Source organism: Bacillus sp. (in: firmicutes), from assembly GCF_031983925.1.
Classification (GTDB): domain Bacteria; phylum Bacillota; class Bacilli; order Bacillales; family Bacillaceae_G; genus Bacillus_A; species Bacillus_A pacificus.
The window spans coordinates 230687-346029 of sequence record NZ_DALYZR010000003.1 but is presented as its reverse complement, the minus strand read 5'-3'; the positions used below and the strand labels follow the sequence as shown (position 1 = coordinate 346029).

Here is a 115343-nt window from a genome sequence, read left to right as displayed (position 1 = left end):
CACGAACCCATTCACCACCATTTATATCATTCTTTCTTTTTATATTATCATAACTGGACAAACGTTTGTTTAACACAAAAAAATACAGGCAGCAAACTGCCTGTATTTCTTTTTACTTCGCCATTAATTTTAATGCTGACTGTAATTGTAGATCATTTTCTCCAGAACGGATTTTTTCAATAATTTTCGTTTGAATCGCCTCAGCTGTCTTTTTATCGAGCTGTCCTGTCGCTTCCATCTTATTCGCATTTTGGAATGCTTTCAGTGCTGATTCTGTCTCTTTACTAAAGTATCCATCTTCACGTCCTGGTACATATCCTAAACTCTTAAGCATTTCTTGGGCATGTTTTACTTGTACATCATTTGCATTGTATGAAAGTGTCTTTTCAATTTGAATTGGTGTCGCATGATAATAATCTGGTTGTTTCACTTCTACAGTTGGCTTGATTCCTTTTTTATGAATCCAGTTTCCATCCGGTGTTAACCATTTGAACATCGTTAATTTGATGTTGCTGCCATCTTTAAATGGAACAGCTTGCTGAACAGTACCTTTGCCAAACGTTTTTTCACCAATTAAATCGTATCCTTCTCCCTCTTTTAGCGCACCCGCTAAAATCTCTGAAGCAGAAGCACTTCCGTTATCAATTAATACTGAAATCGGATATGGTTTTCTCTCTTTCAGTTCCGTAGAGAATTTCTTCTTCTCACCATTTCGTTGCTCTACTTGTAGCATCGGCTTTTTATCCGTCATAATTTCTCCTAGTATCTCTTCTACACTATTTAAGTAGCCACCAGGATTACCACGTACGTCAATAACTAAGCCTTTTATGTTTTTCTTCTCTAACTCTTTTAACTGATCCTTAAATTCTTTCGCTGTATTTTCAGCAAAAGAAGTGATTTGCATATAACCGATATCTTTTCCGCTCTCTTGTTTCACAGAGCTAAACACTGTGAAGATTGGAATTTTTTCACGCTTAATTTTAAATACAATCGGATCAGCCACTCCTGCACGCTTAATTTCAATCGCAACAGTCGTTCCTTTTTTACCACGAATCTTTAATACCGCTTCTTCACGTGATAAATCTTTCACACTATTTCCATCTACAGATAAAATTTGGTCATTCGGTTTAATTCCAATCTTTTCTGCTGGTGAGCCTTTAATTGGAGATACGATAATAAGCTTACCATCCGTTTTGTTCACCTCAGCCCCAATCCCTTCTAACTCGGGATCAAGCGATTCACTAAACTGTTTAGCCGTTTCTTTATCCATATACGTGGAATAAGGGTCCTTCAGCGTAGACAACATGCCTTGTATTGCACCTTCGACTAATTTTTCATCTTTCACGTCTTCCACATAACGTGAATCAATTAGTGCATACGCCTCATTAATTTTTGCCAAATTCCCTTGCGCAGTGCTAGCGTTTCCATTCGAAATTGTTTGCGTTACTTCTGCTGGGTTAACCCCAAATAAAGACATACCTGCAAACATTCCGCCAGCACCAATTAAAAATGCAACAACCATTCCAATAATTGCAACTCTACGTTTCAATGCGGAATTCCCCTTTCCAAAACACACAGGTGGTGTAGCAAAAGGCATCACACAGTGTGTGATGCCTTTACCTATTTCTACTATATGATAAGCTTGTACGAATTATGTTTGCAACTTTTTATACTTTTAAGAAGCGACGAATTGACATTACACTTCCCCACATACCGATTAAAGCCCCGATTAACACTAGTAAACCAGCTAATTGGAATACGAATGGGCTGTATGGTAGAAGTTCGAAAATTGTTCCGCCAAGTTTTTCGTTAAACACACCTTGCAACGAATTATACGTAACTAGAATTAAGCCAATTGGAATAATTGATCCTAATACTCCTAGGAATAATCCCTCTAATAAGAACGGCCAACGAATAAACCAGTTTGTTGCACCTACAAGTTTCATAATTTCGATTTCTGTACTACGAGCATAAATTGTAATTTTAATTGTATTAGAGATTAAGAACATCGCTGTGAATAAAAGACCAGCAATTAACACAATCCCGATGTTACGACCAGTTTTTACAGTATCAAATAATCGTTCAACTTGCCCTTTTCCGTACTGAACATTACTTACAAACTGCATTTTTTCAATCTTTTTCGCAATTGTTGCTGTATCTGTTGGTTCTTTTGCTTTTACAACGAATACGTTTTTAAGTGGGTTATCTTGTTCAAATAACTCAAATGTCTTTCCGCTATCGCCTAAGCTTTTAATTAAACGTTTTAACTCTTCTTCTTTAGAAGAATATTTAATAGAGTCTACTTTTGCAATCTTACTCATATCATCTTCTAATTTCTTTTGATCAGCTTCTTTTGCTGCTGGATCAATGTGTACACGAATTTCTACATCTTGCTCTACTTTCGTCGCAAAATGGTTCATATTCATAATCGCTGTTAAAAAGACACCTACAAGTAATAATGTAACTGTTACTGCACTAACAGAAGCAAACGTCATCCATCCGTTACGTGATAGATTCTTTACACCTTCTCGCAAATGTCGACTAAGGGTCTTAGCCTTCATATCCGTATCCTCCCTCCATCTCATCTCGAACAATTTTTCCGCCTTCAATCGCGATTACACGATGACGGATTGTATTTACGATATCTGCGTTATGTGTCGCCATAACGATCGTTGTACCACGCTCATTAATGCGTGTGAAAATCTTCATAATATCAAGAGCTGTTTCAATATCTAAGTTACCTGTCGGCTCATCGGCAATTACAACCTTTGGTCTATTAACAATTGCTCTCGCAATCGCAACACGTTGCTGCTCCCCGCCTGAAAGTTCGCTTGGAAGTGCGTCTGCACGATCTTCAAGACCTACAAGACCTAACACTTCTGTTACACGCTCACGAATTGCATCTGGCTCTTCCTCAATTACTTCTAAGGCAAACGCAACATTCTCATATACCGTTAATTTAGGTAGTAATTTAAAATCTTGGAAAATCACGCCTAATTGACGACGGAAATATGGAACGTCTCTTTCTGCTAATGACTCGATAGTAAGTCCATTTACATTAATAGATCCTGTAGATGGTTTCTCTTCACGATACATCATTTTAATAAATGTAGATTTCCCGGCTCCACTCGGTCCAACTACGTATACAAACTCGCCTTGTTTAATGTTAACTGTGAGACCAGCAATGGCTTTCATACCATTCGGGTACTCCTTATAAACATTCGTCATTTTTATCATTATTTATCACCCAATACTTAATGATTTTTTTCGAAATACTTTTCTGTACATTTGAAAATAAAAGCTAAACCTTTATTATCTTTTAAACCACTCTTGTTGAAGGTAGTCTACTTATACTCTTTTTCTAAGCAATACTACTCTATGTAATATATTTCAGCAAAATTCTACAAACCTCATTGTAACATCAAACGGTTTCCAGTTTGGATACATTTTTGTTACAGTTATGTTACATTCCAAAAAAAGGGAAACGAGTTGATTATATGAATCAACTCGTCCATTTTACCCCTTTTTATTTATGTTCAGCTAACCATTCAGCTACTTTTTTCGCATCTTCACCTTGAATAAGTCCTGGTGACATTGAACCGCGACCTTTTTTAATAATTTCTTCGATATCTGCCGCGTCGTACTTACCGCCTACTTTTCTTAAATCAGGTCCAGTTGCCCCTGATAAATCTGTTGCGTGACACCCAGCACAACTTCTTTGGAAAATTTGTTCTGCACTGTCTGTACTTGCAGACTGGTTCGAAGGTTTACTCTCTTCTTTATTTCCACACGCTCCTAAAGCAAAAACGACTGATGTTCCTAGCGCAATAGCCAACAATTTCTTTTTCACTTCTATCGCTCCCCATTGTTGATATTCTTTTCATTCCTAACACACTCATTTTCATTATAAGCATTATCTTTATATAGAAAAACTAAGGTATATTTCATATTCTTCAAAAATACAGCGGGAACCCTAATGATATAAAGCTTTTATAAGTTGTTTCAATTCTGTGAACAACTTATAAACTTCTATAAAGGATCCTTTTTGAACGGGAATTTAGAAAAAACCTGTAGAAAGCCTTACTCAATTGCCAATCTGTTTTACTATTTTCTACTTTTTACAAAACAATATACAACATTGTATGCTACATATAATTCCATCAAAAAGAGAAGTTGTCGTTTCCAACTTCTCTTCCTCTGTACTTCATCCATATAAATAAAATAGCACTCTTTATATCCTCTATATCCTCAGCGTGTGCCAACAATTTTGTTGGCTTTTTTTCACTTAGCTTATTAGATGCGAGAACGTAAGTAAGCATCAATAAACGGATCAATTTCTCCATCCATAACTGCTTGCACATTACCGACCTCTGTATTTGTACGGTGGTCTTTCACAAGAGAATATGGGTGGAATACGTAAGAACGGATTTGGCTACCCCATCCGATTTCTTTTTGTTCTCCGCGAATTTCATCTAACTCCGCTTGTTGCTCTTCTAATTTCTTTTGATATAATTTCGCTTTTAACATCTTCATCGCATGCTCACGGTTTTTAATTTGAGAACGCTCTGACTGACACGTTACAACCGTATTTGTCGGTGTATGCGTAATACGAACTGCTGAATCTGTCGTATTAACGTGCTGTCCACCCGCTCCACTTGCACGATACGTATCAATTTTCAAGTCTTCTGTACGCACTTCAATTTCAACTTCATCATTGAACTCAGGTACAACTTCACAAGATACGAACGATGTATGACGACGGCCTGAAGAATCGAATGGAGAAATACGTACAAGACGATGTACACCTTTCTCTGCCTTTAAGTAACCGTAAGCGTTATGACCTTTAATTAATAAAGTAACACTCTTAATACCAGCTTCATCACCTGGTAAGTAGTCAACCGTTTCTACTTTAAATCCACGTTTTTCAGCCCAACGTGTGTACATACGTAGTAACATAGAGCCCCAGTCTTGTGACTCTGTTCCACCAGCACCTGGGTGTAATTCTAAAATGGCGTTATTTTTATCATAAGGATCGCTAAGTAGTAACTGCAGCTCATACTCATTCATTTCTTGGATTAAGCCTTTTACTTCTGATTCAAGTTCCTCATGTAAATCTTCATCATACTCTTCTTTTAAAAGCTCATGCGTAATTTCTAGGTTTTCGAACGTCTCATCTAGTTGACGGAACTTTCCAACCATATCTTTCAGTGCATTTGCTTCGTTAATTACAGCTTGTGCGCCTTGTTGGTCATCCCAAAATCCTGCGCCCATCATTTTCTCTTCTAATTCTGCAATTTGTTTCTCCTTAGTAGGGAGGTCAAAGAGACCCCCTAAAAGCCGCTAATCTCTTAGCCATTTTCTCTAATTCCTGTCTAATTTCTACTAATTCCATTTCCTTCACCTCTATGTAATTGCTGTTACTTTCGCATGAAAACAAGGGAAACTCTCTCCACTTATGACGGAGAGAGTTTAATCCTTCTTAATTATACATTTTTGATGTAAAAGTTTGCAAAGCAGCCTGGGCTACCGCCCTATATTACTTCCCAATGCCACAGCAGTTTTTATATTTTTTACCGCTACCACATTTACATAAATCGTTGCGGCCCACTTGTTCACCTTTTACAACTGGTTTTTTCTTCGCCTCTTCGCCATCGCTAGATGGGTGAACAGCTTCACCTTGAACAACTTCTTGACGCTCTAAGTTTTGTTCAATTTCAGCTTTCATAATGTAACGAGAAATTTCCTCTTCAATAGAAGCAATCATTGATTCGAACATTGCGAATCCTTCCATTTGATACTCACGAAGTGGATCAATTTGGCCGTAAGCACGTAAATGAATACCTTCACGAAGGTGATCCATCGCATCGATATGCTCTGTCCATTTCGTATCTACAACACGGAATACAACAACTTTTTCGAACTCACGCATTTGCTCTTCTGGCATAAGCTTTTCTTTGTCATTGTAACGCTCTATTAACTTCGCGATAATTGGCTCGCTCATTTCCTCTGGAGCAAGGCGACGTAATTCTTCTTCTTTCACATCTCCTTCTTGCAGAAGGTTTGTATTTAAGTAGTCAACAAGACCTTTAATGTTCCAATCTTCTTCAATTTCCTCTTGTGTATGAAGTGCAACCGCACGTTCTACTGTAGATTTCATCATACCTTCAATAATACCGCGTAAGTTCTCAGACTCCATTACCTCTTGACGCTGTTTGTAAATAACTTCACGTTGCTGACGAAGTACATCATCGTATTGTAGTAACTGCTTACGTGCATCATAGTTATTTCCTTCTACACGTTTTTGCGCAGATTCTACTGCACGAGAAACCATTTTACTTTCGATTGGCTGAGAATCATCCATACCAAGGCGATCCATCATCGCTTTCATATTATCAGAACCGAAGCGACGCATTAGTTCATCTTCCATTGATAAGTAGAATTGCGTAACACCTGGGTCCCCTTGACGACCAGCACGACCACGTAACTGATTATCAATACGACGACTTTCGTGACGCTCTGTACCGATAACGGCTAAACCAACGTTTTTCACATCGTCTCCAAGCTTAATATCTGTACCACGACCTGCCATGTTCGTCGCAATCGTTACAGCGCCTTTTATACCTGCTTCTGCAATGATATCCGCTTCACGCGCATGGTTTTTCGCATTTAAGATGTTATGACGTACACCTTTACGCGTTAACATTTTTGAAATAAGTTCTGACGTTTCAATCGCAACTGTACCGACAAGAACTGGTTGCCCTTGTTTATGGCGATTTACAATATCCTCAACAACAGCATTAAATTTACCTTCCATTGATTTGAAGATTAAATCTGCACGGTCATCACGAATAATCGGTTTGTTCGTTGGAATTACGATAACGTTCATATTGTAAATGTTACGGAATTCCTCTTCCTCTGTTTTCGCTGTACCAGTCATACCAGATAACTTTTCGTACATACGGAAGTAGTTCTGGAATGTAATTGTCGCAAGCGTCATACTTTCATTTTGAATTTCTACGCCTTCTTTTGCCTCGATCGCTTGGTGTAACCCTTCGCTATAACGACGACCTTTCATAAGACGACCAGTAAATTGGTCTACAATTACGATTTCGCCTTCTTGTACAACATAATCTGTATCACGATGCATAACAACGTGCGCACGAAGTGCCTGATTAATATGGTGAAGAAGCGCTACATGTTTTAAATCAAATAAGTTTTCAATATGGAAAGCTTTCTCCGCTTTCGTAATACCATCTTCTGTTAACATTACATTTTTCGTCTTCACATCAAATGAATAATCTTTTTCATTTTCTAACGTACGAACGAATGCATTTGCAAACATGTACAGCTCTGTTGATTTTTGAGCTTGTCCAGAAATAATAAGTGGCGTACGCGCTTCATCGACTAAGATAGAATCGACTTCATCGATAATAGCAAAGTGCAGTGGGCGTTGAACGCACTGCTCTTTATATAAAACCATGTTGTCACGTAAGTAATCGAATCCAAGCTCATTATTTGTGCTATACGTAATATCAGCAGCATAAGCCTCTTGTTTCTCTTCGCGTGACATACTGTTTAAATTAATTCCTACTGTTAATCCTAGGAACTCATGAAGTTGTCCCATTTCGCTCGCATCACGTTGTGCTAAGTATTCATTGACTGTAACAACGTGAACACCTTTTCCTGTTAAAGCATTTAAATATACAGGTAATGTAGATGTTAACGTTTTACCTTCACCCGTTTTCATCTCAGAGATATTCCCTTCATGTAAGGCAATACCACCCATTAACTGTACACCATACGGACGCATTCCAAGAACACGAGTCGCAGCTTCACGAACAACCGCAAAAGCTTCAGGTAGTAGATCATCTACTGTTTCACCTTTTGTTAGACGTTCTTTAAATTCAAGCGTCTTCCCTTTTAATTGTTCATCAGTTAATGGCTTAATAGATGGCTCTAGTGCATCAATTTGCTCAACTGTCTTCTGCATACGTTTAATTTGGCGTTGATTTACATCAAACACCTTTTTTAAAATACCGATCATAGGAAATACGCTCCTCTTTTTATTAAAATAAAACTTCCGATTGTTTTTTCTTTTTCTCTATTACAATCAGTCGTTATAAAAATCAAATGTATGTTATGCCAATTTTTCTCCTAATTAAAAAAACTAAAATGTATATACCTAATGATAATTGTAACACTTGTCTTATAACTATGACAACAATCGGCCGAATGTCTCGTTCTAAATTAAGAAAACTTTTTTAAAAAATCTATTTTCAGCAAAAAAAGCGCAGCCATTTCGGCTACGCTTTTGAATTATTATTTAGTTTCGATTAAACCATATTTCCCATCTTTACGGCCATATACAACATTAGTTTCATTTGTATCAGCATTTGTGAAGACGAAGAAATTATGCCCTAGCATATCCATTTGTAGGATTGCTTCTTCAACGTCCATCGGTTTTAAATCGAATCGCTTTGTACGTACAAGTTCTAGTTCATCCTCTTCTACCTCATCCAGAACAGCTACTGCTTCTGGAAGGATAAAGTTCGTTTTCATAGAACCTTTCTCACGTAACTTACGATTTACTTTTGTTTTATGTTTACGAATTTGTCGCTCAAGTTTATCAACTACTAAATCGATAGCAGCGTACATATCGCTATTAGTTTCTTCTGCACGAAGTAATAAATCAGTAAATGGAATTGTTACCTCGACACGTTGCTTGTCAGAGTATACTTTTAAATTAACTTTAATCTCTGGGAATGTATCAAAATAACGCTCTAACTTACTTAGTTTTTTCTCTACATATTCCTTTAATGCTGGAGTTACTTCAATATTTTCACCACGAATGTTGAATTTCATAGATGAATTCCTCCTTTCAAGCCTATGTACTATAATTTCGACACCGGCTTAAAAACTCCTTCTAACTTTTTTAAAAAAATTAGTGGAATTGCGATTTTTTTATCGTTTTTTGTTGAAATGAAAAGATGCATCGTTTCTATCTTTATTTTATCCTATTAACATCGTGAATAACGAATATAACTGTGGACAATTCGTTACAGAAAAGAAACAACTTTTTGACAACTCCATTCATAACAAAAACCCCTTGCAAAAAAACAAGAGGTTCTACCATATATATAACGTTGCCACAAGCGCAGCTTTCTCTTCCCAAAAACAATATACCTACAGTTTTACAACATTAGCTGCTTGTGGTCCACGTGCTCCCTCTACAATATCAAACTCAACTTGTTGCCCTTCTTCTAATGACTTATATCCATCTTGTTGAATAGCAGAAAAATGAACAAACACATCATCACCGTCTTCACGCTCAATAAACCCAAATCCCTTTTCTGCATTGAACCATTTTACTCTTCCTTGCATGTTCATTCCATTCCCTTCACTCTAAAAATCAGGGCATTTGCCCCATAATTTCACTATAACGAATGACAACTTACGAAGTCAAAGAAGACTTATCGTCTTTTTATTATCTCTTTCGACAGTTACAGATCAACTTCTACAGAGCGTCAAACTAGAAACTTCGCTTGCTCCTTTATCATAGAAAAGACTTCCAATTTGTCTCACTGTAATTCCTGTCGTATATACATCATCAACAAGTAAAATATGTTGACCATGAAACACCTCTTCTCTCTGAAAATAAAAAGGATTACTTCCCGAAAGCCTTTCTTTACGCGACTTCTTACTTTGCTTTTCTGTTTCCTTCCTTCTTAATGATGAATAAAAATTTTTGACAGGCAAACAAGCTGCTAATAACTCTGCTTGATTAAAACCTCGTTCATATTCTCGTTCCCTACTAAGCGGAACAGCAATAACAGTTGAAACGTCCGTAAAATACTTTTGAAATAACTCCCGAAAAGATTGATAAAAAATACGAACTAACTCCGCATCACCTCGAAACTTAAACTGCGCTAGTATACCTTTCATGTCATCATTGTACACGTACAACGAACGATTTTTAAAAGGACGATATCCTTCCTCATTCCTCCATCTTACACAGTCCATGCAAATGTCATTTTCTTTATATCGAGTAGGTAAGTCATCTAAAGGACGGCCACAATCCATGCAAATTCCTCCTATAATATAGGAAAGTTTTTGCTCACATCTATCACATACATATTTTTTATGGGACTTTACAAAGAAGGCGTACCAACTAACTGTTTCCACCATATACTCATCACAAAGTAAACAATGCATTAATCGATCAATCCTTGTTCTTTCGCATTTTTGTTCATACTTTGAATATGTTTTTTCGCACGTACCATTGCCTCTGTCTTACCGTAATGAAAATACATAACCTCACCATATGGCTCTTCAAAACTACGCCCCGCTCGGCCTGCAATTTGTACGAGCGCACTCTCTGAAAAAATTTCTTCTTCAGCTCCTAACACAGCCACTTGTAAGTTCTTCACAGTTACTCCTCTTTCTAAAATTGTCGTTGTAACTAATAACGGAATGTCTCCCTTTCTGAAAGATGCTACTTTTTCTTTTCTCATCGAATCTTCTGCATGCACGCCATCGATTCTATTATCCAACCCTTTCAACAACTGACTTATTTCTTCTATATATTGCACATGAGGAACAAATAAAAAAATAGGATACTTTTTGTTTAAGTTCATTTTTAACCATTGTAGTAACACGCGAGGAATTTTTTTATGATGGAGGCTTTTCTTCCAATTTCCGCACCAACTAAATAGAGGAACTGGTAACGGGTGACGATGGTATCGTCCTGACACAATAACACCTTTTTGTTTCCCCTTTCTGAAATTACGCTTCCACTTTTCATCAGGGGTTGCAGTTAAATAAATACGCGCTGCTTTCTCTTTCATTGCTTGTTGCACTGCATACTGTAACATTTGATCCGCATGATACGGGAAGGCATCAATCTCATCTACAATCATCACATGAAACGCTCTATAGTAACGTAACAGTTGGTGAGTCGTTGCAACGACTAACGCTGCATCTTTTTTATGATCTACACTCCCTCCGTATAAAGCAGCTACAGTTATACTTGGAAACACTTCTTGTAATCTCGGCGCTAATTCCAGTACAACGTCCGTCCTTGGCGTTGCGATACAAACTCTTTCTCTTTTTTGGAGCGCCTCTTCTATACCGTAAAATAACATTTCTGTTTTTCCAGCCCCGCACACAGCCCAAATAAAAAAAGATTTTTTCTGCTTAATCGCTTCTATAACTCCTTGCGCCGCCAACTCCTGACCAGTAGATAAAGTCCCTTTCCAATGTAACGGTTTTTTATGACACTCTCCTGTTCTTTCAGCAATCCCGCGAACAAGTACAGTACATTCACTAACTCTCCCCATCGTGATACACTTCCGGCAATACGCGCATGCTTTACCGCACCTTTTACATAAAAATGATGCAAATAGCCGCTGCTCTATATTTCCGCAGCGCTGACATATATATTTAGAAGCCTTCTTCGTTATACCTTGTACACATACAACCTCTCCCTTCTTTTTCAAATCACTTAATTCTCTCCGTAAATCTGAAGAGAGTTCTTCTAATAGCAACTGTTTTCCAGCAAGCATTAGCACTCACCTCCAGCATTACTATAAACCTTTCTTATAATCTCGTAAAAACGCAAAAAAGCCGATAACCTACTTATAAAATAGTAAGCTATCGACTTTATACACGTTTTTTATTCAATTATAATCCTATAATCTACCGTAACCTAAGAAATGTTTTTGGTTATAAGAACTATTTACACTACCGTAAGTAACACCCGTTGATTCATCAGCAGCATGGATCATTTGACCGCCACCAATATAAATACCAACGTGAGATACGCCTTCTCTGTAAGTACCTTGTAAGAAGATAAGATCTCCTGGTTTTGCTTCAGATGGGCTAATCTTTTGTACAGAGTTCCATAAACCTCTAGTATCTTGACGACCTAAACCGTAAACATAAGAGATTAAACCACTGCAGTCAAATCCACCATTTGAAATTGACGCACTACCCCATACGTATTTTAAACCTACTAAGCCTTTAGCTTTTGAGACAACATCTTGTCGTCCCCCATCATCATTACCTGGTACTGGAGTTGGAGCTGGTGTTGCTTTTTTCTCTTCTTTTTTCTTAGGCTCTTCTTTTTTAGATTCTTCTTTTGGAGCTTGTACAGCATTGTTTGCTGGAGCTACTGGCTCTGCTTGTGTTTGTGCTGGTTGAGCTGGAGCTTGTTGAGCCTGAGCTTGCTGAGCAGCTTGTTCTGCTTGTTTTTGAGCAGCAACTTCTTGTGCAGCTTTTTCTTGCGCTTCTTTTTCAGCAATTTGCTGTAATTTTAATGCCTGTTGTTCAAGCTCCTTCAATTGGTCTTCCGTACTTGTCATTGAAGTTACAACTGTATCCATTTTACCGCTTAAATCGTTTACTGCCGCTGCTTTTTTCTCTTTTTCAACATCAAGTTCTTTTTTAGCAGTTTCAATTTGAGCTTGTGCTTCTTTTAATTCTTTTTGCTTTGTTTTTACCGTTTCAACATCTTTTTTCACGTTCGCTTGATCTTCTTGTTGTGTTTTCATGATGTCTTCGTCAGACTCAAGAATTTTAGAAACTGAATTTAAACGATCAACTAAATCTGCAAGATTTTTAGAGTTTACAAGAACTTCTGTTACAACGTTCGTGTTTGGTTGCTCTTGAAGTGCAACTAAACGTTTTCTTAATAACTCTTCACGTTTTGCAATTTTCGTTTGTAATTCTGCAATATCTTTATTTTTCTTTTCGATTAATTGCTCAGTGTCCGCAACTTTTTTCGTTGTTTCATCAAGCTTTGCAGCATTCTCTTGAACAGACTTATCTAAACCTTGAATTGTTTTGTTTAAGTCATTCATTTGTTTTTGTAATTCATCACGTTCTTGTTGTTGTTTATGTAAAGTGTCATTTTGTGTATTAATTTGTGATTTCACGTCAGAAATTTTATCTTCTGCAAATACATTTGGTGTTAGTCCTGAAAACATTAACCCTGCCACTAATGCGCAAGATGCCATTTTTAGCTTTTTCATTTTATTTTTTACACCGCTTTCTTTTTTCTTTTTCCGTATATAACCTATAAAATTTATACCATAATTCGGGATTTTTTTTGCTAATGTTACGCTTTTGTAAAACAAATGTAATATTATATGTAGCACTATCGCAAAATATGCATATTTTTGTATATATGTGTAGAGTTTTAAAAGTTTTTTTAAGCAAAGAAAAAAACGCAAGGTTTCCCTTACGTTTTATTAAATATACTAATACGGATGAAATCAAAACGTTATTTCATCCATTTCTCAGCCCAATTTTGGACTTCATCCATAACACTTTCTAACGCTTTTCCCTTGTCCGTTAAGCCGTACTCGATTCGAACTGGTACTTCTGGATAAACATTACGAACTACAATGCCTTCGCTTTCCAATTCCTTTAAACGCTCTGATAACATACGATCGCTCATATTCGGTATAATATCTGCGATTTCTCTAAAACGTTTTGACTCTTCCAGCAAAGATTTAATAATTAAGCCAGTCCATTTCTTACTAAGCAAAGTAAAAGCTGACTCAAACTTTGGACATAAACAAGAATTATGCTCCATATGTTTCACCTCTCTTCTATTATAATATAGTTTCTTGTAAAAAGTAAGTTATAAAACTTTCCTCATTATTTTATTTTACGTACATTTTACCATTTCCAAATATTAACTTGTCAACTTCACGTAAAATATCCGTAAAAAAACCCTCTTCCGAAAGAGAGCTTTTTATATCTTTATTACTTCGTATACCATCCAAGACCTAGTGCACCTTCACCTAAATGCGTTCCAATTACAGCACCGAAATAACCTGTGCGGATTGTAACATGAGGATATTTTGCTTCTAATTCTGCCTTCCATTCATTCGCTTCCTCTTCACGTTGTGCATGAATGATAACTGCTTCCATAGGTACGCCTTTACTTGCTTGCTCATCAAAAATTTCAATGATACGTTTTAGCGCTTTTTTACGCGTACGAATCTTTTCAAACGGGATAATAATTTTGTCTCTAAAATATAAAACCGGCTTTACTTGTAACAGACTACCGATGAAAGCTTGCGCACTATTTAATCGGCCTCCACGTTGTAAATGGTGTAAATCATCTACTACAAAATAAGCGTCCATCGTTTTCTTCATTTCATCAAAACGGGCGATAATCTCTTTTGGATCCTTCCCTTCGCTTGCTAGCTTTGCACCTTCACGCACGTAGAATCCTTGTACTTCACAACTAATTTCAGAGTCGTACGTATATACATCAATACCCTCTACCATTTGACCAGCTGTCGTTGACGTTTGATATGTACCACTAATCCCACTTGAAAGATGAATGCTAATAACTGCATCATAATCCTTAGATAATTCTTCATATAGCTCAACAAACTTTCCGATTGCTGGTTGAGAAGTTTTCGGAAGCTCTTCTTGCTCACGTACTTTTACATAAAAATCATCTGCTGAAATTTCAGCTTCTTCTTGATAAGATTCCGTTCCAAACACAACGTTTAATGGAATCATATATATATTGAGTTCATCACGAATATGCTTCGGTATATATGCTGTACTATCAGTAACAATAGCTGTTTTCATTTTCGTACCTGCCTTATAAAAAAGTTTTTATTTCCTAATTTTACACGAAAACTAAAAATGGTGCATCCATACATGAAAATGCGGGTTTGAAATTATACTGATCATCTCGACAAATTACAACAAAAAGGTAAAATACTCATCAAAAATTTCAGCTTATTTATAAAAAATGTTTGAATATAAAAACGCCCGCTTTTAAAATGTAAAGTACTAGTCATTTTGATGGATAGGGGCGTATACAAGTGTTATTACAATATTTAACAATAAAAAACTACGGTGAACACGAAATTGTTATTCAAAAATCAAGATTCATCTGTTACGTTAGTCGTGCTACAACCGAAGAAGAAGCTCAAGAATTCATACAAAAAATCAAAAAACAAAACTGGAATGCAACACATAATTGTTCTGCGTATTTAATTGGCGAACAAGATCAAATCCAAAAAGCAAATGATGATGGTGAACCTAGTGGTACAGCTGGCGTACCCATGTTAGAGGTACTAAAAAAACGCGGTTTAAAAGATACCGTCGTTGTCGTTACCCGATATTTTGGTGGCATCAAACTGGGAGCTGGTGGATTAATTCGCGCATATGGAAAATGTACAAGCGAAGGCATTAATCATGTCGGTGTTGTCGAGCGAAAGCTAATGCGTATTATGCAGACCGAAATTGATTACACATTACTTGGCAAAATTGAAAATGAATTACGCAATTCAAAATATGCCATTAAAGATATACATTACCTCGAAAATGTCACATTTGATACGTATGTAGAAGAAGATGGAAAACAAGCATTCACGGATTGGATGATTGAATTAACAAATGGGAAATGTACAATTACAGAAGGAGATATGTTGTACTTAGAACAAGATATTATCTAAGAATAACTACTGTATCGCCTTTAAAGATTAATGTAGTGAATTACTTTCCTACAAATGAACTAAGGAGATTATATATGGAAGAACGTTATTATCATCTCCAAAATAGCAGAATAAAAAAGAAACGAAGAAGAAAGTTTTTCTACTTCCTTATTTTCTTATTTTTATTTGGTAGTGTAGGACTTTATATATTAAATTCCTACTCTTCTCTCATGGGGATGTATAGTGGTTTTACTCGTGAAAAATCGGATTTGAGAACCGAAGATGTAGAAATTACAAAGGAGCCTTTTACACTCCTTATTATGGGTATAGAAGATTATGCAACAGACGGCCAAAACGGTCGTACAGATTCATTAATGTTTGCGACAGTCAATCCGAAAACGCAAAAGATTTCGCTTATGAGTATCCCTCGTGATAGTCGCGTTCCAATTGTCGGAAAGAATAAAGAGGACAAAATTAACGCTGCGCATGCTTACGGCGGAGAAGAAATGGCAATCAAAACTGTCGAAGGTTTCCTAAAAGTACCTGTAGACCATTATGTTAAAATTGATTTCCAAGGATTTAAAGGTATTGTTGATGCTGTTGGCGGTGTTACTGTTGATGTTCCCTTCGATTTTTGGGAGCGTTCAGACGTAGATTACTACAAAAAAATCCAATTTAAGCAAGGACAGCAAGAATTAAATGGTGAAGAAGCACTCGCTTACGTTCGTATGCGAAAGCAAGATCCAAATGGTGACTATGGTCGGGCCGCTAGACAAAGACAATTACTAGCTGCTGTTGCTCAAAAACTAAATTCCACCTCTACCGTATTTAAAATTAAAGATTTAACATCGGTCGTTGGAAAATATATAAAAACTGACATTCCTATTTCTGATGGCCTTGCTCTTTACAAGAAACTTTCTGGGTTTGATCCTTCCACAATACAAACACTCAAACTTGAAGGAGAAGACAAAAAAATAGGTGGTATTTATTACTTCCTTCCAGATCCAAACGGTGTTGAGGCAGTACGTAACGAAATTAAAAAAGAACTAGGAGAAAAGGTAACCACGCAAGAAAATTCAACAACAAAAACCGAATCCACTCCTTCTTCAAATTCTAACTCTAACGAAAAAGCGAAGAAAGAAACGAATCGGAATCAGAATAAAACACCAACTGATCCCCCTCCTTCTACGAATGCTCATGCAGAGTGGATTATGAGAAATCAGCAATAAAAAAGAGCCAAATCGCATGCGATTTGGCTTTTTTTTATTTATTAAAGTGTTTTAAAATTGCTTCTACAATACGCTCTGATGCACGGCCATCACCGTACGGATTAGATGCTTTTGACATCTTATCATGAGCTTCTTTGTCTGATAACAACTCATCAGCAAGGCTAAAGATTGTCTCTTCGTCTGTTCCCGCTAATTTCAACGTACCTGCTTCAATACCTTCTGGACGCTCTGTTGTATCACGAAGAACAAGAACTGGCACACCGAGTGATGGTGCTTCCTCTTGTACCCCGCCAGAGTCAGTTAACATTAAGTATGAACGAGCTGCAACATTGTGGAAATCAATTACATCTAGCGGCTCAATTAAATGAATGCGGCCATGATCGCCTAAAATATCATTTGCAGTTTCACGAACAACAGGGTTCATATGAACAGGATACACAACTTGTACGTCTTCATGCTTATCAACAAGACGCTTAATTGCACGGAACATATTACGCATTGGCTCTCCTAGGTTTTCACGGCGGTGAGCTGTCATAAGTACAAGACGATCATTTCCAAGTTTCTCTAGTACAGGATGACTATATGTTTCTTTTACAGTCGTTTTTAGCGCGTCAATCGCTGTATTTCCTGTTATGAAAATGCGTGATTCATCTTTATTTTCTTTCTGTAAGTTCGTTGCTGATTTTGCTGTAGGTGAGAAATGAAGATCTGCCATTACGCCTGTTAATTGGCGATTCATCTCTTCTGGGTATGGAGAATACTTATCCCATGTACGAAGTCCTGCTTCGACATGACCTACTGGAATTTGATTGTAGAAAGCAGCTAAACTTGCAATAAACGTTGTCGTCGTATCACCATGTACAAGTACGATATCAGGCTTTGCTTCTTTCATTACTTTATCCAAACCTTCTAAACCACGCGTTGTAATATCGATTAAAGTTTGGCGATCCTTCATAATATTCAAATCGAAATCTGGTGTAATTCCAAAGATACTTAATACTTGGTCTAACATTTGACGATGTTGTGCTGTTACAGTCACAATCGATTCAATTTTCTCAGGATGCTTTTGCAACTCTAATACAAGAGGTGCCATTTTAATTGCTTCTGGACGTGTCCCGAAAATTGTCATTACTTTTAAACGTTCAGTCATTTCATTGCCTCTTTTCTTTCACTAGTTACAAATCCTATTATGACATATAAGAATATACATGAATACATACCTTTTTAACGAATAACAGAAAAATCCCTCTTATGAATACTTTCTCTTCCAACGGAATAATAATCTATTCCTTGTTTCTTGACATCCTCATTAGTATAACAATTTCTTCCATCAAATAAAATAGGCTCTCTCATAAGTTGTGCGTACTTTTCTAACGGATAAGCTCTGATTGCTTCCCATTCTGTCACGATAAAAGCCGCACTCGCTCCTCTAATCGATTCATCTATACATTCGCTATATTGTATAGTCTCCCCAAAGATATTTTTCATATTGTGAATTGCCTTTGGATCATATAGAACTACATCCGCACCCATATGAATTAATTCTTGTATCATAATAAGGGACGGTGCGTCTCTTATATCATCCGTATTCGGTTTAAATGCCGCTCCCAGCACTGCAATCCGCTTCTTGTTCATATTTACTACTTTCTTCGCTTTCTCAATCAATAACAACTGTTGTTTATTATTCACTTCAATGACGGCTTTTAACAAACGAAAATCATGCGCCACATTCCCTGCAATTTGCACAAGCGCTTTCGTATCTTTCGGAAAACACGATCCCCCGTAACCAATGCCCGCATTTAAAAAAGACGCCCCAATTCTCTTATCCATTCCCATTCCTTTTGCAACATCTAATACATTAGCTCCTACCTTCTCACATATATTTGAAATTTCATTGATAAAACTAATTTTTGTCGCTAAAAAGGCATTCGATGCGTATTTAATCATCTCTGCACTTTTTATATCTGTAACATACGTTTGCAAATGTAATTTACTATATAAATTCTCAACTTTTCGCGCCGCTTCCTCATTATCAGCTCCAATTACAATACGATCTCCCTGAAAAAAATCGTAAATCCCTGAACCCTCCCGTAAAAATTCGGGATTCGATACAATATGTAATTCATGCCTATTTTGTAATGCCTCCTCAATCCATCCCCTCATAGCACCATTCGTCCCTACAGGAACAGTACTTTTTGTAACAACAATAATGTCTTTAGTCGCATATGCTCCAATATCAAAACATGCATTTTGAATATACGTTAAATCTGCTGTCCCATCTAATAACGATGGCGTTCCAACTGCAATAAATATAAATTCTGCATCATGAAATGCTTCTTCTTTACTTGCTGTAAAAGTTAAACGATTATTCTCACACGCATCATGTATTAATTCATATAAGCCAGCTTCATAAATAGGCAGATCCCCTTGTTTTATCCGTTCAATTTTCTCATCATCTATATCAAAACATGTAACCGAATGTCCCAATACTGCCAATCCTACTCCTGTAATCAATCCAACGTATCCGGTACCTATTATCGTAATTTTCATTTCCTTTTCGCACAGGAATATACAATAGAAAATATACGAATACATAGAATTTCCCCTGTGCTTCCCCCTCTCACATTAAAAATGAGAAAACTCTTTTACTTCTTTATTATATGAATTGCTTTCTTCATTCTTTTTTAAGTTTTTGTAAAATTAAATATTGTCCATAAAACCAATAAAAATTTTACCGAGATTAAAGCTGCACGTTCAGGCTTGAAAAATTCCCACATTTTAACACGGAACTTACTCATTTCTACGTGTAACACTTATAATATTGAAATAAAATTATTCGCTATTAAAGAGAAAGAAAAAATGTCATATTCCAAAGCCCAATACGATTAACCTTCTCAAATGATTCAACATTCTGTATACCATTGTCATATATTCTATCTGCTTCCATTTACCATAAAACGAAAAAAAGATTGAATTCTAATCTTTTTGTGATACCATATGTTATGAGCCTGTAAATAAACATCATAATTTTCAGATAAATATATTAAAAAAAATTACGTTAGACTATAAAAGGGTGGGGTATTAATGGACTCACAAGTGATTTATGCCATTTTGGCATCTTTCATCACTGTACTCATCGTTACTCCTTTAGTTATTAAGTTAGCTTTTAAAATAGGAGCAACAGATAAGCCAAACGCGCGTAAAGTGCACCAAAAGATTATGCCTCGTCTTGGCGGGTTAGCAATATTTATTGGTGTGGCTGTTGGATTTGTTGTCGGTGGCTTATACGAACAAAGAATGTTATCGATAACGCTAGGTGCGATTATCATTGTAATCATCGGTATTTTAGATGATATGTACGAGTTATCTGCGAAGGTAAAATTCAGTGGACAACTATTAGTTGCCATTATGATTGTAAAAAGTGGATTATTAGTGCAAGTATTATATATTCCAATCCTCGGGGATACTGAACTTGGATGGCTTGCTTACCCAATTACAGTATTTTGGATTGTAGGTATTACAAATGCCATCAACTTAATTGACGGCTTAGATGGATTATCCGCTGGTATTTCATCTATCGTACTGGCAACGCTAGCATATATGGCCTTCACTAGCCCATGGGGTACTGGAGCTGCTATTATCTTACCACTAGCATTAATTACATTAGCAAGTACAATTGGATTTTTATTCTACAACTTCCATCCAGCAAAAATTTTCATGGGAGATACAGGAGCACTATTTTTAGGATACTGTATTTCTGTTATATCGTTACTTGGATTATACAAAAGTGTAACGCTATTCAGCTTTATCGTTCCAGTTATCATTTTAGGCGTGCCTGTATTTGATACGACATTTGCAATTATCCGTCGTATCGTAAATAAAAAACCTATTTCAGCACCAGATAAGTCGCATTTACATCACCGTTTACTTGCAATGGGCTTCTCTCATCGTAAAACGGTACTAATTATATACGCATTCGGTATTTTCTTTAGTGTAAATGCAATCATTTTCTCTAGTGCGACATTATGGTTATCCATTATTCTTCTTTTCGTTTTAATCTTCTTTACAGAGATTATTGCTGAAGTAATTGGACTTGTACATGAACGTTACAAACCACTTATTTCCTTTTATAAAAAAGTGAAAAAACGCGAAGACTAATTGTAGTATAGCCTTTACTATTATGAAATATTCAAATAGCATCCTCTTTCTTATAAGAGGATGCTATTTTTTATTCGTTATTTTATATTTCCAAAATATAGCTTGTTTGAGAGTTCCACTATTGGAGAAAGATATACATAATAAGAAAAGGATTATATTTTCTTTTTTACATCTTGATTGTCAAACTGAGGGTGAATGTTATGATCAAGCGAGTATTTCAATACATTATTTTATTTTTAACGATTACTATGTACGCGTCATCTCATGCAGGAGCAACTACAATTCCCCCTGCTGAACATCATCCAAATACCAAAACTTCCTCTTCTACAAAAAAAATCGCGTACTTAACATTTGATGACGGACCAAACAAATATACTACGCAAATTTTAAACATCTTAAAAGAAAAGAACGGAAAAGCAACTTTCTTTGTTATTGGTGGAAAAGTACCACATTATAAACAGACAATGCAACGATTAATTAAAGAGGGACATTATATCGGACTTCACAGTATGTCCCATGATGTAAAACGCCTTTACACTGGTGATCCATCCGCTTTAATTACAGAAATGGAACAAACACAAAACATTGTCCAACAAGTTACAAAATTAAATACACATCTCGTTCGTGTCCCATATGGTAGCATGCCTTACTTAAAAAAGAATTACCGTGATGCACTTGTATCAGCCCAGTATAAAATGTGGGATTGGACAATCGATACATACGACTGGAAAAGCTATGACAATCCTTCTGCCATACTAGAAAGGGTACGTAATCAGAGCGATGAACAAGTCGAAGTAATTTTAATGCATGATTCGAGTGTAACCGTACAAATACTGCCACAAGTAATTGATTACTTACAGTCACAAGGATACAAGCTTCTTCCCTATAATCCATCTTCTCATCTCGAAGTAAACTTTTGGAAAGACACAAGATTGTAACAGCTTTAGTGCCTATGTGCTAAAGCTGTTTTATTTTTCTCTTCCCACCCTTCCCATTTTTGTGTAAAATTTTAAATAGTGATGAAGTTTCGAGGTGAATAGAAATGAAACGAATAGATCTCATTTTTAACGCAATACAAAAAGGCAATTATACAGAAGGTGTAACTGCATCAGAACTCGCTACCCTGTTGCAGCTAGATCGAGCCAATGTAAGTAGCGACTTAAACAAACTCGTAAAAGATAAACGTTTATTAAAAACAAATACGCGTCCTGTTCGTTTTTATATAGAAACGAACACTTCGTTGGAAACGCATTCAAAAGAAGTAACTTCATTAGATACATTTGCAGTTGAAAATACGAGCCTTAAAATCGCAATCGAAAAAGCGAAAGCTTCTATTCTCTATCCTCCAAACGGTATGCATACTTTACTGCTCGGAGAAACAGGCGTCGGAAAATCCATGTTTGCTTCTTTAATGCACGAATATGCAATTGAAGTTGAACAGCTTCCTAAAAATGCACCATTTATCGTCTTTAACTGTGCTGATTATGCAAATAACCCACAGCTACTACTTGGGCAATTGTTTGGGATTAAAAAAGGAGCCTATACAGGGGCAAGTGATCAGAAAGGATTAATTGAAAAAGCACATGAAGGGATCCTTTTCTTAGATGAAGTACATCGCCTTCCTCCAGAGGGACAAGAAATGCTTTTCACCTTTATTGACCGCGGAGTATATCGTCGCCTTGGAGAAACAGAAAACGAACGTAAAGCACAAGTATTGATCATTACTGCTACAACAGAAGAGCCAAATTCATTTTTATTAAAAACATTTACAAGACGTATACCAATGACTGTCACGCTGCCACCACTTCGTGAGCGTACACATAAAGAACGTTTTGCTTTACTGCAACTATTTTTCACAAATGAAGCAATTCGCTTGCGAAAAGAAATTCACGTTAGTCCGAATGCAATGCGTGCTTTCGTCTTTTACAATTGTCCCAATAACATCGGCCAATTAAAAACAGATGTACAAATTGCCTGTGCGAAAGCCTATTCTGACTTCGTGACAAAGAAACGTGATTCTGTCTATGTTTCAAGTACAGACTTACCTTGGTATATGAAGGAAGGGCTCTTCATTGAAAGAAAAAGCCGTCATCTATACCAAATACCAAATGAAACATTTATATTTACAGGCGATGAAGGTTGGAGTAATCATAAAATAGAAAATGAAAAACAGTCTTCTATTTACGATTATATTGACTATAAATATGAAGAACTTCAAGCTCGTGGTATTGAAGAGGAAGAATTAGAATTACTAATAGAAAATGATATTCAAAGCTTTTTCGTACAATATTTTAACCAAATGTCAAAAAAGACAAGTCATGAAAATGTTTTTAAAATTGTAGATCGTAATATCGTTTCCGTTTGTGAAAAAATTGCTGAACTTGCTGAAAAACATTTATCCAAGACATTCGATGAAAAAGTATTTCTCGCTTTAAGTTTACATGTACAGACAACTCTACAACGTTTACAAGCTGGAAAACAAATTCATCACCCACAATTAAATCAAATTCGTACGAAATATAAAGAAGCTTTTTCCGTAGCTATGCAATGCATTCAACTACTGGAAGACGAATTACAAATAACAATGCCTATCGATGAAGCAGGCTTTTTAACAATGTTCTTCGTTGTTGATCCAATTCCTGCCTCACAAACAGAAGTAAAAGTATTAATATTAGCGCACGGCAACGGCATAGCAACAGAAATGGCAAACGTCGCAAACGAACTGCTCGGCATTGAGGAAGTAACCGGTATCGATATGCCGTTACATGAATCGCCGAAAGATTTCTTAGAGCGTGTGAAAGTGTATATGAAAACACTCCAAAATGTAAACGGGCTTCTCTTACTCGTTGATATGGGATCTCTCGCTTATATTGGTGATATATTAGAAACTGAGTTCAAAATTCCGGTACGTGTTCTTTCCATGACGAGCACTCCACATGCACTAGAAGCTGCTCGAAAAGCTCAGCTTGGCTACTCGTTAGATGCATTATATGAAACAGTAAAGAACTTAACACCGTTTTACTTAAACGTACAAGAAGAAAAGAAAAAGCCACTATCGCCAATGAAATCTGTTATTTTAACAGCTTGTTTAACTGGGGAAGGCAGTGCTTTAGCTATTCAAAAAATGTTGGAGAACTATTTGCGATTTGACAAAGACTTAATTGAAATCATTCCAATTAGTATCGTCCATGAAAAAGATTTAACGAAAATGATTGAGAACATAAAAAAAGAGCGGAATATCATTTGTATCGTCACAAATTTCGATGTGCAGGTGCCATGCTTAACTTATCATTTCCAAGACATTGTAAACTACACAGCGATTCAGCCAATTCAAGAATTAATTACGTATGAAGAAACATATGCAAAAATGGCTGATATTCTTGAACAACAAATGCAGCGTAACGACGGAGCACTACTTATTAAAACGATCCGTTACGCATTAAATACAATTCAAGAATTAATTTCCTTACAGCTAACTCCTGACAGTTTAATGGGTGTTATTCTTCATATGAGCTGTATGGTTGACCGTCTTCAAAAAGGAGAAAGCCTCCTCCCTCATCCAGATAAAGAGAAACGAAGACAAGATGAATACTGGATGTATATGAAAGTAAAAAAAGCATTGCAGCCAATTGAAAATACATTTGAAATACAAATACCTGATGACGAAGTGTTTTATGTTATGGACTTCTTCATTAAAAATCAGCCTGTAAAAAATTAATTGAGGTGGTTTTGTAGTATATCGACCGTAACTCGGATTTTATCGGCGATTTTCAAGTTATATCAGCGCAACTCAGATTTTATCAGCGATTTTCAAAATATATCGATTTGCCGGCTATATTCACTAAAATTTGTACCTTATAGCAAAAAAGGCTGTTCCAGATGAACAGCCTTTTTTCTACTTCTTTACTTTCCTAATTCTCCCCCTGATTTCGCCTTTCTTATTAGACTTCGTATAAACATTTACATATACATTCGCCTGAATGATTTCTTGCAGTAAGCTATCAAACGCTCGCCCTTGTAAAGGCCCTTCAAAATCCCCCACATTAACTACACCAGTGACGACTCCTTCATTAACACTAATACCTTGCTTTAATGGACCAAATAAACTTAAAACAATTGGACCAATTTGATCTGTTTTCCCTAAATGAATTTGGCATGATGTAACTTTTTCGATGTTTTTCAATATGACCCGATATTGCAACTTCTTTAAATCCTCACTAAATATAAACTCTGCTACGCCATAAGCTTCTGTATTTACAGGAGGTATTTCCCTCTTACCTGTTAACCTCGCAAAGAAATGTGTTGTCATACGGGCATTCTCCTTATATAAATTTCCCAGCACTACTTCTACTACTTTATGGTTTATACATAATCATTTATGACTTTTTCAAACTTTAATTACGAAGAAAAGATTCACACAATCTTTACATTAGAATCGTTCCTTTTGCTTTACTACCTCTTGTATAATGCACATAGAAAAACATTCTAGGAGGTTATTTTGGAAAATAATAAATATACTATTCACAAATTATTAGAGATTTTTCTCGTTGCATTTAAATTAGGACTTACTTCATTTGGTGGCCCCGTCGCCCATCTCGGCTATTTCCACCACGAATATGTACAAAAAAGAAAATGGATGGATGAACGAAGCTATGGAGATTTAGTAGCACTATGTCAATTCCTCCCTGGTCCTGCTAGCAGCCAAGTTGGTATGGGCGTTGGATTATTAAGAGGCGGGGTATTCGGAGCTATTATTTCATGGATCGGATTCACTTTGCCGTCTGTGATTGGTTTAGTTTTCTTCGCCTCATTCCTTAATCAGTTCAATCTTGGAAGTACTGGCTGGATTCATGGACTAAAAGTTGTAGCAGTCGCTATTGTCGCTCATGCCATATGGGGAATGGCGCAAAAATTAACGCCAGACCGAAATCGTGCGACGATTGCAATTGCAACTGCCTCAATCGCCCTATTATGGCCAAGTAGCTGGACACAAGTCACTCTCATTATCATATCTGGCTGTATCGGCTGGCTTTTATATCGCAACCAACCAATTAGCCAATCTCAACATATAAAAGTACCTATTTCAAAAAAGATAGCAGTTTCTTGTCTCGTCTTATTCTTCGGACTATTACTACTGCTACCAATATTAAGACCGTTCTCTTATTACATCGCTTTATTTGATAGTTTCTATCGCTCTGGTGCACTTGTATTTGGAGGCGGACACGTCGTCCTCCCCCTTCTTGAAGGTGAGTTCGTACAAAACGGAATGATGACGAAAGAACAATTTCTAGCTGGATACGGATTAACACAAGCAATGCCAGGACCACTATTTACATTCGCCTCTTATATAGGAGCATTGTTAAACGGGACGCTTGGGGCCATACTTGCAACAATTGCTATTTTTCTTCCTGCTTTCTTACTCGTTATTGGTGTATTACCATTTTGGAACAATGTGAGAAAAATATCTTTCATACAAGGCGCACTACTTGGAGTCAATGCCGCTGTTGTTGGTATTTTAATTGCTGCTTTTTATGATCCTATTTGGACAAGCACAATGATGAACGCTGTAGATTTTGTTTTTGCGTCTCTTCTCTTTTGCTTGCTTGCTTTTTGGAAAACACCACCTTGGGTTATCGTTATACTCGGAGCCTTTGGCGGATATATTCTATCCATTTTATAAATATAAAAAACGACGGCATGATATAGCCGTCGTTTTTCTATTAAAACTTCACAAGCTCTATTCCTTCAGGCAACTCGCTCTCTGTTAAAATACGCAATTCTTTCACGCGATCCATTACGTAAGAAGAACGCTTCACAAGCTCTGGATCAATATACGCTGGATGAACCATAATTTCCACCGTTTGTTCACCTTGTACTCTTTCTTTTAACTTCACAAAGTAATCTTCCGTCACACCATCCGCATAAAAGTCACTGTAAAATACGTCAGAAAACGGGCGTACTGCTCGCTCTTCCTCACAACGACGAATTGGAACATTATATGTAGCCGCTAATTTCTCAAGAACATCGTGTAAAATCGGTAATCCATGCACGTGATGATGACTATCTAAATGAGTTGGCGTTAATCCGTAAGATAAGAATTTCTCAATTTGAGCAGTCCATTCTCGCTCGACTTCCTCTGGATTTATCTTCCCTTCCCATACGACGCTTTGTTTATGAAACAATCCATCGCTACTTACAAGTGATGGTACGTCTCCAAGAAGCGGTTTCCCTGCTGTTAATACGAGATGTACGCCTACTCCTAATGTGTTATGTTCTTTCGCTAAACGTACCGCATGCTCTGTTCCTGGCATATTCATCATCATCGTCGTTGAATTTACAAGTCCATTTATATGCCCATCAATAATACCGTAATTTGTACCTTCTGTAAGACCAAAATCATCTGCGTTTACAATTAACTTAATCATCGTAATACCTCCTAATAAAGTGAAACTTTAATCAGTGGGGGGGTTTCTTCACCCCCCACTGATTATTAGTTGAACCAATCGGACTTTTATGGGCAGTTGATCCCCCACCTAATTTCTTTGCTTTCGCTGAATTTTGAGGTAGGGGTCTTACTGCCCATTAAAGTGGGATAGAATAAAAAAAAGCGGGCTAAATAGCGCCGCTTTATTTCTCTACCTTTTTGAAGAACTGCGGAAGATGTTCTTTATGTGCTTCCAACATTTCATCTAAAATTTGTTTTGCAACTTTATCTGATGGTACAAGTGGATTAATTGTCATAGCAAGCAGCGCTTTATGATAATCCCCTGTAACAGCAGCTTCAATTGTTGTGCGCTCGAATGATTTAATTTGTTGTACTAAACCGCGAACTGGTACTGGAAGATCTCCAACTGCAATTGGTTTTGGACCTTCTTTCGTAATAATACAGTTCACTTCAACAGCCGAATCATGTGGCAAGCTTGCAATTGTTCCGTTGTTTCGTGTATTAACAGGCTGGATATCACCTTTATTATTATAAATAGACGTAATTAAGCTACATGCTGCGTCACTATAATAAGCGCCTCCACGTTTTTCTAATTGTGGTGGTTTAATATCTAAATTCGGGTCTTTATATAACTCGAATAAATCATCTTCTAATTGTTTTACTACTTCTGCACGTGTACCTTTTTCAACCGAAGCTTCTTTCTCTTCTTCTAGCATTTCACGTGTTTTGTAGTAGTAACGATGGTATGGACATGGAATTGCACGAAGGCCACGAATAAAGTCAGGTTCCCAGTTAAGCGCAGCAATATTTTCCATCGTAATTTGCTTCTCTGGATCTGTTACAAGCTCTAACACACGATCCATTACACTTACGCCATCTAAATATACGTCTAGTCCGTATACCATATGGTTTAAACCTGCGAAGTCAACGTGTACACGACTGGCATCTACCTCAAGTAATCTCGCAAGACCCATACGGATTCCGATTGGAACGTTACATAAACCAACTACTCTTTGAATATTTGTATAACGAAGGACAGCTTCTGTTACCATACCAGCTGGGTTTGCAAAGTTAATTAACCATGCATTCGGACAAAGCTCCTCCATGTCCTTACAAATATCTAAAATAACAGGAATCGTTCTCAACGCTTTGAATAAACCACCAGGACCATTCGTTTCCTGACCGATTACATCATATTTTAACGGGATCGCTTCATCTTTTGCACGAGCTTCTAATAAACCTACGCGAAGCTGCGTCGTTACGAAATCAGCATCTTTTAATGCTTCGCGACGATCAAGCGTTAAATGTACCTCAATTGGTAAACCAGATTTTTTTACCATACGTTTCGCTAAGTTACCAACGATTTCTAACTTTTCTTTTCCTGCCTCAATATCTACTAACCAAATTTCACGAACAGGAAGCTCATCATAACGTTTAATAAATCCTTCAATTAACTCTGGTGTATAACTAGATCCACCGCCGATTGTAGCAATTTTAATTCCAGTCATGCTTTATTCCCCTTTCGCTTCTAACTTTTTATAAAGGTCAATAAACTCTGCTGCTAATTCTTTTACTGTAATCGCATTCATTAAATGATCTTGTGCATGAATTAAAAGAACACTAATCTCTGTTTTTTCTCCTCTTGCTTCTGATTGTATGAGCTCCGTTTGAAAATGATGCGCTTCATTAATCGCTTCTTTCGCCTTTGCCATCGCTTCATCAGCTTCTGCCATTTTCCCCTGTTTGGCAAATTGAAGTGCCTCCATCGCAAAGCTTCGTGCATTACCACTATTTAAAATTAATTGAAATGGAATTTGTTCTGCTGTAGTCATCATAATTACCGCCCTCTCTATTATCGTTCAACCGATTGAAATACCCCTTCAGTTTGAACATTTCTATTAAAATATTAATTTATGAATGATAGTTTGGTGTTCTTGTAGATGGGTTTCATCTTTTTGAACATGATATAAAGGTAATTATTCTGACGAGCTAGAGAAACTCGTCAGAATAATATTTTTTAAAGTGATACTGAATTGTCGCTTCCTTTTGTTTCAGCTTTTGCAGCTTGTACATACGTACGGTCACACATTAATACGAATGGATAGTAAATCAATACTGCAATTGCAAAGTTTACTACTTGTAATGCTGCACCAGCGATACTTCCGCCCGCTACAAGATAACCACTAAAGATTGGTGGCATTGTCCATGGAACTAAAGCAACTGTTTTTGGTACCCATCCTAAAGAGATCGCTGTATAAGAAGTAATAACTAATACAACTGGTGTCAGTACGAATGGAATAATTAATGCTGGATTTAATACAATTGGTGTACCGAAAATAACTGGTTCGTTAATATTGAAGAAACCAGGTCCGATAGATACGCGACCTACACCGCGAAGCTGCGCACTTTTTGCAACAAGCATTACTGCAACTAAGAATGCTAACGTTGCACCTGATCCACCGATGTACACGTATACATCAAAGAATGGTTTTGTGAAAATATGCGGTACATCATATGCAGACATACCACCATCAAATAGTTTCATGTTTTTTTCTAACGCTGGTAAATAAATTGGGTCAATAATACCCCCAATAATATTCGGACCATGTAATCCGAAGAACCATAATACATGAATAAGCAACGCAATAATAATTGCACTTGGCAATGTACCTGCTAAACCTTGTAATGGTACTTGAATTGTTTCAAATACGAATTTATGAATACTTGTTCCTGCTAATTTCACTGCTAATTGAATGCCTGCTGTTACGATTAAAATAACGAATGCTGGAACTAATGCTGCAAATGATTTCATTACTGCTGGTGGAACACCGTCAGGCATTTTAATTGTAATATCTCTTTGAACAAAGAATCTAAATACTTCAGTTACAAGAAGAGCCACTATGATAGAAACGAATAGACCTTGTGCCCCTGTCCAAGCTAAATCAATACCACCTTCTTTTGGCGTTGTCGGAGAAATAATAATTAATGCACCGAATGTAATAATTGCTGCTGACAACGCATCTATGCCGTAAGATTTTGCCAAATTATAACTGATTCCAACTGCGACTATAAGGGCAAGTATAGCAAAGGAACCAGTCCACATACCGCCACCGACATCTTTCCAAACTTCCCCGAATGCACCTTTCATAAATTTTTGGAATGCATCCACTGGTAAGTTATTAATAAGTATTGCAAATGATCCAACTAAAATAAGAGGCATAACTGCGATAAATCCATCACGGATCGCAACTAAGTGGCGCTGCGATCCAATTCTACCTGCGATAGGAACTAAATATTTCTCCATGAATGCAATAAACTTTTGCATTTCGCTTCCCCCCTAATTATTTTTTTAGTGTTAACGCGTGATCTAAAACTGCTTCTCCATTCATCATGCCGTAGTGCATTGGATTGATAACGTCGATTCCAACGTTTCTCTCATCAGCAAGCGTTTTCATTGAAGAAAGCATGTAACGAACTTGTGGTCCTAATAATAATACATCCGCTTGATCGATATTTGTTTTTACTGCATCCCCAGATACAGCCCAAATCTTTCCTTCTAAACCTCGAGCTTTTGCAGCCGCTTCCATTTTTGTAACTAGTAAACTTGTAGACATCCCTGCTGAGCAACATAATAAAATATTCATTTGAAAATCCCCCTTGTGTAGTATAAAAATTTTATGTTTTATTTATTTTTCTTTACGCTATTTATTAATGCAATTAGCGTGCCAATTTTTTAAAACCACTAAAATCAGCACTTTTTCGACCATTTCCTTTGTGTGTTAACGCTTTCAATTAGTGTGTCGACCAAAAAACACACAGTGTGTTATAAAACAACACGCTTTTAACACATAACTGTATGAAAATAGATTAGTGTTTAGTTGTCTAGTTGTATTTAAAACAAAAAAACACTAAAAAAATTTTTTAGTGTTTTTACCCCATGCCCTTCAAGCTAAGATTTTAAAATAAACCCAAAACGAAAAAATGAGATTTTTTTATCATAATGTCAGAAAACCATCATTATAATTCGTATATTAAGTGAATAGAGAATGGAGCAAAGAGTGGTGATAGGAATGCGAGAAGTAGAAATAGTAGAAGGGTTGCGAAAGAAAGATATGAAAGCATTACATGCAGCAATTGATCAGTATGGAGATTTAATTTATAAAGTTGTTCACGGTGTATTAGATACATCCCATAGTAAAGTGTTAGTGGATGAGTGTGTTGATGATATTTTGTTAATCATTTGGTACAACATTGATAGTTATGATGAGAAACGCGGAAAATTTAGAAATTGGCTTATATCTATCGCGAAGTTTAAAGCGATAGATTTTAAGAGAAAGAGTAATCAAGTATATAGATTACAAGAATTTCAGCAGGATATATATGAAGAGAGAACAGGCACAAATCAAACAAAAGAAGAGGAGGAAGAAAACTTTTATCTTTTAATTAGGTCGCTAAACAATGAAGATAAAAAAATTTTTATAAAAAGGTATCTGGATGAATATAGTGTGCAAGAGATTGCTTCTGAATTAGGGCTGGCAACAGATACTGTGTATAGCAGGCTTTCAAGAGGACGAAAAAAAATAAAAAAGATAATAGGAGGGGAAACTGATGCGCAAAGAGGAACTGTTGCAGGGTTTAAATAATTTACAATATAGTGATGAAGATGTAGCAGAATATAATGTTGAAACAAAAGTAGATGAAAAGAAAATAGGACGTGCAAAAATGGTAGTAACAAAAAGTATTTTGATGCAGCGTTGTTATCATCAGGTGCAAGGTAATTTACAGCAGGGTGAAGAGATTTTATATAGCATGGCTGCGTCCAATCCGCGTGTAAAGGGTTGGCAAACAGGGACGGCTATAACATTAGGAATCGGTTTTCTTTCTATGAATTTTGGTATTAATAACGTCCTCGTTGTTACAAATAAAAAACTGTATGTGTTCTTTGTAAATCAATATTATAACGATGTTGATTTGAAAATATATCAGTTAGATGAAATTGTCTCTATGAAAACAGTATTAGATCGTAAAAGCGGCAGTGAATTTTTATATATAAAATATACAAACGGGAAAGAGTACGTACTTTTAGGGATTAATGAGGAGTATCGTGAATTGTTTGAAGTAGTATGTAACGTGCCAAAAGGAAGTAAAATAAAGCTGTCGCTACAGGATAGAAAATTAAAATGGATATTAAGGGGGAAAAGAAGTCTCTTTTATATCTTAAGCTATTCAATTGTATTCTATTTGTTCTATAAGGCGTACGTTAACTTTATGCCACTTTAAAGGGCAGTAATATCCCATGGCCATCAAGCTAAAAAATGAAATAAAAAACCTTGCATACGCAAGGTTCATTCAGTTACCGACATCTTCCTATATAATTCTACAAATTCACTTGCTAATTCCTTCACCGTAATTGCATTCATTAAATGATCTTGCGCGTGCACCATCAGAAGGGTGACTTCGGTCTTTTCACCACCAGCTTCTTTCTGTATGAGATCCGTTTGTACACGGTGCGCCTCTTTTAATTCTTCTAAGGCTTCTTGTAATTTCGCTTCTGCTTCTGTAAATTCTCCACGCTTTGCACAATCAATTGCTTCCATTGAACAACTTCTCGCATTTCCCCCATGCAAGATTAAGTGAAAAGCCTTCGTTTCTATCGTATCCATTTTAGTTCTCTACTCCCCCTTTTCTTCCGCTATTTTTTGTTTATCCCATATTTTTAAGAACGGTAAATATATGACGAACGCTAGTGCAAAGTTAACGAGTTGCAAAATCACACCTGAAATTTTGCCACCCGAGCCTAAATATCCACTAAATAGAATTGGTGTCGTCCATGTTACAGCAGCACCACTCGGGCGAGCTACCAATCCCCATTCCATTGCGAAATAAGAAACAATCGTTAATACAACAGGAACTACTATAAATGGAATAAGTAAAAGTGGATTCATGACAATTGGCATACCGAAAGTTACCATTTCATTAATGTTAAAGATACCAGGTGCAATTGACAATCGTCCTAAACTTTTTAATTGCTGACTTCGTGCAAACAATAACATTCCGACAACTAAGGCTAATGTTGCACCAGAACCGCCCATATAAATCCATAAATCAAAAAACTGTGCAGTAATCGTGTTCGGTACATCTTGGCCCGCTTGAAAAGCAATCCGGTTCTGATCCATTAACGATAACCAAATCGGGCTCATTACACCGCCCACAATTGTAGCTCCATGAATTCCACACGCCCAAAGGACATGAACGAGAATAACCGCTATAACTGCTCCCCAAAGACTAGCACCAAGTATACTCAGCGGTTCTTGCAGTAGCTTCCCTACAACATTATGAATGCTTCCGAAAGTTGTGTGTTCAAAAATCAATCTAATGATCCAAACAACTGTCACAACAATAAACCCAGGAATAAGCGCTGCAAATGAACGCGTTACTGCCGGTGGAACTGTCTCAGGCATTTTTATAATCATCTTTTTTTGTACAAGAAATCGGTATATTTCAGTAGATATAATTGCAATAATCATCGCTACAAATAAACCTTGGCTTCCCATTAATGCCGCTGGAATTACTCCATCTACCAGTATACTTTCTTTCGTACCCGGCATGATATATGCAACTTGAAATGGAGTTGCAAGTAAAAATGTCACAAGCGACAATGCCCCGGATGCTAAAGCGTCCACTTTATAATATTCCCCAAGCCTGTAAGCGATTCCAAAAACAGCTATTAAAGCCATTATATTAAAAGTTGCACTAACTGGATACCCTAATGCTACGTTCCAGTTTTTCCCGAACAAACTCGCCATGAATTCACTATACCCGGGGATTGGTAATGTACTAATAATAAGAAAAATTGATCCTATAATTAAGAACGGCATCGTCAATACAAGTCCATCACGAATTGCTAGCAAATGCCTCTGCTCTGCAACCTTTCCTGCTACCGGCATTACATATTTCTCTAAAAACCGTATCATCTATCCCACTCTCCTCATGGTTTCATTGACAAAGCTGCTTGCAAGATAGCTTCTCCATTACAAAGTCCGTAATGGACGGATTGAATGACATCAACAGGTACTCCTTTCTCCTTACATAATTCTTTCATTTTCGGTAATAAATAACGTACTTGCGGTCCAAGTAAAAGTACATCGGCTTTATCAATATGGCTATTTACTTCAGAACCTGATACAGCCCAAATCTTTACCTCTATCCCTTTTGCCTCTGCTGCTTTCTCCATTTTTGTAACAATCAAACTGGAAGACATTCCCGCTGCACAGCAAAGTAAAATATTCATCCCTTTTCCCTCCCCCTTTTTCCAAACCTAAGTTACGGCGCATCCCTTACCACAACTAGGTTACAAATATATATGTCTAGATTTCCTGCTGTATGCCGAGCTTAAAAACAAAAATTTCTCGGTTTTCACGCTATTCCATCTATCCGTATTCTCCTAGTAAAGAGGGCTCTAACTCGCTATAATAATTCAGTATGATTTTTTATAATTGATAGGAGGATATATTTATGAAGGCATATCGCTTTCCACTTATTTTATTATCTTCTATCCTAATTGGTGGTTTCATTGGTTATTTCATGGGTGCCGATGCAGTTGCTTTAAAGCCGCTTGGTGACATTTTCTTAAACTTAATGTTTACGATTGTTGTACCTCTAGTGTTCTTTAGCATCGCGTCATCTATTGCTAATATGGATGGATTAAAACGTTTCGGTAAAATTATGTCTAGTATGGCTGGGACTTTCTTATTTACAAGTATTTTAGCTGCTATTTTTATGATTATTGTCGTGAAAGTATTCCCGCCAGCACAAGGTGTTGTATTAGAACTAACACAACCTGACAAAGCTGAAAAAGCAGTTAGTGTTGCAGATCAAATCGTCGGTATTCTAACAGTATCTGACTTCTCGAAGTTACTATCTCGTGAAAATATGTTAGCTCTTATTTTCTTCTCTATCTTAATGGGAGTTGCAACTTCAGCAGTTGGTGAAAAAGGAAAACCATTCGCTACATTCTTACAAGCTGGTGCAGAAATTTCAATGAAAGTCGTATCTTTCATTATGTACTACGCTCCAATCGGACTTGCAGCTTACTTCGCAGCATTAGTTGGTGAATTCGGACCACAGCTTCTTGGAACTTACTTCCGAGCAGCAATGGTATACTATCCAGCGTCTCTTATTTACTTCTTTGTATTCTTTACGTTCTATGCATACCTTGCAGGTCGCAAGCAAGGTGTACAAGTATTTTGGAAGAACATGGTCTCTCCTACTGTTACATCTCTTGCAACTTGTAGTAGTGCCGCAAGTATTCCAGCGAACTTAGAAGCAACGAAGAAAATGGGTATCTCTTCTGACGTTCGTGAAACAGTTGTCCTTCTTGGATCTACACTTCATAAAGACGGCTCTGTTTTAGGCGGCGTATTAAAAATTGCTTTCTTATTCGGTATTTTCAACATGGAATTCGAAGGACCAAAAACATTAGCAATCGCACTTGTTGTTTCTTTATTAGTAGGAACAGTAATGGGCGCTATTCCAGGCGGCGGTATGATTGGTGAAATGTTAATCGTTTCTCTATACGGCTTCCCGCCAGAAGCATTGCCAATTATCGCAGCGATTAGTACAATCATCGATCCTCCTGCAACGATGTTAAACGTAACAGCAGATAATGCTTGTGCCGTAATGACAGCTCGCCTTGTAGAAGGTAAGAATTGGATCAAAAACAAATTTGCTTAATAAATAGAAAGAGGATGCTCGTTTTGAGCATCCTCTTTTTGTCGTTATTTGTTGATAAGTCGATATTCCTTGTCGAAACGTCGATATATTGAAAAAATCGTCGATATAATCTATTCCGCCACAAATTTGTTAAAACCTTCACAAATATTCCACACTCATTATCCTTTCTCCGTACTATAATCATGTATGGAAAAGGAGATGGACATAATGACTCAAAGCGCACCTGAGTTTAAAGTTTTGCAAAGCATTGCATTCCTTGCGGTCGTTTTGCAAAGTTCCTTATTATATACAATGAATCAAGGAAATGTCTTACTTGAGCAATCTCTCATTATGGGCATGCTATTTAACCTTGCAAAATTTTCAGCACCTGCATTCATATTTATCGTCGGCTTCCACTTAATTCGTCACTATACAAAGCAATTAGTATACAAAGAATATATTTCTGAAAAAGCCGCACATTTACTCATTCCTTATTTCTTCTGGTCTGTTCTTTACTTATTAACAACAAACGATATGATTACACTACAAAGCGGAATAAAAAGTTTATTACTCGGAACAGCCGCACCTCATCTTTGGTACGTGATTATGATGTTTCAAATTCACCTACTGTTCCCTTTGCTGTGCACACTATTTTATTGGTTTCAAAAACGAACAGAAAATAAAAAAGACATATATAAATATATGACCATCTTTGCTTCTCTATATTTCCTCTTAATGTGGTATTCTTCGCACTACATTTTTAATGGAGAGAAATTGACTAGCTCAACCATTTTACATTATACAGATCGTTCCTTCTTCTTCTATTCGTTCTATTTCGTCATGGGAGGAATCGCTGCTGTCGCACTAAAAGCGTGGCGTACATTTGTCATAAAACATATTCCGCTTATTACAATCTTATTCTTTATCTTATTTTTATTCATCAATTATGAGTTATTTAGTTTTTACGGAGCAAACTCTATTCATTTAACCGTTTCGACTTATTTAAAACCGTCTATGTTTTTATATATCGTATGCGAAATTATCATACTTTACGTCCTATCTATTACAATCGTACAGCGACGTGGTTTCTTATATAAAGCTTTACGATTTATCGGGAATTACACGTATGGTGCTTATTTAGCTCACTTTTTCTTCTTGCAACTATGTACAAAGTTTCTTTCTTTATTCACACTGCAAGAAAACACAATATTATATAGCTTATTATTATTTACAATAACAGCCACAATCTCGATTTCAACAATGGTCATATGCAGTACACTACCATTTCATACATGGATTACAGGACCTTCTCCTACAACAAATATGAAATGGGCTAAGATTGCACTTCGGAAAAATCACGAAAAGGTATTCAAACCATATCTTTGATATAATAGAATTCCATAAAAGAAAAGAAAGTAGGACACACCTATGATTAATCAAATTGGACAAATTATGCTATATGTAAATAATCAAGATGAAGCAGTACAATTTTGGACTGAGACAGTAGGATTCCAAATTATTGTGGAAGAAAATAACGGACAAGGTTTTCGCTGGATTGAAATTGCGCCGTCAAAAGAAGCAGGCACAAGCATCGTCCTTCACGATAAAGAGTTAATTGCAAAAATGCAACCTGAATTAAACTTACATACACCTTCACTTATGTTCTTCTCTAACAACTTAGATCAACTGTATAAAGATCTTTCTGAGAAAAATGTTACTGTTGGACAAGTTGTAGATTTACCTACTGGCAGAGCTTTTAACTTCGCTGATAACGAAAACAATTACTTTGCGGTAATGGAACGCAAATAATAGGCCAAAAAATGGTTCTCCTTTCATACATATACATTGAAAGGAGAACCATTTTATATTTTCTCTATAGTTTTACGCTTCTTTCTTCTATATAAAGTAATTAGAAATGCACCTACAATGATAGCACCTGCTCCTATCATTCGTTTATCTACTCCAACAACTTCCTTAATCTTTTCTTTTTCCTTTTCATCATACGGAACACGGTGTCCTCGAACGAGTAACCTATGCGTGTTTACACCATATGGCGTACATGTAATTAGTGTCACATAATCCTGACTTTCAGCTACCGTTAAATCATCCGTTTCTTCTGGTAGCACTACTTTAATTTGATCTACTTTATATGCTAATACTTTATCTAAAGAATGAATATAAAAAATATCCTCTTCTTTTAATTTATCCAAATCTGTAAATAATACAGCAGATGGCAACCCCCTATGTCCAGTCAAAATAGAATGTGTTCCTTCTCCGCCAACTGGCAAAGAGGAATTCTCTATATGACCTACCCCTCTACTTAAAACATCCTCAGACGTTCCATGATATATAGGAAGCTTCACATTAATTTTAGGAATTTCTACATAGCCCATTACTTCTCCTACATTCAACATATCTACGTAAGAACTGGAATTTCCACTCTTATCGGAACGAAATGGATCTGTAACGGTCTGTCTCTCCTGTTGTAGTTTCTCATTGTACTCTTTCGCTTCTTTTTCTTTACGTTTAATTTCTTCCCTTTGCAGCTCTTTCACCTTTTTGTCATATGTACTTACTTCAGAATAATGCGCTCTTGTCGCTAACCAATTACTCACCGTCGGGTATAAAAAAATACTAAGTCCTACTAAAAAGATGCATCCAAAAATAATATTACGTTTCATAATATACCCCTTTATTATGCATATGTAGTTCCATTTATCCCGCTATTTACCGGGCAGTAAATAACGAAAAGAGGAAGATGTTCTTTCTCCCTCTTTTCTCCCTATACTCGTACGCTTATTAAGCTTTTCTTCTTAAGAACATAAACGCTGCGCCCATTAATACAAGGCCAACTACTGTGAAGAGGATTGTCCCAATTCCACCTGTTGCAGGAAGGATCCAGCCACTCTTATTATTTTCTACAGTTAATTTCACCGTTTGGTTATCCTTATCAATCTTAACTTTAATTGGCTCTCTTAATTTTTGATAAGATTTCACTTCACCTTTATCAGTATACTTCGGTGCTTCAATTTCGACGATTTCGTATTCACCGTAAGGGATGTTGTCCCAATTAATAATCCCATCTTTATCAGATACACCGACAACGTCAACACCTTTTACTTTTACGACTTTACTATCTTTTCGTAATTCAAATTTCGCACCTTCTAAAGCATCTTTAGTTGCACCGTCAATTTTTTTCAATGAAATTTTACCATCAGTTACGATAACCTTTACAGGAGGTGTTGTTGTTTCATCGTCTGGTGGTGTTACTTTATCACCAGTTTCATAATCGATCTTTGCTATATTTTCTATTACTGTTCCACCGTTAATATCTCCATTTACTTTCGCCTTGATTTGCAAATGTAGTTCTTTTTTATCTTTTAACGCTGCAAAATTCTCTACAGTCACTGTCACTAATTGACCTGCAGCAGTCTTTTCACCTAACGTTACTTTTACAACATCAGAAGATACTTTTTCACCATCAATTGTAACAACTGGTGTACCGATAATTGTTAATCTTGAATCCACGTTATCTGTTATTACGTATTTCTTGTACAGATGAATATCACCTGGTAGTTTCGTTTTAATGTCGTATGTGAATTCTTCATCTACGTTAATTGGTAAACCATTTAAATTACCGTTAATCTTCTTATCAATTGTCGGTTTTTTATAGTTTATAATTTTATCTAGTTTTACAATTTCCCCATAGCCTGCTTGACCGTCTTTAGGGAATGCACCTGATTTTTCAACTTTAAATTCATATTTTTTAGGATCTAAAACATACCCTTCTAGTGCTTTTGACTCTTTGAAATAATATTCTCCATACAATAAACCGTCAACGCGGATTTTACCATCCTTATCTGTCTTTAGATCCTTTAATTCTTTTCCTGCTTTATCTACTACTACTTTATCAGTCCCTTTATGATATAGTGTGAACTCTACATCTTTTAATGGTTTACCTGCATCGTCTACTTTCGTTAATTCTACTGCTCCACGCTTGATTTCATTTTTTGGATAAATATGAACGTCGTAGTTTAATTTTTTACCTTCTTTATCAGTCATTGGGATATCAATTGTATATGGCTCTGTATTTATATTTACGTTATCTGGACCGCTAACTTCTTTCACTAAGTAACGACCGATTGGAAGGTCCTTAAAAGTTACTGTACCATCTTCACCTGTTACGTCGCTAATAGGTGTTGCATTGTCAACTTTCTCAACAGCTTCTTTTACAATTTCTCCATTTCTTTCAATCACTTTAAAAGTTGCAACTTTTACAACTTCATACTTTACTCCTTTTATCGGTGTTGCCCCTTCAGGAACTTTCTGACCAGGTTCACCAGTTCCTGCTTCACCTTGTTGTCCATCTTTTTCATGCGCATACTTATGAATTGTTAAAGACCCTTTTGTCGGAACCTCATTTGCAGCAAATGCACTTGGCAGCGTTGAAAGCATTAATATAAATGCTAAAACCATACTAAATACCTTTTTCATACTCGTATTGCCCCCTTTATATTTTATAAATTACTGTCCCCTTTTCGGAAATAGAGAAATAGCGTTAACACAATGAGTAATGTGCTAAATAAGTAAATGAGATTTGTTCCAAACCCTCCTGTATTCGGAATGACCCATTCACTCTTGTTGTTCTCTACTTTCAACTTTTGCAAAGGTGATGTAAGTTCTACATGAATTGATTCCTTCAAGATCATGTAACCTGTCGGTGCTTTTATTTCTTTAATTTCATATTTACCGAATACTAGCGGTTCAGAAATTGCTTTTCCACTTTCATCGGTTACTAATTTTCCGACTACATTTCCATCTTTATCGATAATTTGAAACTCTGCATTTTTCAGTTTCAACGTATGATCCTTTGCATCTACTTTTTCAATTTCAATTTTCCCTGACGGAGGAGGTTCCACTGCTATTTCTACTGATGGTTTTTGTGGAGAAATATTATCTCCTTTTACCGTACCTACGTTCAGTATTTTTTTATCTTCATAACCATCTTTTATCTTCACTTGAAATACGATTGTATGCCATTCGGTATCTTGAATGTCTCCGAGTTTCCCTATTACTTTTCCAGCCTTATAATGACCACTGTCAGTATCTTCGGCATCCGTTACTATATTGCCATCCACCCGAATTGATCCTGGTACATATTCCACACCTTCTGGCAATTGGTCTTCTACTAAAGAATTTCTTATGATGCTATCTTTGACTGTATTACGAACCTTAATCGTATATTCAATCGTATCTTTTACTTCATACTTCTTACCTTGTTGTAAGTTCTTTACTTCTTTCACTGATTCCACTTTCGGATTCTTATAATCTACTTTTACTAGTTTTTCAGGTTCCTGCGGTGTAATGTTCTCTCCCGTTACCTTCGCTTTATTTACTATTTCTTTCCCTGCTTGATTCGTTTTCACTTTCACATGGAACACTACTGTATGCCACTCTGTATCTCGAATATCTCCAAACTTCCCGGTTATTTTTCCAGTCTTATAATGGCCACTATCCCCATCTTCAGCATCTGTGACAACCTTCCCATCTATTCGAATCGTCCCTGGTACATATTCCACACCTTCTGGTAATGGATCCTCAATAATAGCATTGTTTATCACGCTACTCGCTACGTTATTACGCATTTTCACTGTATATTCAATCGTATCTCCGACTTCATATATGCTCTTACCTTGCTGTAAGTTCTTTGCTTCTTTTACCGTTTCTAGTTTTGGATCTTTCGGTTCTATTACAATAGATTTCTCTGGTTCTTGCGGTGTAATATTCTCACCTGTTATTTTTCCTATGTTACGAATCGTCTTATCTAACTGATCCGATTTTACTTTTGCTTGGAAGGTAACCGTATGCCATCCTGTATCTGTAATATCACCTAAATTCCCCATCACTTTACCTATCGTATAGTGGCCGCTATCTTGATCTACAGCGTCCGTCACCGCTTTTCCATCTACCTTAATGGTTCCTGGTACATAATCTATCCCGTTTGGTAATGAATCTTCTATTACAATCTTTTTCGCGATGCTATTCTCAATTTTGTTACGCATTTTAACTGTGTATTCAATTGTATCTCCGACCTCGTACCTACTCTTACCTTGTACATTTTTCACTTCTTTAACCGACTCTATTTCAGGGTTTCTTGCAATAACCTCGTTTACAACTTCATTGGAATTTGTATATTCCTTTGAGCCCTTCAACAAGTTGCCATAATCTATTCTTGCCTTATTTGTAACTTGCTTTCCAATATAACTTGGTAAAGCCCTTACTTTAAATTGAACTGTAATTCCATTTGGATCCTCTTCTGTATTTTGTACATCGCCTAATTTAACAGTGACTTTTTTGTCTTTATAAAAGCCTGCATCATTATCTTCTGCATCTGTTATAGCTTTTTCGGTTCCATCAGCTTTTAGTTTTATGGAGCCCGGTACATATTCTGTTCCATCTGGAATCATGTCAGTGAACATTGCTTCACCAGCAACATCTCCGCCGTGGTTTTTAACGTTCACTGTATACGTCAACTCATCTCCCGCATACACTTTTCCTTCTGGACTTACAGATTTTGTTGCCGTAACACAAGGTTCTGTTCCTAGGAAAATATCATCTAGGAAATTTCCTACTGATAGGGCATTTCCGTATGTTTTTACAGCCTCAAAACCAAATCGAGTTAACGTTTGACCTGCTGGAACTGTATAAGTCCCGCTATAGCGACCCCACGCTTTATTATCATCTTCCATCGTTTGAATAGTAGGTAAGGAAGTAATATTCGCACTTGCTGATCCGATACGAACTCGCATCGTATCTTTCCCATCTCTTCCCCTATGAGCTAATCTCCAATAAATCGTTTGCCCTGGAGTCGTTTTCACATCTTGATATAACATTCCAGGTTCCCTTGCATTTAGTTCGGCAAATTGCTCTCCTTCTGCTGGAAGTGGTGAAGGCAATGGTATTCTATCTCTCGTTCTCCAAATTTCGATTACTTTATAGCGATCTGTCGTTCTCCAGCCCTCTACATTATCTTGATCAATAAAGAAGTCTTTCGTTATCCTTGGCTTTTCAAATCCACCATTTTTAAGTACAACTCTATTTTGCTGAACGCACGTGTTATCTACTAAACTTGCTGGTGCAATATCTTTTATCCAGGAAGACGTCCCAATCCGTTCCTCTCCAACCTCTACAGGAATATCCTTTGCTACATTCTGCTCATAAGGTGGACCTGGATCAAAATCTTTCACAGCTTCTGGATTTGGCTGCTCTTTTACAGAACCTATCTCTATATCTTTCGGTTGTTCTGTTATAGAATCTGTCTCCGCATGCATCGTCATGTTGTCAATAAAACTGATAGGTATATCCGCGAACACTAATAAAAGCATCAACAGTACTAAAAAGGTTTTTTGTCTTCTTAGCTTCTTTTTTCGCCTCCATATGTTCATATACGATATCCCACTCCTCCCCAGACTTCTTGACTTATTACTACGGCATTTGCATTGTACTTTCCATGTCAAACAGGAAAATTAATTTACATCATTAAGAGTGAGGATCGGTAATTTCCAAAGGAACGGTTCATCATTATACGTAGAAGAAAATTTACTGAATGATTATCCAGTAAAAAGTCCAAACAAACCAACATATAAAGTGAAACTTTAATCAGCCCTCACCAATCGGGCTTTTATGAGCATCAGCCCGCCCCCCACCTAACTTCTTTGCTTTCGCTGAATTTTGAAATGGGGGTCTTACTGCCCATTAAAGTGGGATAAACTATGTATGCCTCCTCTTCCTTTCTTAAAAACATTTGAATACCTTTCCTATCATGTAAAACAATGCCAATATTTAATTTGTACGTTCATTATATTTATTTCAAAAAAACTTTTCCATAATATTCTAACAATTGGCATAGTCCAATTTTAGAATATTCAAAATACTTAAAGCGCATATATATAGAAAAACAAATTACACACTCTCACTATGCACCCCTTCTCTTATATAGGAACTGGTGTATAAAAAAATAATGCAATACTCTTTTTGCTACAAGCAAAATAAAAAGAAGTCATCCCCAAAAAATCGGATAACTTCTTTTTATTTTAAGAAACTTGTTCGGCATTCGTTTCCCTATGTTGTATATGGCTCGTAATCCAAGCAATTCCACCAGCAACAACGAGATAGCATAACAATATTAAAATTTGCATTTGTAATTGCGACCAATCTCCTAAAGAAATCACATCTTGCAATCCTCTAAGAGAATGGGACATTGGGAGAAATTGTCCAATCTTGCTAAGAACAGCTATATTTAATTCTCCTGGGAAAGTCCCACCGCTCGTCGCTAATTGCAAGACGAGAAGCGTTACCGCTAAGAACTTTCCAACAAGACCAAACACCGTTACTAACATAAGAATAAACGTCATGAACGTAAAGGAAATCACGATACTTGATAATACAAAGAGCGGCACACTTGCAACTTCTAATTTCATAACTCCTAGCACAACCACATCCACAAGTAATGCTTGAATAAGTCCAATTACATATACCAATCCTAGTTTATTAATAAAATGTACCGTTCCGCTTACCTTCATATTTTGTCTACGGCCAAGCGGTAAAATATTTGATGCCATAATTCCGCCAACATAAAATGCAAGCGATAAGAAATATGGTGCAATACCTGAACCGTAATTAGGCACGTCAGAAACTGTTGACTTCACTAATTGAACCGGCTCTGAGAACATCGTATTGCGTGCATCATCATTGCGAACATCCGCTATCTTCTCTGCGCCCTCTCCCAATTTCGTAGAAAGTTCTTTCGCACCATCGTCAAGTTTAACAAGTCCGTTCGTTAACTGATCAGCACCATGATTCAGTTCTGTTCCCCCGCTCGCAAGTTGATTGACACCTTCTTGTAATGATGTAAATCCAGTTCCCCATTTCGTAAATCCACTAGCTAAATTTGTAGCACCATCTGCTATCTTTTTCGTTCCAGCAGTAGCTTCATTTAACTTAACTCCGAATGTATTCATACCTTCTTCAACCTTATGCTGACCATCTGCAAGCTTCTGTGCACCTTGTGTCAATTGTTTCTGACTATTATTTAAAGTGTTTGTTGCTTGAGCTAATCCATTAGAAGTAGCGATAATCTTTTGAAAAGCAGGATCTTGCTGCACCTCTGGATGACTTTTCACGTACTCTTCTAATTGTTGTTTTACACTATTTGCTGCATTGTCCGCTTTCGCTTGTCCTTCAGCCAGTTTCTCACTTCCGTTCACCCATTCATTTGTACCAGCACTTAATTCACTAATCCCTGATTGTAAGTGTTTTTCACCTTGCGTCAATAACTCCATACCGCTATGAAGTGAGGTTGCTCCTTGACTTAGCTCATTCGCTCCATCAGTTAAGGCTGATTTGCTAGAAGCAAGTTTTTCACTTCCCTCTTTCACTTTTGATGTCCCGTCACTTAAACGATGAATACCATCTGCAAGCTGATTTGCCCCATTTCTTGCATCTGTCGTTCCTTCATGTAACTTCCCAGCACCATTACTTGCATCACTCAACCCTTGTGCTAAGTCTTGAAACTTTGAAAAGACACCTTCTGTATAAGATTTCGTAATACTATTTGAAATTTTTGTTTTCATATTTTCAACAGCTGTCGTTCCAATTTGCGCTGCTACAAAGTTTTTACCCGGATTTACTTTGTACTGCAATTGTGCTGGTTCTGGTTTCTCATCCATAAGTGTACTTACCTTTTTAGAGAAATCCTCTGGAATCGTAACAACCATATAGTACTTATCTTCTTTTAGCCCTTCCTCAGCATTTTTTTCTGATACGAAATGAAAAGCCAGTTCCTTATTCTCTTTTAAATTTTTTACAAAATCGTCTCCTGCACGAATTATTTTCTCATCCATTGCAGCACCTTTATCTAAATTTACAATCGCAACAGGTAATTTATCTAATTTTCCGTATGGATCCCAATATCCAGCTAAAAAGAACCCTGAATAAATTAAAGGAACGATTAACAAAAAAATTAAAGCGATACGCCCATGTTTATGGTGCCACATCGCTTTCCAATCTTTAAATACAAGTTGAATTCCTTTCATGAAACATACTCCTTCTCCGAATTTCACACCATTAGAATGGTTTAACAGATTTACTATACACGTCCATTTTCATACTGTATAATACATCTTTAATTATCAATCCATTCCTTTTGGTCTATAGAAAGGAGAGTCAAAATGGAACTTCTTCAACTAAAATACTTTCAAACAGTTGCACGATTAGAGCATATGACAAAAGCCGCTGAAGAATTGCATATCGCACAGCCTTCGCTCAGCAAAACAATCGCTAGACTAGAAAAAGACTTAGGCGTCCCGTTATTTGATCGCCAAGGTCGACAAATTACATTAAACTCTTTCGGGAAAGTATTTTTAAAACGAGTAGAGCGCATTTTTCATGAATTAAGTGAAGGCGAACGAGAAATTAAAGATTTAGCTAACTTACAACAAAGCTCTATTACGCTGGCTGTTTCTATTCCAAGAATATTACCAGAACTACTCGGTTCTTTTTTACTACAACATCCTAACGTTCGATTCCAACAGTTTCTCGCATCTACTCCTTCTATGAAACGACAACTAGATAATATAGAAATTGACTTTTGCATTTCTTCTGTGCCAATTGAAGGCGAAGAGATTATTTGGGAACCACTTATTACAGAAGAAATTTTCTTAGTCGTCCCTTCAGGGCACCGTTTATCAGAACGTGAAAGTGTATATCTGCATGAAGTAAAGGACGAACCGTTTATTAGTATGAACACTGGTTATGGATTTCGGCACTTAACAGATGAATTTTGTAAAGAAGCTGGCTTCACTCCACATATCGCTTTTGAAGTAGATGAACCAACCGTGATTAGCGACCTGATTAAGCAAGGCCTCGGCATCGCTTTCGTCCCAAGTTTAACTTTATTAAAGAACTCTACTTTAGCATTAAATAAGTTACGTATTATTGAACCAAATTGTGAGCGAACGATTGGCTTAAGCTGGTCAAAAAAACGTTACTTATCGAAAACTGCCCAGCAATTCCGTGAATTCGTGATTGATTACTTCTCCAATATTAGGACTTAAAATGATATCAAACAATAAAAGATGCCATCCCCATAGGGTGGCACCTTTTATTGTTCACTCTTCTCTAATTCTATTTCAGCTAAAAGCGGCAAAACATTATCAAAAATATGCGTATTTTTATTTTCTCCTGTTACATATCCACCGTAATATCTACTAAATACGTTGTCATTTCGGAATGTGGCCATATGATCATATAATTCCTTTGCAAACTTTGTATCACCTGTTTGTAGTACGTACAAAATCGTTAATCCGTAAGCCGCTGGCGATTCATAATTCACAGTTTGTTTTCCCGTTTCTAAATTGTAACGACCGTATAGCTTTCCATCCTCCTGGAATTTCTTCTTTATAAATTCCAAATAAGCATCTGATGAAAGGCCACCTAAACTACGATGATATGCAACGTATGATTGGTCAATAAGATTCACTTCTTTGTCATACGTAAATGTGCCATCTGCTTTATACTCTTTCGGGAATGCCCATCCATGCCTTGGATAATCTGCTAAAAATTGAACGACTTCCTCATATTGCTGAGCAGAAACTTTTCCATACTTTTTCATATAGGAGAATGCGCGCGGATTTATATATGACGTTGTTGCAAAATCATTTTGTTTCCTTGCATCTGCATCATAATAATCAACATAATAATTACCTTTCTTATTATAACGAATGACAGCATCACTCAATTGATCCGCTAAGTTTTTATAGCGCTCTTCCTTGTACATTTCATAAGCGCGATATAACTGTTCTATAATACGAAGATCATCAATAAGTGCATTTGTAGCTGACTGCATTTCTCCCTTTTCAGAGATTTTCCATAAAACAATTTGGTTCTTATGTACAAAGTTATTTTGAATAACCTTAACTTGTTCATCGAATAACGCTTGATCGTCTTTATCGAGTGTATATTGCAGCCATAGCCCTGCTGATTCCGATAAAGCTTCACGGCCTTTCGCTTCACCGGTACCTGCTTTTGTATCTTCTAAACGATATGTAGCAAGCGTCCCATTTTCATTCACCATATGTCTTAAAATAAAATGTTCCGTACGGTTTCCTTGCAAAGCTGACCAAAATACAATTCCACCTAAAGCGATTAAAAGAATAACGCCAATCACTATATATATACGTTTCCGCAAACTTTTCACCTCCCTAGTAAGGCTATCCTTAATTTTACCAGAACATACGTAAATGTAAAAAAGACAATCTATTAGATTGTCTCCCGTTCCTCTATCCCTCACAAGCCTCTTTAGAAGGTCTATATAGCGATTCTACGAGTCGATCATACTCACTACGCGTAATCTCTTTATTATACAGCTTCAATAATAAATCTCTATGCTCTTTTGAAAATGCCATCTTTTTAATGACTTCAGGATACATAAAACATCCTCTCCATTTCACATAAACTTCTTCACTCCGAAAAACAGAACTTATGTTCGCATAAAAGATTATAAAATATTCCTTACTAAAAAACAAACAAAACATTATTAAACATTAAATTCTTTCTATTTATAATATTCAAACATAATATTATCATATCCACTTTTTAAATACATATATATTTTTGGAAGTTTTTTTGAATAAATCTTCCAATTCAATCAGAAAATAATGGCAAAAAAGAAGAGGAGTTTACATATGGATACGGTAACATTAGCAAGAGCATTTTTCGGTTCTTCACTAGCATTCCACATTATCTTCGCAACACTTGGTGTCGGACTTTCATTAATGATTTTTATAAGTGAAATACTCTACCACTGGAAGAAAGATTCCGACTACGCCATTATGGCGAAAAGATGGACAAAGGCCTTTGCCATCCTTCTTGGTGTAGCAATTCCAACGGGAACAATCGTTGGTGTGCAAATCTCACTGCTTTGGCCTGGTTTTGCCAAAATTGTTGGGCAGGTTATTTCTGTGCCCTTTCAAATTGAGATTTTCGCCTTCTTTTTAGAGGCTTTGTTCATGTCCATTTATGTATATGCAGCTGACAAACTACCTCCATTCATGAGATTAATCTCGCTATTCTTCGTCATGATTGGTGCCACGGCATCTGCCGTGCTTATTACATCGGCAAATACATGGATGAATACACCCGCGGGCTTTTCAATGGGGCCAGATGGATCCGTTTTTAACGTTGATCCGTGGAAAGCTTTCTTTAATCCGAGTTTTGGCACGAGCGCATTCCACGTTGTGATTACAGCCTACGCAACTGGAGCTGCCGTCATTGCCTCTATCGCCGGATTTAAATTATTAAAGAAGAATGTAAGTGAACGTGAAGTGGCATATCATAAAAAAGGACTACTGTTAGGACTCGTCGTGACATTTATTACAGGCGCTACGATGTGGCTTTCGGGACACGAATCGGCAATTGCTTTACATAAGCATTCCCCTGAAAAACTGGCATCTGCTGAAGCTTTATTTGAAACGACATCACATGCACCGTTATCAATTGGCGGCGTTGTAGATCCTAACACACTTGAACTAAACTACGCACTAGAAATTCCGAACATGCTTAGCCTACTAGTAGGACTAGACCCTAGCACTGTCGTAAAAGGACTAAAGGAATTTCCACAAGAAACATGGCCACCATTTTACACGCATACACTGTTCAATTTAATGGTCGGCACTGCTGCCTTTACCTTTGCAGTTGCAGCAATTGCCCTCTTATATTGGTACTTTGTTTACCGAAAAAAAGGAACAGAGCTACCGAAGTGGCTTCTTTGGGGAGCTGCCGCATGTGGACCAGTTATGATGCTCGGCATTGAATTTGGGTGGATTTTCAGCTGTAGCGGTCGTCAGCCATGGACCATTTACGGTATGCAACGTACAGTCGACGCTTCTACACGCGCTGATTTTGTCGGTCCTTTATTTATTCTATTCATCATTTTATATATTGGACTCGGTATTTTAACAGTTTTCGTATTACGGACATTCTTTAAGAAACATCCGCTTACAAATGATTTACATCACGAAGGAGGCGATTCTCGTGCATGAGGAAAGTATTGCAATCATCATCTTATGGGCTCTTATTTTCGTATACAGTATATTAGGGTCCATCGATTTTGGAGCAGGTTTTTGGGGCATGGTATACGCAAAACATCCAACGCTCGCTGCCAAGCTTGCCAACCGATACTTATCACCGACTTGGGAAGTAACAAATACATTTCTCGTCTTTGTCGTTGTCGCTTTTCTCGGTTTCTTTCCGAAAGCCGCTTTCACCCTTGCGACAGTCATGTTCGTACCAGTTATGTTAATTTTAATACTCATTGCAATTCGCAGTACATTCATGGTATTTGCTTACTCTGTGCCAAAATATCAGTACCTCCTTCGGGTTATTTCAGGTATTACTGGGCTCTTAATTCCAGCCTTATTAATTACCGTTTTACCTGTTACAGAGGGGGCTTATATTACAATGTCTGAGGGAAAAGAAGTACTCCTGTATGGAAAACTTCTTTCTAGCCCGGTGATCTACTGTTATATGCTCTTTGGGCTAACTTCGGAATTATTTCTTTCCTCCCTCTTTCTTGCTGATTTTGCGAGAGAACAAGGTTCAGAAGATTCGTATAGAATTTATAGAAGAAACGCCATCATCCTTGGTCCTGCAACACTCGTTACGGCGATTATCGCCCTCGTTGTAATGGATCCGGAAACACACTGGCTTATGCAAGGGCTCATAAAGCAATTCCCGTGGTTTACAGTTTCTATCGTTTTATTCGTTATCGGGTACTCTTCTCTTTGGTGGACAAACAAGAAGTATGGCACACTAGGATACCCTCGCATTGCCGTTTTAGCAGTCGTCGCTCAATATGCATTTGCAAGTTATGCTTACGGCGTTGCGCATTTACCGTATATTATTTATCCTGATGTAACTGTATTTACAAGCTTTACAACGGTCGAAACATTCTATGCATTGCTTATTCTATATGCAATTGGGATTGCAATTTTATTACCAGGATTTATTTTCTTCTGGAATTTATTCTTGAAGGATCGAACTTTTTTGAAGGAGAAATAATATTGTAGGGCCTGTTCCAAAAGGTATTTTGGGATGGGCTCCTTTTGTCATGTTTTGTCGATAAGTCGATATAATTTAAAAATCGCTGATATATTTTGAGTTGCGCCGATATATTTCAATAATCGCCGATATATTTTGAGTTGCGCTGATATATTTCAATAATCGCTGATATATCTCCATAATCACCTATATAAATTTCATTTACTATCTTACTGCCCCATTAATTTCTAGACTCCTCTCACAATAGTTATTTCACTAAGAGAGATACTTGTCCCATAACTTGAAAAACACATATTCATTGCACTCCGTTATACGTCTAGTTCTTCTTATTTTTTGCTGAATATACTACCAATACAAACCTTAAGACAAGCTACATTGCTTTGAGGAAAAGTAGAAAGGTAGGTAAAATATGAGCATTGAAATATGGATTACTATTATTGTATTCTTCTTAACGATGATTGTTATCTTTTGGCGACCTCGTGGTTTAAATGAGGCGTGGCCGGCAGCAATTGGCGCTGGCATTATCCTGATTACTGGACTTGTATCAAAACCAGACGTCATGGACATTATTAGTAAAATTGGCGGTGCCTCCATAACAATATTAGCGACCATCGTTATGGCGGTTATATTAGAAAGCTTCGGCTTCTTCCACTGGTCCGCAGCGAAACTTGCAAACTTAGCAAAAGGCTCCGGACGCCGCTTATACTGGTATATTCAATTATTATGTTTTCTTATGACTCTTTTATTTAATAACGACGGTAGTATTTTAATTACAACGCCAATTTTAATTCTTCTCCTAAAAAATCTTCAATTAAAACCGCATCAACAAATCCCTTATTTATTAAGCGGTGCTTTAATCGCTACTGCATCTAGTGCACCAATTGGTGTAAGTAATATCGTAAACTTAATCGCATTAAATATCGTGAATATGACTCTTTATATGCATACTGCTATGATGTTTGTACCTGCAACATTAGGACTATTGTTTATGTCATGGCTTATGTATACAGTTTTGAAGAAAAAACTTCCGAAAAAATTGCCTGTTTCTTCATATGATATTGAAGAAATATTCTTCACGAAAAACTTTCATCCGTTAAAAGGAAAAAATTCAGTTGATACGAAGCAAAAACGGACAAGGTTCATGCTAAAAGTATTAGGCTTCGTCTTCCTTATGCGCTGTCTTCTATTCGTTGCATCCTTCTTATCCATCCCAATCGAGATTGTTGCCGTACTCGGTTCACTCGTTCTTCTCATCTGGAGATGGTACTACTTACGAACGAACCCTGTCGATATTTTGAAAAAGACACCTTGGCACATTTTAATTTTTGCTTTCTCTATGTATGTCATTATTTACGGACTTCACAACGCAGGATTAACAGCAGCACTTGTCCAATGGCTTGAACCAGTTGTAAATCAGCATCTACTTTATGCTAGCTTTACAATGGGCGGACTCGTTTCCCTCCTCTCCAACGTCTTCAATAATCACCCTGCACTTATGATTGGTACAATCACATTAACAGAAATGGGACTAGACCCAATCACTTTAAAAACGATTTACCTCGCAAACATTATTGGTAGTGACATCGGTTCACTACTATTACCAATCGGTACGCTAGCTTCCCTCATTTGGATGTATATCCTGAAACAAAACAAAATTAAAGTAAAATGGAAAGACTATTTAAGTGTATCCCTTATTGTTATCCCGCTCACAACAGTCGTCACATTATTCCTCTTATTCTATTGGGTACATCTCTTCTTCGCCTTATAAAGTGAAACTTTAATCAGTGAGGGGTCTCACTGCCCGCAAATAGCAGGATAAACAACAGAAGCCCGCTTTGCTACCGTCTTAGCAAAGCGGGCTTCTTCTATATTTAAGTTAGGTACTACAGTGTGATCAATCAAGTAAAGAGGTGTAACGTGTTATTGGTATAAATGACTACCCGTTTCTTTAAATTCTTTCGCTTTCTCTTTCATTCCTTTTTCAATTGCTTCTGTCGTTTCTAAATCATTTTCTTTTGCATATTCACGAATATCATGTGAAATTCTCATACTACAAAACTTCGGTCCACACATGGAACAGAAATGAGCCGTTTTCGCACCTTCTGCTGGCAATGTTTCATCGTGATACTCCATTGCACGTTCAGGATCTAAAGATAAATTAAATTGATCGCGCCAACGGAATTCAAAACGAGCTTTTGAAAGTGCATCATCACGCTGATGAGCCGTTTTGTGCCCTTTCGCCAGATCAGCTGCATGCGCAGCGATTTTGTACGTAATAACACCTTCGCGTACATCATCTTTATTCGGTAAACCTAAATGTTCTTTCGGCGTTACATAACAAAGCATCGCTGTTCCAAACCAGCCAATCATCGCAGCTCCAATTGCGGATGTAATATGGTCATAACCTGGTGCAATATCTGTCGTTAACGGCCCAAGTGTATAGAATGGCGCCCCCTGACAAATATCAAGCTCTTTCTCCATATTTTCTTTAATTAAATGCATCGGTACATGCCCAGGCCCTTCAATCATAACTTGCACATCATGTTTCCAAGCAATCTTCGTTAATTCACCAAGTGTTTCAAGCTCAGAGAACTGCGCTTCGTCATTTGCATCTGCAATCGAACCTGGACGTAATCCATCTCCAAGAGAGAACGAAACATCATACTGCTTCATAATTTCACAAATCTCTTCAAAATGAGTGTATAGGAAGTTTTCTTTATGATGGAATAAACACCACTGCGCCATAATTGAACCACCACGCGAAACGATACCTGTCGTACGCTTTGCAGTAATGGGAATGTAACGAAGTAATACACCAGCGTGAATCGTAAAGTAATCTACGCCTTGCTCCGCTTGCTCAATTAACGTATCACGATACACTTCCCACGTTAAATCTTCTGCAATTCCGTTTACCTTTTCAAGAGCTTGATAGATTGGTACAGTTCCAACTGGTACAGGCGCGTTACGAATAATCCACTCACGCGTCGTATGAATGTTTTTACCTGTAGATAAATCCATAATTGTATCTGCACCCCAGCGAGTAGCCCACGTCATCTTCTCTACTTCTTCTGCAATAGAAGAAGATACAGCAGAGTTTCCGATATTTGCATTAACCTTCACGTGGAAATTACGTCCGATAATCATCGGCTCTGCTTCAGGATGGTTAATATTCGCTGGTAAAATAGCGCGACCTTCCGCAATTTCCTTACGAACAAACTCCGGCTCTACTCCTTCACGAATCGCAACATATTCCATCTCAGACGTAATGATCCCATTACGTGCATAATGCATTTGCGTAACATTTGCACCTTGCTTCGCTCTAAGCGGTTTGCGATCCATCTGCGGGAAAACAGGTGTATGTTTTGAAGCCACCTTCACACCGTCATCCTCTGGTTTCACTTCGCGCCCTTCGTATGCTTCTACATCCCCGCGCTCTAGAATCCAAGAGTGGCGCGGCGCCTGCAACCCCTTTTCTAACTCCACTTTATACTCTGGATCCGTATAAGGACCGCTCGTATCATACACACGAATTGGCGGATTCGGAACGCCGTTTGTATCGCTTTGTTCAATCTCACGCATCGGCACCTTCATACCTTCGCGTGGCCCATCCACATACACTTTCTTACTTCCTGGTAAACTCGATTTCAATTCAATTTGCTCAGCTGAAACAGACTGTTTCATAACCTTTGTTGCCCCCCTGTACGTGACAAGGACGAGATATGGCCAGCGTATGCCAAAATAAAAAGAGCCAGGTCCATAAAAAAATAAGGACCTGGCTCATAAAAGACATCATTATGTAAAGCCGTTAACTTCCCTACGCTGGTACGAGCCAGATCAGGTCCAAAGGGTTAAGAAGTTCACGCGCTTCTCTCTCAGCCTACGCATACGTTAGGCACCCCTAGTTTATCACTGATTTAATTTTCAATACTTTCTCATCATACACGATAATCTGAAAAATGCAAAGTTTATTTCTGTCGCTCTTTACGGAATCATCCAAGTTAAATAATACGCCTGAACATAAGTCATAATTCCCACAATAATTACGAAGAACAAACTATGCTTCACTGTAAAGCGGAATAAATCTGATTCTTTCCCCGCAAGTCCAACTGCTGCACAAGCAATCGCAATCGATTGCGGAGAAATCATTTTTCCGGTTACACCGCCCGTTGTATTCGCTGCAACGAGGAGTACTTCAGATACACCGACTTGCTGCGCTGTAATTGCTTGTAAATTTGAGAATAATGCATTCGCTGACGTATCAGACCCTGTTAAGAATACGCCAATCCACCCTAAGAATGGTGAGAAGAACGGGAATAGTCCGCCAGTTCCTGCTAGTGCCAATGCTAGTGTAGAAGATAGCCCAGAATAGTTTGCGATAAATGCAAATCCTAATACGAATCCAATAGATAAAATTGGCATTTTAAGTTCACTTAAAGTTTCTTTAAATGTTACCACTGCATCTTTTACACTCATTTTCAAAATCAGCATGGAAATGAGACAAGCAATTAAAATTGCTGTTCCTGTTGCTGATAATACATCAAACTTCAAAATTGCCTCGTAAGGCGTCGCTTTATTTACAATAGGCTCTGCTTTCATTACTAAATTGTGCAAGCCTGGAATTTCAAACTTAAATACAAGACTTTCTAACGCGCCTCCTGGAGCAAATAATGCTTTAAAGAAACTTTGACTCCAAATGACTACCATAACCGTTAATACGATAAATGGAGACCATGCCTTTACTACTTTTCCCAACGTTAATTTCGGCATCGATACCGCTTTTGTTGCAGCTACTTCTCTATTCGCTTGCCCAGATTGATAAATTTCTTTCGGTTGCCATACTTTTAAGAACAGCGCTAAACTAACTAAACTTACAAGTGCCGACGTAATATCCGGAAGTTCTGGTCCTAAAAATGTCGCTGTTATGAACTGCGTAATTGCAAATGAGCTACCTGCTACAAGTAAAGCAGGCCACGTTTGTCTTATCCCTTTCACCCCGTCCATTAAAAATACGATAAAGAATGGAACAAATAATGATAAGAACGGTAATTGATGTCCAGCCATTTGTCCAATTTTATGTGGATCAATACCTGTTACTTGTCCGGCAACTGTAATCGGAATACCCATCGCTCCGAACGCTACTGGTGCTGTATTTGCAATTAAACAAAGACCTGCTGCATATAAAGGATTTAACCCAAGGCCTGCAAGAAGCGCTGCCGTAATCGCTACTGGTGCACCAAATCCCGCTGCCCCTTCTAAAAATGCACCGAATGAAAAACCGATTAAAATAACGAGTAAACGATGGTCATTCGTAATAGATAGTACAGATGCACGAATTACATCGAATTGACCTGTTTTCACAGATATTTTATATAAAAATACCGACATAATGATAATCCAAGCAATTGGCCATAACCCGTATAAGAAACCATATCCGGTCGCTGCCATCGCCATTGTGAACGGCATCTTATAAGCGAATAAAGCCACTAAAATTGTAAGTACAACTGTAATAAATCCTGCCACATACCCCTTCATGCGGAAAACTGCTAAAGCTAAGAAAAAAAAGATAATCGGAATAAGTGCTACCGCTGCCGAAATCCAAATGTTTCCGAACGGATCATAAACTTGTGTCCATGTGTTCATCGTTCTCCCCCCCTAAAGAATCCCCTTTTAAGTAGAATAACCTCATCAATAGACTATCAGGTCATCATACCTTTCAACCTAAAAATAAAAAACGTTTAAGAAAACGTTTTCAACAACTTTCATTTATACTGTACCATAACAATTTCTATTTAAAAAGATTTTTTTGAAAATTTTATCCGACTTTAATGGGCAGTAAGATCCCACCTCAAAATTCAGCAAAAGCAAAGAGTTTTGGTGAGGGATCAACTGCCCATAAAAGTCCGATTGGTTCAACTAATAATCAGTGGGGGATGAAAAGCCCCCACTGATTAAAGTTTCACTTTATTATTTAACGAAAAAATCTTACAAAATCGTCATGTTCTTGTCATGTTCATCGATAGAAAGCTCGCTACCTTTCCTGCATAATAAAGGTATAACAACGGATATTATTTATGAGGTGATATATATGAACGGAAACAAAATATTAGCAGCTTTATCATACTTTAGTGTATTATTTGCCCCTATCTTATTCCCGATTATTGTGTGGATTGTGGGAGATGCGGAAACGAAACCACATGCAAAACGTGCTCTATGGACACACATTATCCCAAGTATCGCTACATTCATTGGCATGATTATTTTAGGAGTTATGGGGCTTGGATCTGATCAGTCGGATGTAACACTTGGAATTGGTGCAATGATTGTCTTATGTATTTGCGGAATCATTAGCTTATACTACTTCATTTGGAACATCGTGAAAGGTATTAAAGTACTGAAAGCCTAATTTCCTTTTTAAACAAACGTTTGATTAAAAAGAAAAACCGTCCCAAAATACCTTTTTGGGACGGTTTTTTTATCTTCTGCGTTTCTTCTTTTTTCTCATCATTTTCTTACGGCGCGTATTCACTTTATCCGCTATAATGTGAAGCGTGCTTGCCACAACAATTCCCATTACGAACGTTACAATTTCAACCTCATGTTCCTTCGCCATTTCTATTAAATTCCCGTCGAGCGCGATTACATTTAATAGGAATAAAAACGGAGAAAACACAATTAACATGTATGCAATACGAATCACATCACCAAGTATAATTGTGTGTGTAAAAAAGGAACGATGCGGCATCACCTTCTTATACGGATACCAAAATATACGCAGGAATCCCCATTTATTATACGCATTACTATACGTATCTAAATCCGGTGTTAAAAATGTAGTACCTACTAAAAAGCCAATTGCAAAAGTTAATAAAAAATCAAAATTTGTTAGTCCATACGAAAAGAGCATAAACAAAACAACCGGAAGGGATATTAAGTTTATTTTCGTATGCGTTCTTCCTGATGGCATAATGCACTTCCTCGCTTACGTTCGCCCTGTCACCATGTGACAGTTCTCACCTATTGATCTAATTTCTGATCGATAAAGGATGTGTCTATATCCGAACCAAACCATTCTGCCAACTTCACTCGCGCCTTATCTTTTACATCATCATCGACGTATAGCGACGCTTGTAATAGCGCAGCCATTAACGCCCCTAAATCATCCGTATAACCAATTCCAGCAACGAAATCTGGAATCGCATCAATCGGTGCAATAAAATAAGCAAGTGCTCCAATTACAATAATTTTCACTCGTTTTGGAACATCTGGTTTCTGCAAAACGTAAAACAACAATAAACTTGCATAAATGACTGACTGTCCTGCCTGCTTTGCGACATGTTTTACCTTCTTCCAAAATGCTTCAACTGAAAATTTTTGCTCCATGTAAAAGCCTCCCTATTTTTTAAAAGAAATAAGCTACAATATGTTTTCAGTAAAAGTTCATCAAAATTACACATAATCTATCAATGAACTTTCATTGTAACAAACAAACCTAAAAAGAACAAGTGTTCGTTAATTTTTACATACTTCCCTTCATATAATAGGTTTCTAGATAACCACTTACTCATTGTCATTTCTTATTTCTCAACAAGAAATTTTTCACTTTCACTTAACATTCTGCTCTACCTTTGTTATATTTTCTAGTTGACGGACATATAAACGAATGTTAAAGTTTTCTCTGGTAGTGACAAATCCTATACAAAAAATGTAAAATGTTATAGTGTTTCTCAGAAATGAATTTTGTTGTATAATACAGAAATGACGTTATGCTTATGAGTAACACAAGAAACTAAAAGGGTATGCATAGTTATAGTCGTATATGGGTGAATATAGAACCTCTAATTATGGCCAAGAAAACTATGTATTTTTTATTTTAGCATTTTTCGCTCCAAAATCGACCAAGCCTGATAGAGAAAGGGTGGAAATGAATGAAAGAAACCTTGAAATCACAATTTCAAAATGTGCGTTTCACTGCATTCGTAGCTTTAGCCTTATGGTTGAAGACATATCTTATTACACGCACAAGCTTTGATTTAAAACTTGAATCTTTCATGCAAGAATTCATTTTATTCCTGAGCCCATTAGCAGCATCATTACTGCTTGTTGGTCTTGCATTATTTGCAAAAGGGAAAAAACGTAACTATATAGCACTTGGAATTAATTTTGTCTTAACAATCGTTCTTGTTGGTAACGTAATGTTCTACGGATTCTACAATGACTTCGTTACTTTACCAGTACTAGGACAAACATCTAACTTCGGAAGTTTAGGTTCTAGTGTAAAAGAATTGTTTAACTACAAAATTATCCTTGCATTTGCTGATATTATCGTATTCTTCATTTTATTGAAGAAGATGAAGAATTTTGCACCGACAGAACGTGTAGCACGCCCAATGCGTTCCCTATACTTCGTGTCAACAATTGCTATTTTCTTCGCAAACTTAGGATTGGCAGAAGCTGAGCGTCCAGAACTATTAACACGTTCATTCGACCGCGTTATGCTTGTTAAAAACTTAGGTTTATATGTACACCAAGTATATGATCTTGGCTTACAAGCAAAATCAAGTTCACAAAAAGCATTTGCTGACGGCAGTAAGTTACAGGAAACAGAGAACTACGTAAAAACAACGCAAAGCAAACCAGATCCAAATATGTTTGGTACTGCAAAAGGGAAGAACGTAATCGTTGTCTCTCTTGAGTCATTACAAACATTCTTAATCGGTGCAACAGTTAACGGACAAGAAGTTACACCATTCTTAAACCAATTTACGAAAGAAAGTTATTACTTTGATAACTTCTTCCATCAAACTGGGCAAGGAAAAACATCTGATGCTGAATTCTTAGTAGATACTTCAATGTATCCACTAGACCGTGGTGCTGTATTCTTCACACACGGTAACAACGAATATACAGCAACTCCAGAAATTTTACGTCAGCAAGGATACTACACTGCAGTATTCCACGCAAACAACGCAACATTCTGGAACCGTAACATTATGTATCCGGCACTTGGTTATGATCGTTACTACAACGAGCTTGACTATAAGATTACGCCAGAAACGAAATTAAACTGGGGATTAAAAGATATCGAGTACTTTGATCAATCTATCGATATGTTAAAACAAGTGAAGCAACCGTTCTATACTCGCTTCCTTACTTTAACAAACCATTACCCATTCACTTATGATGACAATACAAAATTAATTGATGAATACAATTCTGGTGATGGCGTATTTGACCGTTACATGGTAACAGCTCGCTACTTAGACGAAGCAATGAAACACTTTATTGAGCGTCTAAAAGCAGAAGGTATTTACGACAACTCAGTTATCGTATTCTACGGTGACCACTACGGTATTTCTGAAAACCATAACCGTGCAATGGCACAGTTCTTAGGAAAAGAAGAAATTACTGCATTTGACCATATGAACTTACAAAAAACACCGATGTTTATTCACGTTCCAGGTCAAAAAGAAGGTAAAACAATTTCAAAACCAACTGGTGAAATTGACATTAAACCAACTATTCTAAACTTACTTGGTGTAGACTCTACGAATGACGTTCGATTCGGTCATGACGTATTCTCACCTGACAATAAAGGGTTCGTTGTTCTTCGTGATGGTAGCTTCGTTACAGATAAGTACATGTACACGAACAGTACATTCTACGACCGTGCTACTGGCGAAGTTGTACAACTACCAAAAGAAGAATCTCAACCACTTATTGATCGTGCCCAAAATGAATTGAGCATGTCTGACAAAATCATTGAGGGTGACTTACTTCGCTTCTCTGAAAGCAACAAGATCAAAACTGGTGAAGTAAAGACAGCTATTAAAGAAGAAAAGAAGAGCGCTGAGTAATCTCAGCCTCTTTTTTTTATATTCCTCCATACAATTACTTATATTCATTAACTTTAACATTACATAACCTTTACCAAATATTCACATAGAATTAATGAAGTATCTCTATAATAAAATATGTAAACGAGGTTCTATATATTTCTTATCTCTCATCTGTAATAAGATCCCTTAAAGAAATATGTGAATCGTTTATTTCTACTTTCTTATAATTGTCTTTCAATATGTTTTGTTTCCATACACAAAACATTCAATAAGACGATGTCCCTATGAAAGATAGCTACCCTCCTTGTGCAGCATTCCATAAGAATGTTGCTTTTTTTTATTTAAAAGCAGGATTCTTATTTCTTATTTTCGAATTTGTATATACGAAATGCTGTAAATCACTACCACTTCTCTACCATTTACAAATACATATACGTCATATGTAAAGGATTACTCACATAAAAATTACTGTAGTGATTTTTATTCCAAATGAATGAAAGCTTCACTTTACTTATGCACTTACGAAAGGATGGGACGAAAATTGGCATATGAAAGATTTGTACTTTGGAATGATACAGTTATTGATACAACGAAACAGAAAACGTACATAGACCTTGAAGAGAGAGGCTTGCAGTTTGGGGATGGTGTCTACGAGGTTATTCGTCTATATAAAGGGAACTTTCACTTATTAGATCCGCATATCACAAGATTATATCGCTCCATGGAAGAAATAGAATTAACACTCCCTTTCTCAAAAGCGGAACTGATTACCCTACTTTATAAACTAATCGAAAATAATAATTTCCACGAAGATGGAACGATTTATTTACAAGTATCTCGTGGTGTACAAGCTCGTACCCATACGTTCTCATATGACGTCCCTCCAACAATCTATGCCTATATTACAAAGAAAGAAAGACCAGCGTTATGGATTGAATATGGTGTACGTGCCATATCAGAACCGGATACGCGCTGGCTACGCTGTGATATTAAATCATTAAATTTATTACCGAATATATTAGCTACTACGAAAGCGGAACGAAAAGGTTGTAAAGAGGCCCTTTTCGTACGAAATGGTACTGTAACTGAGGGAAGCCACTCTAACTTCTTTCTAATTAAAAACGGAACTCTTTACACACATCCAGCTAATCACCTTATTTTAAATGGCATTATTCGTCAATATGTTCTTTCTTTAGCGAAAACCCTTCGTATTCCAGTACAAGAAGAGCTTTTCAGCGTTCGTGATGTTTATCAAGCGGATGAATGCTTTTTTACAGGAACGACGATTGAAATTTTGCCGATGACTCATCTTGATGGAACCGCCATCCAAGATGGTCAAGTTGGCCCTATCACTAAAATGCTGCAACGATCATTTTCTCAGAGTTTGTTACAATCCAATATGTCATCTTCTTAAACACGAATAATTTCTATCCTTTCTACATTCAATATATGTATTTAAATGGAAATCAAGGTATAGATTTATGCCTTGATTTTTTCTTGTAATCTTTTTGTCATATTCAGATTCCCGCATAAGTCTTGACAGTAATCGACATGCTCTTTAGAATTTTTAACAGTTGGTAAATATTTCTTCACTACATTACAGACAGAAAGGAATCGACAAATTATGAAAAAATACCTTGCCGGTCTTGCGGCAGTGTCTGTAGCAGGAGGAGCAGCACCTACACTTGATAGTGTTCAAGCTGCCCCTGAACAAAATACACAAAAAGCTGCTACAACTGTCCAAGCTTCTGCATCAAACAGCTCATCTTATACGGTAAACGCTAGCGTATTACATGTTCGTGCAGGATCAAGTACTTCTCACGACATCATCTCGCGCGTTTATAACGGTCAATCACTAAACGTGATTGGCGAAGAAAATGGTTGGTACAAAATTAACCATAATGGAAAAACAGGTTTTGTTAGTGGCGAATTTGTATCAAAAAATGGTGCAAGTAATTCCAATGTAAGTACAACAGGTGGAAAAAACAAAGTTACTGCTGATGTATTACGTGTACGTACTGCTCCTAACACTTCTAGTTCTGTTTCAGGACGTGTATATGAAGGACAAACATTAAACGTAATTGGCCAAGAAAATGGTTGGGTGAAAATCAACCATAATGGACAAGTTGGCTATGTAAGTGGCGAATTCGTATCTGGTGTTTCTTCTAATGCAGGTTCTTCAAACAACAATACGAATAATAACAACCAAGAATCTGTAAAACCAGCAAGTGGAAACTATACAGTAAATGTATCTTCCCTTCGTGTTCGTACAGGTCCTAGCACTTCTCACACAACTGTAGGCTCTGTTACAAAAGGACAAGTCGTACAAGTTGTTGGCGAAGTTCAAGATTGGTTCAAAATCAATTATGCAGGACAAACAGCTTACGTAAGTAAAGACTACGTAACAAAAGGCGGTTCTAACGATAACGTTACACAAGGAAACAACCAAGATAACAAACAAGAACAAAATAATAATGTAACTGTTCAAACTGGCGGTACTTACGTTGTTAACGCAACATCTCTACGCGTACGTACAGGTCCTGCTACTTACCATAGCGTAATTGGTGGCGTATTAAATGGTACGACATTAAACGTAATTGGCTCTGAAGGTAGCTGGTTTAAAGTTAACTATCAAGGAAAAACAGGCTACGTTAGTAGCGAATTCGTGAAATTTGTTAAAGGTGGCACTACTACTCCTGAGCAACCAAAACAGCCTGAACAACCTAATCAAGGTGCAATTGGTGACTACTACATTAATGCTTCTGCCTTAAATGTACGTAGTGGTGAAGGTACAAATTATAGAATCATAGGCGCACTTCCACAAGGACAGAAGGTTCAAGTAATCTCTGAAAACTCTGGATGGAGCAAAATTAACTACAACGGCCAAACTGGTTATATCGGCACACGTTACCTTTCTAAAACACCAGTTGGTGGCGCAGTAGATAATAAGCCTAACAACAACCAAAATAACAATCAAAACAACAATAATAACAATACAAGCAATAATAGCGGTGACAGTTCTTCCGTACTTGCATATGCAAAATCAATGCAAGGTGTACCATACGTTTGGGGCGGAACTTCTGCTACTGGTGTTGACTGCAGTGGTTACATCTACCACGTATTTAAGAAATTTGGTCATAACATTAGCCGTCAAAGTGTTGCAGGATATTGGGGTAGCCTACCACAAACTTCAAATCCACAACCAGGTGACTTAATTTATTTCCAAAACACTTATAAATCAGGTCCTTCTCATATGGGTATTTACCTTGGGGGCGGATCATTTATCCAAGCTGGAGATAAAGGTGTAGCAATCGCTTCATTAAGCAATTCTTATTGGAGTAAGCACTTCTTAGGTTATACGAAAGCACCTTAAGTTATATTTTTAGAGCCTTCTAGATTACTAGAAGGCTCTTTTTAATGTGTATAACCTATTTACTTAAAAAAATAATGTATCTATTTCCCTATTTCATACACTATATTCTACAATAATAATCCATAACGTTATCATAATGTATATTTTCACATAAAAAACATAACCTATTTCATGTCTAATCATTTTATATGTGTTTTTTTGAAGAATTTTCTTTTTATTTAAACTTTTCGTTAGACGTTTGACCTCTGATGTCCATTATGATAAGTTACTTAAGATGTTATATTTGCAGAAGTATAGACAACTGTTTTATACATTTTTTTACTATGAGGAAGGAGCATACACTGCATGAATCTTTTATGGGGAATTGGCGGCGTGATTGGAGTATTAGCAATCGCTTTCTTACTATCTTCCAACCGCAAAGCTATTAATTGGCGCACGATTTTAATCGCGCTAGCATTACAAATGTCATTTTCATTTATCGTATTACGATGGGATGCCGGAAAAGCAGGTTTAAAACACGCTGCAGATGGCGTTCAAGGATTAATTAATTTTTCTTACGAGGGAATTAAGTTCGTTGCTGGGGATTTAGTCAACGCAAAAGGCCCTTGGGGATTTATCTTCGTTATTCAAGCACTACTTCCAATCGTATTTATTAGTTCATTAGTAGCAATCTTATATCATTTCGGTATTATGCAAAGATTTGTTAGTATCGTTGGTGGCGCATTAAGTAAACTTCTTGGAACTTCTAAAGCAGAAAGTTTAAACTCAGTAACAACTGTATTTTTAGGACAAACTGAAGCTCCAATCTTAATCAAACCTTACTTAGCACGTTTAACAAATAGTGAATTCTTCGCTATTATGGTAAGCGGTATGACAGCTGTTGCTGGATCAGTTCTTGTCGGCTATGCAGCAATGGGTATTCCGTTAGAACACTTATTAGCAGCAGCAATTATGGCAGCTCCATCAAGTTTATTAATTGCGAAACTTATTATGCCAGAAACAGAAAAAGTAGATAATAACGTTGAACTTTCTACAGAGCGTGAAGATGCAAACGTTATTGACGCAGCAGCACGTGGTGCATCAGAAGGTATGCAACTTGTTATTAACGTAGCAGCAATGTTAATGGCTTTCATCGCATTAATCGCTTTATTAAATGGCCTATTAGGATGGGTTGGCTCTTGGTTCGATATTAAACTTAGCCTTGATTTAATCTTTGGTTACTTACTATCACCATTTGCAATTTTAATCGGTGTTTCTCCTGGTGAAGCTGTACAAGCAGCAAGCTTTATCGGTCAAAAACTTGCAATCAACGAATTCGTTGCATACGCAAACTTAGGACCACATATGGCAGAGTTCTCTGCAAAAACAAATCTAATTTTAACATTCGCAATCTGTGGATTCGCAAACTTCTCTTCTATCGCAATTCAATTAGGTGTAACAGGGACATTAGCTCCTACTCGCCGTAAACAAATTGCACAATTAGGGATTAAAGCAGTTATCGCTGGTACACTAGCTAACTTCTTAAACGCAGCAGTTGCAGGTATGATGTTCCTATAAATTAATAAAAAGTCCCTTCTTTCTAAAGAGGGGACTTTTTATTTTCTCAGTATATATTAAATACTTTATGCCGAAATATAAAAACATTATGATACAATAATTATCAAGTCTGTTTATTTTTTCTTACAAAAGAGGGATACTACTTGTTGTTGCCTCTCAAAAAGAATGTAGTCATCCGATCTATTTCTTAATAATTGTGCATACTACAAGTATCCTTGTATGAATTATCTTTAAGGAGGAAAGTTTTGTGAAAGATAACTTCTATAAAGTCCTCTCTATGTGGATTTTACAAATTTTATTTTATTTTACAACTGTACATGTAACGCAATATGAGCATGCTCTCATTTTTACAATTATATATGTAATTGTTAATGTACTATTTCTATTTTTGCCTGATAAAACTGCATTTGTTTTCTTCATATTAGGAACCATTACTTCGGTATTCTACCTGTTCTACCAAGCATGGCTTTACTTATGGAGTACATCAGAACAATGGGAATACATTATTACTCACTTCCTAATGGCAGCAAATTTCTTCATTGTATATATCTCCACCCATCTATTAAAGAAGGTTATTCATGAAAATAAAGAATTAACCGAACGTGTGAGAACGTTAGAACACTACATTGGAGAATCGAAATTATTAACAAGACAAGAATTCGAGAGACGACAAGCATTATTAATCAATGCAATGAATCGTCGTAATGAAACAGGCGTTATGATTTATTTTGACTTCACTTCCTTTAGTAAATATACAAAGGAAAGTGTTATGGACCGTGTAGCTTCATTATTAGTTGAAACGGTAAGAGCTGACTTTGACCTTGTTGCTGAGTATGATAAAAACACATTAGTCATTTTATTACAAAATACAAATGAAGCTGGTGCCGATATTGTAATGAACCGTCTACAGCCTAAAATGGAAAAATGGCTTGCAGATGAGGCCATTCAAGATATTAAGATGAAACGAGAACAAATCGCTACAAAAGGACCGAAGTTATTATGATGACACTCGTTATACTTCTTTTATTCCTTCTATTTTGCGTACTCGTTTTTTGGATCAGCATCACATTTTCAATTAAGTATGTACTTATTTTTACAGCCTTTCTATTCTCTGGCTTACTCGTTTACTATTCTTTCTTAACACTCGCAGGTTTAGTTCACCGAAGTAGGAAACAAAAAGATCGTACGCTAGAACATTACCCAAGCGTCGATATTTTAATACCAGCTCACAATGAAGGCGTCGTGATTAAGGATACTTTAGAGGCGATGGCAAAGATTGAATATCCAGGCAAACTAACTGTTTATTTATTAAACGATAACTCGCAAGATGAGACACCTGAAATTGGTGACGATTTTGACAAAGCTTATGCTCATATTCGTCACATTCGCGTTCCACCTGGTGAACCAAAAGGAAAATCACGTGTATTAAACTATGGCCTTAGTATTTCAGATGGTGAATACTTCTGTGTTTATGATGCAGATAACCAGCCTGAACCACATGCACTGCGAATGCTTGTAGAACACGCTGAAACAACCGAGGATGCTGTTGGAGCTGTTGGGCATGTTCGTACTGTAAATGAAAAAAGAAACTGGCTAACACGAATGATTTCGTTAGAATTTCAAATCTTCCAGCTCCTTATGCAATCCGGACGCTGGTTACTATTCCAAACAGGTTCACTAACAGGAACAAACATGCTTCTTCGTCGCGCTGCATTAGAAGAGCTTGGCGGCTATGACCCTTATGCAATTGCAGAAGACGCTGAATTAACATTACGAATTACACAAAAAGGCTATCTCCTGCCAATCGTTCCAGAGTCAATTACATGGGAACAAGAACCTGAGCATTTAAAAATTCTTATTAAGCAGCGTACACGTTGGCTTCAAGGGAACTTGTACATTTTAGAAAAAATGTTTTCTTCATTAAGTTTCTTTAAAGGAAAACTGCTCGTCCATTCTTTACAACAAGTTTTAGTGTATGTTGTATTTTGGTTATTCTTAATCATTTCGAACGTTTGGTTTGTAATTGGGTTACTCGGGATATTCCAAATTCAATATAGCATCCCACTACTATTTATGTGGTATGTCGCATATGTTACATATGTTTCTCAATTATTTAGTGCCCAGAGTGTGGAACGAACCTTTACACCAACTAATATTTTTATTAGTGTTATCATGTACTTTACGTACGCACAGCTCTTTACGTACTTATTCATTCGTAGCTTAATTTTATACTTACGTGCAAAAAGTAAGAAACAAGTCATTGGCTGGGATAAAACTGTTCGATTCAAAAAAGACAAATAAAAATAAGCACAGAGCGCCGTATGCTCTGTGCTTATTTTTTGCCGTATAAATTATATATCAGACAATACCCCTTAGCTGAAAGTAATTTCACGTCCATCCCCCAACGAACGATCGACCTTCATTTATATACGAAAAAGTGATTGCTATTTTTGTAGAACCAATTGCTTCTCTTGCTGCTCTTTGCGCGTTTCAGTCTTAGGTTCCGTGCTTTCTTGGACACTACGATGTGCCACACGTTTCAAACAAATATGCTTCCACTTTCTTTCGTAACGTTTCATTATTCTAGATGTCCCCCTTGAATGCGCTTTAAAACTATTTGAAATCGCTTACAGGAAATAATATAGCACATATATATAAACGTGACAACACATTTCCGACAATTTTTTGTCAAAAATATGAATAGAATCTGCAAGATATCGAACATTGTCGAAACGAATCGATTTTTATCGGTATAAAAGGCATACTACTAATATAGTAAAGTATTTTATTTCCCTTACTTGCAGTTAAAGTTCCTTCTATATAAAGTGAAACTTTAATCAGTGGGGGTCTTACTGCCCATTAAAACGGGATAAAAAAAAGAGCTGATACATAATCAACTCTTTTTCCTTCTATTATTTATGACGCTTCATACGACCTTCTTTTTGTAACTCTTTAAATAATGCTGCCATCATAAAGAAAATAACGAAGACGAATGGGAATGCTGCAATGATAGCTGCCGTTTGTAAGGCTTCTAATCCACCTACATATAATAAGATAGAAGCTAGAGCAGCTAAAACGATACCCCAGATCATTTTAATGCGGTTTGGTGGATTTAAACTACCATGTGTCGTTAACATCCCTAAAACAAATGTCGCTGAATCTGCAGATGTAATAAAGAATGTAGAAATAAGAAGAATAGCTAGAACAGATAACGCTGATCCAAAGCTTCCCATCTGATCAAACATAGCGAATAGTCCTACTTCTGTTCCCATCTCTTTAATTTTTTCAAAGATATGTGCATCACCAAACAGTTCCATATGAATACCAGTCCCGCCGAAAACTGAGAACCAAAGAGCACCAATTATTGTCGGTACGAGTAACACACCGATAACAAATTCACGAATGGTACGCCCTCGTGAAACACGGGCAATAAATGTACCTACGAATGGTGACCATGCAATCCACCATGCCCAATAGAAAATTGTCCATGATTGAATCCATTGGTTTCCGCCTTCATCTAATGGACTTAATCGGAAACTCATACTTGGCAATTCCTGAATATAAGAACCGATTGTCGAAGTGAAGTAATTCATAATAAAGTTTGTTGGACCTGCAAACAATACAATAATCATAAGTGCAAACGCAAAAATAATGTTTGTATTACTTAAATATTTAATTCCTTTATCAAGACCTGTTTGCGCAGATAACATAAATAATACTGTTACGATTGCAATAATAACTAACTGAGTCGTTAATGAGTTCGGGATAGAAGTTAAATAACTAACACCACCGGCAATTTGTTTTGCGCCAAGACCTAATGATGTTGCCACGCCAAACACAGTGGCGAAAACAGCTAACACATCAAATAAATGAGCAATGCGCCCATGGTCCCCGCCCTTAAATAACGGTCCTACTGTCGCACTAATTGTACTTGCTTTTCCTTTTCTAAAAGTAAAGTAAGCAATACAAAGCGCTACAAATGCATATAGTCCCCACGGATGTAATCCCCAATGGAAAAATGAAAAACGCAGTGCAAGACGCGCACTTTCCTCAGTTGCACCTTCTCCAAACGGAGGCGCGTATAAATGGTTTAATGGTTCGGCAACGCCCCAGAACACTAAGCCGATACCCATACCAGCACTAAATAACATGGCAAACCATGTCATATAACTATAATCAGGTTCGTCATCATCTTTCCCTAAACGAATAGAACCGTATTTTGAAACAATTAAAAAGATAGACACACCTAAAATAATAGAAACAGAAATAATATAAAACCATCCAAACTTACTAACTAATGCAGTTTGAATTGCGGTTGTTACATTTCCTAAGCTACCTTTTCCAATAATAGATTCGGGAATAATCCCCCAAATTGTAAATGCAATACATAATGTTAATGAAACGATGAATGTTTTTGTCAGTTTCCTCATCAAATCCCCCTTCGTAGGTTTTACTTTTATAAATAACATTAATTCCGATATGTAAAATCGGATAGAAAACTATAATTTTGCGGTGATTTTCTTACTTTCACCTTCACCAACTAGAATTCTGATGGACAGCCTTACCTTCCGTATAACCTTTTCACTCTGCAAGAGCTATAAGATCGAAATACTGCTGTCAAATTGTGCGAGAAAAATGCGGATGGGAATGTATTTTCCCAAAAAAGGATGTGTTACAGATGTAAAAAAGGGCATTTTCCTTCCTTGCAACCCTTTCTTTTTGTAACAATTATGCGGTTTTTTTGCTAGTATATAGCACGTGTTTATAGTTTCACAAACGAAATGTTTATGTTTATATAACTATATTACCCATAAAACGGTAAAATACTCAAGGAATGTAATCGTTTAGTAAACATCATGTAACACTCCTGTAATATTTTTATTTACGCCGAAAACAATATGTTGTATTAAATATTTTGAATATAAGTAGAAACCTACTAAACATATAGAATGAAAAACGCTTTCCTATATTTTTTGTTATATTACAGGATGTTAACGACTTATTACGAATGGTTTGTAATTGTGTGTTTTCCCCAAATCCGAAAAAATCTGTTGCTATAATGAGGACACGAAAACAAACGCAATGGAGGCTATCATGAAAAAATTAATTGGTATAGCAACAGCAGCAGTTTTTGGTCTTGGGATTTTCACATCATCTGCTAATGCAGAAACTGTTGTAACAACAGACGTACTAAATGTACGCGAAAACCCTACTACGGAATCAAAAGTTGTCGGTAAATTACTAAACGGTAATAAAATAGATGTTCAAAATACAGAGAACGGATGGTCAAAAATCACTTTAGATGGTAAAGACGCATTCGTAAGTGCAGAGTTCACTAAAAGCATCTACTACGTAACAGCTAACGTATTAAACGTACGTGCTGAAGCGAACACAAACTCAGAAATTCTTGGGACGCTTAAGAAAGATGATATGATCGAAACAACGAACCAAGTACAAAATGAGTGGTTACAATTCGAATATAACGGAAAAACAGCTTATGTTCACGTTCCTTTCTTAACAGGTACAGCACCTGTTATTGAGAAACAAGAACAACCTGCTCCTGCTAAAGCGCAAGCACCAGCTCAAGCACCTGCAGCTCAAGCAAAACAAGCTGCTAAGCCTGCTGTAAAGGCTGCTGAAACTAACACACCTTCTGGTGGTCGTGAGTTAACAGTTGTAGCTACAGCATATACAGCTCATCCGAGCGAAAACGGTGGCACATATGGCGGCCGTGTATTAACTGCAATGGGTCATGACTTAACAGCGAACCCAAACATGAAAATGATCGCTGTTGACCCGAAAGTAATCCCATTAGGATCTAAAGTATGGGTAGAAGGTTACGGAGAAGCTATCGCTGGAGATACTGGCGGTGCAATTAAAGGTAACCGTATCGACATCCTACTTGGATCAGATAGCGCTGCTCAAAAATGGGGACGCAAAACTGTTAAAGTGAAAATTTTAAAATAACCAATGACTGCTGAAGCCAGTTCTCTTTGTTGAGAGCTGGCTTTTATTTTTTTATAATACATATAAGGAGGTTACGTCCATGAATGTACAAGCAAAAGTAGACTGGATCGGTACACCAAAACCGTATATATATAAAGATGAAGTAACATACGACGCTACTTCCATTGATTTCTCACTTGCTGACGACGACAATCGATATAAATTAATTGTGCTCAAGTCTGAAGATAATACACATTACAAATTTGTCCAATATGGAATCAAACCTGGCTCACAAAAGCCATTCCCTATCGACATTCCATTCGAACAAAACATGTTACCCATTATAGAGCAAATATTACATGATCCGTATGTACAAGTTGTATTAAAAAAAACGCGTTTCTAATATAAAAAAGCTATCTCTATAATTGAGATAGCTTTTTTATATTAGCGAGTTGGACCAGAGATTTCCTCTGATTTCAACGTATTATTTGCGCCAAGAGAATAATATAGTATATTTCCATTCCCATTAACTGTTACAATATGGTCATTACTAAAGCTCTTAAATTTAACAGAGCCATCACCGTAACGAATATGATACTCTTCATATGTCGTTACTTTATATTTCGTAGCACTTTGACGCTCTACATTACGAACTTCCATCGTTAATAAATCTTCTGTAATTCCTTTTTGGTATAGATATTGTAAATACTCACGGTCCTGTTTATACGATGGCCCGCTCTTATCATAATTATTTGCGATAATACTAAAATCATTTGACGAAATCGCACGTACATTATCATAAATATGTGTTCGTACAAATTCACCAACTGCAGAGCTCGATATTTCTTTTACGCTTGGCGTTTCTTTTGGGAACTTTAAATAATAAGTACTTTGATCCCCAACTTTGATACTTTCAGATTTAATGGTACCAAGCTCTGTATTTTTCTCTAAATGCACTTCTACCGTTTCATCTGTCTCTACAGGTCCCAGTTTATAACTTCCGTTACTCAATTTCCCGCGCTTTTTCCCATTCACAAAAACAGTCGCTTCATTTTCATCAGAAGAGATAGTTACATAATTTCCTTCAAGTGATAAATTCACTTCTACTGTCCCTTTCTTTTCGTCTGCTAAGTCCACTTCTTTTTCTGTCTCTAATTTAGTAAGTTCCGCTTTCGCCTGTGCCTTCACAACATAAGAACCCGGGAAATATGGCCCTAATTCTTTTGAATTTTTACTACTAGAAAGCTCTATTTCTTTTTTATCATTTACATATATTTCAGCATTCTTCGCGGTTGTGCTAACATTCATGTAATAAGATTTCATACTGAACTTATACTTCGGATACAAGAACCATTCTTTCCCGTCTTCTATAATTCTCCCATCTTCAAAGGATACTGTACCACTTGTTGAATTTTTAGCTATCGCCTCTTTTTGCAAGTAGTATAGTAACGCTTTATTGTATGAAGGATTGTCTTTTAAATAACGTATGTATGCCTGAATGTCTTCTGACTTAACTTTTAGAGCTGGATCATCTACCTTCACAAACTCATCGATTGCACTAACATCTTTCTTTTGGAATGCCTCAATCATTGCATTTACTTGCTTCTCTTTTGAAAAATTATATGCCCCGAATTGATATACTCCAAATAATAAGGCAGCAATTACGATGAAACCACTGAAAAGAAATATATTTTTCTTACTTCGTACTGGTCTCGTCTCTCGTTGTATCTCCTCACTAGAAGCAACCGTACCCGCCGCCGAAATATCGTCTAATTTATGGCGGCACCTAGGGCAAAAATTCAAATGGCCTGCAAACTGTTCCTTACATGTTTCACAAAACTTCAATATGCTCTCCCCCAATTTTTCTCTAGCTTTATTGTGACACAATAAAGCTTATGCTTTTTCTATATTTACACTTACATTCCTTTTGCAGTTGCGCAGCAGGTAATTTCAGCTTTCCTTATTCACTTTACTCCCCAATTCAAGCCATATTTCTCCCTATAAACATTTTATATATTACCATGATTTTCAAGTAATGTAATCTAAATTTCATTTTTTCTGTTTTGAGCATTTTTTGTTTATAATGGTAAAGGAAAGAAATATGTGTACGGAGGAATATTATGCTGCAACACTCAATTACGAAAGATGAAATTATGATGATTGCGAATGAGTTCGTTCAAGGACTAGATCCACAGCAAACAGCTGATCAGGAACATGTCGCTACAGCTCGGCACCTATATCGTAGTGGTGTTGTCTACAACGTTGACTTTGATGGCTATACGCTATCAGGAACTGTAGATGCTGAAGGCAGCGTATATAGCGTCCATATCCCGATTCGTAACGTCGCTGAAAGCTATTGCGATTGCTTCGCACCCACGCAGTGTGAGCATATGCTCGCTGTGTTACTATCGGCAGCATCTAGTTTCGGGCAAGTAGGAGATGTATTAACTTTATTCAAAAATAATACGAAACCTTCCCTTCCTCCTATTCGAACTGCAAGACAAGTATTGCAATCATCAGCTTTTGAAGAAACAGATTATAAAAGTTGGCAATCCTATTTTGATAACGAATATGAATCATTTAAAAAAGAACAAGCTCGGCTTACTTATAAACAAATGTATTTTCTTATGAGTATTTTTACGGACTTCTATACGAAACTCGAGCGGAAAGCTCCGCGTATCATTGTGATACATGAATTGTTCAGGCTACACGCGGCACTTTATTGCTTTCAAAAATTATTAGAAGAAATTCAGGACTTTGAAGCAAATAAAACGTATTCTTATCATCAGCCTGTTAATGTCGTTCGCTTATTTGTAGATAAGGTGGAATCCATCGTTCGGGACTTACAATCAGAATCGATTCCTTCAGAGTCTAAATCAATTCTGCAAGAAACAGCTCGTCTCGTTCACGAAGTATTTTTCTCCACCGATGCCTATACGCAAGAGAGGTTCTTTATTTATCGTCACATATGGAGTGAACTGTTACACAATAACGAGCAACTACAAGAAGAGGAAAAACGAATTGATACGAAAATGAATCCACTTTCCAAAGCATTAGCATCTTCTCATCTACTCTTTTTAAATGATGAAGATCGATTAGCGATGGACTTACTAAAGAAACAACCTGCTTCTGTTGTAAGTCTTTACTTCTATTGGTTAGAAGAGTTATTACATGCAATGAAATGGGATCGTGCGAAAAACTGGCTTTCCTTTACGTATAAACAAGTGAAGAAAACGATACATGAGCACGAAAATACAATTTTCATAAAAGATATCGTTCGCTTATTCGTCATCATGTATGAAACGTATGCAACCCATACAAATGAACAAGCTGGATTCGAAATGATTTTGCAAGAGCTATTACCATATAGTTTCGCAAACTATGAGCAATACGTACTGGCGAAAAAACAGTATCGAACATGGGCAGAACTTCAGCTCTTACATGGATTTGAAGCGATTGAACTTTTGAAAGAGCCGCTGAAAGATATTGAAAAGGAAGCACCAGAAGCAGCACTTCCTCTTTATCATCTTGCTGCTACCGAAGCTATTGAAGAGCGAAATCGCAAATCATATAGACGTGCAGTTCGTTACTTAAAGAAATTACGTACATTATATAAACGATTAAAGCGTACCGATGAATGGGATGCTTTCATTATTCACATCGCAAACTTACATTCACGTCTGCGTGCACTACAAGAGGAATTACGGAAAGGAAAATTAATCGATGATCAATCAAACTGAAGTAACAATTAGGCTCCAGCACGTTAGTCACGGTTGGTTCCTTTGGGGAGAAGATGATAGCGGTACTCCATTATCCGTAACAAGTTGGAAACGAAATGCATTTACATGGCACTCCACTTCCTTCTACGGCACGTTTCTAAAAGAAGCAAGCTTTGAAGGAAGACAAGGTGTTATGCTAACAAACGCACAAGCATTTGAATACATCGCGAATAAACCGATGAACTCCTTTGCCCGTATTCAAATGAACGGCCCTATTACAGCACTTACGGAAGATGCGAACGAATTGTGGGATGCCTTCACAAGCGGTAGCTTCGTACCTGATATGGAGCGTTGGCCTAAACAACCATCTTGGAAAGTTCAAAATACTCCAATCGAAGATGAAACATTGGCATCTCTTTTCTCGGCTGCAGTAAATGAAAGCATATTACAAGATAACCGTTCAAATGACGGATGGGAAGATGCAAAGAGACTTTATGAACATTACGACTTTACGAAAAGACAATTAGACGCAGCACTACATGAAGAAGATTGGCTTCGAAAAATTGGTTACATTGAAGATGACCTTCCCTTTACAATCGGACTACGACTACAAGAGCCGCAAGAAGAATTTGAAATGTGGAAGCTTGAAACAATTGTTACGCCAAAGCGCGGGGCACATCGCATATATGTATATGAGAGTATCGATTCTTTACCAAAACGATGGCACGATTATGAAGAACGTATTCTGGAAACACAAGAAAGCTTCAGTAAGCTCGTACCGTGGCTAAAAGATGGTGATACATTCCGAAGTGAACTCTTTGAAACAGAAGCGTGGAACTTCTTAACAGAAGCAAGTAACGAATTACTCGCCGCAGGTATTACAATCTTATTACCATCGTGGTGGCAAAATTTAAAAGCGACAAAACCAAAATTACGTGTGCAACTGAAGCAAAATGCTACACAAACGCAATCTTTCTTCGGCATGAATACACTCGTTAATTTTGACTGGCGCATTTCAACGAACGGCATTGATTTATCAGAAAGCGAATTTTTTGAACTCGTTGAACAAAACAAGCGGTTATTCAATATAAATGGTCAATGGATGCGACTAGATCCAGCCTTTATTGAAGAAGTACGAAAGCTCATGAATCGTGCTGATAAGTATGGACTTGAAATGAAAGATGTCCTGCAGCAACATTTATCAAACACGGCTGAAACAGAAATTGTAGAAGAGGATAGTCCGTTTACAGATATTGAAATTGAACTAGATGGATATTATGAAGACTTATTCCAAAAACTATTGCACATTGGAGATATTCCGAAAGTAGATGTCCCTTCATCACTAAACGCCACACTCCGTCCGTATCAACAACATGGCATTGAGTGGTTATTATATTTAAGAAAGCTTGGATTCGGCGCATTGTTAGCTGACGACATGGGACTTGGAAAGAGTATTCAAACGATCACTTACTTACTATATATAAAAGAAAACAATCTCCAAACAGGTCCTGCTTTAATCGTGGCTCCGACATCTGTTCTTGGAAATTGGCAAAAAGAATTTGAGCGTTTCGCACCGAATTTACGTGTTCAGTTACATTATGGAAGTAACCGAGCTAAAGGGGAACCCTTTAAAGATTTCCTTCAATCAGCAGATGTTGTATTAACATCTTATGCATTAGCTCAGCTTGATGAGGAAGAACTTAGTACGTTATGCTGGGATGCTGTTATTTTGGATGAAGCACAAAATATTAAAAACCCACATACGAAACAGTCTAAAGCAGTACGAAACTTACAAGCAAATCACAAAATCGCATTAACTGGGACACCGATGGAAAACCGCCTTGCCGAGCTTTGGTCTATTTTCGACTTCATTAATCATGGATATCTTGGCAGCTTAGGACAATTCCAGCGCCGCTTCGTCTCACCAATTGAAAAGGACCGTGACGAAGGAAAAATCCAACAAGTTCAACGTTTTATCTCACCGTTTTTACTGCGTCGTACGAAGAAAGATCAAACAGTCGCATTAAACTTACCAGATAAACAAGAACAGAAAGCTTACTGTCCACTAACTGGTGAACAAGCTTCCTTATATGAACAACTTGTTCAAGATACGTTGCAAAATGTAGAAGGATTAAGCGGAATTGAACGACGCGGATTTATATTACTCATGCTGAACAAACTTAAACAAATTTGTAATCATCCCGCTCTTTATTTAAAAGAAACAGAACCGAAAGACATCATCGAGCGTTCCATGAAAACGAGCACGCTCATGGAACTCATTGAAAATATAAAAGATCAAAATGAAAGTTGCTTAATCTTCACGCAATACATCGGTATGGGGAACATGCTAAAAGATGTGTTAGAAGAACATTTCGGTCAGCGCGTCCTCTTCTTAAACGGTAGTGTACCGAAGAAAGAACGTGACAAAATGATCGAACAGTTCCAAAACGGAACGTATGACATCTTCATTTTATCGTTAAAAGCAGGTGGTACAGGATTAAACTTAACAGCTGCCAACCATGTCATTCACTACGATCGTTGGTGGAATCCAGCGGTAGAAAACCAAGCAACAGACCGTGCATATCGCATTGGTCAAAAGCGCTTCGTTCACGTTCATAAACTGATTACAACGGGGACACTTGAAGAGAAAATCGATGAAATGTTAGAAAGAAAACAATCATTAAACAACGCCGTCATTACAAGCGATAGTTGGATGACAGAACTATCTACAGATGAACTAAAAGAATTACTTGGTGTATAAACAAAAGGAGCTAATCTTTTCGAGATTAGCTCCTTTTTCTATTCCAAAACCAATTACTTATTATAATACCTGTTAATCCGCCGCACGTATCCAGTAATGAATCTTGCCACATCGGTGTACGATCGCCCGTAAACCATTGATGAATTTCATCAAATGTTGCATATCCCGCAACGAAAAGGAGAGCGTATATAAAACACCTTTTTCTCGAATAACCTGATCGATGAAAAGCGTAATACGTCAATGAGCCGAGCATAAAGAACACCATAAAATGAGCACCTTTACGAAGGAAAAACTCAATAAATCCGCCTACACCTTTATTTGCAATACTAACAGGTGTACCACCGCCGTAATCGATAGATACCCATGAAAAATGCTCTTTCACAAACTCCACATTTACATATTGTTCAATATCCGAACGCATATCCTGCTTTTTATATGGTTGTGCCGAGGAATAGAAAATCAGCCCCATCCATAGTAAAACAGGAATCCAAAATAACCATTTACGATTCATTCTTCCGAAACCCCTCTCTTATTCTTTTAAGAGTACCAAAAAAAAGAATAAATTTCACGCCAAAACATGACATTTGCATCCTATTTATATAGTGAAAGGGGGTGATAAACATGGCAGTCGAAACAATCGTAATGGATTTAACTTTACGTCTCGTCTTAAACAATGGATTAGATAAGAATGGAAAAACAGTTTTTAAGAACAAACAATTTAAGCGCGTAAAAACAAACGCAAACTTAGAGCAAGTACAAAACGTAGCACGTGCTCTTGCTTCTTTACAAGCATCACCACTTCACGCTGTACAACTTGTTAGCACATCAGATCTTTCTACCCTTTAAGGTGGAAATGTAATCAGTGGGGATGCCCCACTGATTACAAAATAAATAAAGAGGAGGAATCAACGTATGCAAGTACTAGAATTAATTTTCGCGAAAGAAGATGGAAAAACAGTTGTCTTTTCTATCGAGAAGCCGATCACGCCCGTCGATGCACAAGTCGTAAATCAAGTAATGGATACGATCCTTGCCTCATCTGTATTTTCATCAATTAATGAAAATACCCGAAAAAAAGGAGCTCGTCTCGTAGAAAGGAATGTATCTGAAGTTCCCATTACCTTATAAACAAAAAGACGAATCTGCATCATTTTGCAGATTCGTCTTTTTTCTTCGGCATTTCAATTGGAATAAAGATTTTTGAAAAACCGACGCATACATATTTATAGTGTTCTCCGCCGATATCAAATTCCGTCTTATATGTTGAGAAGAATATATAATCATCTCGCTTCGTATAATGATCGATTAACAATCCAACTTGCGGCTCAACATATTTTTTCGCCAACTTCTTACCAGCCGATGCTAAATCACCAAGGAGCCCCTCTTCATTTTCCTTTTGAACTTCGTCTAGCTTCTTACTTACATCATTACGTTTCATAAACTGCTTCGCTGCCCAATCCGTATATTCACCTTTACTCGGATTACTATTTGCTAAATATACTAGAAGAACAACAACTAGAGCCATAATAATATACCTTTTCTTCATACTATCTCACCGCCTACTCTTTTCTATTTTCATATATATGTACAAGCGATGCAAATTAGAAAGACTATCATCTATTGATTGTAAACGAATAGCTAAAATTTACAATATGAAATAAAAGATTAACAATTAATTTACTTAATTCGTATATAATTATATTGAGAATTATTATCATTTATGAAGGGGGGAATTAAATTTATGAATGACGAAAATGATATTATTATTTCTAATTCTACAATGATGTTAGAACCACACAAGCACCCTTACTATCAAACAAAGATTATCGAAAGTAGCGGGAACCATCTTTACTCCTGTCAAACTGCTCTCCAACTTATCAAGAAATCTTGTCTAACCAATGTTCACTCTACTTATCAAGGTAGACGGAAAGCAGTTCAAACAAACTTTCATTTCAAACGAAATGTGCCGATTCCAATTAATCATCGAGAATATATTTGTGCTTTTCCAACAGAGTCTCCTTCTTCTCCAAACTGTATATGGCTATTTTATAACCATATAGATGACATAGAGTTTTTCAAAAAAAGTAAAAAAGCTACCATTCATTTTTCAAATGGTACAACTACAACTATACATATCAGTCAACATAAGTTAAAACAACAATTATTAAAAGCCGGATATGTATTATCACGTATGAACATGCAAGATTCACTACAATTTAAAAGCCTCTTACTACATTTACTACCTTAACAGAATAAGTAGAATGGAAAGCAATATCCCTTGCCTTCCATTCTTATGATCATGTTTATCCTCTTAAGCTATTTCGCATTTTCTCAAGTGCTTGCCGGTACATCCACCTCACTTGATAATAGCTCATCTCTGTCTCCAAAGCGATTTCCCCCATCGTCTTTCCTACAAAAAAACGTTCAAAAATAATATACTTCTCCTTCTCATCTAATACACTCATAAAATCCTTCGCTTTCATTTTAATATCTTCAAAATGAAAGATATCCTCATACGCTCCTACACATACACACTTTTCTTGCACTGCAAACTCTTTCTTCAATCTTTCTAATATATAAACACGTACCGTTACAACTGCATATGCAGGAAAACTCCCTTTCTCCGCATCAAACTTTTCATACGCATGCCAAAGACCGATTAACCCACATTGATAATACTCTTCATAATCTTGATAGATCCCTAACCTCTTTATTTGATTTACAATCAATCCTTCATACAACAAAGCTGCCTCTTTAAAAGTCGCTGGTTTCACACAGTACCCACTTCTAAAAGGTATACCTCTTTGTTATTCCGCCGGTACCTACACAATATAAAAATAAAGAGGGGAATTCACTGTGAGTAATTTTAAATACTATCGCTGAAATTTAAAATTACACTAGGTTGTATTTGAAATTTCAACGGCGGTATTTGAAGTATGGGTACAAATAAAAAAGGTGACTCTTGGAAGAGCCACCTTTTCAAAATAATATGTTATGCGCCAAAACCAGAAAACATACCGCCTAACATACTAAACCCAACTGTAAAGATAAAGAATATACAAATTAAAATTGTTGCCTGCTTTTTACTTAAACCAGCAACGATATGCAAGCCTAGGCCAGTTAAAATTAAGCTCCAAATGTTGAAAACTTCAAATGCAGAACCAATGCCATATGCAATTGTTCCTTGCTCAAATAAAGGTCCTAAACTTGTATATTTATCAATACCGTTTCCACCAAGTATATAACCTAAAACTACATTAATAAGACTACCAAGATAAAAAACAACATTAGCATAAATATAAATAGATAATATCTTCATATATGGAGTATCATTGCTCATAAACATCATAATCACTTTATAAAATCCTGCTACTACGAAAAGACCAATAGCTGTTCCAATTAGCCCCCCAAAAGCTCCAATACCAAGTGTAGTTCCTTTCATTATCCCTGTCGTATCTTCTTTAAGTAGCTTTGCCATATCCGGGTTATTAATTAACCCTAAGTAAGCTGCTACTGTTGCAAAGATAGTCCCCATTACAAGAAATAAGAAAAAACCTCCCCAAACCGGACTCTTCGTCTTCATTCTCTCAAACTGCTCACCTGGAGAAGTAATCATCCCTAATAATGATGGCTTTTTCGAACCAACATCTTGCGTATTAATATTTGCTTCCATTATAACGCCTCCTTCTATGTATATAACCCGCTCTAACGGGCGGTTCACTTCCTCACATAGAGGCTACGAACCGCCCACTAGAACGGTAATGTGTAGTTCTACTACACTAGTAATTACTCATAACGAAGTGCTTCAATTGGATCTAATTTCGCAGCTTTATTCGCTGGAATTAATCCAAAGATGATACCGAGTGTCATAGAGAACAGTACGCCTCCAACGACAACTTCCCATGAAACAAGAGGTGGCCATTTTGCGAATGTGGAAACGATATATGCTCCGCCATATCCAAGACCAATTCCGATTAAGCCGCCTAGAAGTGTTAACATAACTGCTTCAATTAAAAACTGTAATAAAATTTTACTACGCGTTGCCCCAAGTGCTTTACGTATTCCAATTTCGCGCGTACGCTCCGTTACAGATACGAGCATAATATTCATAACACCAATACCACCAACGACTAATGAAATACCTGCGATACCACCGATAATCATCGTCATGATGTTAGTTACTTTAGAAACATTTTCTTGGAATTCTTTTAAGTTCACCAGTTCATATTTACCTGGAATTTCACTTGGCTTACGACTATTTAATACATCAACAGCTTGTTTCCCAGCCTTTTCTAAATCATCTACATTTTTAGCTTGAATTGCGATATTTTGAATATCATCTGTTCCGAATAAAATAGGCCATAGCGTAAGGGGGATTAATCCTTCTTCCATTTCAAATCCCATAAATTCATTATCAGATGTATACACACCAACAATTTGCATTGGCTGCCCCTTCATCTCAATAATTTGTCCAACTGGGTTTACGTCCTTAAATAACGTTTCTTCTGTTTTTGTACTAATCATCATAACGTTATTTGCATGAGTAATATCTGATTCACTTAAAGTACGTCCCTTTACGATCTTTACTTTATTAACTGCAAAATATTCATTATCAAGACCAATAACATTCAGATTTGCCTTTTTATCATTTACATCAAGTATCTCCATCCCCTGATTTGTTGTAATAACGTGGGATACATCCTTCACTTGTTTTACTTCCAGAATATCTTCTTCCGTTAACTTCGGTATTTCATGCCCGCCCATATTAAACTCATCATTAATATCTGCTTTAAATTGAATTGGCATAAGATTATTACCGCCAGAACCTGCGAATTTCGACTTCAGCATCGCTTCTCCGCCTTGCCCAATTGCAACGACAGTAATAATAGAACCAACGCCGATAATAATACCGAGCATCGTAAGAGCTGAACGCAGTTTATGAGCTAAAATAGAAGAGAGGGCAATTTTTATACTATCTAGTAAACTCATACCGCACACCTTCTATCTTCTGTAATTTTCCCGTCTCGCAGTACAATGCGTCGGGAAGAATACGCCGCTACTTCCTCTTCATGCGTAACCATAACAATTGTTGTACCTTCTGCATTAAGCTTCGTGAAAATATCCATAACTTGCTCACCAGACTTCGTATCAAGCGCACCAGTCGGCTCATCGGCCATAATGAACGTTGGATTATTCGCGATCGCTCTTGCAATTGCGACACGCTGCTTCTGTCCACCTGACAATTCGTTCGGTAAATGATGCACGCGGTCTGCTAATCCAACTTTACCTAACGCCTCTAAAGCACGCTTCCGACGCTCTGCTTTCTTTATGCCGCCATATACGAGCGGAAGCTCAACATTTTCGACTGCTGAAAGACGTGGCAGCAAATTAAAGTGCTGAAACACAAAACCGATATATTCATTACGAATTAAAGCAAGCTTTGACTCGTCTGCTGTTAAGATATTCACATCGTTCAGCATATATTCGCCTTCTGTTGGACGATCTAAACAACCGATAATATTCATAAGCGTTGATTTACCAGAACCAGACGGTCCCATAATCGAAACAAATTCACCGCTCTGAATCGTTAAACTAATACCATGCAAAATCGGCACAGCCAATTTTCCTTGATAATACGTTTTAGCAATATGGTTTAACGTAATCATTTCTCTTTCACTTCCATTCCGTCATACACATCGTCGGAAGGATTTTTAACCACCTTTTGCCCCACTGTTACGCCTTCAGTAATCTCTGTCCAGTCTCCATCAGTAGAACCTTTTTTCACATTTTGTTTACGAAGCTTTCCTTTATCCTCAACATAAACAAATGCATCATCACCTTTTTCTACAATGCTCTTAGTCGGAACAGCAACCATCTTCTTATTCTCTAAATTTACTTGCAGAGAAACGTGATAACCTGGAGATAAACCATCTTGACTATCAAGGCTTGCTTTATATGTATATTGAGACATATTTTGAGTCGCTTCGCCCATACCGCCAGCTTGCGCCATCTCTGCACTCGTTGGGAATTCACTTACTTCTGTAATCTTACCTGTCCACTTCTTCTTATTATTTGCTTTCGCAGTAACAGTAAATGTTTGATCTTTTTGAATTTGTGACTTTTGAAGCTCAGTTAACGTCCCTTGAATTTGGAACGGATCTTTAGAAGCCACTTGTAAGAAGGCTTTCCCTTGACCACCTAACGCTTGAGATGAACTTTGTGCCGCATCTTTATCTAACTTTTGAACAACACCAGCAAAGTTACTATAAATCGTAAGCTCTTTCTGCTTTTTACTTAACTCTTCTTTCTGCAACTTCCCTTTTTCTTTCTCAAGATCCGTTGTCTTTTGCGCCATCTCTAACTCACTTACTTGCTCTTCCATCGGATCTGTTACTTCTTTCCCAGCTCCGCTATCTTTCGCCTTCTTAATTTCTTTCTTCAGCGAATCAAGCTTCTTTTTCCCTTGATCATAACGCATATCTGCCATCTTCTGATCAAGCTCAGCTTGCTTCATTTGAAGATTAATCTCTTCATTATCATAAGAGAATAACTTCGTACCTTTCTCTACCTCTTGTCCTTCTTTTACCTCAATATCTTTCACTTTTCCTTTGGCCGGATCCGCATAAAAACTTTCAATATTTCCAGGCTTCACCTGACCAGAAATTAACTTCGTATTATTCAGCTTACGCTCCGTTACCTTCTCAAAACTTACAGCATCAGCAGATGTTGATGCCCCCTTCTTCTTCCCTTGCATTACAAAAATATTAACTGCTGCTACAATAACAATTAGTGCAATAACCCCGATAATAATCCATTTCTTCTTCTTGTTTGGAGTACGAACCGTATTTGGTACCATATTCTCGCTCCTTTTTATAACTTAATAGTTTAATATAAAATTGTATAAAACTTTCTGAAAACGAATTACATATTATTACATTCTTTTTACAAAGTTTTACACATCCATTTATATTGTAACAAAAATTCCAATGATTAGAAATATGACATTATGTCTTTTAAGATAGATTTAAGGAAAGATTATAGTAATATAAGAAAAGCTATCCAAAATGATAATTGGATAGCTTTTCAAACAAAATATTACGCCGCTTTAGGCGCTTTGCTTTCATGTCCACGTTGAACGATGAACAAGAAGATCGTTGATAAAATAGCACCTGTTAATAGTAAGATGAAGCAACCATCCCAGCCAGAACGATCAACAATAACACCGATTGCTGCGTTTGCTACAAGACTTCCGCCTACGTAACCGAACAGACCACACATACCAACTGTCGTACCTACTGCAAATTTCGGTACTAATTCCATCGCACTTAAACCGATTAAGAACTGTGGTACATAAATTAAACAACCGATAATAGAAACTGCAATACTTACAACAAGTATGCTAGTTGCTTGCCAATATACAAACGTACCAATAACAACTCCGACCATACTAATGATACATAATGGCATACGTTTTCCTTTAAATAATTTATCACTTAAAAGACCAACGATTAATGAACTTGGAATTGCCATACCTTCAAAGATTGCGTACGCCGCATGTGCTTCATTTTTTGAGAAACCTTTAACTGTCGTTAAATAAAGTGGAACCCAGTTAATAACGCCGAAACGAATTAAATAAACGAATGCATTTGCAATACATAAGAACCATACAAATTTATTTTTCACTACATACTTCATTAAAATTTCTTTTGGTGACATCTTGTTAGCATGATCTGCTTTTTCAAGATTTTCATAGTCATTACGATACTCATCAATTGGAGGAAGACCTTCTGATTCCGGTGTATCCTTCGCATTAATCCAAACAAGAACTGCAATTACCATTGCGATAATCGCTGGGAAAATAAACACACCGCCTTGCCAATGATTTTCACCAAAAATACCTACACCAATTCCGACAAGTGGTGGTACAAGCATTCCACCAACGTTATGTGAAATATTCCAAAGACCTGTTTTCGTACCACGTTCTTTCTTTGAAAACCATTTCGTCATAACGATACTACAAGGAGGTGCACCCATACCTTGTACAATACCGTTCACAACAAGTAATGTAACAATCATCCCAAATGAAGATGCAAAACCGAAGCAAATATTTACAAGCCCTGATAAAAATAAACCGACCGCGATAAAGCGCTGGGCGAAAGCTTTATCTGATAAATTCCCCATAAAGAACTTACTAAATCCATAAACAATTGCCATTACTGAACCTAGTAGACCAATTTGAGCTGTACTAAAACCATATTCTTGTACTAAATACGTACTTGATAACGTAAAGTTACTACGAACTAAATAATAAGCAGCATATCCAACTGAAATTCCGATTAACACACGAATACGTAGTAATCGATATACACGGTCGATCATATCCGCAGGCAATCTTTCAATTGCAGGTGCTGGCTTGAGCCATTTAAACATATTCTTTCGTCTCCTTTTCTCACTTCTGAGAGAGACGTTGTCTATTCCATATCTCGATTATTCCACTATTTGATATATGTTGGTTCGTTCTTCTAACCGGCTGTCCCTCTATTTCTTTCTCGTTCTTCGCAAACATCGTTGGCACGCCAAACGAAACCTTTTCTAAAATGTGACCCGCTTCTTCTGATAAACAATAATCAATAAATAAATCCGCAATAATACCATTCGGTGCACGCTTTAGTTTCGAAATCGCATTAACAGATAGCCCTGTTTGCTCAGGTACGATACTTACAACTGGAAAGCCTTGTTTTTGAAGCATTCTCTGATCTCCCATGAAATTGATGCCTATCATATACTCACCACTCGCAACAAGCTCTACTGGCATGTAACCATTCACTGTTACTTCACCAACTTGCCCTGCAAAGTTCTTAACATATTCTTTCGCTTCCTCTTCACCTACAGTATCAATAAGTGATTGAAAAAACGTATAGGCTGTTCCTGAAACATTTGGATCTGGCATAACAATCTTTCCCTTATATACTGGATTTAATAAATCTTGCCACCTTGATGGATAAGGAAGTCCGAGCGGTGCTAATTCTTCGTTCCACCGCTCTTTATTGATCGCAATTGCCAGCTTCTCTACTTCATAACCGTACCAATAACCGTCTTTATCTTTCACAGTTTTTGAAATACGGTTCGCATGCTGACTCGTAACAGGAATAGATAGATTTTTTTGCTTCATCATTTGATGCGCGTCTACCGTACCGCCAATAATAATATCCGCTTTCGGATTTCCAGCTTCCTCTTCTACCCTGCGAAGAAGCTCTTCTGTCGAAAGACGAATAAATTCATACGTACAGCCGCGTGGTTTACAAAATGATGAAAGCAATGCTTCCCCAACTTCCTCGCGAGCCGCTACATACGCAACAAGATGACGATCATTCAAAATAGGGAGACCACTTTTATTATATTTAATAGAGGTTGTATCTCGAGAGCAACTAGACATCGCTCCTCCAATTACTAGCAAAAAGAAGAAAAAGGCTATCTTTCTCATGACACATTCTCCTTTACAAATACATTTGCGAGGGAGCTTTTCATATACATGACATTCCCATTATTATCACCGAGATATTGCACAACAAAATACGATGGATACACAGAAATAGTAAGAATGTCTTCACGATCATTCTTTATACGCTTACCTGTTTTATAAGCGGTAATATAAGCGATCGGTTCATTCTGTGATTGTAATAACTTCTGAATTTCTCCGTAATCTGTAATTTGCTTTGCGTACCGAATCGAATCAAGTATGTGCGTAACATTCACCGCACGTTCCACACCACCTTGGCGTACTATGACATCCTGTGCTGACGCAAAAAAATCATGAATACGTTCTGGTGTGTAATACAGGCTTAACAAATACGTTTGCAATGCTGAAATCATTGGATCCGTACCATTCTTTCCGTACATATCAGCCCCGTACTGGAACAAGTCACCTACTGCAAAAGTACGCTTCTGTCCATTCAAGTACGTTACTTCTCCAGTAAATACTTGTTCTTGATTCTTAGCTTCACTCGGATTGATTTGAATTCGGTCAAAGAATGAAACAATCGTATGCAAACGAACTTCATCCGTTATAACAATTTCTCCCCACTTTTCATGCCTAACCTTCATTTCAGTAGGCAGGGATTCATTCACTCTTTGTAAAACAGCTTGTTTGTCATTCACGATTGTGATCCGATTATATATTTGCTTCTCCATCACATAAAACAAAATAAGAGAAACGATTATACAAAGGACAAACATAAGAATTTGAAATGATAGCCTTTTCATTTCTGCCTACCTCCAAGATAAAAAAACGTTGTTTCGAAAATACCGCATAATTGTTTCATAAATGTATCATTTAACCGCTTTCAAGTTTTTTATGTCTTCCATCCGTCTCGGAAGCAAGAATGTGATAAATATGGTAGTACCAACCTCTTCACTACTCTCAATCCGCATACTTCCGCCCTGCTTATTCATAATCTCCTGACAAATATACAAACCATACCCATTCCCGTAACTAGAAGAAAGTACCTTCCCTTCTGGCGATTCATTCCACTCTGCCAGCACACCTTCATCTATACCAATGCCATCATCATGAACAAACACCTTCGCCTCACGTTCATTTACAATGACATTCATACGAATTTGCGTAGCATCGCTATATTTTATCGTATTATCTAGCACATTTAAGAAGATCTGTTTCGTCTTATCGAAATCGGCAACAACATATACATCTGTTAACTCATTGATAACTTCAATCTCAAACTTCTGCAGACGAGGTTTCACGATTGAAACTGCTTCTTCGGCTAATTCCTTTATATTCACAACTGTAGGTGATATTTCAAACGTACTCGTCCCGTACTTTGAAGACTTAAGTAATTCCTCTACAAGTGATAATAAACGCTCACTTTCTACAGCTACATAGCGCAAGCTCTCCTGTACATCTTCCTTCTCCTTTAACTTCGGAATTAAATCCACATAGCCAATAATCGCCGTTAGCGGTGTTTTTAGCTCATGCGTAATGCGATCTAAGAAATCTTTCTGCTTCTCTTTCTCTTCCTTCAATTGCTTAATATGTAGTTCAATCCCATCAGCCATCGCATTAAAAGACGCTGAAAGCTGCGCAATTTCCACATATTCATTTAGCTCAATCTTACTTTTATAATCACCATTCGCAAGCCGGTGCGCCATTTGTCTTAACTGATCAATCGGCTTATGAAGAGACTTCGCCAAACGAATCGCAAAGAAAATACCTGCAGCTACGAGACAAAGAGACGTCATTAAAAACGTCCAACCGACATTTGTTAACACTTCCTTCTCACCCGTTAACTCATTTATAAAACGAACACTACCAATGACATCGTTTCCATAATAAACCGGGCTTGAAAACAAAAGAATTGGAGCTGGGTCTCCCTCTTCAAACACATAAGATTTCTTTCCCTTCAAAGAACTCTCAATATCAATATTCCGATGAAGAAGCGCTCCCTTTTGCGTATCCGCCACAACATCCCCATTCTTCCCGATCATCTGTACACGGACATCCATGCGCTTCGCTAAATATGAAGCAATTAAAAGTGAATTCGGACCGAGCGTCTCTACCTCTGCTTCCTTCTCTAAATAATTCATCGTATAAATTTGTGCTTCTACACTTAACTTTTCTAAAGAATTTGCCGCGTTATGATACATATTCTTTTCTAACGTAATATAAACAACTGCGTACAAAAGAACAAAAATCGGGATTAACAGTCCAACGATTCCAAACACCATATTTCTTTTTAAAGACATACCATCACCACTTAACAATCCAGTTTATAACCAACGCCATAAATTGTCTTAATATATTCTCCGCTATTCCCTAACTTCTTCCGCAGTCTTTGCACCATAATATCAACCGCTCTCGTATTTCCGATATACTCAAATCCCCATACTTTCTCAAGTAACTCATCTCTCATAAATACACGCTGCGGATTGGAAACAAACAACTGACATAAATTAAACTCTCTGTACGTTAACTGAATCTCTTGCCCACTCACATGCACTTTTCTTTCCTTAGGACAAATCGTTATCTCTCCCGCCCCGATTACTTCATGGCTTACCGTTACCTCCTTCTTCTTCACGCGCCGCGTCATATTCTTGACCCGAAGAATAAGCTCCGCATAATTAAATGGCTTCGTCACATAATCATCTGCACCAAGCTGCAAGCCAAGCAATTTATCATTCATCTGACTCTTCGCAGTTAACATGAGCACTGGAATATCCCGATCCTTCTCCCGGAACAAACGAAGTAACTCATACCCATCTGTATCTGGAAGCATAACATCCAAAATCAAAACATCCGGTCCTTCATTCCATCTCTCTAAAGCTTCTCTCCCGTCAGCCGCCGTAAGCACTTCATATCCTTCCATCTCAAGCTGCATCCGAATCAAATTACGAATACTCGATTCATCATCCACTACAAGTATTTTCATCATTCTCCTCCTTCCATCCTGTATTATAGTACAGTTTAGTATAGCAAAAATCTTATAAAAAAAGAGAGGGTATTGTCGAACATATGTTGAACGACAATACCCTCTCCTTCACTTATTAGTCTTACTTATCATACCCATTAGGTTTCTTCTGATGCCAATTCCAAGCATGCTCAATGATTGTCTTCACATTTACATACTGAGGATCCCAACCTAACTTCTCTTTCGCTTTCTGAGAAGAAGCAACTAAACGTGCTGGATCTCCCGCACGGCGCGGTGCTACTTCAGCTGGAATTTCATGATTTGTAACTTCACGAACTGCATCAACGATTTCTTTAACACTGAAACCATTACCATTTCCTAAGTTATAGAAATCACTTTCTCCGCCGTTTTGTAGATCTTTAAGACCTAAGAAGTGAGCTGCTACTAAATCTTCAACGTGAATATAATCACGGATACAAGTACCGTCTGGTGTATTATAATCATCACCAAACATCATAATCTTCTCACGTTGACCTAACGCCACTTGCAATACAAGAGGAATTAAATGCGTCTCTGGACGGTGATCTTCCCCAATAATACCATTTGGAGTTGCACCAGCCACGTTAAAGTATCTGAAAATCTTATAACGTAAATTAGAAGCTTGGCTATACCAATGAAGCATCTTCTCGATTGCTAACTTCGTCTCTCCATACGTATTCGTTGGATTTGTCATCGTTTCCTCAGTAATAAGGTCTACATCTACCTCACCATACGTCGCCGCAGTAGAAGAGAAAATAAACTTATCTACCTTAAACTCATCCATTACCTCTAATAAACAAAGTGCACCATATACATTGTTATTATAATATTGCAGAGGCTTCTCCATACTAACTCCCACTAAAGAATCAGCTGCGAAATGCATAACCGCCTCAATATTTTCTTGTGTAAACACATCTCTTAAAAATGCTTTATCACGAAGGTCGCCATTATAAAACTTCGCGCCTTCCGTAATTGCATCCTCATGACCCGTTTGTAAGTTATCTACTACTACTACAGATAAACCTTCGTCTACTAACCTTTTCACAGCGTGCGAACCGATATAACCAGCTCCGCCGCAGATTAGGATTGAATTCATTGTATACCCACTTTCCACATAGCTAAATTTTCAGGCTTAGAACTATTTAATTTATAATATATTATACCATAGACATCTATCCCAATTACCTATAGTCTGTACACTAAAACCTTAATGCTATTTTGTGATATAACCATTTTTATTATTTAATTGCCATCTCCAAGAATCTGCACACATTTCTTCTAATCCATGTTTTGCTTCCCATCCTAATTCACGTTTTGCTTTTGATGCATCTGCAAAACATACCGCCACATCACCAGGACGACGCTCCGTAATTTTATAAGGAACTTTCTTGCCTGAAACCTTTTCAAATGCTTCAACCATCTCAAGCACACTATAACCTGTGCCTGTACCAAGGTTATAAGCATCTACTCCCGTTGTATTCATTACTTTTGCAAGTGCCTTTACATGACCATTTGCTAAGTCTACAACATGGATGTAATCACGGACTCCCGTGCCATCTTTCGTTGGATAGTCATTTCCAAATACACTTAATTCCTTTAGCTTACCTACTGCCACTTGTGTGACATATGGCATTAAGTTATTTGGAATTCCATTTGGATCTTCTCCAATTCTTCCACTCTCATGTGCACCAAATGGATTGAAATAACGAAGTAATGCGATACTCCATTCCGCATCTGCAAATGCTACATCACGCATCATTTGTTCGATCATCAATTTCGTTTGACCATATGGATTTGTTGCACTTAATGGAAATTCTTCTGTAATTGGTGATGTTTCTGGAATACCATATACCGTTGCAGATGAACTAAAAATCATCTTCTTCACATTATGCTTTTGCATCACTTCACATAATACTAATGTGCTGATAATGTTATTATGATAATACATTAATGGCTTTGCTACCGATTCCCCTACAGCTTTTAAACCTGCAAAGTGAATGACAGCTTCAATTGTATTTTCCTCAAAAATTTTATTCAGTGCCTCGTAATTCACAAGATCCTCTTTATAAAACTTAAATTGTTTTCCTGTTAACTCTTTCACTCGATTGATAGACTCTATTGAGCTATTTGAAAGATTATCTACTACAATAATTTCATAATCATTATTCAATAATTCTACGCATGTATGACTACCAATATATCCTACTCCACCTGTTACAAGTATTGCCATAAATATACCTCCAGTATTATTAAATATTAATAAAAAAGGAAATCATTTATCTTTTATAAAACAAATGATTTCCTTCCTACAGATTTTATTTAGCTATAAAATAATCCGTTACATATTGCGCCCATACTTCATGCCCTTTAGCACTTGGGAAACCAAACTCTTCTTGTAAGTAAGGTAAAATGGCCTTTGTTGTTGCATCAGGCCATGCTCCCCAATGATCCACATATGTATAACCATTTTGCGTCGCAAATTGCTTTAACGCCTCAATTGCCTTCGGATAATTCTTCGCACCATACACTGGGTTTGATGGTTGAATCATAATTGTAGCACCTTTTGCACTAGTGGAAAGTGCTTGTACAAACTTCTGCGTACTCGCAACTGAATTTCCATTACCAGTTTTACCATTGTCAGTAATAAACGGTGGCTCAAATAAGATCACATCTGGCTTTTCTTTCGCAATCTCTTTATCACGTTTATTCGCAATCAACTCGTCTGTACTTTCACCCTTATATTCTTTTACCGTCACATTCCATAAACCTTTACCATAAGAAGCATCTAGGTTAGCCGTTAACTTAGCTGCCCAAGCATCTTTTGCAGATGAAGAAGCTTCATCACCAACAATAACAAGGTTTACTGCCTTTTTATCCTCAGCGGCTTTCTTTAACTTCTCTTTCACTTCATCTGGTAAATTCTTCGCATATGCTTCATTAAAAGATGATTTCGCATCTTGTTTCTTCTCTGATTTCTTCGTTCCACTATCTTGAACTTCAGACTTCGTTTTCGTTACTTCACTCGTCTGTCCTGTTGCATTCGCAACCTTCTTATTCCAATATAATTTACCGCTCACAACCGAAGCGACAAACAATACAAAAATAACTAGGACAAGTACCGCTTTCTTATTCATCGATTCACCTCATCTATTATTCTCACAACATATAATACTAATATAAATTCACGCAAAAATAAACCCAACTCCTACCAAAGGAGTTGGGTTATTACATATTACTTAGTCACTTCAAGATGCGCTCTTAACTTATTCGTTAAATCTTGTTTCGCTGCATCTGGAACATAGTAGTACCAAATACCATCAGCGGCTTTGTGGCCATCACCTGGGATTTGAATATCCTCACTATTTTTCAAGCAATCTTTATAATTCTTTTGCATATCAAACATTTGATCTTGCGTTAAGTTTGTCTTCACATTCTTTTGAATCGCTGTTAACACATCACCATAGCTTGATAAAGAAGAGAAGCTTGCGCCTTTCTTAATTACAGCCTGCATTACTTGACGTTGACGCATTTGACGTCCGAAGTCGCCTCGTGGATCTTCTTTACGCATGCGTGTGTATGCTAAAGCTTGGTCACCATTTAAGTGGATATTCCCTTTTTGGAAGTGCTTTCCTTCTAAAGAAAACTCTAAATCATTATTTACATCTACACCGCCTACTGCATCGACAATATCCTTAAACCCTTCCATATTCACTTCAATATAGTAGTTAATAGGTACATTTAAGAACTTTTCTACAGTTGCGACAGACATATCTACGCCACCAAATGCATAAGCATGGTTAATTTTATCACTTTTTCCTTTTCCAACGATTTCTGTATATGTATCACGAGGGATACTTACTGTTTTCATTGAATTATTTTTAGGATTTAAAGTGATAACCATTAAAGAATCTGAACGTCCTTTATCTTCACCACGTTCATCGGCTCCTAGCAATAGGATTGAAACAGGCTCAGATTTATTGATTTTTTCTTCTTGTTTATTATTTTTATCACGCTCTAAAGGTTTATGAACTTCATTTAATGTATTTGAGACTTTAGAATATACATTATAGGCGTAAACTCCTCCACCTATAACTAATACTCCTATGATTCCTAATATCCAAAATAGGATTTTCTTTTTCATTATTATAGACCTCTTCTTTCCATCACCCTGAATAAATATCCAGATAATAAAAATAACACTTTAGTCTATTATACTAAGGATGCTAGACTATAACCAGCTTATTACATTCTATCTCAAGTATTCTGATGCACCGATAGGATTTTCTTTTTCAAAATCAGAATCCAGATTATTTCACTTTATAATACTCTATATACCAATTAGCGAATTCTTGTAAACCTTTTTCTATAGAAGTTTCAGGTTTAAAATCTACAGCCTTCTGTAATAAATCTGTAGATGCATAAGTAGCTGGTACATCTCCTGGTTTGATAGGCTCAAATACCTTTTCAAATGCCACTTCTCTTCCTAAAGCTTTACCTAGTACTTTCTCCAATGTTTCGATAAACACCATTAGTTTTTCAGGGTTATTATTTCCAATATTAAATACCTTATGCTCAACATCACCTTTAGGTGGATTACTTAAAAGTCGTTGAATTCCTTCAACGATATCATCGATATAAGTAAAATCACGATACAGGTCGTTTTCAAAATCACCATTATTAAATATTTTAATCGAATCGCCAGCAAAATATTTATCAGTAAAGCCAAAATAAGCCATATCCGGGCGCCCCAATGGACCATACACTGTAAAGAAACGAAGTCCAGTTGCAGGGATTTTGTACAAGTGACTATACGTATGAGCCATTAACTCATTTGATTTCTTAGTAGAAGCATAAAGCGAGACTGGATTGTCTACAAAATCTGTTTCCTCAAATGGTACCTTTTTATTAGCTCCATAAACAGAACTTGATGATGCGTATACAAGATGCTCAACAGGGAAATGTCTGCATGCTTCAAGAATATTATAAAAACCAATGATATTACTTTGAATGTATACATCTGGATTTTCAATTGAATATCTCACACCAGCTTGCGCAGCCAAATTCACTACAATATTAGGCTTGTACTCTTCAAAGAGCTTAGTAATCATATCCTTATCAGAAATATCACCTTTAATAAAAATAAATTTTTCATAGGGCTTTAATTGTTCTAAACGAGCATATTTAAGATTTACATCATAATAGTCATTTATATTATCAATACCTATTACTTTGCAACCTTGATCTAATAATTTTTTAGATAAAAAGTATCCTACAAAACCAGCTGCTCCAGTAATAAGATATGTTTTACTATTATCTAGAGGCCTGTAGTTCAATGTTATTCAACTCCTTCATACGATCTCTATTTGTTGATTTTCTACCAATGGAATGATATTCTATGCCCGCTTCTTGCATTGCTTGAACATCATAAATATTTCTTCCATCATAAATTAGTGGTGTTCTCATTAACTTTTTATACATCTCTGGAGTTAGTGCTTTCACTTCTCCCCACTCGGTGAAGATAAAGCAAACATTAGCCCCTTCTAACGCCTGTTCAATGTCTGTAACATATGTGATATTCCCATTTTTATTTCTTCCCTCAGGATATACTTTCGCAAAATTATTTGCACCGACCGGATCAAAAGCATAAATGTCTGCACCTTGCTCTAGTAGTAAAGGAATATTTTCAAGAGAGGCAGCTTCCCTTAAATCGTCTGTACCAGGTTTAAATGTTAAACCTAATACCGCTACTTTAAGACCATTAAAAGTAATTAATCTTTGACTCGCTTTTTTGTACAATAAAGTCTTTTGATCTTTATTCACATCAATTGCAGCCTTTATGGTTCTTAGTTCATAACCATTTTGTCTCGCTAAATACTCTAATGCTTTAGTATCTTTAGGGAAACATGAACCACCAAAACCAATACCTGCATTTAGAAATTTACTTCCAATACGCTCATCAAAACTCATACCTCTTGCAACATCTTGAATATCCGCACCAACTAACTCACAAAGGTTTGCAATATCATTCATATAAGAGATTTTAAGAGCTAAGAAATCATTGGAAGCATACTTAATCATTTCAGCAGATCGTCTATTAACTGAAACAATAGGTAAATGGAATGGTTTATAAAGATTCATTAATACTTCTTCTGCCCATTTACTTTCAGTACCAATAACAATTCTTTCTGCGTATAACGTATCATGGACAGCAGAACCTTGAGCTAAAAATTCTGGATTTGATGCTACTTCAACTTTCACATCATTAACTAAAAAGTCTTGAATAAACTGCTCTACCTTATCATTTGTTCCAATTGGAACAGTTGATTTTACAACAACAAGACAATCTTTTTCCACACTTTCAGCAATTTGTTTTGCCACGGTTGCAATATATGAAAGGTTTGCAGAACCATCAGCTTGTTCTGGGGTTCCTACTCCAATAAAAATTGCATCCGCATCTTTGTATGCTGATTGATAATCCGTTGTATAATTAATTCTTCCTGCAGTGTAATTTTTCTGCATAAGTTCTTCTAAATCCGCTTCATAGATTGGGGATACTCCAGATTCCATTAGCTTTACCTTTTCTTCATCAATATCAACGCACGTTACTTGATGTCCCACTTCTGCAAAGCACACTCCTGCTACTAAACCTACATAACCTGTTCCTGCTACTGCTATTTTATACATCATTACACCTTCCTTTTTTCACCATTCGCGCACCTTATACTAGAAAACATATCTAATAAAAAGCACTAAACATACTTATTTAAAAATATGGTACTATATATTTTTACTTTTTTTCTTAAAAAACATCCTTTTAGCAATTAAAATAATTTCTTTCATATCCTTATAATAAAATACTGTACCTATAAGGATAGTTATTAGAGTTGCTATTACAGCCACTTCTATCCCATATATAAACCAACTAATATACGAATCTAAGGTAAGAGAGGGCAGAAGTTTAACAACTAAAATTGTTACTACTGAACTCAGTGCATACACCATTATCTTTTTTATAAATATCCAGATACTTCTTTTTAATATATTTTTAGATAGGTATATCGCATATTGAACTGTTCTAAATAACATTGCACATAAAGTTCCTATTGCAACCCCTATAATCCCAAAGAAGTTAACTAAGATAAGAGATAAAACAATGTTAATTATAGCTTCAAGAATTGCGCCATTTCTCGTTTGCTTGTAATGACCCGCTGCTAAAACAACTGCATTGTACGGAATCCTAATACAAAAAATTGCTTCAGCAGCAATTAAGATATATGCAAATGTTGGCCTATAATAATCTGCATCGGTAATTCCACTAGTATACAGTGAAACAAAGGGTAATATTAACAATGCAGTAGATGTAAATAGTACTGTAGTTATAGTAAAAGAAGAGAATTCAAACATACGAAAATTTCTATTCAATACTTCCTTTTCATCTTTAGCAATCATATTACCGAAAGCGGCTTCTAAACCTGATGAAAAAGTAGCCGTTATTTTTTTTATACTAGAAACCACCAAATAATAAATGGAGTATACCGAAACCTCCTTCATATTAGCAAATATAGTAAGTAAGGCTATATCTGTATTAGTGTGCAATAAAAATGCAATATGGTGTCCCAAACCATCCCATCTTTGTTTAATAGCATTATTATCTGGCTGACAATCCTTTATAATCTTATATTTCCGGTGCACGTAAATATTTAATAACAGTGGTCTAATGACAAAAACTACTGCACTTCCCAATTTCACCATATGAATACTAGCATCTAAATTCACTAAAATTATAACTAATACTGTATTAAATGATAACGTAATAATCTGTACTACAGAAGTTACGTAGGACCTTTGATCGGCCTGTAATAAGATTTGATATGAAATCCCCAAATAATATTGAAAAAATGTACTTATACCTATAATTAGCACTAAAGTAAAAGTAAAAAACTTATCAAAATTATCTCCTACTAAATATGGAAATATTAGTGCCATAATTAATAAGTAACCTATGAATATATATGCCACTACTTTGAAAAACCGCTCTGTTGCCTTCATAATTCCACTTATGGAATTGATATTACTACTTGCCAACGGTTTATATAAAGCTGCACGAACAACTCCCCCTACCCCAGCTTCTAGTAAAATAATATACCCTAAAAACTGGGTGATTGAGTTAATGAGCCCATTGACATCTGAACCAAATGTACTAATTATTAAGCGTGGTAATATTAACCCGCAAATTATCGCCACTATTTGAAGTATTAATGCCACACTTATATTCGCTAATGCTTTTTTACTACGCATTCTCACTGCAATCCCTTCACTACTACGCAAAATACTTAGTAATTTTCTTTAATGAATTAATTACCTTTGCATAAATAAAAATCGCCTTATAATAATTTTTTCTTATCAAATAAAATAATATTTTCTTTTCCGATGAAAACCCTGAAATTTTAATTTTCTCCATCGCATCTTTATATAATTGCTCTTGCTGAAAATTAGTAATTATAGTGATTTTATCCTTTTTAGATATATTGGAATTTATCAATTCGAATATATAATTTAAAAATAATTGCATATAAAACTGATAAAACTCCTTCAAGTTATCCTCAGTATCCATACCCAATTTCTTCAAATAATAAAGTAAACTTCCCCTTACCACCGTAATATCCTTAAGAAAATTTACATTGAGGGTATTAGTAATACTACTTAATACCGTCCGATAATTATATAATGCACAATTAATATATATTGTTCTTTTTGATTTATACAGTAAAGGAAGAGATTGCAATAGATCCTCCCCATTTTTAACTTCATAATCCTGTGAATGATCTATATTATTTAATAAATTACGTTTCACTGCTTTACAGACTAAATTATTTAAATTGGAACTATTAATTATCTTTTTAAAAAGTTCCTCTTTATTCTTATTATCAAAAACTGTTTCATCTTTAAAAATAGAGGGAGCCTCAGATATGAACTCCCCCTTTTCTGAAACTCTTTTATATTTAAAAATTACCAAATCACAATTATATTCATCTATTGTTTGATTAATTTTTTCAAGCAATTCCGTTTCCCAATAATCGTCTGAATCGAGAAACAAACAAAAATCACCACTAGCTTTCGAAATGGCATTTTGTCTTGATGTCAAAAGTCCTTGATTATTTTGATGATACAGTTTTAATCTATTATCCTTTTTTGCATATTCTTCACATATCATACCACTTGAATCTGTAGATCCATCATTAATTAGAATGACCTCAAAATTTTGATATGTCTGATTTAGTACTGATTCTATACATTCAGCTATGAATTCTTCTACATTATATACTGGAATTAACACACTAAATTTTGGATTTTCTATATACAACTCTCTCATTCCATTTCTTCTTTTTACTTAATTATAAAATAGGTAATTTAATTAAATTACCCATTTCTATATCTAAATCTACCGGATCAAATTTCCCATAACCGGCTTCTGGATAAAAGGTTATCTCTCCAAAATAAAGTTTCTCATTTATTGAATAAAAATCAACCCTAACATATGGGTGCCCTTTTGATAGTATGTTAGCCAATTCAAGCATTTCTTTAAGTTTATTTGGTTTTTTTATAATTATATCAGGATTACTTGGATATTTTATTGAAGTGGGAACATATTCCCATTTACTATTATATAGATTTCTCTTATGACCATTAAATCTATCATAATCCACTTGTATAATTTTAGTTTCTCCATTAAAACAATACATTTTATAATCTTTTAGCTCTGTGCCCGATTCATCTACCATATATTTTTCGCAAACAATTTTTGGCTTTACATTTTTATATGGCCATTCTCTATGCATCCAATAATATTTTCTCTTTAACCACATATTAATTTCTTTTTTTAATTCTTTATAATTAATTTTTGATTTATCTTTACAAATATAAACATTTCCTGAAGTATGATTTGGTTTTAAGACAAATTGATTTGGTAATACCTCAAAATCTATTTCCTCAAAGCTATCATAGACACCGATTAGAGGTATTAAATATTCTTCACCAATTTTATCAGCAATATATTTTCTCACTTCAAACTTATCAACCATCGTTGTATATTCTGGATTTCGATTATGCAATTTTAGCCATTGTAATTTTTCATTAAATGTTTTTGGGTTTTCGAAATCTAACTTTTTTCCAGTTGTTAATTTATATTTAATTTCTAAGTAGGTCTTATCTGGAATTACCTTGGATATTTTTGTTCCCAAAATGTAAAGTATTGCCCGTTTTGGGTTCCTTATGCCTTTTATAATTTTATTAATCATTGATAGTTTCATCCTTATTAAATATTTTAAATTCCCTTACTTATTCGAGAGTTTTTTGTGTTAGTTCTTCACCACTAGGTTTACCAATTTTATATATTATACTTCCGATGGCCAATATCATACTAATGTGTTTATCGTAGTAATAAATTAATCCAACAGATAAAATAATATATATGCCTATTATGGCTATAAAAGAGTAACATAAAGCACTTTTTTGATTTTTCTTAGATTCTTTATACAGGCCTTTTAAAACAATAAAATGGGTCAAATAAAAGAGAAATGTCCCTATAATCCCTATACCAACTAAAAGCTCTACAAGGTTATTATGTGAATAAGTAAATTCTCCTCCAATTGCTTCAATCCCATATAAAGATCTAAAATTATCTATTCCATAACCTGTAATCGGTCGTTCTTGAAACCAATCTAATCCCATGTCAATCATATTTGCCCTAATATTTATAGAACCTTCATTTGCTCCTTTCCCTAGTATATATGAGAACAAATGCTCCATTCTAACACCTATTATTGTATATAATAATTCAACATTGAATATTACATATAGGCTTATTACTAGAGTAACAAGGATTCCTATTAAAGCTTTAATCTTACCTTTAATTCCCGCCTTCTGTTGAATTAGTAGAATCGCAATAATTGTAAGAACAACAAAAAGAAGCGCTTTTCTAGATCCTGTTAAAAAAACAACAAAAATATTTATTAGCATAATTGGCGTATATAATAAATATTTTTTCTCCTCAATAATGAAATAAAAGCAAAATATGGAGGATATCCCGATTATCATACCTATTGAATTAACATTTCCTAGCTCACTTCCATATCTAGTTACTTGAGAAAAGTCGGAACTAGCCAAAATATATACTCCCGTAATAAAACCTGAATATACAAAAGAAAGCAAAAAACTTCTTAATTTCTCGAATGTATCGATATAATTGACTAGAGAAATCATTAAAAAATAAATAAGTATTATAGTTTTAATCTTACTTACTGCAATACTTTGATTAATTGCAAAGAATACAGAAACAAAACAAACTAAAATAAATAAAAAATAAATAAATAAAAATTTATTAAATACTATTTTTTTTCTTGTTAGTAGGACATTAGACCATATAGCGGCTATAAAAGTCAACGCAAGAAAATTACTGATTGAATTCAATCCATCTCTAAAAGTAAATAAATATATACTTAATATATATAAAAACATTATTATGTTAATTATTCTGCTTAAGGTAAATTTCTCCATTACTAGCTCCATTCTTTAATTAAGATCTGCTACATTCTTATAAATGGTTATACAACTAATAAGTTTAAGCATATTTGATTAGCAATCTATTTTGTTACTAATTCCATCAATTTTTTTGATTCAAAATTAATATCATATCCCTTTTTAACAAAAGCTTTTTGTACATTACCTCGTTCATAACCATTTGAATACGTTAAAGCTTTTTCTGCCCATTTTTCTGGTTCCTTATTAATGGTAAGATACTCTATATTCCCCGTTATATCTGCCTCCCTAGTAATTGTATCTGAAATAATACAAGGTAAACCTGTACCCTGTGCTTCAATTACTGTATTAGGCATTCCTTCATACAGCGACGGAAAAATAAATACATCCATTGCCATCATAATATCAGGAACATCAGATCTAACCCCCGTGAAAATAACTTTTTCAACTAATCCCATCATTTCCACTTTTTTTCTAATATTATTTTCAAGAGAACCTTTTCCCGTTAAAACTAATATGCTATCGGCATTTCTTTTTACTATTTCCGAGAAAACATCGATTAAATAACTATGATTTTTCTGAGTATCAAATCTCCCCACATGACCAACAACAAATTTATCATCTAAGTTAAGCTCTTTCCTAAGTTTTTCTCTTTTTTCTTTATTAAATAGAAAAGAATCTAAAGGAATAGCGTTCTTAACAAGCATTGCTTTTCCATTCTCCACACAATTTTTACCAAAAGTATATTCTGCAGCTTCTGTAGATGGTGCAATCTTAACATTGGGAATTGTCATGGGTAGCCATTTAAATAGATTATGTAATACTCTACCAATTTCACTAGCGGCATTAGAATTACTAGACCTTTGTACCAAAGTTTTTGCTCCGCCCATTTTTGCTGCAATTAAATCAACTGTTGCCAATGAGTGTTGTGAGACTCTCATCACATATTCATACTTATTTTCTTTCACAACATTTTTTAATGTAAGAAAAGCCTTAATCCAGTTTTGAGATTTAGGCACTGCATAATAAACCTTTCCACCTAACTCCTTTATTTCTTCTTCATAATATCCTTTTTCTAAGGACATACAGTAAAAGTCCATTTGATATTTTGTTTTATCCAACGCACGATATAGCTTCATTAAGAAGGTTTCCGCACCACCTGCGTTAATTGTGTTTACAATACATAAAAGTCTTTTAGGTTGATTTTCTTTTGTCATTCCAAACATGCCCCTTACTCGATGCTTAATTTACCTTATATATGATCCGTCTAAATTAAATTTAACCTTAACAACACTTAATTTATCCTTTTGACATAAACACATAATCATTTACATATTTCGGATAAAATCACCAATAACCTTTTCTGGTAAAAACTCCTCGGCTTTCTTCAAACAATTCTCTTTCATATTTTCCATATTTTCAGGGGCATCTAATGCTGAATTTAAAAGCAATTCTAATTCTGATAAATGCATAAAATTATATATATGCCCTGTTACTCCTTCAGTAATAACTTCATCTGCTGAATTCCATTTTGATGCTATCACTGGAATTCCAGCAGCATATGCATCAATAATAGTGCCTGGTATCCCTTCAGTTTTAAAATGTGTTGGGAATAGTAATACAAAATAGCCTTTCAAAATCTCTACACTTTTATCAAAATCTACACTACCTTTATATGATATATAGTCCGGGAAACTATGTTGTAACTCTTCAAATCTTTCTTTATAGTCTTCTTCAATTTGCCCATATATATCAAGTGTAAGCTTCACTTCCCCTCTTAAGGTATTAATATTCTTTACTACCTTTATCGCATCCTCAATTCCCTTTTCTTTCATTACCCTAGAAAAAGTACACAACTTTAATGGCTTTCCATTTGAGAAACAAAGTTCATTTTTTGAAAGAATATTTAAACGCTTAAAGTTTACAAGCTTTTGCACATTATTTAGGCCTATTTGCTGAAGCGATTTTATCATACTGGTTGTTTCTGCATATACTCCATCTAACTTGCTGACTTGATTTTTAAGTTTTTGTTTTTCACTTAGCAAATTAGGTAACCATCCACCAATAACAACATAATGTAACTTCCTTTTATATATCTTATTTAAAAATAAGAACAATGGTACAAAGACACTAATTCCATTTTGCGCAGGTAAAATGATTATATTCTCACAATTCCGGATTAAAAAATAACAATCCAAAAATAACTTAAAAGGATTTTTTTTCCACCCATGGGTATCAACTATGTTTACATCTTGTGTTCCAAGGGCTAGTCTTAATTCTTTAGTTAATAATTTCGTTTTTACCGTCTGACCATTAAGGAGATTTTTTTCGCCCCCAAAGTGTCCACATACACCGACTTTATACATAAAAGCACCTCAATAGACAATTTCCATATGTCCCTAATTTTCTAAAAAAATTTTCACAAAAAAGTTTTTTAAAAATAATGCTTTTTCACTGCATTAATTCCATAAAAAAAGAAATAGTAAAGACATTTGGGCAATGATAATTTCTCAATATTTCTACAGTTATTCCAATGATTTTTAGCAGCCTTAAATTTATCATTTGAAATTGAACCTTCAACTTTTCTATAATAAGCTAAGCTTTCATCTAAACCATATGCTAGGTTCCCTTCCCTGAGGATCTTAGCCCATGTCATCGAATCATGATCTTTCTTTACATTAACCAATCTTACTTCTCCTACAATGTCAACGTTAATCATAACAGTCAATGTACCTATAATTGTATTTTTCATAAATTGGCTATAATTGAGCTGAGAAGGAACCTTAATAACTTTATTTTCTTCTTCTTTTAAAATCTCATATCCTGTAAACGAAAATCCTATATTATCCTTAATCATGAATTCTAATTGTTTCTGCAATTTATCAGGCTTCCACATATCATCTGCGTCTAAGAATGCAATAAAATTTCCATTTGCTTTTTCTAAAGCTTTATTTCTTGCCACCGCAGCGCCAGCATTTTCATCCAACTTAAAGTATTTAATCCGCTCATCTTTAAATTGGCTTATAACTTCTGCAGTGCTATCTTGGGAACAATCATCAGCAATAAACATTTCCCAATTTTCATGTGTTTGCGATAGCACACTTTTGATAGTATCACCTATGTATTCTTCAGAATTATATACAGGGGTGATTATTGAAACTAAAACATCTTTTCTATTCGCATTTATCATTTCCGCACCATCTCTCTTGTCAACCTAATTTTCTGCTCTCTTCTATTTTTCTAATGTACATTTCTTTATCAATCTGACCTATTCTTAACAAATAATCACCAAGATCCTCAGCTGTTTCCATACCTTCAGTACTTATTCCATCCCTCTTAAACACCTTAGAAATTGTTATAAAAATTATTCTCCAATCTCCTAAAAAAGAAATATCATTAATATATTGCAAATCAAAATTCAATTTTTCTTCCCAAGTAACACAATTTCGACCATTAACCTGAGCCCACCCAGTAAGCCCTGGCAAAACACTATGTCTCTTTCTTTGCTCTGGAGTCATGAATACCATATCACGGACCAATTGAGGTCTTGGTCCTACAATTGACATATCTCCTTTAAGAATATTAAATAGTTCAGGTAACTCATCAAGGGAAGTTGAACGCAAGAATTTCCCAAACTTTGTTAGCCTTATATCATCTGAAAGCAGTTCACCATCAGCGTCTCTTTCATCCGTCATCGTTCTAAATTTATACATCATAAAAACTTCTTCATTAAGTCCTGGTCTTTTTTGTTTAAATAAAACTGGACTACCTAATTTCGTTTTTACAAGTATAGAAACTATAAGAAACACTGGACTTAATACTATAATAGCAATTAAAGATAGTATAAAATCCATTGGTCTTTTTATAAACCGTCCATAGATGCCAACTTTAGAACTCCTCATTACACTATCCACAACCCTTTAATAATTTTCACAACTCTATCTAAGTCTTTATCTGTCATTTTTGTATCACTTGGTAGGCAAACACCATTCTCAAAAAGTTTCTCCGACACATCTGTACCAACAAAATCATATTTCTCAAAGAATGGTTGCAAGTGCATTGGCTTCCAAACTGGTCTAGATTCAATATTTTCTTTTTCAAGAGCTTCCATTACATCAATTGGGCGAATCTTACCGTTTAGTGTCATAGAACTTAGCCAATAGTTTGGTTCGTTCCACTCATTACTAGGCATAAATTCAATACCTTCAAGCCCTTCTAATTCTCTCTTATAAAAATTAAATATGTATCTTTTCTTCTGAACCCTTTGATCTAATACTTTAAGCTGCCCTCTACCAATACCAGCAACTACATTACTCATGCGATAGTTAAAACCTAATTCACTATGTTGGTAATGTCTCGCTTGATCTCTACTTTGAGTAGCCCAGAACCTTACCTTTGAAACTCTTTCTTCATTATTAGAAACGAGCATACCACCACCAGAGGTTGTAATAATCTTATTTCCATTAAAAGAGAAAATACCATAATCACCAAAACTTCCAGTATGCTTCCCTTTATAGTACGTTCCTAAAGATTCTGCAGCATCTTCAATTAAAGCCACATCATACTTTTTACAAAGTGCAACAATCTTATCCATATCTGCTGAAAGACCGTATAAATGAACTACGATAACTGCCTTTACGTTCGGATATTTTTTAAAAGCTTCTTCTAAAGCTTTAGGACACATATTCCAAGTTTCATAGTCACTATCTATGAAAACAGGAGTAGCATTTTGATAAATGATAGGGTTGGCAGTAGCTGAGAATGTAAGTGTTTGGCAGAAAACAATATCTCCCTCCCCTACTCCCGCTGCTTTTAAAGCCAAATGAATTGCAGCTGTCCCAGAAGACAGTGCTGCAGCTTCTTTAGAACCAACTTTCTCGGCTAGTTCTCTTTCAAACCCGTTTACATTTTCCCCAAGTGGTGCAATCCAATTTGTATCGAAAGCTTCCTTAACATAATGCATTTCATACCCTTCATCACTCATATGTGGTGATGAAAGAAATATTCTGTCTCCCATTTAAAAAACTTCCTTCCCTTAAATTAGTTGTTTAAATTAACTTTATTATTTGCAATATCTAATAATCGTTCTCTTATTTCTTCTTTACTAATTCCTTCAAAATCATTCATAAACTGTCTTAGAATCGTTTGATCCATTAAAACAGCCTTTCCTATATGAATTTTAGGGAATATTTGCTTTGGATGAATCTCACCCTCATTTAATAACTCTTCATACATTTTTTCACCTGGTCTTAATCCAGTAAACTCAATTCCAATTTCCTCAATAGAATACCCCGAAAGGGTAATTAAGTTTTTAGCTAAATCCACGATCTTTACTGGGTCTCCCATATCGAGAACAAATAATTCTCCACCTCTAGCTAGTGTACCAGCTTGAATTACTAACCTAGAAGCTTCTGGTATTGTCATAAAGTAACGAATCATATCAGGATGAGTAACTGTTACAGGTCCGCCTTTTTGAATTTGCTTCTTAAATAGCGGGATTACACTTCCCCTACTTCCAAGGACGTTACCAAACCTAACAGCTACAAATCGCGTACCTGTACTTACAGACGCCATATGTTGAACAAGCATTTCAGCAAATCGTTTCGTAGCTCCCATTACATTCGTTGGATTTACAGCTTTATCTGTAGAAACCATAACAAACGTATTTACTTTAAATGTATCTGCAGCTTCTGCTACATTTTTTGTGCCAAAAATATTGTTTTTTACAGCCTCTTCAGGATTACGTTCCATTAAAGGTACATGTTTATGTGCCGCTGCATGATATACGATATATGGCTGATGTTTTTTCATGATTTCAAAGATTTTATGACGATCTTGAATATCAGCAATTTCTGTCGTAATTTCAACTGTATCTTTATACGTAACTCGCATTTCCATTTCGATATTATAAATGCTGTTTTCACCATGTCCTAAAAGTACGATTTTTGCTGGTTTATACTTCATTACTTGACGGCAAATTTCTGATCCAATTGATCCACCAGCACCAGTTACTAAAATTGTTTTACCAGCAATTTTTTCTCCAATTCCTGCATCATCTAATTGGATTGGCTCTCTTCCTAATAAATCTTCCACTTGTACATCTCGGAATTCATTAACAGAAACTTTGCCATCTAAAAGATCTTCAAGCATTGGTACAATTTGCGTTTTCGCCTTCGTTTTTCTACACTTCTCAAAGATCTCGTTTATTTGATTTCTATTTAAAGAAGGAATTGCAATAATAATATGTTCAATATCGTTATCTTCCACAATTTCTTGAATATGATTTGTTGTACCCACAACCGGCACATTATAAATTTCTAATTTCTGTTTATTTCTATCATCATCAACAAATGCAATTGGATATAGATCTGCTTCTTTATTATGTTGTAATTGACGTACTACCATTGTCCCTGCTGAACCTGCACCAATAATTAGTGTTCGTTTTTTATCAGCAGCTTTAGTAATATACGTATCACGGAACATACGCCATACAAAACGTGAACCACCAATTAATAATAAGTGTAACATCCATGCGATTACTAAAATTCGAACATAAATATCATGATTTATAATTTGTTGTACAATTGCTGTTACAATAATGGAAAGTGTAATTGCTTTAAATATTTGCTTTAATTCCCCAATACTTGCATATTCCCACGCCTTGTTATAAAGCTTATAAATAGCAGCAAAAATATGATGACTACACAATAATGTAATAGAACTAATAATTACTGTCGTAGGAATTTTGCTTAATATATTTGGATGTATGAACCAATAACTTAAATACACGGCAGTTAATACAATAAATGAATCTAATAAAATTAATAATGAGAGCCGTTTTCGATAACTCAATATACATGTTCCCTTCTTTATATAATTCCTATCTTATTGATAATAAAAAGGCCATTCCCTTATGAATGTGCCTCTTCCTTTTTTACAAGTTCTTTCATATACTTCATTAACTCTACATTTAATTCTTCATTTTGTAGTGCCATCTCAATTGTCGTCTTAATAAATCCAAACTTCTCCCCAACATCGTAACGAATACCTTCAAAATCATAAGCAAATACACGTTGAATTTCATTTAAACGTTGAATTGCATCTGTTAATTGAATCTCTCCACCAGCACCTGTTTGCTGATCCTCAAGGAACATAAAGATTTCTGGTGTTAATACGTAACGACCCATAATCGCTAAATTCGATGGTGCTGTACCTTCTGCTGGCTTTTCAACAAATTGACGCACTTGATAACGACGTTCATTTTTTTCAATTGGATCGATAATACCATAACGATGTGTTTCATTTTCGGGTACTGTTTGTACACCGATAACTGACGACTGTGTCTCTTCATATTGATCCATCAATTGACGTAAACATGGCGTTTCAGCTTGTACAATATCATCACCAAGTAATACCGCAAATGGTTCATTTCCAATAAATTTACGTGCACACCATACTGCGTGTCCTAAACCTTTTGGTTCTTTTTGTCTTATGTAATGAATATTAATTTTTGAAGAAGCTTGTACCTTTTCAAGCATTTCATACTTTCCTTTTTCTAAAAGGTTTTGCTCTAGTTCGAATGAATGATCAAAATGATCCTCAATCGCACGCTTTCCTTTTCCAGTAACAATAATAATATCTTCAATTCCTGATTCTATCGCTTCTTCTACTATGTATTGAATTGTTGGTTTATCAACAATTGGTAACATTTCTTTCGGCATTGCCTTTGTTACCGGTAAAAATCTTGTCCCCAGTCCCGCAGCTGGAATAATTGCTTTTCTTACTTTTTTCAAATCTAGTCCCCCCAAAATATATTACTTCATCCATATGTAACAATAACAAAAACCCTACTTATAGGTTCGTCTTTACAACTCCATAAGTAGAGTTTCTAACATAAATAAATTATGGGCATCTAACCCATCCTCACGTCATACTCCCGACGACAAGCGTCTAAGGTAGGCATGAAATAAAATTTCTACCCACAGCACGACCGAGTGCCTCCGTTGATAACGGTTAGGAGACATCACCAATTCTTTATTTAAAAAATACCAAACAATTTTTTACGACGAATTTGTTCTGGATCTTCTTTATAAATTGCTTTCCCGCTAATGATTAAATACGGATTCTCTCTTAAATCATTCATAACAGTTGTGCCGAATTCTTTCTCTATTAGTTCATAGCTTTCTTCTAAATGAAATCCTCTTGACGTTGTGTTATGTGCATCTGATGCAATCATATGCGTTAAATTGTGTTCAACAAGTTGTAGTGAAAATCTTTTAATTTTTTTCCCGAATTTACCTAGGAGACTGCCTGCTGTCACTTGTGTTAATGCGCCTTTATTGACAAGGTTATATAACTTATCTGGCCGCTCGATTAACTCGGCATTACGTTCGGGATGAACGATAATTGGGATCATTCCTTTTACACGTAGTTCATAAAATAGTTGTTCTGTATAACGAGGTACATGATTAGATGGAAATTCAATGAATATGTATTTGTTTGTTTCATTTAAAGTAACGATTTTACCAGCTTCATAGTCTTCTAATAAACCACCGTATAACCTGACCTCCTGTCCTGGTAAAACTTTCAGCGGGATTTCATGTTGTTGTAATTCATCATTTAATTGCTTCACTTGATGAATAATAGAAGCACGCTCATTTACATATTTCCCATTTTGGTGATGTGGTGTTGCGACAATTGTATGTATTCCTTCTGCCACAGCTTGCTGTGCCATTGCTAAACTATCAGTTATTGTCTGTGCACCGTCATCGATACCAGATAAAATGTGGCAATGTAAATCAATCATTTGTTTTGTCCTCCCTCGTTTATAGTAATCTTTTTTTCCTTGAATATGAGATATTCCTCATATTCAAGGAAAAAAAGGAGATATGTTCTTCCCATATCTCACTCTTTTAATTAATTTGCACCGTAGTAATAATATAAGCCCTGTTCACGTTCACGATCATTCAGGACAACACCTAACAATTTACCTTTTGCTGATTCTAGTAGACCTTTTGCTTTTACTGCGGTTTCTTTATCTGTCGATTCACTACGAACGACAAGAATAGAAGCATCACATACATTTGCCATAATTTGCGCATCAGTAACAGCTAAAATCGGTGGTAAATCGAAAATAACTAAATCGTACGTACTGTATGCTTGTGCAAGAAGCTCCTGCATTGATTTTGATCCTAACAATTCTGCAGGATTCGGCGGGATTGGCCCACATGCTAAAAAGTGCAGATTATCAACTGATGTTGTTTGTACACATTTTTCTAAACGTTCACTATGCGTTAATACGTTCGTTAGCCCGAAAATATTATCTACTTGAAACATTTGATGCATCGCTGGTTTACGCATATCTGCATCAATTAATAATACTTTCTTTCCTTGTTGGGCGAACACGACTGCCATATTCGCTGTCGTCGTTGTTTTTCCTTCACTTGGGTTCGCAGATGTTACCATTAATGAATGTAAATTTTTATCAACAGCTGCAAATTCGATGTTTGTTCGAATATTACGATACTGTTCTGAAATTGGTGATTTCGGTTGTTGATGAGTAATTAATTGACGACGTTGACGATGATTTTTTTTCTTTTTAAATAAATTAAGAGCCAATTGTTTGTCCCCTCACTTTTCTTGATGATGGAGCGTGTGATTTCACGTTCGTTGTTTCTTCATCCATACGAGCTACAATACCTAACACTGGTAAACCAAGTAAGTTTTCTACATCTTCTTCTTTTTTTACTGTGTTATCTAAGTATTCTAGTAAGAATGCAAGACCAACTGCAGCCATTACACCAACCACGAAGGCAATTGCCACATTTAACATCGGACGTGGTTTAATTGGCGATTGATTTTCCGCAACTTCTGCTTTCGATAACACTGTTACGTTATCGACATTCATAATTTTTGCTATCTCACCTTTAAAGACTTCAGCTGTAGTATTTGCAATATCACGAGCTAATCTCGGATCCTGATCTTGAGCCATTAATGTAACTACTTGTGAATCTTTCTCATTTACCACTTCAATTTTTTTATTTAGTTCTTGGATGGTAATATTTAAACCTTGCATTTCCTTAACTTGTTCTAAGATTACCGGACTTTTAATAATAACCTTATATGTATTTGTTAATTGAACATTCGTTTGTACTTCATTGTACTGAATTGCTGCACCTTCTTGTTTCTTCTGGTTAACAAGAATTTGCGTCGAAGATTGATAGATTGGTGTCATGAAGAAAAAGCTAATGATAGCACTTACAATAGCTACACCAAAGGCGATTACGAGGATCATTGCTAAACGTTTTTTTAAGATATGAAATAACTCTTTTAGGCTAATTGTTTCTTCCATAGGTTCCTCCAACTTTCTAAAATTTACACATAGGAAAAATTATAACATATAAATCTTACATTTTTTATTTTTAATAATTCAGTTCTATATTTGTTCATAAGAAACAAGTTTAATCTTACAAAATAATCTTAAATATGACAACACATTCCAATCATTTTCCAAAATTTTTATTTTATCATGCTTTTTAAACTGTGTAACTTGATAAAGAATTTTCAGAAAACAACAAAAAACCAACAAAAATTTTTGTTGGCCTTTTCATATTTTAGTAATAACCATACTGCTCCTTTTCTTCTCTTTTATCATTTAAAACGACACCAAGTATTTTGCCTGATGCTTTATCTAATACTTGTTTCGCTTTTACGATTTTATCTTTTTCTGTTTTTTCACTACGTACGACCAGTACGATTCCATCGCATTTGTTCGCTAAGAGTTGTGCATCGGTAACCGCAAGGACTGGTGGTGTGTCGATTAAAATAATATCAAACATGTTATATGCTTCTAGTAATAGCTCGTCCATTGCCCGGCTACCTAATAGTTCAGCCGGGTTTGGCGGGATTGGACCTGAAGTCATTAAGTATACATTCTCTATATCTGTTTTTTGAATGCATTGCATCAATTTTGCTTGTCCTGATAATAGGTTCGTTAAGCCATTAGGGCTATGAACAGCAAATAAGTTTTGAATTGTTGGCTTACGCAAGTCAGCTCCGATTAGTAAGACTTTCTTTCCTTGTTGTCCGAAAACAACTGCTAAGTTCGCAATTGTCGTTGTTTTCCCCTCGCCTGGATCTGCCGAAGTAACAATAATAGAACGAACATGATTATCTACAGATGTAAATTCAATATTTGTACGGATGTTACGGTACTGTTCCGTAATGCGTGACTTAGGCTCTTTATGTGTAATTAATTGTCGTAATGGTTTTCTTTTTTTTCTCCCGAACATGGTATGATCTCCTCTTTTCAAAATGCGACACTTTCCCCTTTATCTCTCTATGTTCGATATGCTACGCTCATTTTTCATTTGTTTATACTGTTAATTTTCTCCATCACTTTCCTCTACACTTCATCATAACCAATCATAATAAGTTTTGTCCTATCTCATACCCTTTATAATGTGACAACCGCGTCTCTATTTTTATCGCGCTATCATTTATCTTAATTTCAAGATATTTATAGCGTCATTATATACGAACTTCCATTCATTTACAACAAGAATTCTGATTAATCTGTATTTTAATATTTCGGACAAAAATATATGAATTAAAAAAATTCTCCTGCATGTTGCAGAAGAATTTTTTTAATTCACATCTATTCTTTTTTATCACCAATCGCAAATGTAATTTCAGCTTCACATGCAACTTCACCATCTACTGTTGCGATTGCTTTTCCTTTTCCGATTGGACCACGTACACGCGTCATTTCTACTTCTAGACGAAGTTGATCACCTGGACGTACTTGTTTTTTGAAACGACAATTGTCGATACCTGCGAAGAAAGCAAGTCTTCCGCGGTTTTCTTCTTTCTTTAATACAGCAACTGCTCCAACTTGTGCTAATGCTTCCACAATAAGTACACCGGGCATAACTGCGTAGTCAGGAAAGTGCCCGTTAAAGAATTCTTCGTTTGCGGATACATTTTTAATTCCAACCGCCCTTTTTCCTTCATCTACTTCTAATATTTTATCAACAAGTAAAAATGGATAGCGGTGAGGAATGATTTCTTTAATTTGTTCTATATTTAACATATAACAATCGCCCCTTTTGTAATATTGGTCTTACCACTTGGACATATTGTTTATTATCCCATTTTGTTTATTGTTTGTCATTATAAAGTGAAACTTTAATCAGTGGGCGCCTTTTCCCACTGATTATTAGTTGAACCAATCGGGCTTTTACGGGCAGTTGATTTCCCACCTAACTTTCTTGTATTCACGTAATTTTGAGGCGGAAGCCTTACTGCCCGACAAATAGCGGGGTAAAGTGAAACGTTACTTCCTATTTATAAAAAAATGCATACACTCTATTCTCTTAAAATAGTTGCATATCCTTGCAACTGACACGGAGGTAGAAAAGAGTGTATGCCCAGATTAGGGAAAGGCAATATATATTAACACATGATTTGCCTTAATGTCGTATTCGACTCATTATATTATAAACGTTTTCAAATACGGAAATATTAAATTTAACCATATATATGAATATTTTACCTATATTCTTCGTTTTTCTTTATTTTTCTTCTATTTTCTCAAAAAATCGAAATAAAAAAATAAAAATACAAAAAAAGAACTAAGGTTTACACCTTAGTTCCTCTCATTTTATCGTAAAGCACGCTTTGGTAATCTATCGATATTCTCTAACATAATACCTGTACCAACCGCAACGCAGTGCATTGGGTTTTCAGCAATTAATACTGGTACTTTTAGTTCTTCTGCTAGAAGCATGTCGATACCGTGTAGTAAAGCTCCACCGCCTGTTAGAATAACACCGCGATCGATGATGTCCGCTGATAGTTCTGGTGGTGTGCGCTCTAGTACGCCTTTTGCAGCTTGTACAATAACAGCCGCATTTTCTTTTAATGCTTCTGTAATTTCTTCAGAGCATACTGTAATTGTACGTGGTAAACCTGTTACCATGTCACGTCCGCGAATTTCAAGTTCTTCGCTACGTGCACCTGGGAATAC

Annotated in this window: 101 protein-coding genes and 1 riboswitch (2 of these 102 running past the window's edge); of the genes, 29 read left to right on the top strand and 72 right to left on the bottom strand. The window is 36.2% G+C overall.

What is annotated here, in order from left to right; translation table 11 throughout:
* The 14 genes from RTP99_RS13265 to RTP99_RS13200 all read right to left on the bottom strand — a co-directional run.
* A protein-coding gene (locus RTP99_RS13265) for a PDZ domain-containing protein (RefSeq protein ID WP_041184482.1) crosses the window boundary here: on the bottom strand, nt 1-21 show its 5' portion. 1182 nt of this gene lie to the left of the window's left edge; only the first 21 of its 1203 coding nucleotides appear in the window; it begins with the start codon at nt 19-21; its stop codon lies off the left edge, out of view.
* Nucleotides 22-112: 91 nt separating this feature from the next.
* Nucleotides 113-1549 (bottom strand): S41 family peptidase, encoded by a 1437-nt coding sequence (locus RTP99_RS13260; RefSeq protein WP_000830290.1) that lies wholly within the window; start codon nt 1547-1549, stop codon nt 113-115.
* A gap of 118 nt (nt 1550-1667) precedes the next feature.
* On the bottom strand, nt 1668-2561 hold the full coding sequence (gene ftsX / locus RTP99_RS13255) for a permease-like cell division protein FtsX (protein ID WP_000645019.1): 894 nt from the start codon (nt 2559-2561) through the stop codon (nt 1668-1670).
* A complete protein-coding gene (ftsE, locus tag RTP99_RS13250) occupies nt 2551-3237 on the bottom strand; it encodes a cell division ATP-binding protein FtsE (RefSeq protein ID WP_000594318.1) in 687 nt (228 codons plus the stop codon). The genes ftsX and ftsE overlap by 11 nt, the downstream gene beginning before the upstream one ends.
* A gap of 289 nt (nt 3238-3526) precedes the next feature.
* Complete coding sequence (gene cccB / locus RTP99_RS13245; RefSeq protein WP_000727968.1) at nt 3527-3850, bottom strand: cytochrome c551; 324 nt, start codon at nt 3848-3850, stop codon at nt 3527-3529.
* Between the two features lie 443 nt (nt 3851-4293).
* Nucleotides 4294-5392 (bottom strand): peptide chain release factor 2 gene (gene prfB, locus RTP99_RS13240; RefSeq protein WP_096001716.1). Its coding sequence is split into 2 segments (ribosomal slippage): nt 4294-5319 and nt 5321-5392, totalling 1098 coding nucleotides; the frame shifts between segments, so codons are not numbered across the junction.
* A gap of 144 nt (nt 5393-5536) precedes the next feature.
* On the bottom strand, nt 5537-8044 hold the full coding sequence (secA, locus tag RTP99_RS13235; protein ID WP_000579365.1) for a preprotein translocase subunit SecA: 2508 nt from the start codon (nt 8042-8044) through the stop codon (nt 5537-5539).
* 275 nt (nt 8045-8319) lie between these two features.
* Complete coding sequence (gene hpf, locus RTP99_RS13230) at nt 8320-8862, bottom strand: ribosome hibernation-promoting factor, HPF/YfiA family (protein ID WP_000671190.1); 543 nt, start codon at nt 8860-8862, stop codon at nt 8320-8322.
* A 321-nt stretch (nt 8863-9183) separates the two neighbouring features.
* Nucleotides 9184-9381, bottom strand: coding sequence for a cold shock protein CspC (gene cspC / locus RTP99_RS13225; RefSeq protein ID WP_001162041.1), 198 nt, complete (start codon nt 9379-9381; stop codon nt 9184-9186).
* Nucleotides 9382-9507: 126 nt separating this feature from the next.
* Nucleotides 9508-10212, bottom strand: a complete 705-nt coding sequence (locus RTP99_RS13220) for a ComF family protein (protein ID WP_011040839.1) — start codon at nt 10210-10212, stop codon at nt 9508-9510.
* The gene (comFA, locus tag RTP99_RS13215; RefSeq protein WP_000879436.1) at nt 10212-11561 is read right to left on the bottom strand and encodes an ATP-dependent helicase ComFA; all 1350 of its coding nucleotides are present in this window, start codon (nt 11559-11561) and stop codon (nt 10212-10214) included. The genes RTP99_RS13220 and comFA overlap by 1 nt, the downstream gene beginning before the upstream one ends.
* A gap of 126 nt (nt 11562-11687) precedes the next feature.
* Nucleotides 11688-13133, bottom strand: a complete 1446-nt coding sequence (locus RTP99_RS13210) for a C40 family peptidase (protein WP_041184798.1) — start codon at nt 13131-13133, stop codon at nt 11688-11690.
* Nucleotides 13134-13279: 146 nt separating this feature from the next.
* Nucleotides 13280-13594, bottom strand: a complete 315-nt coding sequence (locus tag RTP99_RS13205) for a winged helix-turn-helix transcriptional regulator (RefSeq protein WP_000400857.1) — start codon at nt 13592-13594, stop codon at nt 13280-13282.
* Between the two features lie 173 nt (nt 13595-13767).
* Nucleotides 13768-14610: a DegV family protein gene (locus RTP99_RS13200; protein ID WP_000844764.1), complete on the bottom strand. Its 843-nt coding sequence runs from the start codon at nt 14608-14610 to the stop codon at nt 13768-13770.
* 239 nt (nt 14611-14849) lie between these two features.
* Between RTP99_RS13200 and RTP99_RS13195 the strand changes: the two genes are divergently transcribed.
* Together RTP99_RS13195 and RTP99_RS13190 are read left to right on the top strand one after the other, a co-directional pair.
* Nucleotides 14850-15485, top strand: coding sequence for a YigZ family protein (locus RTP99_RS13195; RefSeq protein WP_000926694.1), 636 nt, complete (start codon nt 14850-14852; stop codon nt 15483-15485).
* A gap of 74 nt (nt 15486-15559) precedes the next feature.
* Nucleotides 15560-16693, top strand: coding sequence for an LCP family protein (locus tag RTP99_RS13190; protein WP_000392776.1), 1134 nt, complete (start codon nt 15560-15562; stop codon nt 16691-16693).
* A 34-nt stretch (nt 16694-16727) separates the two neighbouring features.
* On the opposite strand, the gene wecB is transcribed toward RTP99_RS13190, so the two are convergent.
* A complete protein-coding gene (gene wecB / locus RTP99_RS13185) occupies nt 16728-17843 on the bottom strand; it encodes a non-hydrolyzing UDP-N-acetylglucosamine 2-epimerase (protein WP_000140128.1) in 1116 nt (371 codons plus the stop codon).
* 74 nt (nt 17844-17917) lie between these two features.
* Nucleotides 17918-19288, bottom strand: coding sequence for a UDP-glucose dehydrogenase family protein (locus tag RTP99_RS13180; RefSeq protein ID WP_000287633.1), 1371 nt, complete (start codon nt 19286-19288; stop codon nt 17918-17920).
* Between the two features lie 489 nt (nt 19289-19777).
* Between RTP99_RS13180 and RTP99_RS13175 the strand changes: the two genes are divergently transcribed.
* From RTP99_RS13175 to RTP99_RS13165, 3 genes are all read left to right on the top strand, one after another.
* Nucleotides 19778-20851, top strand: coding sequence for a glycosyltransferase family 4 protein (locus RTP99_RS13175; RefSeq protein ID WP_000378304.1), 1074 nt, complete (start codon nt 19778-19780; stop codon nt 20849-20851).
* 200 nt (nt 20852-21051) lie between these two features.
* The gene (locus RTP99_RS13170; RefSeq protein ID WP_000597165.1) at nt 21052-21789 is read left to right on the top strand and encodes a polysaccharide deacetylase family protein; all 738 of its coding nucleotides are present in this window, start codon (nt 21052-21054) and stop codon (nt 21787-21789) included.
* A 104-nt stretch (nt 21790-21893) separates the two neighbouring features.
* Nucleotides 21894-24569: a sigma-54-dependent transcriptional regulator gene (locus RTP99_RS13165; RefSeq protein WP_046648857.1), complete on the top strand. Its 2676-nt coding sequence runs from the start codon at nt 21894-21896 to the stop codon at nt 24567-24569.
* A 177-nt stretch (nt 24570-24746) separates the two neighbouring features.
* Here RTP99_RS13165 and exsM read toward each other — a convergent pair whose 3' ends face one another.
* Nucleotides 24747-25160: an exosporium regulatory protein ExsM gene (gene exsM / locus RTP99_RS13160; RefSeq protein WP_000207032.1), complete on the bottom strand. Its 414-nt coding sequence runs from the start codon at nt 25158-25160 to the stop codon at nt 24747-24749.
* Between the two features lie 189 nt (nt 25161-25349).
* On the opposite strand from exsM, the gene RTP99_RS13155 reads away from it, so the two are divergent.
* Nucleotides 25350-26531: a chromate transporter gene (locus RTP99_RS13155; RefSeq protein ID WP_000429776.1), complete on the top strand. Its 1182-nt coding sequence runs from the start codon at nt 25350-25352 to the stop codon at nt 26529-26531.
* A gap of 40 nt (nt 26532-26571) precedes the next feature.
* Here RTP99_RS13155 and chbG read toward each other — a convergent pair whose 3' ends face one another.
* The 5 genes from chbG to RTP99_RS13130 form a co-directional block, all read right to left on the bottom strand.
* Nucleotides 26572-27276, bottom strand: a complete 705-nt coding sequence (gene chbG, locus RTP99_RS13150) for a chitin disaccharide deacetylase (protein WP_000593461.1) — start codon at nt 27274-27276, stop codon at nt 26572-26574.
* Between the two features lie 202 nt (nt 27277-27478).
* The gene (celF, locus tag RTP99_RS13145) at nt 27479-28804 is read right to left on the bottom strand and encodes a 6-phospho-beta-glucosidase (protein ID WP_000145756.1); all 1326 of its coding nucleotides are present in this window, start codon (nt 28802-28804) and stop codon (nt 27479-27481) included.
* Between the two features lie 3 nt (nt 28805-28807).
* On the bottom strand, nt 28808-29131 hold the full coding sequence (locus RTP99_RS13140) for a PTS lactose/cellobiose transporter subunit IIA (protein WP_000989047.1): 324 nt from the start codon (nt 29129-29131) through the stop codon (nt 28808-28810).
* 182 nt (nt 29132-29313) lie between these two features.
* Nucleotides 29314-30621: a PTS cellobiose transporter subunit IIC gene (gene celB / locus RTP99_RS13135; protein ID WP_001168843.1), complete on the bottom strand. Its 1308-nt coding sequence runs from the start codon at nt 30619-30621 to the stop codon at nt 29314-29316.
* Between the two features lie 16 nt (nt 30622-30637).
* Nucleotides 30638-30940: a PTS sugar transporter subunit IIB gene (locus RTP99_RS13130; RefSeq protein WP_001023569.1), complete on the bottom strand. Its 303-nt coding sequence runs from the start codon at nt 30938-30940 to the stop codon at nt 30638-30640.
* A 426-nt stretch (nt 30941-31366) separates the two neighbouring features.
* Here RTP99_RS13130 and RTP99_RS13125 point away from each other — a divergent pair, with 426 nt between their 5' ends.
* The gene (locus RTP99_RS13125) at nt 31367-31939 is read left to right on the top strand and encodes a sigma-70 family RNA polymerase sigma factor (protein ID WP_011040847.1); all 573 of its coding nucleotides are present in this window, start codon (nt 31367-31369) and stop codon (nt 31937-31939) included.
* Complete coding sequence (locus RTP99_RS13120) at nt 31905-32576, top strand: hypothetical protein (RefSeq protein WP_001224324.1); 672 nt, start codon at nt 31905-31907, stop codon at nt 32574-32576. Before RTP99_RS13125 ends, RTP99_RS13120 begins: the two co-directional genes overlap by 35 nt.
* Before the next feature lie 65 nt (nt 32577-32641).
* Here RTP99_RS13120 and RTP99_RS13115 read toward each other — a convergent pair whose 3' ends face one another.
* The 3 genes from RTP99_RS13115 to RTP99_RS13105 are packed head-to-tail and all read right to left on the bottom strand — an operon-like array spanning nt 32642 to nt 34587.
* Entirely contained in the window at nt 32642-32959 is a 318-nt protein-coding gene (locus tag RTP99_RS13115; RefSeq protein WP_000379638.1) for a PTS sugar transporter subunit IIA, read from the bottom strand.
* Nucleotides 32960-32968: 9 nt separating this feature from the next.
* Nucleotides 32969-34270, bottom strand: coding sequence for a PTS cellobiose transporter subunit IIC (gene celB / locus RTP99_RS13110; protein WP_000617776.1), 1302 nt, complete (start codon nt 34268-34270; stop codon nt 32969-32971).
* Between the two features lie 14 nt (nt 34271-34284).
* Nucleotides 34285-34587 (bottom strand): PTS sugar transporter subunit IIB, encoded by a 303-nt coding sequence (locus tag RTP99_RS13105; RefSeq protein ID WP_001023538.1) that lies wholly within the window; start codon nt 34585-34587, stop codon nt 34285-34287.
* Nucleotides 34588-34811: 224 nt separating this feature from the next.
* On the opposite strand from RTP99_RS13105, the gene RTP99_RS13100 reads away from it, so the two are divergent.
* From RTP99_RS13100 to RTP99_RS13090, 3 genes are all read left to right on the top strand, one after another.
* Entirely contained in the window at nt 34812-36029 is a 1218-nt protein-coding gene (locus RTP99_RS13100) for a dicarboxylate/amino acid:cation symporter (protein WP_000649373.1), read from the top strand.
* Between the two features lie 207 nt (nt 36030-36236).
* Complete coding sequence (locus RTP99_RS13095; RefSeq protein WP_000194309.1) at nt 36237-37394, top strand: acyltransferase; 1158 nt, start codon at nt 36237-36239, stop codon at nt 37392-37394.
* Nucleotides 37395-37436: 42 nt separating this feature from the next.
* Nucleotides 37437-37817, top strand: a complete 381-nt coding sequence (locus RTP99_RS13090; RefSeq protein WP_000609850.1) for a VOC family protein — start codon at nt 37437-37439, stop codon at nt 37815-37817.
* A gap of 53 nt (nt 37818-37870) precedes the next feature.
* Here the strand turns inward: RTP99_RS13090 and RTP99_RS13085 are convergent, their stop codons facing one another.
* The 4 genes from RTP99_RS13085 to RTP99_RS13070 form a co-directional block, all read right to left on the bottom strand.
* Nucleotides 37871-38689 carry a class C sortase gene (locus RTP99_RS13085; RefSeq protein WP_000827781.1) on the bottom strand — a complete coding sequence of 273 codons (819 nt, stop codon included), beginning with the start codon at nt 38687-38689 and terminating at the stop codon, nt 37871-37873.
* Between the two features lie 118 nt (nt 38690-38807).
* A complete protein-coding gene (locus RTP99_RS13080) occupies nt 38808-40502 on the bottom strand; it encodes a SpaH/EbpB family LPXTG-anchored major pilin (RefSeq protein ID WP_000755300.1) in 1695 nt (564 codons plus the stop codon).
* A gap of 23 nt (nt 40503-40525) precedes the next feature.
* Complete coding sequence (locus RTP99_RS13075; RefSeq protein WP_001028701.1) at nt 40526-43453, bottom strand: isopeptide-forming domain-containing fimbrial protein; 2928 nt, start codon at nt 43451-43453, stop codon at nt 40526-40528.
* Between the two features lie 648 nt (nt 43454-44101).
* The gene (locus RTP99_RS13070; protein ID WP_000676359.1) at nt 44102-46102 is read right to left on the bottom strand and encodes a YhgE/Pip domain-containing protein; all 2001 of its coding nucleotides are present in this window, start codon (nt 46100-46102) and stop codon (nt 44102-44104) included.
* A 135-nt stretch (nt 46103-46237) separates the two neighbouring features.
* On the opposite strand from RTP99_RS13070, the gene RTP99_RS13065 reads away from it, so the two are divergent.
* Nucleotides 46238-47122, top strand: a complete 885-nt coding sequence (locus RTP99_RS13065; RefSeq protein ID WP_000421935.1) for a LysR family transcriptional regulator — start codon at nt 46238-46240, stop codon at nt 47120-47122.
* Between the two features lie 47 nt (nt 47123-47169).
* Here RTP99_RS13065 and RTP99_RS13060 read toward each other — a convergent pair whose 3' ends face one another.
* Complete coding sequence (locus RTP99_RS13060) at nt 47170-48255, bottom strand: hypothetical protein (RefSeq protein ID WP_001231580.1); 1086 nt, start codon at nt 48253-48255, stop codon at nt 47170-47172.
* Nucleotides 48256-48346: 91 nt separating this feature from the next.
* Nucleotides 48347-48496 carry a hypothetical protein gene (locus tag RTP99_RS13055; RefSeq protein WP_000283184.1) on the bottom strand — a complete coding sequence of 50 codons (150 nt, stop codon included), beginning with the start codon at nt 48494-48496 and terminating at the stop codon, nt 48347-48349.
* 255 nt (nt 48497-48751) lie between these two features.
* Between RTP99_RS13055 and cydA the strand changes: the two genes are divergently transcribed.
* The 3 genes from cydA to RTP99_RS13040 all read left to right on the top strand — a co-directional run bounded on the left by cydA (nt 48752) and on the right by RTP99_RS13040 (nt 52893).
* Complete coding sequence (gene cydA, locus RTP99_RS13050; RefSeq protein WP_000381964.1) at nt 48752-50107, top strand: cytochrome ubiquinol oxidase subunit I; 1356 nt, start codon at nt 48752-48754, stop codon at nt 50105-50107.
* Nucleotides 50100-51125 (top strand): cytochrome d ubiquinol oxidase subunit II, encoded by a 1026-nt coding sequence (locus tag RTP99_RS13045; RefSeq protein ID WP_000544167.1) that lies wholly within the window; start codon nt 50100-50102, stop codon nt 51123-51125. Before cydA ends, RTP99_RS13045 begins: the two co-directional genes overlap by 8 nt.
* Nucleotides 51126-51534: 409 nt before the next feature.
* Nucleotides 51535-52893, top strand: a complete 1359-nt coding sequence (locus RTP99_RS13040; protein WP_000021133.1) for an arsenic transporter — start codon at nt 51535-51537, stop codon at nt 52891-52893.
* 152 nt (nt 52894-53045) lie between these two features.
* On the opposite strand, the gene thiC is transcribed toward RTP99_RS13040, so the two are convergent.
* Together thiC and lldP are read right to left on the bottom strand one after the other, a co-directional pair.
* Nucleotides 53046-54806, bottom strand: a complete 1761-nt coding sequence (gene thiC, locus RTP99_RS13035) for a phosphomethylpyrimidine synthase ThiC (protein WP_000814474.1) — start codon at nt 54804-54806, stop codon at nt 53046-53048.
* Nucleotides 54807-54919: 113 nt separating this feature from the next.
* Nucleotides 54920-55035: riboswitch (TPP riboswitch) on the bottom strand.
* Between the two features lie 71 nt (nt 55036-55106).
* Nucleotides 55107-56765, bottom strand: a complete 1659-nt coding sequence (gene lldP / locus RTP99_RS13030) for an L-lactate permease (protein WP_001099326.1) — start codon at nt 56763-56765, stop codon at nt 55107-55109.
* A 445-nt stretch (nt 56766-57210) separates the two neighbouring features.
* On the opposite strand from lldP, the gene RTP99_RS13025 reads away from it, so the two are divergent.
* On the top strand, nt 57211-57528 hold the full coding sequence (locus RTP99_RS13025) for a magnetosome magnetite crystal formation protein family (RefSeq protein WP_001014093.1): 318 nt from the start codon (nt 57211-57213) through the stop codon (nt 57526-57528).
* 69 nt (nt 57529-57597) lie between these two features.
* Here the strand turns inward: RTP99_RS13025 and RTP99_RS13020 are convergent, their stop codons facing one another.
* Together RTP99_RS13020 and RTP99_RS13015 are read right to left on the bottom strand one after the other, a co-directional pair.
* A complete protein-coding gene (locus RTP99_RS13020) occupies nt 57598-58089 on the bottom strand; it encodes a metal-binding protein (protein WP_001139083.1) in 492 nt (163 codons plus the stop codon).
* A gap of 50 nt (nt 58090-58139) precedes the next feature.
* A complete protein-coding gene (locus RTP99_RS13015) occupies nt 58140-58505 on the bottom strand; it encodes a YkvA family protein (protein WP_000435502.1) in 366 nt (121 codons plus the stop codon).
* A 545-nt stretch (nt 58506-59050) separates the two neighbouring features.
* On the opposite strand from RTP99_RS13015, the gene RTP99_RS13010 reads away from it, so the two are divergent.
* From RTP99_RS13010 to RTP99_RS12985, 6 genes are all read left to right on the top strand, one after another.
* Nucleotides 59051-60979 carry an LTA synthase family protein gene (locus tag RTP99_RS13010; protein ID WP_000665331.1) on the top strand — a complete coding sequence of 643 codons (1929 nt, stop codon included), beginning with the start codon at nt 59051-59053 and terminating at the stop codon, nt 60977-60979.
* A gap of 511 nt (nt 60980-61490) precedes the next feature.
* Complete coding sequence (locus RTP99_RS13005; RefSeq protein WP_046648867.1) at nt 61491-62375, top strand: D-amino-acid transaminase; 885 nt, start codon at nt 61491-61493, stop codon at nt 62373-62375.
* Between the two features lie 210 nt (nt 62376-62585).
* On the top strand, nt 62586-64334 hold the full coding sequence (locus RTP99_RS13000; protein WP_000760299.1) for a C40 family peptidase: 1749 nt from the start codon (nt 62586-62588) through the stop codon (nt 64332-64334).
* 345 nt (nt 64335-64679) lie between these two features.
* A complete protein-coding gene (locus tag RTP99_RS12995) occupies nt 64680-65891 on the top strand; it encodes a NupC/NupG family nucleoside CNT transporter (protein ID WP_001051013.1) in 1212 nt (403 codons plus the stop codon).
* Nucleotides 65892-66138: 247 nt separating this feature from the next.
* A complete protein-coding gene (locus tag RTP99_RS12990) occupies nt 66139-66894 on the top strand; it encodes a diguanylate cyclase domain-containing protein (RefSeq protein ID WP_000654295.1) in 756 nt (251 codons plus the stop codon).
* Entirely contained in the window at nt 66891-68192 is a 1302-nt protein-coding gene (locus RTP99_RS12985; RefSeq protein ID WP_000988770.1) for a glycosyltransferase family 2 protein, read from the top strand. Before RTP99_RS12990 ends, RTP99_RS12985 begins: the two co-directional genes overlap by 4 nt.
* Nucleotides 68193-68803: 611 nt before the next feature.
* On the opposite strand, the gene opuD is transcribed toward RTP99_RS12985, so the two are convergent.
* Nucleotides 68804-70321 carry a glycine betaine transporter OpuD gene (gene opuD / locus RTP99_RS12980; protein WP_001229108.1) on the bottom strand — a complete coding sequence of 506 codons (1518 nt, stop codon included), beginning with the start codon at nt 70319-70321 and terminating at the stop codon, nt 68804-68806.
* A 664-nt stretch (nt 70322-70985) separates the two neighbouring features.
* On the opposite strand from opuD, the gene RTP99_RS12975 reads away from it, so the two are divergent.
* Nucleotides 70986-71858 carry a cell wall-binding protein EntA gene (locus tag RTP99_RS12975; RefSeq protein WP_000733321.1) on the top strand — a complete coding sequence of 291 codons (873 nt, stop codon included), beginning with the start codon at nt 70986-70988 and terminating at the stop codon, nt 71856-71858.
* Nucleotides 71859-71937: 79 nt separating this feature from the next.
* On the top strand, nt 71938-72240 hold the full coding sequence (locus RTP99_RS12970) for a DUF3910 family protein (protein WP_001102517.1): 303 nt from the start codon (nt 71938-71940) through the stop codon (nt 72238-72240).
* Between the two features lie 41 nt (nt 72241-72281).
* Here RTP99_RS12970 and RTP99_RS12965 read toward each other — a convergent pair whose 3' ends face one another.
* Nucleotides 72282-73682, bottom strand: a complete 1401-nt coding sequence (locus tag RTP99_RS12965) for a zinc ribbon domain-containing protein (RefSeq protein ID WP_000666845.1) — start codon at nt 73680-73682, stop codon at nt 72282-72284.
* Nucleotides 73683-73957: 275 nt separating this feature from the next.
* Here RTP99_RS12965 and RTP99_RS12960 point away from each other — a divergent pair, with 275 nt between their 5' ends.
* Both RTP99_RS12960 and RTP99_RS12955 read left to right on the top strand, forming a co-directional pair.
* Complete coding sequence (locus tag RTP99_RS12960) at nt 73958-75577, top strand: SWIM zinc finger family protein (protein ID WP_000939164.1); 1620 nt, start codon at nt 73958-73960, stop codon at nt 75575-75577.
* Nucleotides 75561-78317: a DEAD/DEAH box helicase gene (locus RTP99_RS12955; protein ID WP_000610071.1), complete on the top strand. Its 2757-nt coding sequence runs from the start codon at nt 75561-75563 to the stop codon at nt 78315-78317. The genes RTP99_RS12960 and RTP99_RS12955 overlap by 17 nt, the downstream gene beginning before the upstream one ends.
* A gap of 25 nt (nt 78318-78342) precedes the next feature.
* On the opposite strand, the gene RTP99_RS12950 is transcribed toward RTP99_RS12955, so the two are convergent.
* The gene (locus RTP99_RS12950) at nt 78343-78828 is read right to left on the bottom strand and encodes a VanZ family protein (protein ID WP_001080717.1); all 486 of its coding nucleotides are present in this window, start codon (nt 78826-78828) and stop codon (nt 78343-78345) included.
* Between the two features lie 110 nt (nt 78829-78938).
* Here RTP99_RS12950 and RTP99_RS12945 point away from each other — a divergent pair, with 110 nt between their 5' ends.
* Entirely contained in the window at nt 78939-79163 is a 225-nt protein-coding gene (locus RTP99_RS12945; RefSeq protein WP_000257707.1) for a DUF1659 domain-containing protein, read from the top strand.
* Nucleotides 79164-79229: 66 nt separating this feature from the next.
* The gene (locus RTP99_RS12940; protein WP_001197600.1) at nt 79230-79445 is read left to right on the top strand and encodes a DUF2922 domain-containing protein; all 216 of its coding nucleotides are present in this window, start codon (nt 79230-79232) and stop codon (nt 79443-79445) included.
* A 19-nt stretch (nt 79446-79464) separates the two neighbouring features.
* Here the strand turns inward: RTP99_RS12940 and RTP99_RS12935 are convergent, their stop codons facing one another.
* On the bottom strand, nt 79465-79863 hold the full coding sequence (locus RTP99_RS12935) for a DUF4359 domain-containing protein (RefSeq protein WP_000747726.1): 399 nt from the start codon (nt 79861-79863) through the stop codon (nt 79465-79467).
* A gap of 195 nt (nt 79864-80058) precedes the next feature.
* Here RTP99_RS12935 and RTP99_RS12930 point away from each other — a divergent pair, with 195 nt between their 5' ends.
* A complete protein-coding gene (locus tag RTP99_RS12930; RefSeq protein WP_000997440.1) occupies nt 80059-80565 on the top strand; it encodes a competence protein ComK in 507 nt (168 codons plus the stop codon).
* Nucleotides 80566-80620: 55 nt separating this feature from the next.
* Here the strand turns inward: RTP99_RS12930 and RTP99_RS12925 are convergent, their stop codons facing one another.
* From RTP99_RS12925 to mreB, 33 genes are all read right to left on the bottom strand, one after another.
* Nucleotides 80621-81091, bottom strand: a complete 471-nt coding sequence (locus RTP99_RS12925) for a sigma-70 family RNA polymerase sigma factor (protein ID WP_000801279.1) — start codon at nt 81089-81091, stop codon at nt 80621-80623.
* A 218-nt stretch (nt 81092-81309) separates the two neighbouring features.
* Nucleotides 81310-81990 carry a YknW family membrane protein gene (gene yknW / locus RTP99_RS12920; RefSeq protein WP_000387931.1) on the bottom strand — a complete coding sequence of 227 codons (681 nt, stop codon included), beginning with the start codon at nt 81988-81990 and terminating at the stop codon, nt 81310-81312.
* A gap of 113 nt (nt 81991-82103) precedes the next feature.
* Nucleotides 82104-83306 carry an ABC transporter permease gene (locus tag RTP99_RS12915; protein WP_000054357.1) on the bottom strand — a complete coding sequence of 401 codons (1203 nt, stop codon included), beginning with the start codon at nt 83304-83306 and terminating at the stop codon, nt 82104-82106.
* Nucleotides 83303-83983 (bottom strand): ABC transporter ATP-binding protein, encoded by a 681-nt coding sequence (locus tag RTP99_RS12910; RefSeq protein WP_000631600.1) that lies wholly within the window; start codon nt 83981-83983, stop codon nt 83303-83305. Before RTP99_RS12910 ends, RTP99_RS12915 begins: the two co-directional genes overlap by 4 nt.
* Nucleotides 83980-85173: an efflux RND transporter periplasmic adaptor subunit gene (locus tag RTP99_RS12905; protein ID WP_000249044.1), complete on the bottom strand. Its 1194-nt coding sequence runs from the start codon at nt 85171-85173 to the stop codon at nt 83980-83982. The genes RTP99_RS12910 and RTP99_RS12905 overlap by 4 nt, the downstream gene beginning before the upstream one ends.
* 239 nt (nt 85174-85412) lie before the next feature.
* Nucleotides 85413-86747 (bottom strand): MFS transporter, encoded by a 1335-nt coding sequence (gene pgtP, locus RTP99_RS12900; protein WP_000477605.1) that lies wholly within the window; start codon nt 86745-86747, stop codon nt 85413-85415.
* 19 nt (nt 86748-86766) lie between these two features.
* Entirely contained in the window at nt 86767-87801 is a 1035-nt protein-coding gene (locus RTP99_RS12895) for an ABC transporter substrate-binding protein (RefSeq protein WP_001225632.1), read from the bottom strand.
* Nucleotides 87798-88580 carry a DUF3919 family protein gene (locus RTP99_RS12890; protein WP_000826630.1) on the bottom strand — a complete coding sequence of 261 codons (783 nt, stop codon included), beginning with the start codon at nt 88578-88580 and terminating at the stop codon, nt 87798-87800. The genes RTP99_RS12895 and RTP99_RS12890 overlap by 4 nt, the downstream gene beginning before the upstream one ends.
* A 66-nt stretch (nt 88581-88646) precedes the next feature.
* Complete coding sequence (locus RTP99_RS12885; RefSeq protein WP_000054051.1) at nt 88647-90077, bottom strand: HAMP domain-containing sensor histidine kinase; 1431 nt, start codon at nt 90075-90077, stop codon at nt 88647-88649.
* Between the two features lie 11 nt (nt 90078-90088).
* A complete protein-coding gene (locus RTP99_RS12880; protein WP_000699577.1) occupies nt 90089-90760 on the bottom strand; it encodes a response regulator transcription factor in 672 nt (223 codons plus the stop codon).
* 121 nt (nt 90761-90881) lie between these two features.
* Nucleotides 90882-91874 carry a UDP-glucose 4-epimerase GalE gene (gene galE, locus RTP99_RS12875; RefSeq protein WP_001084666.1) on the bottom strand — a complete coding sequence of 331 codons (993 nt, stop codon included), beginning with the start codon at nt 91872-91874 and terminating at the stop codon, nt 90882-90884.
* 117 nt (nt 91875-91991) lie between these two features.
* The gene (gene galE / locus RTP99_RS12870; RefSeq protein WP_000996578.1) at nt 91992-93008 is read right to left on the bottom strand and encodes a UDP-glucose 4-epimerase GalE; all 1017 of its coding nucleotides are present in this window, start codon (nt 93006-93008) and stop codon (nt 91992-91994) included.
* An 85-nt stretch (nt 93009-93093) separates the two neighbouring features.
* Complete coding sequence (locus RTP99_RS12865) at nt 93094-93912, bottom strand: SGNH/GDSL hydrolase family protein (protein ID WP_001034201.1); 819 nt, start codon at nt 93910-93912, stop codon at nt 93094-93096.
* A gap of 98 nt (nt 93913-94010) precedes the next feature.
* Nucleotides 94011-94919 carry a polyisoprenyl-teichoic acid--peptidoglycan teichoic acid transferase TagU gene (tagU, locus tag RTP99_RS12860; RefSeq protein WP_000727070.1) on the bottom strand — a complete coding sequence of 303 codons (909 nt, stop codon included), beginning with the start codon at nt 94917-94919 and terminating at the stop codon, nt 94011-94013.
* A gap of 166 nt (nt 94920-95085) precedes the next feature.
* Nucleotides 95086-96111, bottom strand: a complete 1026-nt coding sequence (locus RTP99_RS12855; protein ID WP_001109538.1) for a GDP-mannose 4,6-dehydratase — start codon at nt 96109-96111, stop codon at nt 95086-95088.
* Nucleotides 96089-97462 (bottom strand): UDP-glucose dehydrogenase family protein, encoded by a 1374-nt coding sequence (locus RTP99_RS12850; RefSeq protein ID WP_000276545.1) that lies wholly within the window; start codon nt 97460-97462, stop codon nt 96089-96091. Before RTP99_RS12850 ends, RTP99_RS12855 begins: the two co-directional genes overlap by 23 nt.
* A gap of 93 nt (nt 97463-97555) precedes the next feature.
* Entirely contained in the window at nt 97556-99076 is a 1521-nt protein-coding gene (locus RTP99_RS12845; RefSeq protein ID WP_001256705.1) for an MATE family efflux transporter, read from the bottom strand.
* A gap of 22 nt (nt 99077-99098) precedes the next feature.
* A complete protein-coding gene (locus RTP99_RS12840; protein WP_001208782.1) occupies nt 99099-100151 on the bottom strand; it encodes a glycosyltransferase family 2 protein in 1053 nt (350 codons plus the stop codon).
* Nucleotides 100152-100173: 22 nt separating this feature from the next.
* Nucleotides 100174-101076, bottom strand: a complete 903-nt coding sequence (locus RTP99_RS12835) for an ATP-grasp fold amidoligase family protein (RefSeq protein WP_000608671.1) — start codon at nt 101074-101076, stop codon at nt 100174-100176.
* A 40-nt stretch (nt 101077-101116) separates the two neighbouring features.
* Nucleotides 101117-102334 (bottom strand): O-antigen ligase family protein, encoded by a 1218-nt coding sequence (locus tag RTP99_RS12830; protein WP_000410612.1) that lies wholly within the window; start codon nt 102332-102334, stop codon nt 101117-101119.
* A gap of 86 nt (nt 102335-102420) precedes the next feature.
* On the bottom strand, nt 102421-103533 hold the full coding sequence (locus RTP99_RS12825; RefSeq protein ID WP_000159725.1) for a glycosyltransferase family 1 protein: 1113 nt from the start codon (nt 103531-103533) through the stop codon (nt 102421-102423).
* A 111-nt stretch (nt 103534-103644) separates the two neighbouring features.
* Nucleotides 103645-104682, bottom strand: a complete 1038-nt coding sequence (locus RTP99_RS12820) for a glycosyltransferase (protein WP_000278729.1) — start codon at nt 104680-104682, stop codon at nt 103645-103647.
* Nucleotides 104683-104750: 68 nt separating this feature from the next.
* A complete protein-coding gene (locus tag RTP99_RS12815; protein ID WP_000606280.1) occupies nt 104751-105506 on the bottom strand; it encodes a glycosyltransferase family 2 protein in 756 nt (251 codons plus the stop codon).
* Nucleotides 105507-105525: 19 nt separating this feature from the next.
* Complete coding sequence (locus RTP99_RS12810) at nt 105526-106218, bottom strand: sugar transferase (RefSeq protein ID WP_001257886.1); 693 nt, start codon at nt 106216-106218, stop codon at nt 105526-105528.
* Complete coding sequence (locus RTP99_RS12805) at nt 106218-107333, bottom strand: DegT/DnrJ/EryC1/StrS family aminotransferase (RefSeq protein ID WP_000502776.1); 1116 nt, start codon at nt 107331-107333, stop codon at nt 106218-106220. Before RTP99_RS12805 ends, RTP99_RS12810 begins: the two co-directional genes overlap by 1 nt.
* 23 nt (nt 107334-107356) lie before the next feature.
* Entirely contained in the window at nt 107357-109168 is a 1812-nt protein-coding gene (locus tag RTP99_RS12800) for a polysaccharide biosynthesis protein (RefSeq protein ID WP_000122128.1), read from the bottom strand.
* A 59-nt stretch (nt 109169-109227) separates the two neighbouring features.
* Entirely contained in the window at nt 109228-110109 is an 882-nt protein-coding gene (galU, locus tag RTP99_RS12795; RefSeq protein WP_000757828.1) for a UTP--glucose-1-phosphate uridylyltransferase GalU, read from the bottom strand.
* Between the two features lie 245 nt (nt 110110-110354).
* On the bottom strand, nt 110355-111122 hold the full coding sequence (locus tag RTP99_RS12790) for a tyrosine-protein phosphatase (RefSeq protein ID WP_000566212.1): 768 nt from the start codon (nt 111120-111122) through the stop codon (nt 110355-110357).
* Nucleotides 111123-111232: 110 nt separating this feature from the next.
* Nucleotides 111233-111934, bottom strand: coding sequence for a CpsD/CapB family tyrosine-protein kinase (locus RTP99_RS12785; RefSeq protein ID WP_001207191.1), 702 nt, complete (start codon nt 111932-111934; stop codon nt 111233-111235).
* Nucleotides 111924-112667 carry a YveK family protein gene (locus RTP99_RS12780; protein WP_000393162.1) on the bottom strand — a complete coding sequence of 248 codons (744 nt, stop codon included), beginning with the start codon at nt 112665-112667 and terminating at the stop codon, nt 111924-111926. The genes RTP99_RS12785 and RTP99_RS12780 overlap by 11 nt, the downstream gene beginning before the upstream one ends.
* Before the next feature lie 262 nt (nt 112668-112929).
* Entirely contained in the window at nt 112930-113607 is a 678-nt protein-coding gene (locus tag RTP99_RS12775; protein ID WP_000467958.1) for a CpsD/CapB family tyrosine-protein kinase, read from the bottom strand.
* A 365-nt stretch (nt 113608-113972) separates the two neighbouring features.
* On the bottom strand, nt 113973-114407 hold the full coding sequence (fabZ, locus tag RTP99_RS12770; protein WP_000931959.1) for a 3-hydroxyacyl-ACP dehydratase FabZ: 435 nt from the start codon (nt 114405-114407) through the stop codon (nt 113973-113975).
* Between the two features lie 570 nt (nt 114408-114977).
* A protein-coding gene (mreB, locus tag RTP99_RS12765; RefSeq protein WP_000457987.1) for a rod shape-determining protein crosses the window boundary here: on the bottom strand, nt 114978-115343 show its 3' end. Its footprint extends 636 nt past the window's final position; the window shows 366 of its 1002 coding nt (coding positions 637-1002); its start codon lies off the right edge, out of view — the gene reads right to left on this strand; it ends in the stop codon at nt 114978-114980.

Excerpts from the sequence above, each read along its gene's own strand:
- RTP99_RS13080 (WP_000755300.1), bottom strand. The coding sequence starts at position 40,502 with ATGAAAAAGGTATTTAGTATGGTTTTAGCATTTATATTAATGCTTTCA.
- RTP99_RS13020 (WP_001139083.1), bottom strand. The coding sequence starts at position 58,089 with ATGCCATCAGGAAGAACGCATACGAAAATAAACTTAATATCCCTTCCG.
- RTP99_RS12865 (WP_001034201.1), bottom strand. The coding sequence starts at position 93,912 with ATGAATAAGAAAGCGGTACTTGTCCTAGTTATTTTTGTATTGTTTGTC.
- RTP99_RS12970 (WP_001102517.1), top strand. The coding sequence starts at position 71,938 with ATGAATGTACAAGCAAAAGTAGACTGGATCGGTACACCAAAACCGTAT.
- RTP99_RS12895 (WP_001225632.1), bottom strand. The coding sequence starts at position 87,801 with ATGAGAAAGATAGCCTTTTTCTTCTTTTTGCTAGTAATTGGAGGAGCG.
- RTP99_RS13180 (WP_000287633.1), bottom strand. The coding sequence starts at position 19,288 with ATGTATTCGTATATTTTCTATTGTATATTCCTGTGCGAAAAGGAAATG.
- lldP (WP_001099326.1), bottom strand. The coding sequence starts at position 56,765 with ATGAACACATGGACACAAGTTTATGATCCGTTCGGAAACATTTGGATT.
- wecB (WP_000140128.1), bottom strand. The coding sequence starts at position 17,843 with ATGACTGAACGTTTAAAAGTAATGACAATTTTCGGGACACGTCCAGAA.
- RTP99_RS12905 (WP_000249044.1), bottom strand. The coding sequence starts at position 85,173 with ATGGTACCAAATACGGTTCGTACTCCAAACAAGAAGAAGAAATGGATT.
- RTP99_RS13040 (WP_000021133.1), top strand. The coding sequence starts at position 51,535 with ATGAGCATTGAAATATGGATTACTATTATTGTATTCTTCTTAACGATG.
- ftsX (WP_000645019.1), bottom strand. The coding sequence starts at position 2,561 with ATGAAGGCTAAGACCCTTAGTCGACATTTGCGAGAAGGTGTAAAGAAT.
- comFA (WP_000879436.1), bottom strand. The coding sequence starts at position 11,561 with ATGCTTGCTGGAAAACAGTTGCTATTAGAAGAACTCTCTTCAGATTTA.
- RTP99_RS13125 (WP_011040847.1), top strand. The coding sequence starts at position 31,367 with ATGCGAGAAGTAGAAATAGTAGAAGGGTTGCGAAAGAAAGATATGAAA.
- RTP99_RS13090 (WP_000609850.1), top strand. The coding sequence starts at position 37,437 with ATGATTAATCAAATTGGACAAATTATGCTATATGTAAATAATCAAGAT.
- RTP99_RS13005 (WP_046648867.1), top strand. The coding sequence starts at position 61,491 with ATGGGACGAAAATTGGCATATGAAAGATTTGTACTTTGGAATGATACA.
- RTP99_RS12830 (WP_000410612.1), bottom strand. The coding sequence starts at position 102,334 with ATGGAGAAATTTACCTTAAGCAGAATAATTAACATAATAATGTTTTTA.
- tagU (WP_000727070.1), bottom strand. The coding sequence starts at position 94,919 with ATGAAAAAGAAAATCCTATTTTGGATATTAGGAATCATAGGAGTATTA.
- pgtP (WP_000477605.1), bottom strand. The coding sequence starts at position 86,747 with ATGTTTAAATGGCTCAAGCCAGCACCTGCAATTGAAAGATTGCCTGCG.
- RTP99_RS12955 (WP_000610071.1), top strand. The coding sequence starts at position 75,561 with ATGATCAATCAAACTGAAGTAACAATTAGGCTCCAGCACGTTAGTCAC.
- RTP99_RS13105 (WP_001023538.1), bottom strand. The coding sequence starts at position 34,587 with ATGAATATTTTACTTTGCTGTGCAGCGGGAATGTCTTCCAGTTTGATT.
- RTP99_RS13200 (WP_000844764.1), bottom strand. The coding sequence starts at position 14,610 with ATGAAAACAGCTATTGTTACTGATAGTACAGCATATATACCGAAGCAT.
- RTP99_RS12935 (WP_000747726.1), bottom strand. The coding sequence starts at position 79,863 with ATGAAGAAAAGGTATATTATTATGGCTCTAGTTGTTGTTCTTCTAGTA.
- RTP99_RS13010 (WP_000665331.1), top strand. The coding sequence starts at position 59,051 with ATGAAAGAAACCTTGAAATCACAATTTCAAAATGTGCGTTTCACTGCA.
- galE (WP_001084666.1), bottom strand. The coding sequence starts at position 91,874 with ATGAATTCAATCCTAATCTGCGGCGGAGCTGGTTATATCGGTTCGCAC.
- RTP99_RS12960 (WP_000939164.1), top strand. The coding sequence starts at position 73,958 with ATGCTGCAACACTCAATTACGAAAGATGAAATTATGATGATTGCGAAT.
- RTP99_RS12890 (WP_000826630.1), bottom strand. The coding sequence starts at position 88,580 with ATGAAAAGGCTATCATTTCAAATTCTTATGTTTGTCCTTTGTATAATC.
- RTP99_RS13085 (WP_000827781.1), bottom strand. The coding sequence starts at position 38,689 with ATGAAACGTAATATTATTTTTGGATGCATCTTTTTAGTAGGACTTAGT.
- cspC (WP_001162041.1), bottom strand. The coding sequence starts at position 9,381 with ATGCAAGGAAGAGTAAAATGGTTCAATGCAGAAAAGGGATTTGGGTTT.
- RTP99_RS13055 (WP_000283184.1), bottom strand. The coding sequence starts at position 48,496 with ATGTATCCTGAAGTCATTAAAAAGATGGCATTTTCAAAAGAGCATAGA.
- exsM (WP_000207032.1), bottom strand. The coding sequence starts at position 25,160 with ATGACAACACATTTCTTTGCGAGGTTAACAGGTAAGAGGGAAATACCT.
- RTP99_RS13015 (WP_000435502.1), bottom strand. The coding sequence starts at position 58,505 with ATGGAGCAAAAATTTTCAGTTGAAGCATTTTGGAAGAAGGTAAAACAT.
- RTP99_RS12845 (WP_001256705.1), bottom strand. The coding sequence starts at position 99,076 with ATGCGTAGTAAAAAAGCATTAGCGAATATAAGTGTGGCATTAATACTT.
- RTP99_RS12840 (WP_001208782.1), bottom strand. The coding sequence starts at position 100,151 with ATGAGAGAGTTGTATATAGAAAATCCAAAATTTAGTGTGTTAATTCCA.
- fabZ (WP_000931959.1), bottom strand. The coding sequence starts at position 114,407 with ATGTTAAATATAGAACAAATTAAAGAAATCATTCCTCACCGCTATCCA.
- yknW (WP_000387931.1), bottom strand. The coding sequence starts at position 81,990 with ATGGAAGCAAATATTAATACGCAAGATGTTGGTTCGAAAAAGCCATCA.
- RTP99_RS12930 (WP_000997440.1), top strand. The coding sequence starts at position 80,059 with ATGAATGACGAAAATGATATTATTATTTCTAATTCTACAATGATGTTA.
- RTP99_RS12850 (WP_000276545.1), bottom strand. The coding sequence starts at position 97,462 with ATGTATAAAATAGCAGTAGCAGGAACAGGTTATGTAGGTTTAGTAGCA.
- RTP99_RS12780 (WP_000393162.1), bottom strand. The coding sequence starts at position 112,667 with ATGGAAGAAACAATTAGCCTAAAAGAGTTATTTCATATCTTAAAAAAA.
- celF (WP_000145756.1), bottom strand. The coding sequence starts at position 28,804 with ATGACTGGAATTAAAATTGCTACAATCGGCGGTGGATCTAGTTATACA.
- RTP99_RS13115 (WP_000379638.1), bottom strand. The coding sequence starts at position 32,959 with ATGGATACGATAGAAACGAAGGCTTTTCACTTAATCTTGCATGGGGGA.
- RTP99_RS12825 (WP_000159725.1), bottom strand. The coding sequence starts at position 103,533 with ATGACAAAAGAAAATCAACCTAAAAGACTTTTATGTATTGTAAACACA.
- RTP99_RS13065 (WP_000421935.1), top strand. The coding sequence starts at position 46,238 with ATGGAACTTCTTCAACTAAAATACTTTCAAACAGTTGCACGATTAGAG.
- RTP99_RS13190 (WP_000392776.1), top strand. The coding sequence starts at position 15,560 with ATGGAAGAACGTTATTATCATCTCCAAAATAGCAGAATAAAAAAGAAA.
- RTP99_RS12950 (WP_001080717.1), bottom strand. The coding sequence starts at position 78,828 with ATGAATCGTAAATGGTTATTTTGGATTCCTGTTTTACTATGGATGGGG.
- RTP99_RS12810 (WP_001257886.1), bottom strand. The coding sequence starts at position 106,218 with ATGAGGAGTTCTAAAGTTGGCATCTATGGACGGTTTATAAAAAGACCA.
- RTP99_RS12815 (WP_000606280.1), bottom strand. The coding sequence starts at position 105,506 with ATGATAAATGCGAATAGAAAAGATGTTTTAGTTTCAATAATCACCCCT.
- RTP99_RS13205 (WP_000400857.1), bottom strand. The coding sequence starts at position 13,594 with ATGGAGCATAATTCTTGTTTATGTCCAAAGTTTGAGTCAGCTTTTACT.
- RTP99_RS12945 (WP_000257707.1), top strand. The coding sequence starts at position 78,939 with ATGGCAGTCGAAACAATCGTAATGGATTTAACTTTACGTCTCGTCTTA.
- RTP99_RS13070 (WP_000676359.1), bottom strand. The coding sequence starts at position 46,102 with ATGAAAGGAATTCAACTTGTATTTAAAGATTGGAAAGCGATGTGGCAC.
- hpf (WP_000671190.1), bottom strand. The coding sequence starts at position 8,862 with ATGAAATTCAACATTCGTGGTGAAAATATTGAAGTAACTCCAGCATTA.
- RTP99_RS12820 (WP_000278729.1), bottom strand. The coding sequence starts at position 104,682 with ATGTATAAAGTCGGTGTATGTGGACACTTTGGGGGCGAAAAAAATCTC.
- chbG (WP_000593461.1), bottom strand. The coding sequence starts at position 27,276 with ATGATTAAGTTAATTGTAAACGCAGATGATTTTGGTCTTACAGAAGGT.
- RTP99_RS13170 (WP_000597165.1), top strand. The coding sequence starts at position 21,052 with ATGATCAAGCGAGTATTTCAATACATTATTTTATTTTTAACGATTACT.
- cydA (WP_000381964.1), top strand. The coding sequence starts at position 48,752 with ATGGATACGGTAACATTAGCAAGAGCATTTTTCGGTTCTTCACTAGCA.
- RTP99_RS12885 (WP_000054051.1), bottom strand. The coding sequence starts at position 90,077 with ATGTCTTTAAAAAGAAATATGGTGTTTGGAATCGTTGGACTGTTAATC.
- ftsE (WP_000594318.1), bottom strand. The coding sequence starts at position 3,237 with ATGATAAAAATGACGAATGTTTATAAGGAGTACCCGAATGGTATGAAA.
- RTP99_RS13120 (WP_001224324.1), top strand. The coding sequence starts at position 31,905 with ATGCGCAAAGAGGAACTGTTGCAGGGTTTAAATAATTTACAATATAGT.
- RTP99_RS13140 (WP_000989047.1), bottom strand. The coding sequence starts at position 29,131 with ATGATGACTACAGCAGAACAAATTCCATTTCAATTAATTTTAAATAGT.
- RTP99_RS12940 (WP_001197600.1), top strand. The coding sequence starts at position 79,230 with ATGCAAGTACTAGAATTAATTTTCGCGAAAGAAGATGGAAAAACAGTT.
- RTP99_RS12910 (WP_000631600.1), bottom strand. The coding sequence starts at position 83,983 with ATGATTACGTTAAACCATATTGCTAAAACGTATTATCAAGGAAAATTG.
- RTP99_RS13025 (WP_001014093.1), top strand. The coding sequence starts at position 57,211 with ATGAACGGAAACAAAATATTAGCAGCTTTATCATACTTTAGTGTATTA.
- RTP99_RS12805 (WP_000502776.1), bottom strand. The coding sequence starts at position 107,333 with ATGGGAGACAGAATATTTCTTTCATCACCACATATGAGTGATGAAGGG.
- RTP99_RS12775 (WP_000467958.1), bottom strand. The coding sequence starts at position 113,607 with ATGTTCGGGAGAAAAAAAAGAAAACCATTACGACAATTAATTACACAT.
- RTP99_RS12880 (WP_000699577.1), bottom strand. The coding sequence starts at position 90,760 with ATGAAAATACTTGTAGTGGATGATGAATCGAGTATTCGTAATTTGATT.
- RTP99_RS13130 (WP_001023569.1), bottom strand. The coding sequence starts at position 30,940 with ATGAATATTTTATTATGTTGCTCAGCAGGGATGTCTACAAGTTTACTA.
- RTP99_RS12790 (WP_000566212.1), bottom strand. The coding sequence starts at position 111,122 with ATGATTGATTTACATTGCCACATTTTATCTGGTATCGATGACGGTGCA.
- RTP99_RS13220 (WP_011040839.1), bottom strand. The coding sequence starts at position 10,212 with ATGCATTGTTTACTTTGTGATGAGTATATGGTGGAAACAGTTAGTTGG.
- RTP99_RS13095 (WP_000194309.1), top strand. The coding sequence starts at position 36,237 with ATGACTCAAAGCGCACCTGAGTTTAAAGTTTTGCAAAGCATTGCATTC.
- celB (WP_001168843.1), bottom strand. The coding sequence starts at position 30,621 with ATGCAAAAGTTTATTGCATTCATGGAGAAATATTTAGTTCCTATCGCA.
- galE (WP_000996578.1), bottom strand. The coding sequence starts at position 93,008 with ATGGCAATACTTGTAACAGGTGGAGTAGGATATATTGGTAGTCATACA.
- thiC (WP_000814474.1), bottom strand. The coding sequence starts at position 54,806 with ATGAAACAGTCTGTTTCAGCTGAGCAAATTGAATTGAAATCGAGTTTA.
- RTP99_RS12985 (WP_000988770.1), top strand. The coding sequence starts at position 66,891 with ATGATGACACTCGTTATACTTCTTTTATTCCTTCTATTTTGCGTACTC.
- secA (WP_000579365.1), bottom strand. The coding sequence starts at position 8,044 with ATGATCGGTATTTTAAAAAAGGTGTTTGATGTAAATCAACGCCAAATT.
- RTP99_RS13075 (WP_001028701.1), bottom strand. The coding sequence starts at position 43,453 with ATGAACATATGGAGGCGAAAAAAGAAGCTAAGAAGACAAAAAACCTTT.
- RTP99_RS12835 (WP_000608671.1), bottom strand. The coding sequence starts at position 101,076 with ATGATTAATAAAATTATAAAAGGCATAAGGAACCCAAAACGGGCAATA.
- RTP99_RS12915 (WP_000054357.1), bottom strand. The coding sequence starts at position 83,306 with ATGAGTTTACTAGATAGTATAAAAATTGCCCTCTCTTCTATTTTAGCT.
- RTP99_RS13165 (WP_046648857.1), top strand. The coding sequence starts at position 21,894 with ATGAAACGAATAGATCTCATTTTTAACGCAATACAAAAAGGCAATTAT.
- RTP99_RS12995 (WP_001051013.1), top strand. The coding sequence starts at position 64,680 with ATGAATCTTTTATGGGGAATTGGCGGCGTGATTGGAGTATTAGCAATC.
- RTP99_RS12975 (WP_000733321.1), top strand. The coding sequence starts at position 70,986 with ATGAAAAAATTAATTGGTATAGCAACAGCAGCAGTTTTTGGTCTTGGG.
- opuD (WP_001229108.1), bottom strand. The coding sequence starts at position 70,321 with ATGAGGAAACTGACAAAAACATTCATCGTTTCATTAACATTATGTATT.
- RTP99_RS13100 (WP_000649373.1), top strand. The coding sequence starts at position 34,812 with ATGAAGGCATATCGCTTTCCACTTATTTTATTATCTTCTATCCTAATT.
- RTP99_RS13000 (WP_000760299.1), top strand. The coding sequence starts at position 62,586 with ATGAAAAAATACCTTGCCGGTCTTGCGGCAGTGTCTGTAGCAGGAGGA.
- RTP99_RS13175 (WP_000378304.1), top strand. The coding sequence starts at position 19,778 with ATGGACTCACAAGTGATTTATGCCATTTTGGCATCTTTCATCACTGTA.
- celB (WP_000617776.1), bottom strand. The coding sequence starts at position 34,270 with ATGATACGGTTTTTAGAGAAATATGTAATGCCGGTAGCAGGAAAGGTT.